Source organism: Kitasatospora sp. NPDC091276 (assembly GCF_040684355.1).
Taxonomy (GTDB): Bacteria; Actinomycetota; Actinomycetes; order Streptomycetales; family Streptomycetaceae; genus Kitasatospora.
Genome location: NZ_JBFBFU010000005.1, coordinates 168,155 through 283,497, shown reverse-complemented (window position 1 = coordinate 283,497; position 115,343 = coordinate 168,155). Strand labels below are relative to the sequence as shown.

General features: G+C 72.5%; 87 protein-coding genes and 1 pseudogene (2 of these 88 running past the window's edge). 47 read left to right on the top strand and 41 right to left on the bottom strand.

The window, feature by feature from the left end:
- Nucleotides 1–960, bottom strand: partial view of an RHS repeat-associated core domain-containing protein gene (locus AB0O19_RS08845; protein ID WP_363618783.1) — the 5' portion only. The gene continues 39 nt to the left of window position 1, outside the view; 960 of the gene's 999 nt are visible here — the first part of the coding sequence; the start codon lies at nucleotides 958–960; its stop codon lies beyond the left edge, outside the window.
- Between AB0O19_RS08845 and AB0O19_RS08840 the strand changes: the two are divergent.
- The 3 genes and pseudogenes from AB0O19_RS08840 to AB0O19_RS08830 all read left to right on the top strand — a co-directional run.
- Nucleotides 934–1,509: pseudogene (locus AB0O19_RS08840) on the top strand (replication initiator); the annotation flags it as partial. The gene AB0O19_RS08845 and the pseudogene AB0O19_RS08840 overlap by 27 nt on opposite strands.
- Complete coding sequence (locus tag AB0O19_RS08835) at nucleotides 1,506–1,700, top strand: helix-turn-helix domain-containing protein (protein ID WP_363618782.1); 195 nt, start codon at nucleotides 1,506–1,508, stop codon at nucleotides 1,698–1,700. The pseudogene AB0O19_RS08840 and the gene AB0O19_RS08835, both read left to right, overlap by 4 nt.
- Entirely contained in the window at nucleotides 1,700–3,001 is a 1,302-nt protein-coding gene (locus AB0O19_RS08830; protein WP_363618781.1) for a site-specific integrase, read from the top strand. Before AB0O19_RS08835 ends, AB0O19_RS08830 begins: the two co-directional genes overlap by 1 nt.
- Nucleotides 3,002–3,080: 79 nt before the next feature.
- Here the strand turns inward: AB0O19_RS08830 and AB0O19_RS08825 are convergent, their stop codons facing one another.
- Complete coding sequence (locus AB0O19_RS08825) at nucleotides 3,081–3,389, bottom strand: hypothetical protein (RefSeq protein ID WP_363618780.1); 309 nt, start codon at nucleotides 3,387–3,389, stop codon at nucleotides 3,081–3,083.
- Nucleotides 3,390–3,402: 13 nt separating this feature from the next.
- Complete coding sequence (locus AB0O19_RS08820) at nucleotides 3,403–10,620, bottom strand: polymorphic toxin-type HINT domain-containing protein (protein ID WP_363618779.1); 7,218 nt, start codon at nucleotides 10,618–10,620, stop codon at nucleotides 3,403–3,405.
- 582 nt (nucleotides 10,621–11,202) lie between these two features.
- Between AB0O19_RS08820 and AB0O19_RS08815 the strand changes: the two genes are divergently transcribed.
- The 3 genes from AB0O19_RS08815 (at nucleotide 11,203) to AB0O19_RS08805 (ending at nucleotide 17,583) form a co-directional block, all read left to right on the top strand.
- Nucleotides 11,203–14,763 carry a ricin-type beta-trefoil lectin domain protein gene (locus tag AB0O19_RS08815; protein ID WP_363618778.1) on the top strand — a complete coding sequence of 1,187 codons (3,561 nt, stop codon included), beginning with the start codon at nucleotides 11,203–11,205 and terminating at the stop codon, nucleotides 14,761–14,763.
- 215 nt (nucleotides 14,764–14,978) lie between these two features.
- Nucleotides 14,979–16,052 (top strand): RNA ligase family protein, encoded by a 1,074-nt coding sequence (locus AB0O19_RS08810; RefSeq protein WP_363618777.1) that lies wholly within the window; start codon nucleotides 14,979–14,981, stop codon nucleotides 16,050–16,052.
- A 478-nt stretch (nucleotides 16,053–16,530) separates the two neighbouring features.
- Nucleotides 16,531–17,583, top strand: coding sequence for an alpha/beta hydrolase (locus tag AB0O19_RS08805; protein ID WP_363618776.1), 1,053 nt, complete (start codon nucleotides 16,531–16,533; stop codon nucleotides 17,581–17,583).
- Nucleotides 17,584–17,668: 85 nt separating this feature from the next.
- Here the strand turns inward: AB0O19_RS08805 and AB0O19_RS08800 are convergent, their stop codons facing one another.
- On the bottom strand, nucleotides 17,669–18,364 hold the full coding sequence (locus AB0O19_RS08800) for a tyrosine-protein phosphatase (RefSeq protein ID WP_363618775.1): 696 nt from the start codon (nucleotides 18,362–18,364) through the stop codon (nucleotides 17,669–17,671).
- Nucleotides 18,365–18,559: 195 nt separating this feature from the next.
- Here AB0O19_RS08800 and AB0O19_RS08795 point away from each other — a divergent pair, with 195 nt between their 5' ends.
- The 3 genes from AB0O19_RS08795 to AB0O19_RS08785 all read left to right on the top strand — a co-directional run bounded on the left by AB0O19_RS08795 (nucleotide 18,560) and on the right by AB0O19_RS08785 (nucleotide 22,904).
- A complete protein-coding gene (locus AB0O19_RS08795) occupies nucleotides 18,560–19,489 on the top strand; it encodes a diiron oxygenase (RefSeq protein WP_363618774.1) in 930 nt (309 codons plus the stop codon).
- A 108-nt stretch (nucleotides 19,490–19,597) separates the two neighbouring features.
- Entirely contained in the window at nucleotides 19,598–21,427 is a 1,830-nt protein-coding gene (locus AB0O19_RS08790; protein WP_363618773.1) for an FAD-dependent oxidoreductase, read from the top strand.
- A gap of 361 nt (nucleotides 21,428–21,788) precedes the next feature.
- The gene (locus AB0O19_RS08785) at nucleotides 21,789–22,904 is read left to right on the top strand and encodes a hypothetical protein (RefSeq protein WP_363618772.1); all 1,116 of its coding nucleotides are present in this window, start codon (nucleotides 21,789–21,791) and stop codon (nucleotides 22,902–22,904) included.
- A gap of 74 nt (nucleotides 22,905–22,978) precedes the next feature.
- Here AB0O19_RS08785 and AB0O19_RS08780 read toward each other — a convergent pair whose 3' ends face one another.
- The 5 genes from AB0O19_RS08780 to AB0O19_RS08760 all read right to left on the bottom strand — a co-directional run bounded on the left by AB0O19_RS08780 (nucleotide 22,979) and on the right by AB0O19_RS08760 (nucleotide 33,014).
- Nucleotides 22,979–27,901, bottom strand: a complete 4,923-nt coding sequence (locus AB0O19_RS08780) for a DNA repair ATPase (protein WP_363618771.1) — start codon at nucleotides 27,899–27,901, stop codon at nucleotides 22,979–22,981.
- A 74-nt stretch (nucleotides 27,902–27,975) separates the two neighbouring features.
- Complete coding sequence (locus AB0O19_RS08775; protein ID WP_363580330.1) at nucleotides 27,976–29,994, bottom strand: flotillin family protein; 2,019 nt, start codon at nucleotides 29,992–29,994, stop codon at nucleotides 27,976–27,978.
- 107 nt (nucleotides 29,995–30,101) lie between these two features.
- Nucleotides 30,102–30,827, bottom strand: coding sequence for a hypothetical protein (locus AB0O19_RS08770; RefSeq protein ID WP_363618770.1), 726 nt, complete (start codon nucleotides 30,825–30,827; stop codon nucleotides 30,102–30,104).
- Nucleotides 30,828–30,983: 156 nt separating this feature from the next.
- Nucleotides 30,984–32,099: a helix-turn-helix domain-containing protein gene (locus AB0O19_RS08765; protein WP_363618769.1), complete on the bottom strand. Its 1,116-nt coding sequence runs from the start codon at nucleotides 32,097–32,099 to the stop codon at nucleotides 30,984–30,986.
- Nucleotides 32,100–32,198: 99 nt separating this feature from the next.
- Complete coding sequence (locus AB0O19_RS08760; protein ID WP_363618768.1) at nucleotides 32,199–33,014, bottom strand: GntR family transcriptional regulator; 816 nt, start codon at nucleotides 33,012–33,014, stop codon at nucleotides 32,199–32,201.
- Between the two features lie 262 nt (nucleotides 33,015–33,276).
- Between AB0O19_RS08760 and AB0O19_RS08755 the strand changes: the two genes are divergently transcribed.
- Nucleotides 33,277–34,044 (top strand): tyrosine-protein phosphatase, encoded by a 768-nt coding sequence (locus AB0O19_RS08755; protein WP_363580338.1) that lies wholly within the window; start codon nucleotides 33,277–33,279, stop codon nucleotides 34,042–34,044.
- Between the two features lie 19 nt (nucleotides 34,045–34,063).
- On the opposite strand, the gene AB0O19_RS08750 is transcribed toward AB0O19_RS08755, so the two are convergent.
- Nucleotides 34,064–34,927, bottom strand: a complete 864-nt coding sequence (locus AB0O19_RS08750) for an ABC transporter permease (RefSeq protein WP_363618767.1) — start codon at nucleotides 34,925–34,927, stop codon at nucleotides 34,064–34,066.
- Nucleotides 34,924–35,838 (bottom strand): ATP-binding cassette domain-containing protein, encoded by a 915-nt coding sequence (locus AB0O19_RS08745; protein WP_363618766.1) that lies wholly within the window; start codon nucleotides 35,836–35,838, stop codon nucleotides 34,924–34,926. Before AB0O19_RS08745 ends, AB0O19_RS08750 begins: the two co-directional genes overlap by 4 nt.
- A gap of 134 nt (nucleotides 35,839–35,972) precedes the next feature.
- On the opposite strand from AB0O19_RS08745, the gene AB0O19_RS08740 reads away from it, so the two are divergent.
- Complete coding sequence (locus tag AB0O19_RS08740) at nucleotides 35,973–37,148, top strand: histidine kinase (RefSeq protein ID WP_363618765.1); 1,176 nt, start codon at nucleotides 35,973–35,975, stop codon at nucleotides 37,146–37,148.
- Nucleotides 37,145–37,807, top strand: coding sequence for a response regulator transcription factor (locus AB0O19_RS08735; RefSeq protein ID WP_363618764.1), 663 nt, complete (start codon nucleotides 37,145–37,147; stop codon nucleotides 37,805–37,807). The genes AB0O19_RS08740 and AB0O19_RS08735 overlap by 4 nt, the downstream gene beginning before the upstream one ends.
- Before the next feature lie 132 nt (nucleotides 37,808–37,939).
- On the opposite strand, the gene AB0O19_RS08730 is transcribed toward AB0O19_RS08735, so the two are convergent.
- The 8 genes from AB0O19_RS08730 to AB0O19_RS08695 form a co-directional block, all read right to left on the bottom strand.
- On the bottom strand, nucleotides 37,940–38,521 hold the full coding sequence (locus AB0O19_RS08730) for a hypothetical protein (protein ID WP_363618763.1): 582 nt from the start codon (nucleotides 38,519–38,521) through the stop codon (nucleotides 37,940–37,942).
- 130 nt (nucleotides 38,522–38,651) lie between these two features.
- Nucleotides 38,652–39,671 carry a BadF/BadG/BcrA/BcrD ATPase family protein gene (locus tag AB0O19_RS08725; RefSeq protein WP_363618762.1) on the bottom strand — a complete coding sequence of 340 codons (1,020 nt, stop codon included), beginning with the start codon at nucleotides 39,669–39,671 and terminating at the stop codon, nucleotides 38,652–38,654.
- 153 nt (nucleotides 39,672–39,824) lie between these two features.
- A complete protein-coding gene (locus AB0O19_RS08720) occupies nucleotides 39,825–41,114 on the bottom strand; it encodes a 6-phospho-beta-glucosidase (RefSeq protein ID WP_363618761.1) in 1,290 nt (429 codons plus the stop codon).
- Nucleotides 41,114–42,022, bottom strand: coding sequence for a carbohydrate ABC transporter permease (locus AB0O19_RS08715; RefSeq protein WP_363618760.1), 909 nt, complete (start codon nucleotides 42,020–42,022; stop codon nucleotides 41,114–41,116). The genes AB0O19_RS08720 and AB0O19_RS08715 overlap by 1 nt, the downstream gene beginning before the upstream one ends.
- A 41-nt stretch (nucleotides 42,023–42,063) precedes the next feature.
- Entirely contained in the window at nucleotides 42,064–43,062 is a 999-nt protein-coding gene (locus tag AB0O19_RS08710; protein ID WP_363618759.1) for a sugar ABC transporter permease, read from the bottom strand.
- A gap of 23 nt (nucleotides 43,063–43,085) precedes the next feature.
- On the bottom strand, nucleotides 43,086–44,441 hold the full coding sequence (locus tag AB0O19_RS08705) for an ABC transporter substrate-binding protein (RefSeq protein ID WP_363618758.1): 1,356 nt from the start codon (nucleotides 44,439–44,441) through the stop codon (nucleotides 43,086–43,088).
- Between the two features lie 141 nt (nucleotides 44,442–44,582).
- A complete protein-coding gene (locus AB0O19_RS08700; protein WP_363580360.1) occupies nucleotides 44,583–45,773 on the bottom strand; it encodes an ROK family transcriptional regulator in 1,191 nt (396 codons plus the stop codon).
- Nucleotides 45,774–46,006: 233 nt separating this feature from the next.
- On the bottom strand, nucleotides 46,007–47,188 hold the full coding sequence (locus AB0O19_RS08695; protein WP_363618757.1) for a mechanosensitive ion channel family protein: 1,182 nt from the start codon (nucleotides 47,186–47,188) through the stop codon (nucleotides 46,007–46,009).
- A 436-nt stretch (nucleotides 47,189–47,624) separates the two neighbouring features.
- Here AB0O19_RS08695 and AB0O19_RS08690 point away from each other — a divergent pair, with 436 nt between their 5' ends.
- Complete coding sequence (locus AB0O19_RS08690; protein ID WP_363580364.1) at nucleotides 47,625–48,269, top strand: HNH endonuclease; 645 nt, start codon at nucleotides 47,625–47,627, stop codon at nucleotides 48,267–48,269.
- 112 nt (nucleotides 48,270–48,381) lie between these two features.
- Here AB0O19_RS08690 and AB0O19_RS08685 read toward each other — a convergent pair whose 3' ends face one another.
- Nucleotides 48,382–52,386, bottom strand: a complete 4,005-nt coding sequence (locus tag AB0O19_RS08685; RefSeq protein WP_363618756.1) for a beta-N-acetylglucosaminidase domain-containing protein — start codon at nucleotides 52,384–52,386, stop codon at nucleotides 48,382–48,384.
- A 301-nt stretch (nucleotides 52,387–52,687) separates the two neighbouring features.
- Here AB0O19_RS08685 and malQ point away from each other — a divergent pair, with 301 nt between their 5' ends.
- Entirely contained in the window at nucleotides 52,688–54,781 is a 2,094-nt protein-coding gene (gene malQ / locus AB0O19_RS08680) for a 4-alpha-glucanotransferase (protein ID WP_363618846.1), read from the top strand.
- Nucleotides 54,782–54,887: 106 nt separating this feature from the next.
- A complete protein-coding gene (locus AB0O19_RS08675) occupies nucleotides 54,888–55,121 on the top strand; it encodes a hypothetical protein (protein WP_079135908.1) in 234 nt (77 codons plus the stop codon).
- 141 nt (nucleotides 55,122–55,262) lie between these two features.
- On the opposite strand, the gene pepN is transcribed toward AB0O19_RS08675, so the two are convergent.
- The gene (pepN, locus tag AB0O19_RS08670) at nucleotides 55,263–57,845 is read right to left on the bottom strand and encodes an aminopeptidase N (protein ID WP_363618755.1); all 2,583 of its coding nucleotides are present in this window, start codon (nucleotides 57,843–57,845) and stop codon (nucleotides 55,263–55,265) included.
- 165 nt (nucleotides 57,846–58,010) lie between these two features.
- Complete coding sequence (locus AB0O19_RS08665) at nucleotides 58,011–59,723, bottom strand: PQQ-binding-like beta-propeller repeat protein (RefSeq protein WP_363618754.1); 1,713 nt, start codon at nucleotides 59,721–59,723, stop codon at nucleotides 58,011–58,013.
- Nucleotides 59,724–60,128: 405 nt separating this feature from the next.
- Between AB0O19_RS08665 and AB0O19_RS08660 the strand changes: the two genes are divergently transcribed.
- From AB0O19_RS08660 to AB0O19_RS08650, 3 genes are all read left to right on the top strand, one after another.
- Nucleotides 60,129–61,307, top strand: a complete 1,179-nt coding sequence (locus AB0O19_RS08660) for an ROK family transcriptional regulator (protein WP_363618753.1) — start codon at nucleotides 60,129–60,131, stop codon at nucleotides 61,305–61,307.
- Nucleotides 61,308–61,552: 245 nt separating this feature from the next.
- Nucleotides 61,553–63,460: a 1-deoxy-D-xylulose-5-phosphate synthase gene (gene dxs, locus AB0O19_RS08655; protein WP_363618752.1), complete on the top strand. Its 1,908-nt coding sequence runs from the start codon at nucleotides 61,553–61,555 to the stop codon at nucleotides 63,458–63,460.
- Between the two features lie 137 nt (nucleotides 63,461–63,597).
- The gene (locus AB0O19_RS08650) at nucleotides 63,598–65,127 is read left to right on the top strand and encodes a glycosyltransferase family 39 protein (protein ID WP_363618751.1); all 1,530 of its coding nucleotides are present in this window, start codon (nucleotides 63,598–63,600) and stop codon (nucleotides 65,125–65,127) included.
- Between the two features lie 75 nt (nucleotides 65,128–65,202).
- Here the strand turns inward: AB0O19_RS08650 and AB0O19_RS08645 are convergent, their stop codons facing one another.
- The 5 genes from AB0O19_RS08645 to AB0O19_RS08625 form a co-directional block, all read right to left on the bottom strand.
- Nucleotides 65,203–67,332: a 3-hydroxyacyl-CoA dehydrogenase NAD-binding domain-containing protein gene (locus AB0O19_RS08645; RefSeq protein WP_363618750.1), complete on the bottom strand. Its 2,130-nt coding sequence runs from the start codon at nucleotides 67,330–67,332 to the stop codon at nucleotides 65,203–65,205.
- A gap of 2 nt (nucleotides 67,333–67,334) precedes the next feature.
- Nucleotides 67,335–68,579, bottom strand: a complete 1,245-nt coding sequence (locus AB0O19_RS08640) for an acetyl-CoA C-acyltransferase (RefSeq protein ID WP_363618749.1) — start codon at nucleotides 68,577–68,579, stop codon at nucleotides 67,335–67,337.
- A gap of 238 nt (nucleotides 68,580–68,817) precedes the next feature.
- A complete protein-coding gene (locus AB0O19_RS08635; RefSeq protein WP_363618748.1) occupies nucleotides 68,818–70,062 on the bottom strand; it encodes a ribonuclease D in 1,245 nt (414 codons plus the stop codon).
- Nucleotides 70,063–70,225: 163 nt separating this feature from the next.
- Nucleotides 70,226–70,960 carry a response regulator transcription factor gene (locus tag AB0O19_RS08630; protein WP_063349472.1) on the bottom strand — a complete coding sequence of 245 codons (735 nt, stop codon included), beginning with the start codon at nucleotides 70,958–70,960 and terminating at the stop codon, nucleotides 70,226–70,228.
- 320 nt (nucleotides 70,961–71,280) lie between these two features.
- A complete protein-coding gene (locus AB0O19_RS08625) occupies nucleotides 71,281–71,943 on the bottom strand; it encodes a DUF3000 domain-containing protein (RefSeq protein WP_363368843.1) in 663 nt (220 codons plus the stop codon).
- A gap of 236 nt (nucleotides 71,944–72,179) precedes the next feature.
- Here AB0O19_RS08625 and hemE point away from each other — a divergent pair, with 236 nt between their 5' ends.
- Nucleotides 72,180–73,193 carry a uroporphyrinogen decarboxylase gene (hemE, locus tag AB0O19_RS08620; protein ID WP_244293679.1) on the top strand — a complete coding sequence of 338 codons (1,014 nt, stop codon included), beginning with the start codon at nucleotides 72,180–72,182 and terminating at the stop codon, nucleotides 73,191–73,193.
- Between the two features lie 68 nt (nucleotides 73,194–73,261).
- Here the strand turns inward: hemE and AB0O19_RS08615 are convergent, their stop codons facing one another.
- Both AB0O19_RS08615 and AB0O19_RS08610 read right to left on the bottom strand, forming a co-directional pair.
- Nucleotides 73,262–74,242, bottom strand: a complete 981-nt coding sequence (locus tag AB0O19_RS08615; protein WP_363618747.1) for a DUF4349 domain-containing protein — start codon at nucleotides 74,240–74,242, stop codon at nucleotides 73,262–73,264.
- 88 nt (nucleotides 74,243–74,330) lie between these two features.
- Nucleotides 74,331–74,783, bottom strand: a complete 453-nt coding sequence (locus AB0O19_RS08610; RefSeq protein ID WP_363618746.1) for a DUF523 domain-containing protein — start codon at nucleotides 74,781–74,783, stop codon at nucleotides 74,331–74,333.
- A 55-nt stretch (nucleotides 74,784–74,838) separates the two neighbouring features.
- On the opposite strand from AB0O19_RS08610, the gene AB0O19_RS08605 reads away from it, so the two are divergent.
- From AB0O19_RS08605 to hemQ, 3 genes are read left to right on the top strand one after another with little or no spacing between them, the layout of a single operon-like run.
- Nucleotides 74,839–75,411 carry a Uma2 family endonuclease gene (locus AB0O19_RS08605; RefSeq protein WP_363618745.1) on the top strand — a complete coding sequence of 191 codons (573 nt, stop codon included), beginning with the start codon at nucleotides 74,839–74,841 and terminating at the stop codon, nucleotides 75,409–75,411.
- A 34-nt stretch (nucleotides 75,412–75,445) separates the two neighbouring features.
- Nucleotides 75,446–76,879 carry a protoporphyrinogen oxidase gene (gene hemG / locus AB0O19_RS08600; RefSeq protein ID WP_363618744.1) on the top strand — a complete coding sequence of 478 codons (1,434 nt, stop codon included), beginning with the start codon at nucleotides 75,446–75,448 and terminating at the stop codon, nucleotides 76,877–76,879.
- Entirely contained in the window at nucleotides 76,876–77,601 is a 726-nt protein-coding gene (hemQ, locus tag AB0O19_RS08595) for a hydrogen peroxide-dependent heme synthase (RefSeq protein WP_363580394.1), read from the top strand. The genes hemG and hemQ overlap by 4 nt, the downstream gene beginning before the upstream one ends.
- Nucleotides 77,602–77,652: 51 nt before the next feature.
- On the opposite strand, the gene AB0O19_RS08590 is transcribed toward hemQ, so the two are convergent.
- The 3 genes from AB0O19_RS08590 to AB0O19_RS08580 form a co-directional block, all read right to left on the bottom strand.
- A complete protein-coding gene (locus AB0O19_RS08590; protein WP_363618742.1) occupies nucleotides 77,653–78,435 on the bottom strand; it encodes a TIGR04222 domain-containing membrane protein in 783 nt (260 codons plus the stop codon).
- Between the two features lie 69 nt (nucleotides 78,436–78,504).
- Nucleotides 78,505–79,602: a TIGR04222 domain-containing membrane protein gene (locus AB0O19_RS08585; protein ID WP_363618740.1), complete on the bottom strand. Its 1,098-nt coding sequence runs from the start codon at nucleotides 79,600–79,602 to the stop codon at nucleotides 78,505–78,507.
- 40 nt (nucleotides 79,603–79,642) lie between these two features.
- On the bottom strand, nucleotides 79,643–80,956 hold the full coding sequence (locus AB0O19_RS08580; RefSeq protein WP_363618738.1) for a DUF692 domain-containing protein: 1,314 nt from the start codon (nucleotides 80,954–80,956) through the stop codon (nucleotides 79,643–79,645).
- 267 nt (nucleotides 80,957–81,223) lie between these two features.
- Here AB0O19_RS08580 and AB0O19_RS08575 point away from each other — a divergent pair, with 267 nt between their 5' ends.
- From AB0O19_RS08575 to AB0O19_RS08540, 8 genes are all read left to right on the top strand, one after another.
- Nucleotides 81,224–82,144: a GNAT family N-acetyltransferase gene (locus AB0O19_RS08575; RefSeq protein ID WP_363618736.1), complete on the top strand. Its 921-nt coding sequence runs from the start codon at nucleotides 81,224–81,226 to the stop codon at nucleotides 82,142–82,144.
- 116 nt (nucleotides 82,145–82,260) lie between these two features.
- Complete coding sequence (locus AB0O19_RS08570) at nucleotides 82,261–83,064, top strand: hypothetical protein (protein WP_363618734.1); 804 nt, start codon at nucleotides 82,261–82,263, stop codon at nucleotides 83,062–83,064.
- Between the two features lie 121 nt (nucleotides 83,065–83,185).
- Nucleotides 83,186–84,199: an MBL fold metallo-hydrolase gene (locus AB0O19_RS08565; protein WP_363580406.1), complete on the top strand. Its 1,014-nt coding sequence runs from the start codon at nucleotides 83,186–83,188 to the stop codon at nucleotides 84,197–84,199.
- Between the two features lie 104 nt (nucleotides 84,200–84,303).
- Nucleotides 84,304–86,133 carry an ATP-binding protein gene (locus tag AB0O19_RS08560; protein WP_363618732.1) on the top strand — a complete coding sequence of 610 codons (1,830 nt, stop codon included), beginning with the start codon at nucleotides 84,304–84,306 and terminating at the stop codon, nucleotides 86,131–86,133.
- Nucleotides 86,130–86,561, top strand: coding sequence for a roadblock/LC7 domain-containing protein (locus AB0O19_RS08555; protein ID WP_063349487.1), 432 nt, complete (start codon nucleotides 86,130–86,132; stop codon nucleotides 86,559–86,561). The genes AB0O19_RS08560 and AB0O19_RS08555 overlap by 4 nt, the downstream gene beginning before the upstream one ends.
- The gene (locus AB0O19_RS08550) at nucleotides 86,558–86,911 is read left to right on the top strand and encodes a DUF742 domain-containing protein (RefSeq protein ID WP_350885830.1); all 354 of its coding nucleotides are present in this window, start codon (nucleotides 86,558–86,560) and stop codon (nucleotides 86,909–86,911) included. Before AB0O19_RS08555 ends, AB0O19_RS08550 begins: the two co-directional genes overlap by 4 nt.
- 55 nt (nucleotides 86,912–86,966) lie before the next feature.
- Entirely contained in the window at nucleotides 86,967–87,611 is a 645-nt protein-coding gene (locus AB0O19_RS08545) for an ATP/GTP-binding protein (protein ID WP_363618845.1), read from the top strand.
- On the top strand, nucleotides 87,608–88,798 hold the full coding sequence (locus tag AB0O19_RS08540) for a cytochrome P450 (RefSeq protein WP_063349490.1): 1,191 nt from the start codon (nucleotides 87,608–87,610) through the stop codon (nucleotides 88,796–88,798). The genes AB0O19_RS08545 and AB0O19_RS08540 overlap by 4 nt, the downstream gene beginning before the upstream one ends.
- An 81-nt stretch (nucleotides 88,799–88,879) precedes the next feature.
- On the opposite strand, the gene msrB is transcribed toward AB0O19_RS08540, so the two are convergent.
- From msrB to AB0O19_RS08520, 4 genes are all read right to left on the bottom strand, one after another.
- Nucleotides 88,880–89,284 carry a peptide-methionine (R)-S-oxide reductase MsrB gene (gene msrB, locus AB0O19_RS08535; RefSeq protein ID WP_063349491.1) on the bottom strand — a complete coding sequence of 135 codons (405 nt, stop codon included), beginning with the start codon at nucleotides 89,282–89,284 and terminating at the stop codon, nucleotides 88,880–88,882.
- A 22-nt stretch (nucleotides 89,285–89,306) separates the two neighbouring features.
- Entirely contained in the window at nucleotides 89,307–90,716 is a 1,410-nt protein-coding gene (gene murC, locus AB0O19_RS08530; protein ID WP_363618844.1) for a UDP-N-acetylmuramate--L-alanine ligase, read from the bottom strand.
- Between the two features lie 125 nt (nucleotides 90,717–90,841).
- Complete coding sequence (locus tag AB0O19_RS08525) at nucleotides 90,842–91,303, bottom strand: indole-3-glycerol phosphate synthase (RefSeq protein ID WP_350885822.1); 462 nt, start codon at nucleotides 91,301–91,303, stop codon at nucleotides 90,842–90,844.
- Between the two features lie 66 nt (nucleotides 91,304–91,369).
- Nucleotides 91,370–92,137 (bottom strand): pyrimidine reductase family protein, encoded by a 768-nt coding sequence (locus AB0O19_RS08520; protein WP_363618730.1) that lies wholly within the window; start codon nucleotides 92,135–92,137, stop codon nucleotides 91,370–91,372.
- 102 nt (nucleotides 92,138–92,239) lie between these two features.
- Here AB0O19_RS08520 and zapE point away from each other — a divergent pair, with 102 nt between their 5' ends.
- From zapE to AB0O19_RS08490, 6 genes are all read left to right on the top strand, one after another.
- The gene (gene zapE, locus AB0O19_RS08515) at nucleotides 92,240–93,286 is read left to right on the top strand and encodes a cell division protein ZapE (protein WP_363618843.1); all 1,047 of its coding nucleotides are present in this window, start codon (nucleotides 92,240–92,242) and stop codon (nucleotides 93,284–93,286) included.
- 4 nt (nucleotides 93,287–93,290) lie between these two features.
- A complete protein-coding gene (locus AB0O19_RS08510) occupies nucleotides 93,291–93,431 on the top strand; it encodes a hypothetical protein (RefSeq protein WP_363618728.1) in 141 nt (46 codons plus the stop codon).
- Nucleotides 93,432–93,457: 26 nt separating this feature from the next.
- A complete protein-coding gene (locus AB0O19_RS08505) occupies nucleotides 93,458–93,736 on the top strand; it encodes a helix-turn-helix transcriptional regulator (RefSeq protein WP_363618726.1) in 279 nt (92 codons plus the stop codon).
- Nucleotides 93,737–93,779: 43 nt separating this feature from the next.
- On the top strand, nucleotides 93,780–95,873 hold the full coding sequence (uvrB, locus tag AB0O19_RS08500; RefSeq protein ID WP_363618724.1) for an excinuclease ABC subunit UvrB: 2,094 nt from the start codon (nucleotides 93,780–93,782) through the stop codon (nucleotides 95,871–95,873).
- Nucleotides 95,874–96,164: 291 nt separating this feature from the next.
- Nucleotides 96,165–96,743, top strand: a complete 579-nt coding sequence (locus AB0O19_RS08495; RefSeq protein WP_363580422.1) for a TerD family protein — start codon at nucleotides 96,165–96,167, stop codon at nucleotides 96,741–96,743.
- Between the two features lie 217 nt (nucleotides 96,744–96,960).
- Nucleotides 96,961–97,941, top strand: coding sequence for a TerC family protein (locus AB0O19_RS08490; RefSeq protein ID WP_363580424.1), 981 nt, complete (start codon nucleotides 96,961–96,963; stop codon nucleotides 97,939–97,941).
- Between the two features lie 94 nt (nucleotides 97,942–98,035).
- Here the strand turns inward: AB0O19_RS08490 and AB0O19_RS08485 are convergent, their stop codons facing one another.
- Both AB0O19_RS08485 and AB0O19_RS08480 read right to left on the bottom strand, forming a co-directional pair.
- The gene (locus AB0O19_RS08485; RefSeq protein ID WP_363618722.1) at nucleotides 98,036–98,689 is read right to left on the bottom strand and encodes an MBL fold metallo-hydrolase; all 654 of its coding nucleotides are present in this window, start codon (nucleotides 98,687–98,689) and stop codon (nucleotides 98,036–98,038) included.
- Between the two features lie 48 nt (nucleotides 98,690–98,737).
- Nucleotides 98,738–99,472, bottom strand: a complete 735-nt coding sequence (locus tag AB0O19_RS08480) for a maleylpyruvate isomerase family mycothiol-dependent enzyme (protein WP_363618720.1) — start codon at nucleotides 99,470–99,472, stop codon at nucleotides 98,738–98,740.
- A gap of 268 nt (nucleotides 99,473–99,740) precedes the next feature.
- Here AB0O19_RS08480 and uvrA point away from each other — a divergent pair, with 268 nt between their 5' ends.
- The 11 genes from uvrA (at nucleotide 99,741) to AB0O19_RS08425 (ending at nucleotide 112,786) form a co-directional block, all read left to right on the top strand.
- Entirely contained in the window at nucleotides 99,741–102,650 is a 2,910-nt protein-coding gene (gene uvrA, locus AB0O19_RS08475; protein ID WP_363618718.1) for an excinuclease ABC subunit UvrA, read from the top strand.
- 110 nt (nucleotides 102,651–102,760) lie between these two features.
- Complete coding sequence (locus tag AB0O19_RS08470) at nucleotides 102,761–103,204, top strand: Rieske (2Fe-2S) protein (RefSeq protein WP_363580430.1); 444 nt, start codon at nucleotides 102,761–102,763, stop codon at nucleotides 103,202–103,204.
- A 96-nt stretch (nucleotides 103,205–103,300) separates the two neighbouring features.
- Entirely contained in the window at nucleotides 103,301–105,382 is a 2,082-nt protein-coding gene (uvrC, locus tag AB0O19_RS08465) for an excinuclease ABC subunit UvrC (protein ID WP_363618716.1), read from the top strand.
- Nucleotides 105,383–105,500: 118 nt separating this feature from the next.
- Complete coding sequence (gene rapZ / locus AB0O19_RS08460; RefSeq protein WP_350885802.1) at nucleotides 105,501–106,385, top strand: RNase adapter RapZ; 885 nt, start codon at nucleotides 105,501–105,503, stop codon at nucleotides 106,383–106,385.
- Nucleotides 106,386–106,448: 63 nt separating this feature from the next.
- Complete coding sequence (yvcK, locus tag AB0O19_RS08455; protein ID WP_363618842.1) at nucleotides 106,449–107,546, top strand: uridine diphosphate-N-acetylglucosamine-binding protein YvcK; 1,098 nt, start codon at nucleotides 106,449–106,451, stop codon at nucleotides 107,544–107,546.
- Nucleotides 107,537–108,517, top strand: a complete 981-nt coding sequence (gene whiA / locus AB0O19_RS08450) for a DNA-binding protein WhiA (protein ID WP_063349505.1) — start codon at nucleotides 107,537–107,539, stop codon at nucleotides 108,515–108,517. The genes yvcK and whiA overlap by 10 nt, the downstream gene beginning before the upstream one ends.
- 300 nt (nucleotides 108,518–108,817) lie before the next feature.
- Nucleotides 108,818–109,825 (top strand): type I glyceraldehyde-3-phosphate dehydrogenase, encoded by a 1,008-nt coding sequence (gene gap, locus AB0O19_RS08445; RefSeq protein ID WP_363580434.1) that lies wholly within the window; start codon nucleotides 108,818–108,820, stop codon nucleotides 109,823–109,825.
- A gap of 150 nt (nucleotides 109,826–109,975) precedes the next feature.
- Nucleotides 109,976–111,178 (top strand): phosphoglycerate kinase, encoded by a 1,203-nt coding sequence (locus tag AB0O19_RS08440; RefSeq protein WP_363618714.1) that lies wholly within the window; start codon nucleotides 109,976–109,978, stop codon nucleotides 111,176–111,178.
- Nucleotides 111,179–111,183: 5 nt separating this feature from the next.
- Nucleotides 111,184–111,969: a triose-phosphate isomerase gene (gene tpiA / locus AB0O19_RS08435; protein WP_350885798.1), complete on the top strand. Its 786-nt coding sequence runs from the start codon at nucleotides 111,184–111,186 to the stop codon at nucleotides 111,967–111,969.
- An 87-nt stretch (nucleotides 111,970–112,056) separates the two neighbouring features.
- The gene (gene secG, locus AB0O19_RS08430; protein ID WP_063349509.1) at nucleotides 112,057–112,293 is read left to right on the top strand and encodes a preprotein translocase subunit SecG; all 237 of its coding nucleotides are present in this window, start codon (nucleotides 112,057–112,059) and stop codon (nucleotides 112,291–112,293) included.
- Between the two features lie 157 nt (nucleotides 112,294–112,450).
- Nucleotides 112,451–112,786: an RNA polymerase-binding protein RbpA gene (locus AB0O19_RS08425; RefSeq protein WP_079135914.1), complete on the top strand. Its 336-nt coding sequence runs from the start codon at nucleotides 112,451–112,453 to the stop codon at nucleotides 112,784–112,786.
- A 68-nt stretch (nucleotides 112,787–112,854) separates the two neighbouring features.
- Here AB0O19_RS08425 and pgl read toward each other — a convergent pair whose 3' ends face one another.
- The 3 genes in view from pgl to zwf are tightly spaced (each overlapping or abutting the next) and all read right to left on the bottom strand, a layout consistent with a single transcriptional unit that may run on beyond the window.
- Nucleotides 112,855–113,643: a 6-phosphogluconolactonase gene (gene pgl / locus AB0O19_RS08420; protein WP_363580439.1), complete on the bottom strand. Its 789-nt coding sequence runs from the start codon at nucleotides 113,641–113,643 to the stop codon at nucleotides 112,855–112,857.
- A complete protein-coding gene (gene opcA, locus AB0O19_RS08415; protein ID WP_363618712.1) occupies nucleotides 113,640–114,758 on the bottom strand; it encodes a glucose-6-phosphate dehydrogenase assembly protein OpcA in 1,119 nt (372 codons plus the stop codon). The genes pgl and opcA overlap by 4 nt, the downstream gene beginning before the upstream one ends.
- Nucleotides 114,755–115,343, bottom strand: partial view of a glucose-6-phosphate dehydrogenase gene (gene zwf, locus AB0O19_RS08410; RefSeq protein WP_363618841.1) — the 3' portion only. It continues 968 nt past the right edge of the window; only the last 589 of its 1,557 coding nucleotides appear in the window; its start codon lies off the right edge, out of view; the stop codon is at nucleotides 114,755–114,757. Before zwf ends, opcA begins: the two co-directional genes overlap by 4 nt.

Sequence of the window (115,343 nt, the reverse complement as noted above, 5' to 3'; positions counted from 1 at the left end):
GGAAGTGGTTTGGTTCCGTTCGGAGATGGTTCCGGGCTGTTGTGTGGTGGTCAGGGTGAGGTCGGTAAATTCCTGATCATCAGGGCTGGCGATGCTGGCGGTGACCTTCTCTATCGGTTTGGTAGTGCCGTCGACCAGAAGAACCAATGTTCCCGCCGGGAAACTATTGCACTCGAGCGCGTACTCCAAGCCCTTTTCAAGCCCGCGTTCCAAGGCCTTGGACTTGCTCCATCCGACGAGGTTCGCCATGGTGTTGAGGCATCCCACGGCTTGGGGCATCCCGCTGCCCTCGATGCAGGTTTTCGCATGCGTGACGCCGGTCAAGTCGGCCGCGGTCTTGACGATCGTGGCCCAGGTGGCGTTGGGGACGAACTCAATCCACTGTGGGGTGCTGTTTGCGGGCTGTGGCTTCTTGGCGTTGAAGTTGATCTTCTGCTCGACTTTGAGGGCCCCGCCACGCCCTGGAGCGCCGTAGTAGACGGTGCGGGCCCACTCCCATCCGCCGTGGTCGTCCGGCTTCCATGTCTCGGTCGTGCCATCGGGCAAGAGGCTGCTGGTGCCGCCGACCATGCCGTCAGGGCGAAGGCCGCTGGGGTCGGAGAGGTTGACGGGGTTGTTGTTGCTGTAGGCGTAGCCGTTCCACTGTTGGGGGTCGGCTGTGTCGAGGATGGGGTCGGGGCTGATGAAGCGTCCGCGGATGGGGTCGTACTGGCGGGCGCCGAGGTTGGTGAGTTCGGTGGTGTCGTCCTTTGTGCCGCCGACGAAGCCCTTGGTGCCGGCCCACTGATTAGCGGTGGGCTGGGCGCCGCGGGGGTTCCCGAACGGGTCGGTGGGGCGGCGGGTGACGGTCTGGGTCGCGTTGGTGTTGACCTGGAGGCTGCTGGTGCCGTGCGGGTCGGCGGCCTGGATCAGGACGGCGCCTCCGCCGATGGCGGCGGTGACGCCGAACTGACCGGTCACGCGGTCGCCGCCTACGTGGCCAAGTACGCCACCAAATCAGCCGACTCATCCGGCGCTCTCGACCGCGCCCTGTTCTGCCGACCCTGCCAGGGACGCGGCATGACCCTGACCGCACACGGAACCCCGCTCCAGTGCACCACCTGCGGCGGCACCGGACAGGCCAGGCCCCTGCCCCGCCTGGCCGTGGAACGGCACGTGCGGCAGATGATCCGCACCTGCTGGGACCTCGGCCAGCGGCCGGAGTTCGCCGACCTCAAGCTGTGGAAGTGGGCGCACATGCTCGGCTTCCGGGGCCACTTCTCCACCAAGTTCCGCTGCTACTCCGTCACCCTCGGCGCCCTGCGGGACGCCCGCCGCACCTGGCGCACCGAACAAGCCCGCGCACACACCGACATGCCCGACCTCGACCCGAGCATCACCCTCGTCCTCGGCCACTGGACCTACCACGGCTCTGGCTACAGCCCCGGCGAAGAACTCCTCGCCGCCACCGTCCGGCACAACCGCGCCCACGAACGGCAGTTCAGGCACGAAGGCGAGGACCGCCCATGACCCCGCCTACATCGGCGGAACTGGTGACGGTCCCCCAGGTCATGGCCCGCCTCCAACTCGGCCGCTCCGCCGTCTACGACCTGCTCCGCACCCGGCAACTCGGCTCGATCACCCTCGGCCGCGCCCGCCGCATCCCCGCCCACGCCCTCAACGACTTCATCCGCACCCGACTCGAACAGGAAGCCGCCTGATGACCACACCCCGCGACACCCCCGACTCCCGCCGCAGCCGCGCCAACGGCGACGGCACCGTCTACCAGCGCAAGGACGGCCGCTGGGAAGCCGCCGGATACGTCCTCGCCGTCGGCGACACCCGCAAGCGCGTCCGCGTCTACGGCACCACCCGCAAGGAAGCCCTCGCCAAGCTCACCGAGAAGACCGCCGCCAGCAACCGCGGCGTCCCCGTGGTCTCCGTCCAGGGCAGCCTCGGGGCGTACCTGACGTACTGGCTGGAGAACGTCGCCGTCCACCAGCTCCGCGAGACCACCCACACCCGCTACACCGCCTGCACAAACCGCTACCTCATCCCCGGCCTCGGCAAGAAGAAGCTCGCCAAGCTCACCGCCAAGGATGTGCGCACATGGCTCAACCAGCTCCGCACCACCTGCCAGTGCTGCGCCCGCGGCCTCGACGCCGCCCGCAACCAGCCCCGCTGCTGCGCGACCGGCACGTGCTGCGGCAAGCGACTCTCCCCGCTGACCCTCGCCTACATCCACTCCGTACTCAAGTCCGCCCTGGAACACGCCGTCCGGGAGGAAGAGATCCCGCGCAACGTCGCCCGCAATGTCCGCACCGGCACACCCCGCCCCCGCCGCTTCGAACCCCTCACCGCCGACGAGGCCCGCACCTTCCTCACCGCCGCCCAGGGCCACCGCCTCCACGCACTGTTCGAACTCGCCCTCCGCACCGGACTGCGCAAGGGCGAACTCCTCGGCCTGCGCTGGGAAGACCTCGACCACAGCAGTGGCACGGCCAGCATCCGACGCACCCTCCAGCGCACCCGCACCGGCGGCTTGACCACCCTCCCCACCAAGACAGTCAGCTCCGAACGCCGCATCGCCCTCCCGGCCCCCTGTCTACTCTCGCTCCGCACCCACCGCACGCAGCAGGCCCAGGAGAAGGAGATGGCCAGCGCGGGCTGGGTGGACAGCGGCCACGTCTTCACCCGGCCCGACGGCCACCCCATCGAACCCGCCACTCTCACCCGGCACTTCAACGCACTCCTCCGCCGCGCCCGGCTCCGCCGGATCCGCTTCCACGACCTCCGCCACTCGACCGCGACCCTCCTCCTGGAACAGGGCGTCGAACTCGTCGTCATCAAGGAACTCCTCGGCCACGCCCACATCGGCGTCACCGCCACCGTCTACGCACACGTCCGCCTCCGCCTCCAGCGCGACGCCATCGACCTCCTCGGCCGCACCATCGGACAGTCCCTCGGGGCAGCCCCCGACAACGGCGACGAGCCACCGCTTCGTGCAGCACCCGTTCGCTGACGTTGCCGTCAACTACTGCCGTCAAAGCGTGAAGAGGCCCTGCCAGAAATGGATTCCGGCAGGGCCTCTTCATGCAGTGTTACGCAGTTTCGTTGGCTAGAAACTCACTCATCAGAACGAACATCCGACTGCACAGAGCCTCATCTTCTGACTCGCCTGTCCCGTCTCCGTTATCCGATACAAAAATCTGGCGGACCAGCTCCCACCAAACGAGATTGGCGCCACGCCCAAGCCTTTCCGCCAGCCATTGGCGAAATCCCTTGAGCAGCTCCCAGTCTTGCATTGCATCGCACCCATTGATGAAGGCGACGAATTCCCGATACGAGCCGTCCAGCCCATAGGCTCCGGGCCTGCGCTGCACGTTCCGAAGGAGGGTGTGGAAGTCCACGGCCAGCCTCTTTCTAATGAAGGGGAGTAAAGTCCAAATCGTCGCCGTACTCAAATTGTCCGCGATACGCGTCCATTGGTTCGCCGCCTGGCCCTGTCCAGGCATCGTACACGCGATCATCCTTCACAACCACGTCATGGTGCGCCCAGCGAGAGTCCTGGCCGCGATATTTTCCGAGCGACGGCGCCCCATAGCGGTCCGTAATCCTCATTCGAGTACCCCCGATACTCTGCTGGATAGAGCGCGCAACATCCTCGCAGCCATTACTCCCAGAAATAGTGCAGACATTGGACGCCTTGCCCTTGGGCCAATACGTCTTTGCGCACGGCAGGTCGGAATTATGCACCAGGACCGGAACATTTCCAGCGAGTACATAGTACGTGTGGAGGTCTGCGACCGTGAGGTTGTAGGTAAGGGCCTGCTGGTGATAGTTGCGTACGCCTGTGACGGTGGTTGGGGCTCCACGGGGAGTGCGCAGCTGGTCGCCTGAGTGGAGCTCGCTGGCCTCGACCCATCGACCGTTCGTGACGCTCCAGAAGGGGTGGTGCCAAGTGGTGACAAGTGGCGTAGCTGAGGCCGCCTCATCCGGGAATGACAGGTCCGTGAAGTCCTCGTCATCTGGTGTCACTACTACAGCTGTTACGATTTTAGCGCTGCTCTCCCCTGTTTGTGGGTCCGTTGCCATCACCAGGTCGCCAACCTCGACTTGGTCAATCGGCTTCTGTTGACCATCGGACATAATGACTAGGGTATCGGCGATGAAGCTCTGGCATCTGAGGGCGGCGCGGGCCTTGGCGGAAAGGCCCATGAGTTCGCCAGGCTTGCCTGTGCCACCACGCGCACCCAAGGCCATCATTGAGCCGGCGACCGCGTTGGCGCTCCGCTCCATTGGGGATGGGCCGAATGGTGTGGCGAGAGGATCGCCAATTGCGCCATGCCCGGCCATCTGGCCTTCGAGGCCGCAATCTATAAAGAGGCAGTAATTTGCGCGGAAGAAGTCGGCTTCATCTTCCGATGCGCCATACTCCCACATTTGCAGAGCTGCCCATTCGATGGTCCCGCTGCCATAGTTGTACTTCTTTATTACGCGGGATATTTCAGTGTCGGATGCCTTTCTAGTAGGGTCCTGGTGCTGAGCCAGATCGGCAGTTCTCAGAAAGGAATTCATTGTGCGCTCTTCCAGCGACAATGGTGAGGGGGGCGCGCTCTTCTGAATGACGACATCCCAGCCGCCATGGTGCTGAGGGATCCAGACTTCCTGAACAACCTGGCCGTCCGGAGTCTCGCAAGACCCCATCCCACCGCAGGTGCCGTCAGGGCGAAGCCCGCTGGGGTCGGAGAGGTTGACGGGGTTGTTGTTGCTGTAGGCGTAGCCGTTCCATTGCTGGGGGTCGGCTGTGTCGAGGATGGGGTCGGGGCTGATGAAGCGTCCGCGGACGGGGTCGTACTGGCGGGCGCCGAGGTTGGTGAGTCCGGTGGTGTCGTCCTTGCTGCCGCCGACGAAGCCCTTGGTGCCGGCCCACTGGTTGGTGCCGGGTTGGGTGCCGCGCGGGTTGCCGAATGGGTCGGTGGGGCGGCGGGTGACGGTCTGGGGCGCGTTGGTGTTGACCTGGAGGCCGTTGGTGCCGTGCGGATCCGCGGCTTGAATGAGGACGGTGCCTCCACCGATGGGGGCGGTGACGCGGGTGTAGGTCAGGCCGCCCGGGGCGGTGATGGAGCGGACGTTGCTCAGGGACCCGCCGGGGCTGGAGGTGTCGAGGGTGAGCTCGTCGGTGGGCAGGTTGAGCGTGGTTTTGCCGGGGTTGCGGCGGATGAGCTGGTTGCCGTCGGCGTCGTAGAGGTAGGTGGTGGCGCCGGCCTGGCCGGTCTTGGTGACGGAGTCGAGCTTGTCCTCGCCGTTCCAGGCCAGGGTGGTGGTACCGCCGGTGTCCGTGATGGCGGTGGTGTTGCCCTTGGCGTCGTACTGGTAGCTGACGGCCTTGGTACCCGCCGGCCCGCTGGTGGTGGAGGTGAGCAGGGCGTGGGGCCCCCCGGTTCCGCCGCCGGTGTTGGGGGCGCTGGTGGGGGAGTTGGTGCTCTTGGCGGCTCCGAAGGTCTGGGTCGTGGTGATGTCGTTGAGGCTGTTGCCGGTGATGTCGTGCTGGACGAGGCCGGTGCGGTTGCCGGTCGCGTCGTAGGTGTAGGTGTTCCAGTAGGGTGCCGGGCCACCGATGGTCCGTCCACCGGGGTTGACGGTGGCCGGGCCGTTCGCGTTGTTGCAGCCGCCGACACCGGGCACGGCGGTGGAGCTGCCGGTGCCGTGGACCTCGCCCGAGGAGTCGGTCCAGTCTGCGGTGGTGGAGGTGCCCGCGGTGTCGGTCCAGGCGCCGGTCAGCCGGCGGAGGTGGTCATAGGTGAAGCACTGGGTGTCGGTCGCCGAGGCATCCTGGACGGTGGTGGCCGAGGTGATCTGGCCGGACTGGGTGTAGGTGTAGCTGGTCTGGTCGACCGAGACGGTTCCGACCTGGCGGTCGGTGAAGTTGTTGATGACCCGTCCGGTGGCCCAGTCGTACTGCTGGGTGGAGACGACCTGCTTGCCGTACTGGCCGACCGTCGTACGCACGGGGCGCGCGAGCGCGTCGTACTCGACCTTGGCGATGACGGCCTTGCTGAGGCTGGCGGCCGCGGTGAGCAGGCCGGTGATGGTCCGGCCGTAGCTGACGGTTTCGGCCGGCAGCCCGCCCGCGGCGGGAATGCCGACCTTCGTCAGGGAGCCGATGACCGGGCTGTAGGTGTTGGTCGTGGTGTAGGTACCGGCGAGTGCGCCCTCGGCGGACGGGATGGTGACCGATGAGCCGAGAGGACGGTAGGCGGTGTCGTAGTCGGTGACGGCCTTGGTGTACGCCGTGCCACCGGCTCCGCCGACGTAGCGGGTCGAGGAGGTGGGCTGGCCCTTGACGAGGGTGTCGTACGTCCATGAGGCCAGCTGGTTCGCGGGCGCCGCGGCGCCGTTGAAGGTGCCGGTCTTACGGCCGAGCAGGTCGTAGGTGTAGGAGAGGGTGTTGTTCTTGGCGTCGATGGTGTGGTCGATGCGCGAGTTGACGTCGTAGAACGTCCTTGTCGCGCCGGTGTCCGGATCGGATGCCGAGGTCTGGCGTCCGCGCAGGTCATAGGCGTAGTTCCAGGTGTTGCCGCTGCTGTCGGTCCGGGACGTGGTGAGACCGGTCGGCGTGTATCCGTAGCTGGTGACGTCCGCGTCGGCCAGGTTGCCGGTCGCGGTTGCCGTCCGGTACTGCCCCAGGGCGGTGGTGCGGCCTCGGGCGTCGACCATGGTCGAGGTCGGTGTGGAGCCCGAGGGCGGGGTGACATCGGTGCGGTCGGCGCCGGGGTAGGCGGTGCTGGTGGCCCACTGGAGGTTTCCGTAGGAGCGGAACTCTGAGCGCACGACGCGCCCGTTACCGTCGTAGGTGTTCCACGTCTGGCCCGGGACCTGGCCGTCGGCTGCCGGGATGAAGACGGAGCCGGTGGGGAAGGACCCCTGTTCGTAGTACGGGGCCGAAGTCTTGATCGCCCAGCCGTGGGTGTCGTAGACGGTGTCGGTGATCAGACGTCCGGTCGGCTTGGCGGCGCTGGTGCTCTGGGTCTGCCGTGGCCGTGCCAGGCCGTCGTAGATGTCGATGCTCGCGGAGTAAGTGACCGCGTCGTCGTTGATCGATTCGGTCTTAACGGTGGACGGAGCCTTGGAGCCGTTCAGAAGGTAGGTGAACTTCTGACTGGGCGGTTCCTCTGTCGGCCTGTCGGGCGCCCAGACTGCGGTGATGCGGCCGAGGGCGTCGTACTGGGCGGTGGTGACGCGATTGTTGATGTCTTTACTGGCCAGCGGTGAGCCGCGGGCCGGATCCTGGGTGACTGTGGTAGTCCAAGCGGTTCCCATCGGGCCGGTAGTGCGGATCTCGGTCGGCAGCCGGCCGGAGGCTGGGGTGAGGGCGACCGACGTGGCGGCCGGGGTGACGGACGGGCCGCTCAGTTGCGCGCCGTTGAGGTCGTAGGTCGACCCGTTAGTCGTCGCGGTCGTGGCAGGCCGTCCGTAGACGTCGAAGGTTGTGCTGCCACCGTGCACGTAGATGGGGTTGCCGCTCTGGTCGAAGCGGTCGAGGACTTGGGTACTGGTCGGGTCGCCGACCGCACCGGCCTGTTTGAAGGCCATGCCGTCGTAGACGATGCGGCTGCTGGACAGGGTGTTGGAGGCGTTGGCCTTCGTGCTGCAGGCCCCCTGGAAGGTCGTTTTCTCCTTCACCAGGACCAGGAGCAGGGGGTTGTCGCTGGTCGCGTAGCCGATGGTGGTGCAGGTCTCGGGGGTGGCGGCGGTGCCGTCGCCCTTGTCGTCGACCTTGACGACGCGGTTGCCGTTGGCCGGCTCGGTGGTCGTGACCGTCGTGGCCGTGCGCCAGCTGCCGTCGGCGAGCCTGGCTTTGGCGATCGTAGTGGTCTCGGAGTCCGGAAGCCATGCTTGGATCTTCGGCGCGCCCGTGTTCTGGGCGTGGGTCGCGGAGAACTTCTGCCCGTTATAGATGTTCCCGGTCACCGCCGTGACCGTACCGCCGGCCTGGTCGTAGACCTCGGTGGCGACGACGCGGCCGGCGAGCTGGGCGCTGTCGGCGACGGTGCCGCCGAGCGGGCTGGGAACCTGGATGTCGCGCTGGGTCTTACCGTTGGCGAGGTAGTCGTCGTTCATTCCCCGCAGGTAGGTGACCTTCTGCTGGGTTTTGGGGGCCTCACTGGAGCTGCCGCTGCCGGTGGTGGTCGTCACCGACTGGTAGCCGCGGAACTGGCTCCAGGTACGGGTCTTGGAATCGGTGAACTCGGCATCGTCGCGGTGCCAGGCGGCCCCGCCTCCGTAGGCGTACTCGGTGACCTTGCCGATAGTGGGTGTGCTGACGAGGTCCTGCTCGACGACGGCCTTGACGAGAGGCTTGTCGAACCAGTCGTTGACCGGGTCCTTCGAGGACAGGAATTCCGGGTACCACTTGACGGGCATACAGGCCATCGTGTTGCTGTCTTCAGAGGCCGGCATGCGGTTGTTGGCCCGGGAGCATTCGGGGTCGGCGTAGATGACGTCGATCCGGCCGCCGGTCTCGGTCGTGATGCCCATCAGGCGTGGGCGCTTGAACATCGGCGATGCTGGGACGAGGCCATCAACGCGATTGGCGCGCATGTCGTACTGGAACTGCACCGCCGGCAGATCTTCCATTTTTGCCTGGCCGTTGCTCGGCACGCGCTGGACGGAGTCGAGCTGCAGGAGGCGTTTGGTGCCGTCCGTGGGGTCGGCGAGTTCCTGGTTCAGATTCCAGGTGTCGACTGTGCGGTAGTCAGAGTCGACCACGACCTGGGTGGTGATCTCGGTCAGCCGCTTGGTCGTGAAGAACGTAGGCGCCGAGACCACGCAGGAGTTGTCGGTGCAGATCTGGTCGATCGGAGTGTCGGGCCAGGCGGTCGCGTTGGCCGCTGTGCGCTGCTCCTCGGAGCAGGTGATCGACCCGCTGGGTATACAGCGTTCCGCGACTGCGAAGGTGACCTTCGCGGCGGGCTTGGCGCGGCCCTTAGCTGCCTTCTGTTCGTCCAGGCGCTGGCCGTAGGCGATCTCCTTGAGGTAACCGGCCCGCTGGTAGTCGGCGAGGGTGCCGTTGCCGCCGCTCTGGACACGGCCGCGGTTGTACTTGTTGCCCTCGGCGGCGTACTTGTACGTGGTCAGGTTGCCGTGCGGGTCGACCACGTAGTCGAGCTGCCAGCGCCACGCCATCTGGCACCAGGACTTGTTACCGCTGCCGGAGTTGTAGCAGGGGTCGCCGCTGTTGGGTGAGTACACCGGCAGGGTCAGGGCGGAGTTCGCCGAAGGGTCGCTACCGTCGCTGCCCGGCAGGTGGTTGAGGCCGAAGTAGTACTGGACACCGTCGGGCGTCGTGATCCGCCAGTACTCCATACCCTGGTAGTCGACATCGCCAGCCACTTTCGGCGCCCCGGTGAGCTGTTCGACCTTAGAGCCGTCGTCACTTTGAAGGTGCCAGGTTCCAAGGGCATCGTCGCGCACGATCGTGCCGGAGTGCCCGGGCAGGGAGAGCGTGGCGTTCTGCCCACCCCAGCACTTGTCGGAGGAATCAGTGATACCGGCCGCGTCGCAGCTGCGATAGGAACGCTCGATGAAGCCGGGCTCGTAGCCCCAGCCGTCACCAACCCACGAGGGCTGTGCGTTCGAGGCGGACGTCTTGCCATCCACATCTGCGGAGTTGTAGCTCAGCGCTACGACAGGAGCACCCCCGCCTAGGGAAGGCGGCACCTGGATCGGATAGTTGTACGCGAAGCTGCCAGTGTTGGACCCCGCTGACCATGCACTCGACGGCGACAGCGACGTCGCGGTGTAGTTGCCCATCGGACCCGATGGTGAGGGCGTGGGCGATAGGACCACGGGACCGCCTGCTGAACTGCCAGCGCCGTCGGTGGCCAGCGTCTGGGCGGATGTCGGCGTCGTGGTGTAGGAAGCCCTCACTGCGCCGCCGTGGGCATTGTTGGACGCCGCGGCAGGTGGGAGGGTGACGTTCGCAGTGATCGTGCCGAAGCCGTCGCTCTTCGCCGGGACCGGGGTCTGCGTACGGCACTCGGGGCGTTCCGGTGTGGTCAGTGAACAGGCTGGGAGCGCGACGAGTCCGGCGCGGTCCGACCACCCGCCCGCCTGTAGGGCCTTCAGGTCCAGGGTGACGCTCGCCTGCCGCCCGCCGCCACCGACCGACGCCTTGGCGTCGGCCAGCGCCACCAGCGGTCCGTTGACGCCTGCGGCCTTGCCCTTGTCCTGTCCGGCCACCTCGACGGTGACGGCGTGCGCGCTCTCACCCTGGCCGGTTCCCGGTGCGACCCGGACGGCCAGATCCCCGGCTTTGGTTCCGGTCATGCCACCAGAGGCGGGTGAAGTCCCACCGGTTGCCTTGCGGGCTGCCTCGGCCTCGGCGCTTTCGGAGCCGAGCACGACCGTCTCGGTGCCGGTGACGACCGGCGGAGCGGTCTCCGGCTTCCAGTCCGCCGCCTTGACCGCCGTCCTGGCGCCGGGCGGCTGGGCATCGTGTCCCTTGACGGAGGGGGTCGCGCTTCCCAGGGGCGTGTTCGGAGGAGCCCAGACCTCCCCCTCGGGCTCGGGGTAGGTCCATGCCACCGCCGGCGGCACGCTCACCCCGGTCAGCGTGAGAGCGACCAGGGCCGCCACGGCTGGCGACCGCCATCGGCCGCCTATTTGTTTTCCGGCCCGTTTCCGGGCAGGCCAAACCACCACAGTGGTCTCTCCTCAGTCATTGTCGACACGGCGTCATATGGACATGGGTGTGTCAGGATCGAGGTGACGATATGTGCACCCACTGACACGCCACCAGGTCGCGCCGGTGCTGTACATGAGATGTTTATGAAGTCTTGATCTCGCGATCCGCGGCTTATCCGGACACATCGGCACGAACTGACAAAGGGTTTGACCGATCCACAGGCCAGCACGCATCGTTCCCACCCGAACGCATCCCATCGAGGGTGCGGCCCGACCGGGAGGGACCCCGCAATCCGCATGACCAGCACTCCGCGCACAATCGCGCACACACCACCGACACCGTCCATACGCAGGCGCATACTCGCGCTGACCGCCCTCGGCACCGGCTGCGCCCTGAGCCTGGCCCTGCTCAGCGCGCCGGCGGCGCTCGCGGCCGACACCGTCCCTGCCCCGCCGACCCACGGCCCTGTAGGTGGACTGGGACCGATCGTCCCCTCGTCACCGGCACCCGCCCGAACCCCCGCGCAGCAGGCCATGCTGGATGCGATTACCAAGGCCAAGACGACCGGCAAGCCGGTCACCGTCGAGACCTTGACCAGCGAGGTCTCCAAGACCATCGCCAACCCCGACGGCACGCTGACCAGCACCGACAACGCCCTGGCTGTACGAACCAAGCGTGGAGGTACATGGGCTGACATCGACTCGACGTTGCGGGCCAACGCCGACGGCACGTTCAGCCCGGCCGTCGCGACGACCGGGCTGAAGTTCTCCGGCGGCGGGGCAGGCCCGATGGCCACCGTGACGACCGACGACGGCAAGAGCCTCGCGGTGAACGCCCCGTTCGCCCTGCCCAAGCCGTCCGTGACCGGCGCCAACGCCACCTACGCCGACGTCCTCCCCGGTGTGGACCTGCAGCTGACCGCGCTGTCCCAGGGCGGCTGGCGGGACGCCATCATCGTGCGGACCAAGGAGGCCGCCGAGAGCGCGGCGCTCAAGTCGCTCACCTTCCCCGTCTCCGCGCAGGGCCTGTCCATGGCCAAGGACCAGTCCGGCGGCATCACCGTCGTCGACGACAGCGGTGCCACGCGCTTCCGCGCGCCCATGCCGCTGCAGTGGGACTCCAGCAAGCCCGCGCCTTCGACCGCCTCCGCCGACCGGGCTTCCAGGGACTCGGTGCGCGCGGCGTTGGCGGCCGCCCCGACGCCCGCGCCCACGGGGAGCGCGAGCGGGATTCCGTCGACCGCCGAAGAACCGGGTGACGGCGCGAACGTGGCCGCCATCACCACCAAGATCACGCCCTCGGCCATCGAACTGACACCGAACCACGACGCGCTCGGATCCGGTGACGGCCCCTGGTACCTCGACCCCTCCCTGGTCACGGCCACCAGCTCCGTCCAGGGCTCCGTCGAGGTTCAGGAGAACCACAAGAAAGCGGAGAACTTCAACAAGAAGAGTAACCTGGCCACCGGCTACTGCGGCTACCACAGCAGCGACCCGAGCCTGGACTGCGGTGACCTGGGCCGCCAGCGCGCCTACTTTCAGTTCGGCATCAACCCGGTGCTCTACACCAAGCCCGGCGGCGCCGAGAGCCCGCCGACGATCTTCAGTTCCACTCTCAACTTCCAGGTCACCGGCGCCTCCAGCCCAGGCACGAACACGCCGCTCGTTGTGTACTCGGCTCCCAAGCCCATCCACGAGCACACCAGTTGGAACGATCAGCCCTGCGGCACCAACGGCAACATCGCCATGGAGAACTGCCCGACGGTCAACGGCCAGTGGATCACCGGCACCGGCCCGCTGACCGTCGACGTGACAGACATCATGAAGCAGGCGATCGCCGGCCAGTGGCCCTGGTGGACCGCCGCCATCGCCCCGATGAACAACGAGTGGGAAAAGCTGTACCGGCACAACATCGCCAACAGCCCGTACATCACCACCACCTACGACATCACCCCGACCGTCTGGTACCCGCGCACCAGCCCCGCTCCTGGCTTCGCCTGGAACAACAGTGCCACCGAGTGCACCACCGGCGGCGCAAACCCCTGGGACAACCCCGGCTGGATCGGTAGCAACCGAGACATCTACCTCACCGCCAACAGCAACTCGCCCGCCGGCCAGACCCTCTACACCGGCTATCACATGTGGGATGACAACGACCCCAACTTCATTGCGACGCCAGGAGCCTGGGGCCTCAACTACAACGACCCCGGCCCCTCCGTGAGCGTGGGATCACTGTCAGACGGCCACCAGTACGGCTGGACCGCCCGCGCCACCGACGAGATCCTCACCTCGCCCATGACCCCCTGGTGCTACTTCCGCGTCGACAGGACCAACCCCCGCGTCAGCATCAGCTCGACTGACTTCCCGCCGTCGGGCACCCCCAACCCCACCCCGGCCAAGTACATGAACGACCCGGGTGCCTTCACCATCAACGCCGAGGACCCCGCCCCCGGCGCCGGGCTCCAGGCCTCCGGCGTCGCCTGCGTGCGCGTGAGCACGGACCCTACCCCGGTCGTCGGCTGGCGCTGCGGCCAGAACGGAACCCTGCCCCCCGGCCAGCCGTACACCTACAAGCCCAGGGACTGGGGCACCAACACCCTGTACGCCTGGGCCATGGACAACGCCGGCAACTACAGCCAGCCGGCCGTCTACAACTTCTACGTCCCCTGGAAGCCCGACACCCAGCCCCTGTTCGGCGACGTCGACAACGACCAGAAGCCCGACGTCATCACCGTCGACAGGAACGGTGACCTGCGCGTCATCGGCGGCACCATCGACCCCACCACGTCCCTGGCCGCCCCCGCCGCCGCCGCCCCGGGAAACCGGGACTACGGCGCCACCTGGTCCGACTACCAGGTCAGCCACCACGGCACCTTCGCCGTCGGACAGGCCGTCGACGAGATTCTCGCCCACTACACCAAGGACACGACCTCCAAGCTGCGCGAGGCCCTCTACCTGATCCCCAACAACGGCACCGGGCGCTTCGACACCCTGACCCCGATCGCCCTCAACCGGCCCGCCTGCACGACCTACGAGACCGGCAAGCCCTGCTCCGGCTACAACCAGAAGAACTGGAGCGGCGCGTCGCAGGTCATCGCGATCGGCACGCCCGACGGCGAGGCCGTGGGTGGTGAGCCGGGCAACGAGGCCCGCAAGGTCATCATGACCCAGACCTCCATCCTCTCCCTGGAGAACAACAACCTCTACCTCTTCCAGCCCAACGGCCTCGCCGACTCCCTCGACGCGGCCACCTACATCCCGGCCGTCTCCGGCAGCTGGGCCGACCTGGAACTGCTCAACCCGGGTGCGGCCAACGGGGCGACCGCCGTCCCCGGCACCACCGACCCCACCTACCAGACCACCATCTGGGCGCGGAACCGCACGACGGGTGACCTCTTCGCCTACCCGCTCGGCTACAAGGCCGACGGAACGGTCGACTACTCCGCCCTCACCAAGCCCGGCCAGGGGATCAAGCTGGACGTCGGCCAGCCGGTCAAGGCGGGCGACTACCCCCGGATCGGCGCCGGAGACCTCAACAACGACGGCACCCCCGACCTCTGGGTCATGGACAACAGCAACGCGATCGCCATCTTCGCGGGCAAGAGCAACGCCGGCACCAAGGGCAAGGTCGACGGCTTCGTCCCGCCGGCCTTCGCCGGCTTCTCCGACTCCAGCGTCACCATCCACTCCCAGGTGGTGAACTGGCTATGCGCCGACTCTATCGGCGGCCCCAACGAAGGCACCGAGGTCGCCGCCTACGCCTGCTGGCAGACCATCAACCAGCGGTTCAACTTCGCCACCGACGGCACCATCCGTTCCGGTAGCTGGTGCGTCTCCACCAAGGGCAACGCCCTCGGTAACGGAACCGGCCTGATCCTGTCCCGCTGCGTGGGCAACACCGGCCAGAAGTGGGCCGTACGCCCGGACGGCCGGATCTACCTCCCCGCCACCGTCACTGCGGACAACCCCGGCGGCCGCTGCCTCGAACTGCCCGGATGGGCCACCGACCAGGGCACCCGGCTCGGGATCTGGAACTGCCCCGGTCTGCAGGCCAACCAGCAGTGGAGCCTCAACTACGAGCAGCACGCGCCCTGATGGCGCTCGCCGTGGGGCGAGCTGAACCGATCTGAAGAACGTGAACAGCCTGTAGGCAGGCCGGTGGGCCTCGACGCCGCGTCGAGGCCCACCGGCCTGTGGTGGCCCATCTGGCGCGGGAGCTCTGTGATGGCTGGGGCTGCGCGTAGCGGGGGTTGTGGGGGGAGGTGAAACTCCGTTGTCCGGGGGTGGGGCTCGCGGCGATGATTTCGGGTGTGGCTGACACCAGGTTCGAAGGCTCCGCGTTGCGGCCGTACCCCAAGATCTCGGCGAGGGGGCGGCTCTCCGTGTCCGGGAACCGGGAGTGGGTTGCCGTGGAGAAGGTGCACGGGGCGCACTTCGCGGTGGTCTGTGAGGGGGGTGCGGTTCGTCCGGCCAAGCGGCGGGAGCTCCTGGGGGAGGACGCGCTGGACGGCTTCTTCGGCGTTAGCCGGGTCTGGCCGGCGCTGGCGGTGGCGGCCGCCCGGTTCGCCTCGGCGGTGCGCGAGGCGGCGGGCGGGGGTGCGGGCGGGGGCGCAGGTGGGGGCGCTGTGGTGACTGTTTACGGTGAACTGGCCGGCGGGTGCTACCCGCACCCCGATGTGCCCGCCGTCGCCGGAGTCGAGCCCGTACAGACCGGCGTCTGGTACGCGCCGGGGTTGGAGTGGCTGCTCTTCGACGCCACCGTCGACACTGCCGAGGGCCGGTCCTGGATCTCCGACCGTGACCTGCGTGACGCCGCGGGCACCGCCGGCCTCGCCTGCGCCCCCTCGATCGGGCACGGTGCGCTCACCGTGCTCCAGGAACTGCCGGCCGCCTTTCCCACCCTGGTCCCCGCGCTCCTCGGGCTCCCCGGACTCGCCGACAACCTCGCCGAGGGCTACGTCCTCAAACCCGCCGGCACCTGGCGGGAGACGGGTTCCGAGGGGGCCGGCGCGCGTCCGGTGGTGAAGGTGAAGCAGCAGGCCTTCGCCGAGGACGAGCGCTACGACGGTGCCCGCCCGTACCTGCCGCCGCCGCAGGGCGCGGCCGGGGTCCCCGCCTGGCTCCTGGTCCAGGCCGCGGCACTCCTCACCCCCACTCGCGCCGCCGCCGCCGTCAGCAAGCTCGGTCCGCGTGCGCCCGAGGACGTCGTGGCGGCGGAGCTCACCCGGGACGTGGCGGAGGAACTCGCCGAGGCGGTGGGGGGATTGGACGGTGACGTCCTGTGCGCGCTGGAAGCCGCCCTCGGGCCCGGAGCGCGCTCCCTGGCGGCGTTCGACGCCGAGGACCGGCGCTCGCCGACGAGCCGGGCCGGGCTGAGGGGCTGAGGGGCTGAGGGGCTGAGGGGCCGAGAGGCCGAGGGGCTGACGGGCTGAGCGGTCGGGCTGGTCAGGCCGGTCGGGCGCGGAAGGATCCCTGAAGGAAGTCGCCCGCCCACGCGGAGGGCCCGTCGCGGCTCCGGCCGAAGGGTGACAGCGCAAGGGTGGGTGGGTCGTGGAGGTGGGAGGGGTGTTCCGGAAGAATATGTCGGTCGGTCTACTGATTCCTTGCCGCCGCCCGGGTGGTGCGCGCGCAGGAAGTCGGCCTGGTCGACTTCCTGTGCGGATGGAGGCGGTGGAAGTGGCGGCGATGGAGAAACTGTAGACCGGTCTACATATTTCTTGCCGGAGAGGGCGTCGGTGGTCGAGGGTGGGTGAAGGGGGCGTCGAGAGGGGCTTCCGCCCGGGGTGGGCCGGGCCCATCATGGGCTCCCGGCCCCAGCCCCCGGTCGAGGGCTCCGGGTGAGGCTCCAGGAGGCAAGTAGAGATGGCGATTCCCTTCCCTGTCCGGATCCAGTCCGCCGTCGTCCGGGGTGCGTACGCGCTGCCGGAGGGGCTGCGGCGGGCGATCGCGGGCGCGCCGGTGGTGCGGGACGGTCAAGTGCTCTCGCTGGACGCGCAGTTGATCCTCAAGTTGCAGCGCCTGTCGAAGGCCGCCCTGGTGCTGCCCGCCGGGGTCGGGCCGTCGCGGGAGGCGATGGAGCACGCGCGGTACCTGGTGGGCGGGGCGACGATCCAGCCGGTAGCCGTCCGGAACGTCGGAATCCCGCAGGAGTACGGCGAGTTGGCGGCCACGCTGTACACGCCGGGCGGGCTGGCGGCGGGTTCCGGGCTGCTGGTGTACCTGCACGGCGGGGGCTGGGTGGTCGGCAGTCGGGCCAGCCACGACCACGTGGTGCGGTTCCTGGCGCAGCGGGCGCAGGTGCGGGTGCTGTCGGTGGAGTACCGGCGCGCGCCCGAGCACGCGTTCCCGGCGGCTGCGGACGACGCGCTGGCCGCGTTCGACTTCGCGTACACCAAGGCGGCGGACCTGGGCGCGGATCCGGAGCGGATCGCGATCGGCGGCGACAGCGCGGGCGGGAACCTGGCGGCCGTCACCACACAGGCGGCGGTGCGGCGGGGCGGTCCGGCGCCGGTGTTCCAGTTGCTGCTGTACCCGGCGGTCGACGCCTCCGTCCGGCGGCCCTCGCGCGACCTGTTCACCGACGGGTTCTTCCTGACCAGCGCGGACATGGACTGGTTCCTGGACCGCTACGCGCCCGCGCCGGCCGACCGGACGGACCCGCGCCTGTCGCCCCTGCTCGCCGCCGACCTGTCCGGGCTTCCGCCCACGTACGTCGGCACCGCGGGCTTCGACCCGCTGCGGGACGAGGGCGAGGCCTACGCCGAGGCGCTGAAAGCGGCCGGGGTGACGGTGCGCCTGAGTCGCCAGCCGGACCTCATCCACGGTTACGCCAGCTACCTCGGCATCGGCCGCCGCTTCCGGGAGGCGACGGCGGAGGCGGCCGAGGCGTTGCGGCAGGCGCTGGGCGCCGCGTAGCGCGCAACCAGGGGCGGTACGGCTCGGCGCAGCACCGGGCAGGGGCCCGTTCGGAGGACTCAACGGCGCCTGCCCGGATGCTCGTTCAGGCTGGGATCCGCCGTGCCTCGGCGAGCTCCGAGGCCTGCGCGCCGTGCGCGAGGAGGTACTCCGCCACCGATCCGTGGTGACTCCGGATCGACAGCAGTGCACGCCGCAGATGCACTTCGCGTACGGGCAGGGCGTTGTGCGCGGCCCCGGCCGGCGGCGGTTTGGCCAGGCCCAGTTCGTCGTTCGAGCGCAGGAAGTCCTGGAGGACCTCCGCCTCGGAGGCGCCCAGCAGCGTCTGCAGGACGGCGACGACGACTCCCGTGCGGTCCTTGCCCGAGGCGCAGTGGACCAGGACCGGCGCGGCCTCGCCCCCGCCGACGAGCAGTCGGCGCAGGACGGTCACCGCCGCCGCGCCGGCGCGCTCGGCCATCAGCGGGTACAGCTCCAACTGGTCGGCTGGCCAGCGTCGTTCGGTGAAGACCGGTGCGTGCAGGTACCGGGCGTCGACGAGGTCGACGGCATCCGGGCGCTCCGCCATCTCCGGGTCGCTGCGCAGGTCGACGACCGTCCGCAGGCCGAGGCGCCGCAGCGTGTCCGCGCCCTCCGCCGCGAGGCCGTGCAGGCTGTGCAGGGCTGCGGAGCGGTACAGCACGCCGCGCGGCAGGGAGCCGACGCCGCCGGCGTCGCGGAAGTTCCGTACGCCGGTGGGGGCGACGCGCTCCGGACCCGCTTCGGGCTGGTTGGTGATCACGTCTCACTGTATCCGGGGGCGGAGGGGGCGGAGGGGGCGGCTGGGGGAGGCCATGGACGAGAAGGGACGCGGGAGTTGTGGTCGTGCGCCCGTCCGGTGCTGCGCGGGGGGTTCTCGTCGGCGGGCTCTTATTGTACTGTCCGTCTAATAAGCGGGTGAGCGGGCACCCGTAGGGGCAGGCATCTGGAGGCAGCCATGGCTCTCACCAACGCGGCGGCAGGGCGGGCGGTGGGTGCGCACGGCCACACCGCGGCCGACGACGACGTCTCGAAGCGGCTGCTGGAGTCCGCCGCGACCCTCTCCTACGACCCCTCGACCGAGATCGACTGGGACGCACCACTCCCAGCCGACCACTACGGCCTCAACCCGGAGTGGAGCACCCTCTACGGCACCCGGCTGTGGGACGAGATGACCGAGCACCAGCGGGTCACCCTCACCCGGCACGAGGTCTGCTCGATCATGAACACCGGGATATGGTTCGAGATGATCCTCCAGCAGATGGTGCTGCGCGATCAGTACCTGAAGAACCCCGCCAACGCCGAGTTCCAGTTCGCGCTCACCGAGATCGCCGACGAGTGCCGCCACTCGATCATGTTCGCCCGCGCCTGCGAGAAGATGGGCGTCCCCGCGTACCGGCCGAACAAGGTCATCGCCCAGGCCGGGCGCGCGTTCAAGGCCCTGGCGAAGGGTGAACTCGCCTACGGCGGAATCCTGGTGGCCGAAGAGGTGCTCGACGTCATGCAGCGTGACTGGATGCGCGGCGAGAACGTCCTGGACATCGTCCGCGGCACCTCCCGGATCCACGTCGTCGAGGAGTCGCGGCACATGAAGTTCGCCCGGCAGGAGATCCGCGAACGGGTGCGCCACGCCGGCCCCGCCCGCCGCCGCACCTCGGCCACCGGCATCGCCGTCGGCGCGTACGTCATCGTCTCCAGCATGGTGCACCCCGGGGTCTACCGGGCCGCCGGGCTCGACACCCAGCGGGCGATCGCCGAAGTGCGGGCCAACGAGCACCGCAAGGCGATGATGCGCACCAGCTCCCGGCACCTGATCGCGTTCCTCGCCGAGACCGGATTGCTCACCAGCCGATCGGCCGCCATCTACCGGCGTATCCACATGCTCTGACGACGCGTCAAATGCGGCACGTCTAGCGCGACCCGTCAAACGCGGCACGTCAACAAAGGCTCCGACTCCCGCACTTCACCACCTGTAGCGAGGGACCCTACCCCGGCCATGGCCTACGCGATCACCCGGACCTGCTGCAACGACGCCTCGTGCGTGTCCGTCTGCCCGGTCAACTGCATCCACCCGACCCCGGACGAACCGGAGTTCGGCACCACCGACATGCTGTACATCGACCCGGCCGCCTGCATCGACTGCGGCGCCTGCGCCGATGCCTGCCCAGTGGACGCGGTGTTCCCCGTCGACCGGCTGCGCGGGCCCGACACCGTGTTCGGCGACCTCAACCGCGACTGGTACCGCGACCACCCCAACGACCACGCCTGGCGCGCTCCCACCTTCCCGCGCAGCCTGCCCGGCGGGATCGGCACGCTGCGCGTCGCCATCGTCGGCACCGGCCCGTCCGCCGGGTACACCGCGCAGGAACTGCTGCGCAGCACCGGCGCCGAGATCACCATGATCGACCGGCTGCCCGTCACCGGCGGCCTGCTGCGGCACGGGGTCGCGCCCGACCATCAGTCCACCAAGCGCATCGCGGACAGCTTCGCCGGCGTCTTCCACGACCCCAGGCTGCGGATGCACCTCAACGTGGACATCGGTACCGACCTCACCCACGAGGAACTCGCCGCCCACCACCACGCCGTCGTGTACGCGGTCGGCGCGGCCGCCGACCGGCGGCTCGGCATCCCCGGCGAGGACCTTCCGGGCAGCCTTCCCGCGACCACCTTCGTCGGCTGGTACAACGCCCAACCGACCGTGCCCGCCGACGCGGTGGAGCTGTCCGGGCCCGGCGCCGAACGGGTGGTCGTCATCGGCAACGGCAACGTCGCCGTCGACATCGCGCGCATCCTGCTCACCGACCCCGACCGGCTCGCCACCACCGACATCGCCGACCACGCCCTCGCCGCACTGCGTCGCAGCAGGGTGCGGGAAGTCGTGCTGCTCGCCCGGCGCGGGCCCGCCGAAGCCGCCTGGACCAAGGCGGAGTTCCTGGCGCTGCGGCAACTGCCGGGCGTCGAGGTGGTGGTCGAGGACCACCCGGAGGTGCGGGCGGCGATCGAGGCGGCCACCAGGGCGATCGCCGCGTCGGCCGACGGGACGGCCGACGGGACGGCCGCTGCGCCGACCGCCGGAACGGCCGCTGCGCCGACCGCGTCGGACGCGCGGGCCGCACTGCTCGCCGGGCTGCCGCTGGTGCCGTTCGACGGGGGTGCCGGGCCGGCGCCGGGCCGGCGGATCGTGCTGCGCTTCCTGTCCGCGCCGACCGCGCTCACCGCGTTCACCCCGCCAGGCGAACTCGGCGAACCCGGCGAACCCGGCGAACCCGGTGAACCCGGCGGGCCCGGCGCGTCCACCGGGGGCGGGCGGGTGACGGGCCTGACCGTCGCCCGGACCACCCTCGCGGGCGGCCGGGCAGCCGAGCCGACCGGGGAGGCGGACACGCTGCTGGCCGGCCTGGTGGTGCGCTCCATAGGGCACCGGGGCGTACCGGTGCCCGGGCTGCCCTTCGACGAGCGGGCGGCGACGGTCGCGCACCGGGGCGGCCGGGTCGTGGACCCGGCGACGGGGCGGCCGCTGCCCGGGACGTACGTGGTGGGGTGGGCCAAGCGCGGGCCGTCCGGCGGGATCGGCGCCAACCGGGCGTGCGCCCGCGAGACCGTGGACGCGCTCCTGGACGACGCGGCGGCCCACGCGCTGGCCGCCCCGGCGGCGAGCCGCACGGACTTCGACCGCCTCGTCCGCCACCGTCGCCCGGACGCCGTCGGGCTCAAGGGACTGCGCGCCGTGGAGCGGGCGGAGCGCGCCCGGGGCGAGGCCGAGGGCCGCCCCCGCGTCAAGCTCGCCACCGTCCCCGCCCTGCTGGCGGCTGCCCGTCGGCGGTAGGCGGGCAGTCGGCGGGGCGTGAGGGCGGAGCGGAAGAATATGTCGGTCGGTCTACTTAATCTGAACGGGTTGCGCACAGGAAGTCGGACAGGCCGACTTCCTGTGCGCGGGTTCCATCGAGCACCCAAATGTAGACCGGTCTACATATTTTCCCGGGAGCAAAATGACCCCCGCCGCCGGCGTGCATCGTGGAACGGAGGTTGAGTCACCTCACTCGCCGGGACGCCGAACCGGCCCAGTTCGGCTTGATCGAAACTCTCCCGCGCGGGGGCACCCTGCGCCGCAACCTGGTCGCCGCTACGACGTTGAACCGGCCATGGACAACAATGCCGCACCGTTCGGTGCTTGGCGAGGACTCTCGTTGGCGGCAGAGACCGCCTGGGTTCCCGACCGCCACATCCTCAGGGCGCTTCATGCCACGACGTTCGGCAACCGGTGGTTCACCCAGATCAGCGCGACCGAGCTGGCGGGCCTGGCCGCCATGCCCGATGCGGCCGTGGTACTCGGAAGCCGACGCGGCTACTTGGCGGACAGTCCGGGGAACCAGGCCCTCGCGGCCCTGCTACGCGAACGGCCGGAGGAGTTCGGGCTGGTCGGTCCCGTCATCCTCGGTGCGCAGAGCCTGCACTGGGAACCGGACCGGGCGGCCGGGACGGGGCGGCTCGGGTTGGCGGGGGTGCAGTGCTTCGACGGGTTCCAGCGACTCGTCACGATCGCCCACATCTCCCGCGAAATGCCGCCCGCAGACCTGGCCAAGGCCGTCCTGTCGGTCATCGTCGTGACCGGCGACGACCGCCACCGGGTCCGCGAGCTCTGCGACCAGACCGACCGCTACGTCAACTCCGCCGTGCCGCAGGACAACCTCGCCCGTTGTCCGCACCTGCTTGCGGTGCAGGCCGAGTTCCAGGCGGAAGGGAGCTACTTCGACCCCCGGCGAGGCATCGTGGCCGGGCCGCACCCGGTGGGATTCACGCCCGCGGACGTGTTCCGTTCGCTCGCGGCGCTCTCGGCTGCGCCGCGCCCTTATCTGAGCCATCAACTCCACACCCCCGAAGGCCTGGACGCGCTCTGGTCGGACATCACCGGTGCCTCCTACCGGAGCATCGTGCACGAGCACCTGCGGGCGACCAGCGTCCAGGTCGCGGTGGAGGCCAGGCGCGAGACGCAGAAGGCCATCGCCCGGATCCGAAAGCGCCACAACACGGGCTGCTACAAGCTGCTGGAGTACGCGCCCGAACTGGTGACCTGGACGGCGTGCCGGGCCCTTCCGCTGGAGAAGCTCTACGACGGCGGCAGGAACGCGCCGCGCTGGACCGACCTGATCCACGGTGTCCTACCGGCCGAGACCGAGCGGGTCGCCCACCAACTGGTCGCCTCCTACGAGCGGCTGCGCGGCTCGAAGCACATCTTCAAGCTCGCGGCGCCTGAACTCGACCTGTGGCTGGAGCTCGTGGACGACATCCTCGGCCGGGCGTAGCCGGCCGGTCCTCGTAGCCGGCCGGTCCTCGTCGGCGGCCGACTCCGGTGGATCCGGGTCGGCCGCCGGGCCTGTCACCCCCGCCACGTGCGCTTGAGCTCGTCCCAGCGGGTGGCCTGGGCGGGGGTGAGGCAGCCTCGGAGTTCGGCCAGCTTCAGCAGCTGTGCTTCGGCGTCGGCGCCGAGGGGCTGGGCTTCGGCGCGGTAGTGGTCGGTGAGGAGGGCGTCGAGTTCGGGGCGGGTGAGGGCCGGATCGAGGCGCTGGGCGAGTTTGGCCATGTTGCGGTAGGAGCCCTGGAGGAGGAACGGGGGTTCGGTGCGGGTGCGGTCGTCCTGGGCGGCGGAGGCCAGGTAGGCGCGGTTGACGGCGAGGACGGTGCCGCGCAGGTGGAGCAGTCCGGCGAGGGCGGCGGTCATCCGTTCGACCTCGGCGGCGGGCCAGGCGCCCGCGAGGGTGCCGCCCGGGGTGCCGGTGGCACGGGCCAGCAGGGTGTCCAGGTCGGCGCGGTCGGCGGTGGCGAGCGGGGCCAGGTGCGGGTTGGCGGGCAGCGCGTTCTCGACGAAGCTGAGCGCGAAGAGGTCCTCGCGCCCGGCGATGACGTCGCCGAGGTTCCAGACGTCGGCGCGGTTGGCGAGCATGTCGGGCAGCCGGAAGAGGCGGCCGGACTCGGTGTACGGGTTGGCGGCCATGACGACGGCGAAGCGCTTGCCGCGCAGGTCCCATTCGCGGGCCTCGCCGTCCCACACCCCGTCGATCCGGCGCTGGGCGTCGCAGAGCGGGATGAAGCGCTGGAGGAGCTCGGGCGAGGTGTGCTGGACGTCGTCGAGGTAGAGCAGCACGTTGTCGCCCGCGTGCAGGGCGAAGTTGAGCTTCTCGATCTCGCGGCGGGAGGTGGCGTCGGGGGCCTCGGCGGGGTCGAGGGAGGTGACCCGGTGGCCGAGCGCGGGGCCGCTGACGGTGACCAGCAGCAGGCCGAGCCGTTCGGCGAGGTACTCGACGAGGGTGGTCTTGCCGTAGCCGGGCGGGGAGACCAGGAGCAGCAGGCCGCTGCGGTCGACCGGTCCGCCGGCGTCGGCGGTGCCGAGCTGTTTGGCGAGGTTGTCGCCGACCAGCGGCAGGTAGACCTGGTCGATGAGCTGGTTGCGGACGAAGCCGTTGAGCGGGGCCGGCCGGTACTGGTCGAGTCGTAGCCGGGTGTGCTCGGCGGCCAGCAGGTCGGCGCGCAGCCGCTGGTAGGCGCGGTGTCCGGGGGCCTCGGTGACGGCGAACTCGGCGACGCGGGTCAGGAGTTCGTCGAGGCGAAGGTCGAGTGCGCCGCCCGGGAGCCGGGGGTGGTCGCCGAGCAGTCCGGTGAGGCGGGTGGTGGCGGCGCCTTCGGCGGGTCGGCGTGGCAGGGACGGGCAGAGGAGTGCGGCGGCGGCCTCGGCGAGGTCGCCGGGGTCGGCGTCGGCGGCGCTCGACTCCAGCCAGGCCTGGGCGAGTTGGCGCCGGGCGGGCAGCAGGGCGGGTTCGGCGGGCAGTGCGGCCAGCGCTTCGGTGAGGCCGGCGGACTCGGGTGCGGCGTGGAACTTGTCGAGCAGTGCGGCGGCCCCCGGCGCGTACGCGAACGTGGGTGTGGCGGCGGCGAGTTCGGCCACCAGGTACGGGCCGGCGGGCTGCGGGTACGAGGTGAACTCCGTGACGGCGGAGCTCAGTTCGTCGGACAGGTCGGACAGCGCGGCCAGGGCCGCGGCTGCGGCCGGGGCCGGCGCGGTCGGGTTCGGAGCGGTCGGGCCCGGTGCGGTCGGGTTCGGAGCGGTCGGGTCCGGTGCGGTCGGCTTCGGCACGGCGACGAAGGCCTGCCGGGCGAGGGTGAGGGCGAGGGCGAGCGAGCGGGCCCGGGTGTGCCAGACCAGTCGCTGCCGCTCGTCGGCGCCGTGCGCCCAGTACAGCTGCGCGGCCGCCCGGGCGGCCGCCGGGTGGCGCAACAGGCCTGCCTCGGCGTGGAGTTCGAGCAGGGCGCGGAGCAGTAGCGCCGCGTCGTGGTCGTGGACGCCGCGCTGGTAGCCCTCGTCCGGGCGCTGTTCGGCGGCGCGGCGGACGAACTCCAGCAGGTCGTCCTCGGTGCGCAGGGTGTCGCGCAGGGCGTCCAGCCCGTCCGGTTCGGCGGCCAGCAGCAGGCTGGCGGCGAGGTATTCGGACCGGTAGAGCGCGGGGGTCTCGGAGGGCAGCGGCCGGCCCCAGTAGCGCTCGGTGGCGGCGAACGCCGGGTCGGTGACGGGGGAGCGGTAGTCGGTGCCGGTGAGGGTGAAGGCGGGGCGGCCGCGCCAGGGGACGAGGGTGAGTTCGGGCCGCTGGGTGGTGACGGCGAACAGGTGGCGGCCCAGCCGCAGGGTGCCGGGGCCGTCGCCGGCGAGTTCGGCGCGGTCGCGCCGGGCCCGGTGGGCGCGGCTGCGGGCGGCGCGCAGCCGTCCGGTCAGCTCCTCGGCCCGGACCCGGTCACCGAGTGAGGTCAACTGGGCGGCGAGGTCGCGGAGTTTGACGGCGGTCGGGTCGGCGGCGAGGGCGGCGTCGATCTCGGCCGCGGTGTCGAGGGCGGTGAGCCGCCGGTGCAGGGTGTCGAGGATGCGTTCGGCGGAGGCGGCGATCCGGTCGGCGCGGCGGGCCCGTTCCTCCAGCAGGTGCTGGCGGCGGGCGGTGAGGGCGTCATGGATTCCGGTGCGCCGGTCGGCGAGTCGTTCGCCGAGCGCCGGGTCGGCGTCGGCGAAGCGGGTCTCCAACTGCTCGATCCGCAGCAGGAGTCGGCCGAGCTGGTCGTCGCAGGCCTCGGGGGTGTCGGCGGCGGCGAGCGCGGCGGTGGCGGCCTGGGCGAGCAGGGCGGTTTCGGCGGCGAACTCGGCGGCGGCCTCGCGGGTGCGCAGGTCGCGGCGGCGGACGGTGAGGGCGGCGCGGGCGCGGTTGAGCAGCCCGAGGACGTCGGCGAGCCGGTCGAGGATGGCGGTGCGGGTGGTGGCGTCGGCCAGGTCGAGGGTGCCGACGAGCTCCGAGACGGTCTGCAACGCCTCGCTCTGCTCGGAGATCTGGAGGCCCAGCGGCTCGGCTTCGGCGGCGGTGGCGAGGGCGGCGCAGCGGTCGGCGAGTTCGCCTGCGCGCCGGCGGTGCGGGGCGAAGGCCTCGGGTTCGGCGAGGTGTCCGACGGCGCGGGCGGCGGCCTCGGTCAGGCCCTCGGCGAGGTGGGCGGCGAGCGCGTCGATCCGGGCGGGGTCGGCGCGCGGCAGGTCGCGCAGCGCCTCGATCCGGCCCTGGGCGCGGCGCAGCCCGGCGAGCCGGTCGACCCATTCGGCGGCGTCGGCGAGGGTCTCGCCGCGGGCGGTGCGCAGCAGGCCTTCGACGTGTTCGGTGGCCTGTTCGGTCTGCCGGGCGGCGTGCGCGGTGAGTTCGGCGACGGCCTCGTACTCGGCGATGACCTGCCGGGCGGTGTCGCGGATCTCGGCGAGCGGGGCGGCGAGGTCGCCGAGGCCGGGCTGGCCCAGCCAGTGGTGCCGGTCGGCGGTGCGGGTGCAGGCGGCGAGGACGGCCTGGTGGCCGGCCGGGGTGTCGGCGCCGGCGGCGGCGAGCCGGGCCAGGGAGAGGCAGTCGGCGAGGCCGCGGACGAGGTCGGCGTTGCCGATCCGGGCGAGCGGGCCGGTGCCGGGCGGCTGCGCGGCCGCGTGGCGCTCGCTGGTGAACGGGGTCTGCCACAGCTGGACGGGGTGCAGCCGGGTGGGCCCGTCCTCGGCCGGGCGGAGGGCGATCAGGGTGCCGTCGGCGAGCAGCGCGTAGCCCTGGCAGGGCAGCGGGGCGGCGGCCTCCTGGCGGACGCTGTTGTACGGCTGGAGCAGGGCGCGGCCGTCGGCGGGGGAGCGGAACTCGTACAGCACGTCCTCGCCGTTGGGCGAGACGAGGGTGCGCTCGTAGGCCAGGCCGTCCACCGGCTGGTCGTAGCTGCGCACGGTGCCGTCGGCGAGGTGGCAGCCGCCGGGGAAGGCCACGCCCTGGTCGGCGGGCAGCCGCAGGCAGGCCTGGCCGAGCGCGTCGATCCGGGTGACCCGGCCGGTGGGCAGGTGGCAGACCAGGTGCCGGACGGTCTCCTCCTGGTACGGGCGCACGCGCACCAGCAGCAGGGTGCCGAGCCGGGCGTGGGCGATCTGGGCGTCGGCGAGGGTCTGCAGGGCCTCGGCGAGGGGTTCGCGGTGCAGCTCGCGGCCGTCGGGGGCGGTGACGGTCAACCGGCCGCCGTCGATGCCGAGCCGGAGTTCGCCGCCGAGGTCGGCGCGCGGTGGGCTGCCGGGGGCGGCGGGCAGCTGGTCGTCCCGGGTGAGGGTGGTCCAGGCGAGCTGCTGGCCGTCGGCGGCGGTGTGGTCGCGTTCGCCGCGCCCGTCCTGGTAGGCGGGGTGCCCGTCGTCGGCGAGGTCGTCGACGGGGCGCCAGCGCAGCACCCGGACGTCGGCGGCGGCGGGGCCGGTGCGGAAGACGGCGAGCAGGCGGCCGCCGACGGGGCGCAGCCGTTCCAGTCGGGCGTCGCGGAAGTAGCGGTGCAGGTCGGCGAGGTCCTGGCGCAGGCGCGGGTCGTCCAGCAGCGTGCCCTCGGTGGGGGCGGGGGTGAGGTCGGGGTGGTGGACGCTCAGGACCTCGCCGAGCGGCCCGGCACCCGGGGAGCCCTCGGACGGGGCGCCGGCGGAAACGGAGCCGGAGGCGGAGATGGTGGAAGCGGAGACGGCGGTGTCGGGCGCGCTGCCCGGGCGGGTGCCGAGCAGCAGCAGCCCACCGGCGGCGGTGAGGTCCTGCGGGAGGCAGGCCCGGCCGGTGGTGAGCCGGCCGGTGCCGACCAGCCGCAGCTCCCCGCCGCCGAACTCCTCGACCCGGCGGGCGTTCAACGCCTGCGCGCGGTCGGCGAGTTCGGCGGCGGACCGGGCGAGTCGGCCGCGCAGGACCTCGTAGGTGCCGGCGTCGAGCCGGGCGTCGAGGGCGTCCACCACGTCAGTTCCTCAACTACTCGGTTTCTCGACTGCTCAGGAGATCGGGTACTCAGGCGACTCAGGCGACTCGGCGCTCACTTGGAGCCGTTGACCGACGCCAGTGCCCCGATCGACGTCTCGGCGATCCCCAACTTCTGGGCTGAGGTGAGCAGTTGCCGCAACTGCCCGGCCTGCTCGCCGCCTCCGGCGCCGATCATCCGCATCAGCAGCGCGGACACCGTCAGGTTCTGCACGTCCGCCGTGGACACCGAGGACAGCACCCGGGTCAGGTCCTCGGTGAAGCTGGCACTGCCGTCGAGCCAGGGCCCGGCCAGGGCCTGGGCGGTCTGCGAGTGCCCGACGAAGGCGTCGACGCTCTTGGCGGCCGTCACCGACTGCACCAGGCGGTCGAAGAACACCCCGTCCCCGCCGACGATGTCGATCTTCGCCTTCTCCAACCCGGCCGCGACCAGCGCGGCCTGCGCCTCGGCGATCTGTCGCTGGGTGTCCAGCCCGGCCAGCCGGACGTCCTTCTCGGCGGCCAGCCGCAGCCGGTACTCCTCGTGCCCGCGCGAGGCCTCGTCCAGCTTCGCCATCGCCGCGGCCTTCTCGGTGAGGCCCTCGGCCTCGGCCTTCAGCTTGGCGCCGATCTCCAGCGCGGCGGCCTTCGCCTTCTCGGCCTGGACGGCGGCCTCGGCGCGGCCGACCTTCTCCACCGCCGCGGCCTCCTGCTCGCGCACCTGCACCTGGGCCAGCCCCTCGGCGGCGGCCTCCGCCCGGATGCCCTCGGCCATCCGGATCTTGGCGGTGGCGTCCAGTTCGGCGGCCTGCTGGCGTGCCTCGGCCAGCACCAGCGACTCGCGGGCCTTGTGCGAGGCGGCCTGCTCGGCGGCCTCGGCGGCCTTGATGTCCTTGACGAGCTTCTCCTGCGCCTGCGCCTCGGCCTGGATGATCACCGCGCGGCGGGTGCGCTCGGCGTCCTCGGTGGCGCGCAGCGTCTTGACGGCCTCCTCCTGCTCGGCGACGGTCCGCTCCACCGCCACCCGCTCGCGGACCACGTCGGCGACCTCCCGCCGGCGGGACTCGACCTCCTTCTGCTTGGCCATGGTGGCGAGTTCGGTCTCCCGGTCGCGGCCGATGACCTCCAGCAGGCGGTCCTTCTCGATCCGCTCGTTCTCCACCGCGATCACCCGCTCGCGGTTCTTCTGCGCCACCGCGACCTCGCGGGCCTGGTTCTCGCGCTGCACGCCGAGCAGTTCCTCGGTCCGGAGGAAGGCGGTCTGGGCGTTCAGCCGCTCCTCCTCCTGGACCCGGGCGATCACCGCGTCCTCCGTGGCCCGCAGGGTCTCGATCTCGCGGCGCTGGCGGATCTCGGCGTCGGCCTGGCGGCGCTGGAGTTCGAGGACGGCCTCCCGGGCGTCCACGTTCTGCCGGGTGATCTCCTTCTCCTCGGTGCGCTGGTACTCGTTGGTGCGCACGTGCTCGATCGCCGTCAGCTCGGTGATCTTGCGGATGCCCTGGGCGTCGAGGATGTTGTCGGAGTCCAGCTGGTTCATCGGGGTCTGTTCGAGGTGGTCGATGGCCGCGTCCTCAAGGGTGTAGCCGTTGAGGTCGGTGCCGATGACCGCGATGATCTGGTCCCGGAACTCGTGCCGGTGCGTGTAGAGGTCGGTGAAGTCGAGCTGCTTGCCGACGGTCTTCAGCGCCTCGGCGAACTTGGCCGCGAAGAACTCCTGGATCGCGGACGGGTCGCTGGCGCGGGCGGTGCCGATGGCCTGCGCGACCTTGATGACGTCCTCGACGGTCTTGTTCACCCGCACGAAGAAGGAGATCCGGATGTCCGCCCGGATGTTGTCCCGGCAGATCAGCCCGTCCCGGCCGGCGCGGTGGATCTCCACCGTCTTCACCGAGATGTCCATCAACTCGGCCTTGTGCAGCACCGGGAGGACGATCGCGCCGGTGAAGGTGACGTCCACCTTCTTGGTGCGGGAGACGATCAGCGCCTTGCCCTGCTCGACCTTCTGGAACAAGCGGCCCACGAACAGCAGCATGGCGAGCACGATGAGCAGTACGACGGCGACGAGAATGCCGAAACCCACGGCGATGGTGTCCATCACGGAGTCCTTTGACGAGATGACGAGATGGTGCGAAGTCGAGCGGACGAAAGCGGAACGAGCGGGACAAAGAGGGTGAAAAGGGGGTAAGGGGACGCCCGGGGGAGTCAGCCGCCCGGTAGCGCCGGGTCGAACGGCGCCACCAGGAAATGCTCGCCGTCGGCGTCGTAGTCGAAGATCAGGGCGGTGCGGCCGGCCGCCAGCCCGGGCTCCTCGGTGAGCGTGCGGACCTGGACGGTCGCGGTGGAGCCGTCCTCGGCGGTGACCTCCGCCTGCCCGAAGTCGGCCGTCACCCGGCCGGTGCGGATCACGCAGACGCGGCCGACGAAGTCCCCCCGGGTCGCCGGACGGTCCTCGGGGAACAGCCGGGACAGCGGCCGGACCAGCAGTCGGGTGCCCGCCCAGGAGGCGACCAGCGCGACGGCGAACACGCCGCCGCGCGCCGGTGCCCCCGAGGTGAGGACGGTGCCGGCCAGGCTGACGAACCAGGCGAGCGCGACCAGCAGCGACACCGCCACCGTCACGGGCACCCCGCCCAGCCCCAGCGCGCCCAGCACGCCTCCGTGGTGGTGGGCGCCCCCGCCGTCGGCGCCGTGCCCGTCCTGGGCCCCGTGCCCCCCGTGCCCCCCGTGCCCCCCGGCACCGTGGCCCAGGTCGCCCGCGTGACCGGCATGGCCGACGTGACCGGCATGCCCGACGCCGTGTCCCCCGTGCAGGGCGTCGAACCCCAGGCCGCCGACCAGCATCAGCAGCCAGTACCCGACCACCACCACCAGCGCGAAGCTGAACAGCGCCGTCGGAAAAGCCAGCGCGGCCGCGACGAATCCCCCCATCCCGGCCACGCTCCCCCGCTGTTCCCACGGCACCGCACCTCGGCGCCATGGAGATCGTGACAGCGGAGGGGCCGTTCGCACATTGCCAGGATCCGGCAATCTTTACGGCCCTTTGACACCCTGGAACGCACCGCCCGGGGGGCGTTTGGCCGCCGCCTACAGCGGCTGCTCCGGCCAGTTCAGCAACCGGGCCCCCATCGCCGCCGTCTCCAGGGTGAACCGTTGCAGGGCGTCCGACGGGTCGTAGCCGGTCAGCGCCTTGATCCGCTCCAGCCGGTAGCCGAGCGTGCGCACGCTCAGCCCCAGCCGCCGGGCCGCCTCCGCGTTCACGTACGCGGCCTCCGCCTGCACCGCGATGGTGTCCAGCAGGGGGCGGGCGCCGCCGCGCGCCTCGGTCAGCGGGCCCAGCACGCTGCGCACCAGGTCGGCCATCGCCGCCCGGTCGCGCATCAGCACGGGGAAGACCAGCAGTTCCTCGGCCTTCAGCTGCCGCGCCGGCAGGTCCAGCCGGTCCGCGTAGTCCAGCGCGCCCAGCGCCTCCTCGTAGCTGCGCAGCACCCCGCTGGCCCCCGAGTGCCGGCGCCCGGTGGCCACCCGCAGCACCGGGCGGTAGCCGGGGCCGGGGCGCAGCGCCAGGTCGGCGAAGGCCTCCAGGAGGGCGCGTTCGGTGTCCGGGGCGATGCACACCAGCCGGCCGTCCTTGCCGGCGAGCAGGACGTCCCGCTCGCCGAACCGCCCGACCAGCTCCCGTTCCACCCGGTGCACCAGCGGGTGGACGTCCGCGTACGGCGTGTCGCCGACGGCCACCGCCACCGCGTACGCGCCCGCCAGCCGCAGCCCGAACCGCTCGGCGCGCTCCGCCAGCAGGCCCAGGTCGCTGCGGCCGTACAGCAGGTCGTCGATGAACTCGCGCCGCGCGGACTCCTGTTGGCGCACGGCCATGCGCTGCGCGCGCTCGTGTCCCTCGCCGAGCGCGGCCAGTGCGGCCTCGGTCGCCGCGAGCACGGCGTCGCCGATCCGGCGCAGTTCCCCGGTGCCGCCCGCCGCCGTGATGCCCGGCAGCGTCTGCCAGGCCCGCCGGGTGGCCGCCAGGCAGTGCGCGACGACGTCGCGCAGCCCGTACCCGGCCTCGGCGCAGTGCTCGCCCAGCGTGCGCAGGCACTCCAGTTCGTCCCGGCGCAGCAGCCTCCCGGTGCGGGAGGCGTCGGCGAGCAGCCCGAGGTAGGCCTCGGCGAGTTCGGTGGGTATGTCGTGCTCGGTCCCCTCGGACACCGCGGTACTCCGCCCCCCGTGACGCGTGATGATCCGGCGCGGAACTTTAGCAGGATCGATACGACGCCGAACGGTGCGGGGTGGGCGGCTGACCTGGTGCTATCGCGGGCCGGACGGAGGTCCGGGCGGCAGGTCGGCCGCAGGGTCGGCAGGGGGCTCCGGCCGGGGCTCGCGGAAGTTCAGGACGAAGCGCGCGCTGCTGCCGTCGATCCGCCGCCGGACGTACAGCGCCGGGGCACCGTCCGGGGTGCAGCTGACCCCCTCGCGGACCAGCAGCGGGGTGCCCGGCGGGACGCCCAGCAGCTCGGCGTCGGCCAGATCCGCGCCGATCGCGCCGAACGCCCGCCAGTCGTACTCCAGCTCCACCCCGGCCGCGCGGGCCAGGTCCAGCACCAGGTTCCCGGGCCGGCCGGGCCGCACCAGGGCGTCCGGCAGCGGGCCGAACGGCACCCAGTAGCTGCACGCGGCCCGGGCCCGCCCGCCGAGCCGGATCACCGTGTCCACCCGGGACAGCTCGGCCGGCGCCCGGCCCAGCTGCCGGGCCGCCTCCTCGTCCTCCGCCGACCCGGCCACCGGCGGGGTGCCCAGCACGAACTCGCCGTCGCCGGTGTCGGGGAGCGCGGCGTGCACGCTGCCCAGGTCGAAGCGCTGGCTGCGCGGGTCCACCGCGATCGAGACGCGGACGGCCGGCGGGCGGACGAACGTGCCCACGCCCCGCCGGATCTCCACCACGGCGGCCCGCTCCAGCTCCGCCACCGCCTGCCGGACGGTCAGCCGGTTCACCCCGAACTCGGCGCTCAGCTCGGGCTCGCTCGGCAGCCGGGCGCCCGCCGGGTACGCGCCGGCGTCGATCCGTTCCTGGAGCCGCCGGGCCAGCCGTCGGTAGAGCGGGGTGCTGGGAGGGTTCGTCGCCACACGCCCGATCCTACGAACCCCGAGCCCGCAGCCGCCCGCAGCCTGCCCAAGGCAGGGGGCGCAGCCCGCCCACGGCCGGGCCCACAGCCTGCCCACCCGTCCCCTCCCTCCGGTCGACGGGACCGGTCGGCGGGGGTGGGATGGAGGGGTGCGGGTGGCCGTGGTTTGCCCCGCACCCCGGGGAGGGACTAGACATCTAGATGTCTTGATGCACGTCTGGATGCCCGGCCCCTCCCCACGGCCCCACCGAAAGGCCCCGCGCATGTCCCTGGTCAACTTCCGCGACTCCGCCGTCCTCGGCGACCCCGAGGGCCGGCGGATCCGCCCCGGCGTGCTGTACCGCTCCGCCCAGCCGTTCCCGGCCGCCGACGAGGCCACCGTCGCCCAGCTGCGCGCCTGCGACATCCGCACCATCGTCGACCTGCGCGACACCCGTGAGACCGACCCCGCCGACTGGGCCGCGGCCGAGGCCGCCGGGATAGCCGTCGTCGCCGCCCCGGTGAACCCCACCGGCGACGGCCTCGCCGCCCGGATGCGCACCATGGCCACCGCCGCCGACCTCGGCGACTACTACGTGCTGCTGGCCGAGTCCGCGCCCGAGGCCGTCACCGCCGCCGTCGAGGCCGCCGCCCGCCCGGGCGCCGTCCTCCTGCACTGCGCCGCCGGCAAGGACCGCACCGGCCTGCTGACCGCCCTGCTGCTGGACCTCCTCGGCGTGCCCGCCGAGCGGATCGTCGCCGACTACGCCCGCACCGCCGACGCCCTGCCGCAGATCTTCGCCGGCCTCTCCGAGCGCCACCGCACCGCGCTCAACGCCCGCGGCGCCCGGGTCACCGACTCCGAGGGCCGCGAACTCACCATCCCCGCCCCGCTCCTCGACGCCCCGGCGGAGGCCATGGCCGTCTTCCTCGACCGCGTCCGCACCCGCCACGGCGGCGCCGAGGCCTTCCTCCCGGCCTGCGGCGTCCCCGCCGCCACCCTCGGCGCCTTCCGCGCCAAGGCGGCCGCCGCGGCGGCCTCGGCCGTCTGACACCCGGCTTCCGTCGGGCTCAGACGTCCCGCCGCCGCATCAGGACCACCGTCGCCGCCAGCGCGACGGCCGCCCAGGCGCCCAGGGTGATCCAGGAGTCGAGCACGCTCGGCGCGTACTTGCCCATCGTCGTCGAGGAGTTGGGGTTGATCGTCAGCCTCCCCTCGGCGGCGAGCGGCAGGTGGTTGCCGATCTCCTTCAGCCAGCGGTAGCGGTCGCCGCCGAACAGCATCGGCACGATGAACAGCAGCATGACCAGCGAGACGATCGAAGCGGTGGCGTGCCGCAGCAGGGCGCCGAGGGCCATCCCGATCAGCGCGCAGACGGGCACGATCGCCGCGTAGCCGAGGACGGCCCGCAGGCAGCCCTCGTCGGTGATGGAGAGCCCGGCGTGCCGGGAGGCCAGCATGGCGTTGCTGCCGAAGAAGGACACCGCGGACACCACCGCCCCGGCGAGCGAGGTGAGGCCGGCGATCAGCACCACCTTGGCCACGGCCACGCCCCGCCGGTCGGGCACCGCGGCGAAGGTGGTGCGGATCATGCCGGTGGTGTACTCGCCGAACACGGTGATCGCGCCGAGGCTGCCGGCCGCGACGGCCATCAGGGCGCCGGAGATGCTGCTGAGGCCGTGGAAGAGCGGGTCGTACCGGTACGGCGGGAAGCCGGGCACCGGCGGGCGGGGGTGGTCGATGTAGGTGAGGTCGGTGTGGACGGCGTTCAGGTTGACCACGATCGCGGCCAGCGAGGCGAGCGCCAGCACCCAGTACGTGGACCGCAGCGAGCGCAGTTTGATCCACTCGGCGGCGAGCAGGTCGCCGAACCGGGGCCGCGGTTCGGCCGGGCGGGTGAGGGGGCGGGCGGGGGCGAGGGCGGCGGTACTCATCGGGCATCTCCTGCCGGGTATTCGACGCTGTCGGCGGTCAGGGACATGAACGCCGACTCCAGGGACGAGGTACGGGTGGCGAGCTCGTGCAGCACCAGGCCGTGCCGCAGGGCGAGTTCGCCGATCCGGGCCGCGGGCAGCCCGGTCACCACCGCGCCGTCCGGCTCCTGCGCCTGCCGTACGGCCGCCCCTTCGGCCCGCAACACCTCGGCGAGCGAAGGCAGTTCGGGCGTCCGGACGGCCACGCTGGTGACGGCGTTGCGGGCGGAGAACTCCGCCAGGCTCTCGTCGGCGATCAGCCGGCCCCGGCCGATCACCACCAGCCGGTCGGCGGTGTGCTCCATCTCGGCCATCATGTGGCTGGAGACGAAGACCGTCCGTCCCTCCTCGGCGAGGCGGCGGAACAGGCCGCGCACCCACAGCACGCCCTCCGGGTCGAGGCCGTTGAGCGGCTCGTCGAACAGCAGCACCGGCGGGTCGCCGAGAAGCGCGCCGGCGATGCCGAGCCGCTGCTTCATGCCCAGCGAGTAGCCGCCGATCCGGCGACCGGCGGCCTTGCCGAGGCCGACCTCGGCGAGCACCTCGTCCACCCGCCGGAGCGGGATGCGGTTGCTGCGGGCGAGCGCCGACAGGTGGGCTCGGGCGCTGCGCCCGCCGTGCACGTCCTGGGCGTCCAGCAGGGCGCCGACGTGGCGCAGTCCGCGCGGCCGGTCCGCGAAGGGCGCGCCGTCCACCGTGACGGACCCCCCGGTCGGGGTGTGCAGTCCCAGGATCATCCGCAGCGTGGTGGACTTGCCGGCGCCGTTGGGGCCGAGGAAGCCGGTGACGGTGCCCGGCCGGACGGTGAAGGTCAACTGGTCGACGGCCGTGGTGGCGCCGTACCGCTTGGTCAGTCGCTCGATCTCGATCACGGGGACAACGGTGCCGTCCGGGGCCCCGGCCGGGCATCGGGCCGCGGGCCACAACCGCCGGCCGCCGCACTGGCCCGGGGGATTACGCCCTCGGGCCGATGTGCCGCCGCGCGGGCCGCCGTTACCATCGGGCGATGATCACCGACCCTCGTCCGCCCCTGCTCAGGCGCCTGCCGCCGGGCGTCTGGGTGGCGGCGTTCTGGGTGGCCGTCATCACGTTCCGCGGCTTCCAGCGGAGCGACGAGCTGGCCCACCTGTTCCGCTACAACGGCAACTTCGAGGACATGCCGTTGCTGGTCACCGCGGTGGTCACGATCCTGATGGCGTCGCTGCTGGTCCGGCTGCCGCTGCTGGCGGTGGCGATCCCGCTGGCGGCGTGCGTCTTCACGATCGGCATGCGGATCCAGGAGACGGCCGTGGTGCAACTGCTGCTCGCCGAGGTGGCGATCGGCTACTGCACGGCCACCCGCTCCCGGGCCGTGTCGCTGTGCGCCGCCGCGATGCCGGTCGCCATGGTGGCCGTCCTGGCGGTCTGGCGGGTGGCGAACGACTACCACACCGACTTCGTCGCCCAGGCCGCGTTCGCCTCGACCGCCGCGATCGCCTGGCTGGTCGGCAACACCGTCCGGCAGAACCGCGTGCACGCCGAGGCCCTGCGCAGCCGCGCCACCGAGCAGGCGATCACCGCCGAACGGCTGCGGATCGCCCGCGAGTTGCACGACATGGTCGCCCACAGCATCGGCATCATCGCGATCCAGGCCGGGATGGGCAGCCGGGTCATGGACACCCAGCCCGCCGAGACCCGCAACGCGCTGAACGCCATCGAGGCGACCAGCCGGGAGACCCTGGCCGGGCTGCGCCGGATGCTCGGCGCGCTGCGCCAGGGCGAACCGGAGTCCGCGCCGATGGAGGTCGCCCCGGGGCTGGGCGAGCTGGACCGGCTGGTCGAGCAGACGGCCGGCGCGGGCGTGCGGGTCGCGCTCACCCGCCTCGGAGAGCCCCGCCCGCTGCCGCCCGAGGTGGACCTCGCCGCCTACCGCATCGTGCAGGAGGCGGTCACCAACGTGGTCAGGCACTCCGGCACCCGGGACTGCCGGGTCACCGTCGACTACGGCCCCGGGGAGGTCGCCGTCACCGTCGTCGACCTCGGCGCCGGAGCCGCCGGGCCGTCCGCCGGTTCCGGTTACGGCATCGCCGGCATGCGCGAGCGGGTCGGCCTGCTGCACGGCGAGTTCAGCGCCGGCCCGCGCCCCGCGGGCGGCTTCCAGGTCGCCGCCCGACTGCCGCTCCCCGTGGAGGTCTCCCCGTGATCCGTGTCGTCCTGGTCGACGACCAGCCGCTCATCCGCACCGGTCTGCGCGTGCTCATCGCCGACACCCCGGACCTGGAGGTCGTCGGCGAGGCCGGCAACGGCGCCGAGGCGGTGGAACTGGTCGGCCGGCTGCGCCCCGACGTCGCCGTGATGGACATCCGGATGCCCGGCATGGACGGCATCGAGGCCACCCGCCGGATCACCGCCGACCCCGGCCTGCCCACCCACGTCCTCGTCCTCACCACCTTCGACGACGACGACTACGTGTACGGCGCGCTGCGGGCCGGGGCGGCCGGCTTCCTGGTCAAGGACCTCGCCCTGGAGACCATCCTCGACGGCGTCCGGGTGGTCGCCGCCGGGGACGCCCTGATCGCGCCGAGCATCACCCGCCGGCTGATCGGCGAGTTCGCCGCCCGCCCGCAGCCCACCGCCGCCCGGTCCGGCCGGGCGACGGTCGACGGGATCACCGACCGTGAGCGCGAGGTGCTGACGCTGGTCGGCCGCGGGCTGTCCAACGGCGAGATCGCCGAGGAGCTGACCATCAGCGTGGCCACCGCCAAGGCGCACGTGGCCCGGCTGTTCACCAAGCTGGACGCCCGGGACCGGGTCCACCTGGTCATCCAGGCTTACGAGTTCGGCCTCGTCGCCCCGTCCTGAGCCGGTCCCGGGCCGGGCCCGAGCCGATTCTGACCCGGTCCCGAGCCGGTCCTGAGCCGATCTTGAGTCAGTTCCGACCCGGTCCCGGGCCGATCCTGGCCCGGTCCCGAGCCCAGCCGGTCCACGGCGGGATCACGGTTCGACCAGCTCCCCGATCCGCATGATCCGCCCGTGCGAGTCCAGCACCACGTCGTACACGTTGCCGTAGCACCCGTACGGCGCGTCGTCGGGTTCGTGCTCGGCCAGGCAGTCCTCCAGGTGCCCGAGCACGTCCTCCAGCCGGACGGTTCTGGTCGGGTCGCCGTGCGGGCGGTCGACGAGCGTGGCCTCGACCCCGGCGGTCGCGAAGCCGTAGCGGGCCGGCGTCCCCATCCCTTCGTAGCGGGCCTCGTCGCAGGAGTAGCGGGCGGGCTGGGCGGTGACGTCGCCGTCCTCGGTGGCGAGGACCACGAGGACGGTGTGTCCGGGGCGTTCGGTCGGGGTCGGGGTGGCGCAGTCGGCGGTGGGGACGGGGGAGGTGTCCATGCTGGGCTCGGGGTCGGCGAGGTCGTCGCCCAGCAGGTCGTCCTCGTCGTCGTCGTACGCCCCGTCGGCGGCGGCCGCGGCGGAGGCGGCGGCGACGGTGGGCGCGGAGTCGGCGGGAGTGCAGGCGGCGAGGGCGGCTGCGGCGGTACAGCAGAGCAGCGCGGCGAGGAGGGTTCGGGGCACGGCCATGGCACTAGTCTCCCCGGACAGCGGCGGAACTCGTCACGCAGGTACACGACTGGTGCACGGGCTGTGGTTCCCGCCGCCGCCGGATGTGCGGATCCGGCGGCGGCGGGAGTCTTGAGGGGCGGCGTAACGGTCAGGCGGCGACGGGCCGCTGCGCCTCGTACGCCTCGCGCAGCCGGGACTGGGCCTCGGGGCCCGCCCCGAGGTGGTCGAGTCCGAGCAGCGCCGCGCCCAGGACGGGCGGCGCGACGACGACCCGCGGTTCGGCGAGCGGCGCGGCCTCGGCCAGACGGGCGGTCAGGTTGTCGAGCAGCAGCGGCTGCCGGGAGGCGATCACGCCGCCGCCGAGCACCAGCGGGGTCCGTGCGTCGAGCAGTTCCAGCCGCCGCAGGGCGACGACGGCGAGCCGGACGATCTCGTCGGCCTGGCGGTCGATCATCCCCAGGGCGACCTCGTCGCCCTGCTCCGCGACGGCGAACAGCACCCGGACGATCTCGTGCAGCCGGCTGGTCGGCAGGTGCCCGAGGTGGACGGCCTCGGCGACGGCGCCGGCGCTGGGCAGGCCGAAGTGCTCGGCGATGGCGCGGGAGAGCCCGGTGGGGCCGCCGCGGCCGTCCTCGTGGCGGACGGCGTGCCACATGCTGGTGACGGCCAGGCCCCCGCCGCCGCCCCAGTCGCCGGTGAGCTCGCCGAGGGCGGGGAAGCGGGCGGTGCGGCCGTCGGGCAGCAGGCCCACGCAGTTGATGCCGGCGCCGCAGACGACGGCGACGCCGCGCGGGCCGTCGGTGCCGGCCCGCAGCAGGCCGAAGGTGTCGTTGACGACGGTGTTGCTGGCGCCCCAGGGGTGGGATTCCAGTGCGGCGCGCAGGGCCTCCTCCTCGACGGGCAGGTCGGCGTTGGCCAGGCAGGCGCTGACGTGGCTGGTGAGGACGCCGCTCCAGGCGGGGTGGCCGGCCGCGGCGGCGGCCTGCTCGACGAGCGGGGCGAGGCCGGCGACGGCGGCGGCGCCGCCGATCTTCTGGGGTGCGAAGCCGCCGCCGCGGGCGGTGCCGTGGACGGTGCCGTCGGCGCCGATCAGGGCGACGTCGGTCTTGGAGTTGCCGGCGTCGATGGCGAGGACGCCGGGCAGGATCGGTTCGGGCTGGTGGGTCATCAGGTCCCCGCGGCTCGTACGTGGCCCGGCCGTGGCGTTGTCCCCGGCCGGGGGTGATCGGTCTCCTCGCAGTGCCCGGCCCGCGACACCCTCATATCGCGGGCCGGGCTGCTTTCCGGACGGGGCCCGGGTGCGAAGCCGGGCCCCGGGCCGTCAGGCCCAGGCGAGGTGCTCGCGGTTGTGGGCGAGCAGCCGATCGGTGAGCTGGTCGGCGAGTTCGAGCTGGCCGACCAGCGGGTGGGCGAGCAGGGCGTCGAAGACCCGGTCGCGGCCGCCGTGCAGGGCGGCGTCGAGGGCGAGGTGCTCGTACGCGGTGACGGCGGCGATGAGGCCGGCGTACAGCGGCTCGACGGCCCGCTGGGGGAGCGGCCGGACGCCGTTCGCGTCGACCTCGGCCGGGACCTCGATGACGGCGTCGTCGGGCAGGAACGGCAGCACGCCGTTGTTCGGCGCGTTGACGACCTGCACGGACGTCCCGCCGCCGGTGCCGAGCAGCGCGGCGATCAGCTGGACCGCCGCCTCGGAGTAGAACGCGCCGCCGCGCTGGCCGAGGAGTTCCGGCTTGGTGTCGAGGGCCGGGTCGGCGTACATCTCCAGCAGCTGCCGCTCGATCTCGGCGACCTGGGCGGCCCGCGAGCCCTGCACCCTGAGTTCCTCGACGACGGCGTCGTGCTGGTAGAAGTAGCGCAGGTAGTAGGACGGCACGACGCCGAGCCGCTCGATGACGGGCTGCGGCAGGTGCAGGTCCTCGGCGATGGCCTTGCCGTGCGCGGCGAGCAGCTCCGGCAGCACCTCCCGGCCCGTCGCCGATCCCGGGGCGTCGAGCAGGGTGACGCCGCGCTCCCAGGTGAGGTGGTTGAGGCCGACGTGGTCGAGCCGGACCAGTTCCGGGTCGACGCCGAGGTGGGTCGCGAACTTGCGCTGGAAGCCGATGGCGACGTTGCACAGGCCGACGGCCTTGTGGCCGGCGTTGCGCAGCGCGCGGGTGACGATGCCGACGGGGTTGGTGAAGTCGACGATCCAGGCGTCCGGGTTGGCGCGCCGGACCTTCTCGGCGATGTCGAGGACGACCGGGACGGTGCGCAGCGCCTTGGCGAGGCCGCCTGCGCCGGTGGTCTCCTGGCCGACGCAGCCGCACTCCAGCGGCCAGGTCTCGTCCCGGTTGCGGGCGGCCTGCCCGCCGACGCGCAGTTGCAGCAGCACGGCGTCGGCGTCGGCGACACCGGCCTCGACGTCGACGGTGGTGGTGACGATGGCACCGTGCCCCTGCTTGGCGAAGATCCGCCGGGCGAGCCCGCCGATCAGCTCCAGCCGGTCGGCGGCCGGGTCGACGAGCACCAGCTCACCGATCGGCAGGGTGTCGCGGAGCCGGGCGAAGCCGTCGATCAGCTCCGGGGTGTACGTCGAACCGCCGCCGACGATTGCCAACTTGAGTGCGGACATCAGCCCTTGACCCCTGTCAGTGTCACGCCTTCGATGAAGGCCTTCTGTGCGAAGAAGAAGAGGATGATCACCGGTGCCATCACGAGGAGGGTGGCGGCCATGGTGAGGTTCCAGTTGGTGTGGTGGGCGCCCTTGAACGACTCCAGGCCGTACGAGAGCGTCCAGGCCTCGTGGTTGTTGCTGGCGTAGATCTGCGGGCCGAAGTAGTCGTTCCAGCAGTAGAAGAACTGGAACAGGGCGACGGCGGCGATGGCCGGCTTGGCCATCGGCAGCACGACCTTCAGCAGGGTGCGCAGGTCGCCGCAGCCGTCGATGCGGGCGGCCTCGATGTACTCCTTGGGGATGGTCAGCAGGAACTGGCGCAGCAGGAAGATCGAGAACGCGTCGCCGAAGGCCATCGGGATGATGAGCGGCCAGAGCGAGCCGCCGAGGCCGAGCTGCTTGGCCCAGAACAGGTACATCGGGATGACGGTGACCTGCGGCGGGAGCATCATCATGGCGATGACGGCCATCAGCGCCAGGTTGCGGCCCCGGAAGCGGAACTTGGCGAGCGCGTAGGCGACCGGCAGGCTGGAGACGATGGTCAGCGCGGTGCCGAGGCCCGCGTAGAGCAGGGTGTTGCGCCACCAGGTGAGGAAGCCGGGGGTGTCCCAGACCTTGCCGTAGTTGCCCCACTGCCAGGAGGTGGGCCAGTAGTCGGTGGTGAGCGCCTGCTGGTCGGTCATCACCGAGGTGAGGAAGGCGAAGACGAACGGCAGCAGGAAGAACAGGGCGGCGGCGATGGCCAGCGAGTGCACGGCCACCCAGTTGAGCACCGCGCGGCGGCGGGCCGCCCGGGCGGCCGGGCCGGAGGCGCGGGAGGTGCCGGCCGGGGCGGGCGCCTTGGTGAGTGTGGAGCTGAGAGTCATGATCGGGTCCTCATCGGTCCGCTGGGTCCGCAGCACACGGACTAGTCGTCGCTCGCCATGAAGCCGGACTTGCGGCGGAGCAGGAGCGAGGTGACGGCCATCGAGATGGCGAACAGCACCAGTGCGACGACGCACGCCGCGCCGTAGTTGAAGCGCTGGAAGCCGAGGTTGTAGACCATCTGCGGCAGGGTCCAGGTGGAGCCCTGCGGGAAGCCGGGCTCGAACTGCTGGCCGGAGTTGCCCGCGATGCCGCCGGCGACCTTCCCGGCGACGATCGCCTGGGTGTAGTACTGCATGGTCTGGATGACGCCGGTGACCACGGCGAACATGATGATCGGCGAGATGTTCGGCAGCGTGACGTACCGGAACCGCTGGAAGGGTCCGGCGCCGTCCAGTTCGGCGGCCTCGTACTGCTCCTTGGGGACGTCGAGCAGCGAGGCCATGAAGATGACCATCAGGTCGCCGATGCCCCACATGGCGAGCATGGTGAGCGCGGGCTTGGACCAGTCGGCGCTGGCGAACCAGCCGGGCTGCGGGAGGCCGAGCTCGCCGAGGAAGTGGTTGACCGGGCCGGTGCCGGGGTTGAGCAGGAACGCGAAGGCGACGGTGGCGGCCACCGGCGGTGCCAGGTACGGCAGGTAGAACGCGGTGCGGAAGAAGCCGACGCCGGTCTTGACCTTGGTGATGAGCAGGCCGATGCCGAGGCCGAAGGCGACCCGCAGGCTCACCATGATGAAGACCAGCCACACGGTGTTGCGCAGGCCCTGCCAGAACGCCGGGAGGTCGTTGAAGACGTAGTCCCAGTTCTTCAGGCCGCTGAAGGCGGGGGCACCGAAGCCGTTGTACTTGGTGAAGGAGAAGTAGACGGTGGAGATCAGCGGGTACAGGAAGAAGACGCCGAAGCCGATCAGCCAGGGGGAGAGGAAGGCGAGGTTGCGGGCCGCCTCCCGGCGGCGCTTCCGGCGCAGCAGGTGCTGCGTGGAGGGCGCCGCCGGGTCGGTCGATCCGGTGCCCTTGCGGGTGCCGAACGCGAGTGACATGGGAGCTCCGTGGACCGTTTCCGCTACTTCGCCTGGGCGATGGCGGCGTCGATCTCCTTGGCGGTGGCCGCGAGGCCGGCCGCGAGATCGGGCTGCTTGCCGGACTCGTAGTCGTAGCCGAGGTTCTGCAGGGAGGCGATGTAGCCGCTGCCGTTGACGGCCGCCGGGGTGGTGCCCGAGTGCTGGTTCTTGGCGACGTCGATGAAGGTCTTGAAGTTCGGGTCGTTCGTCAGCTTCGGCGAGTTGAGCGCGTCGAAGGTGCTGGGCACGTTGTGGATCGCGTTGGCGAAGCTGACCACCGCGTCGGTGTCGGTGGTCAGGTACTTGACCAGCTCCCAGGCCGCGGCCTGCTTCTTGCTGCTGCTGGCGATGCCGACGATGGTGCCGGTCTGGTAGCCGCGGCCGTAGGTGTCGGCCTGGTCGTCCGGGACGGGGAACGCGGCGGTGGCCCAGTCGAAGTCGGGCTTGTTCTCGGCGAGGGCGGCGGTGCGCCACTCGCCGTCGATGGCCATCGCGACCTGGCCGGTGAGGAAGGGGTTCTTGGCGCTGAACTCCTCGCCGAAGGTGGCGCGGTACTTCTCCAGCTTGGTGTAGCCGCCGAGCTGGTCGACCATGCCCTTCTGCCACTTGAGCATCGCGGCGACCTTCGGGTCGGTGGCGATGTTCGACTTGCCGTCGGCACCGAAGTAGGTCGGGCCGTACTGGCCCAGGAAGTGCTCGGTGGTCGACTCGTAGCCGTGGTACAGCGGCATGAAGCCGAGCTGCTTGTAGCCGTCGCCGTCCGCGAGGGTCAGCCTCTTGGCGTCCTCGGCGAACTCGCTGAAGGTCTTCGGCGGGTTGGCGATGCCCGCGTCGGCGAAGGCCTTCTTGTTGTAGTAGAGGCCGTAGGCGTCGCCGAGCAGCGGCAGCGAGCACTGGTTGCCCTGGAACTGCGTGTAGTTGAGCATCGCGGCCGGGAAGGTCTTGACCGGGTCGATGCCGCTCTTCTGCAGCAGTGGCTTGAGGTCGGTGAACGCCTTGGTCGAACAGAACATGCCGACGTTGTTGGTGGTGAAGGAGGAGACCACGTCCGGCGCGTCGTCGCCGCCGGCCCGCAGTGCCTGGTTGACCTTGTCGTCCGCGATGTTGTCCACGGCCTTGACGTGGATGTTGGGGTGGGCCTTCTCGAAGGCGGCGATGTTGTCGTTGATCGCCTTCACCTCGTTGTCCTGGCTCCAGCCGTGCCAGAAGGTGATGGTGACGTCCTTGCCGCTGGCCGAGTCGTCGCTGCCGCTGCTCTCGCTGCTGCCGGTGCAGGCGGTGGCGAGCAGGGCCAGGACGGCGGTGCCGGTGACGGCGGCGATCGTGCGACGGCCTCTGCGGGAGGTGGTGGAGTGCACTTCGAGGTCCTCCTGGGGGTGCGCGGGCAGGCGTCATTGCCTCGGGGCCCGCGTTCGGGGGTTGGGAGAGGTGGGTGCAGGGTGCGTGCGGGGTGACGGGCGACCGGGGAGCGTCGGTGGGTGGGCGTCTGTGGGTGGCTGTCAGTGGGTGGAGAAGACCGCCTCGCGGGCGTCCGCCAGCGCGCGTTGCAGGGCGCCGAGCAGGACGGGCGAGCCGGGCAGGGCACTGCTGCGGACCTCGGGCCGGGCGATGGAGAGCCTGGCCAGTTCGTCCTCGACGAGGGCGCGCAGGCGTTCGCCGCCCGCGGTGGGCACCGCGCCGGAGAGGACCACCAGCTGGGGGTCGACGACGGCGACGATCGCGGCCAGTCCGACGGCGAGCCGGCCGGCCAGTTCGACGAGGAAGGCGTCGCCGGCGCCCGGGGTCTCCAGGGCCTTGGCGATCGACTCCTCGGCGGTGGGCGCGCCGAGCCCGTGTTCGCGGGCCAGGGTCCGGACGGCGGGTGTGCCGACCAGCTCCTGGAACCCGCCGAACTTGCGGCGGCGCACGTCCCGCGCGACCGGTGAGCCGGGCACCGGCATGTAGCCGACCTCCCCGGCGCCGCCGGTGAAACCGCGGTGCAGCCGGCCGGCGATGACGATCGCGGCGCCGGTGCCCGCACCGGCCCAGAGCAGGACGAAGTCCTCGGAGCCCCGCGCCGCGCCGGAGGCCTGTTCGGCGACGGCGGCGAGGTTCACGTCGTTCTCGATCGACACGGGCGCGCCGATCGCCTCGGACAGCTCCTCGACCAGCCGCGGCGAGTGCCAGCCGGGCAGGTGGGAGGCGTAGCGCAGCTTGCCGGTGACCGGGTCGGGGGCGCCGCCGACGCCGATCGCGGCGGTGCGCAGGCTGCCCGCGGCCAGTCCGGCGGCGCGGACGGTCTCGGCGACGGCGGCGGCGACCTTGGCGACGGTCTCGGCGGCCGGCACGCCCTTGGTCGGCACGGCGTGCTCGGCCAGCGTGGAGCCGGTGATGTCGGCGACGGCGACTCTGATCTCGCTGTTGGTGACGTCCAGCCCGGCGACGTGGCCGGCGGCCGGATTCACCTCGTACAGCTGCGCGTTGGGGCCGGGGCCGCCGGCGGTGGTGCCGACCGGCAGGACCAGTCCGGCCGCCTCCAGGCGGGCCAGCAGCTGGGAGGCGGTGGGCTTGGAGAGGCCGGTCAGGGTGCCGATCTGGGTGCGGGAGAGCGGGCCGTTCTCCAGCAGCAGTTCGAGGGCGGCGCGGTCGTTGATGGCGCGCAGCAGGCTGGGGGTGCCGGCGAGGGGGGCCTTGGCGGTGGTCTTGGTCACGCGCGAAATCCTCCTCTTCCGGCTGGTGGGGGGAGCGACGAGGGTGAACCCGCCGGTTCGGGGAGCCGAACTGTTAGGAAAGTTTCCAGTCGCTTGGGAAGGACCGTACGGGCCCCGTCAGCGGGGTGTCAATGGTCCGTGGCCCGGAGGATGCCGAAGCGTTACCGGGCAGCACGAAGCCCCGTTCCCAGGGGTCTTGGGAACGGGGCTTCGTGCTGCCCGGGCCTGGGGCCCTACGGCTTGGCGAGGTCGTCGGCCGGCCTCGGCGCCGGTATCGGCTCGGTCGCCCGGTACCGGGGCGAGGTCGGGTCGGACAGCGCGGACGGCGGTGCCGGCTCGGTCGTGGGGGAGATCACCACCCCGGTCGCGGGGGCCGCCGTCGCCGCGGCGGCCACCGGCGCGGCCTCCTCCTTGACCTTGATCCCGGCCTGGTCGAAGGCCGTCTTCAGGCGCTGGCGCAGCGCCCGGGACACCGCCGGCGCCTTGCCCGGCGCGGTCCGCGCCTCGATCCGCACCATCACCGAGTCCGCCGCGACCGACTCCACGCCCAGGACGGACACCGGCGCCCAGACCAGCTCGTCGTACGGCGACTCCTTGGACAGCGCCTCGGCCGTCTCCTGGATCAGGTCCTCGACCCGCAGCAGGTCCTCCTTGTACCCGACCTGCACGTCCACCGAGGCGGTCGACCAGCCCTGGCTCATGTTGGCGATCCGCTTCACCTCGCCGTTGCGGATGTACCAGATCTCGCCGTTGGCCCCGCGCAGCTTGGTCACCCGCAGGCCGACCTCCAGCACCGTGCCGGCGGCCACTCCGGTGTCGATCTCGTCGCCGACGCCGTACTGGTCCTCCATGATCATGAAGACCCCGGAGAGGAAGTCCGTCACCAGGTTGCGGGCGCCGAAACCGATCGCCACACCGGCCACACCGGCGCTGGCCAGCAGCGGCGCCAGGTTCACGCCCAGCGCGGACAGCACCATCAGCGCGGCCGTGCCCAGGATGGAGAACGACGCCACGCTGCGCAGCACCGAGCCGATCGCCTCCGACCGCTGCTGGCGCCGCTCCGGGTTCACCACCCCGGTGTTGGCCAGCAGCCCGCCGAGCCGGCTCTCCTCGTGGTGGTCGTGCGAGCGCGCCATCCGCGTGATCAGCTGGGTGATCAGCTTGCGCACCACGGCGCGCAGCACCAGGGCCAGCAGCACGATGAAGACGATCCGCACCCCGCCGGCCAGCCAGCCCTGCCAGTGCGTGTCGAACCAGCTGGCGGCCTGCTTGGTGGTGTCGCTGACCTCCTGCGCGCTGGTTGGGATTCTCAGGTCCAGCTGCGGCAGCTGCGGCGCGGTCGGGCTGGGCGCCGGTGTCGGAGTGGAGAGCGTCGAGGACGCGTCGGCGATACCGGTGGCGCCGGAGCGGAACACGTGCGGGCCTTCCTGCAAGGGGTGGTGGCGGGCCCGCGCCGCGGCACGCGGCCCGCGGACCGTCCGCCTCAGCCTAACCGGCGCCGAACACCCGACCGGACACGCCGAAGGGCGTACGGAGCAACACGAACGCCCCGTCAGCGCACCGGTGCGCTCCCCCGGACGACGGGGTCGACCGCTGCTCCGACCGGCCGAGCGCTCCCCCGGGAGGGCCACGGGCGGCACCCCGGGGGCACCCGGGTGCAACCCGACCTTCCCCAGGGCATACCGGCTATGACAGAGGCCACACCCGAAGTTCACACCAGGTCCGTTACACAGGAGTGGTGGCGCCGTACAAAGGCGTAAGGCGACACTGGGGGAGATCGCGCACCAGTTGTGCGATCCAACCGCTCGTCCCGGCGCGAGCCACGCGCCGCAGGCGTCCAAGGAGGCATCCGTGCCGCATGTCCTGGTCCTCAACGCGTCCTACGAGCCACTCGGCGTCGTATCGATGCGCCGCGCACTCATCCTGGTCCTCAACCACAAGGCGGTCAGCCTGGAGGACTCGGAAGTCACTCTGCACAGCGCCACCAGCGCCCTCCCGGCGCCGTCCGTCGTCCGCCTGACCCGCTTCGTCCGGGTCCCGTTCTGCGGGCCCGTCCCGCTCACCCGCCGGGCGCTGTTCGCCCGTGACCACGGCCGCTGCGTCTACTGCGGGGCCGCCGCCACCAGCGTCGACCACGTCATCCCGCGCAGCCGGGGCGGCCAGCACCGGTGGGACAACGTGGTGGCGGCCTGCCGCCGCTGCAACCACACCAAGGCCGACCGCCACCTCACCGAACTCGGCTGGCGGATGAAGCGCCCACCGGCCCCGCCCAGCGGCCTCGCCTGGCGGATCATCGGCACCGGCATCAAGGACCCGCGCTGGCGCCCCTACCTGGAGCCGTACGGCGGCTCCGACCAGCTGCGCGCCCCGCAGTGGGGCGAGTACGAGCACCACGACCATACCGAGCAGGGCCTCCCCGTCCCGCTCGGCCGGGCGCACTCGGCCCACTCCGCCCCCGTCCGCCGCGGTGAGCAGCCCGAACCGCTCTCCGCCTGACCCCGCTCCACAAGGGCCAGCCCGTCATACCGTCGGTACGCCTCATGGGCCGCCGCGCCCCCCACCGGGGAGCACGGCGGCCCGCCGCGTTGTCCGGCGGGGGAGGCGGCGGCTACTGCTTCGGCGGCGTCGTCCCGCCCGTCGTCCCGCCCGCCGGGGGTGTGGCCGGGGACGTGGCCGGGGTGCTCGGAGCGGTCGGGGCCGTGGTCGGGGCCGTGGGCGCGGTGGTGGTGCCGCCGCCCGGCTGGGCCGGGGGGACGGCCGGCGGCTGCGACGGGGCGGGCGGGGTGACGGCGTACAGCTCGACGCCCCACAGCGAGTAGCCGTACTTGTTGGCCCGGGCCACGCCCTGCACCCGGAGGAACCGGGCGTCCGGCGCGTCGAAGCGCACGGTCTCGTCGCCGCCCTTGCCGTTGTCCACCGTCGCCGCGTCGGTCCAGGTGGTGCCGTCCGCCGAGACCTGGAGCCTGTAGGCGGCGGCGTACGCGGCCTGCCAGTGCAGCACCGCCGCGCCCAGGTGGGTCGCCTGCGGCAGTTCCAGCTGCACCCAGGCGTCGTCCTTGGCGGGGGAGGACCAGCGGGTCTTCGGGTCACCGTCGGTGACCGCCGAGGCGGGGAAGTTCGGCGTCTCGTCGCCCGAGGAGGAGGCCTTCGCGCCGAGCGCCAGGTCCGGACCGCTGGTCGGCGGCACCACGTGCACCTGGAGCACCTGCTTCACGGTGGTGGCGCCGGCCACGAACTCCACCGGCACCTGGTACGTCCCGAACGGCGTCCCGGGAGCGGCGCTGACCAGCAGCGGCACGCCGATGCGGCCGCCGCGCGGCACGGTCACCCCGGCCGCCGGGGTCACGGTCAGGCCCTTGGCCGCGGCCGGCACCTCGGTGCGCAGCTCGCCGCTGGTCCCCTCGGGGCGGCCGGCCTCGACGGTGGCCCGGGCCTGGGCGGGCGCGGCGGCGCCGGCCACCACGTCCAGGGTCGGGTCGGACAGGCTGAGCCGGGCCGCCGGGACGTCCGCGTACCAGGGGATCACCTGGTTGACCACCGGCGGGTCGCCGCCCGGCTTCCAGGTCAGCCGGAACGCGTCGGCGGCCTGCCCGCCGGCCGGCAGTTCGTTGTAGCCGGGCTGCACGGTGCCGATGTCCGCCCAGCCGCCGTCCGAGCGGCGCACCGAGACGGTGGCGGTGGCGTGCACGCCCGGGTCGGTGAGCACGGTGAGCCGGTCGAGCGGGCGGGCGGCGCCCAGTTCGACGGTGAGCGGCTCGTCCTGCGCGGTGGGCGCCTTGGCGGCCCGGTACGCGGTGTCCGGATTGCCGTCCAGCACCGCGGACGCCGAGGAGCCGGGCAGCGCGGCGGGGCCGCCGGTGACGCTGGCGGGGGCGTCGTCGGGCGCGGTGACGGTGAACTCGCGCACCGCGACGGCGGTCTTCTGGGCGGCGGTGGCCCGCAGCCGCACGGCCCGCACCACCGAGCCGGCCGGCAGCTTGGCGCTGACCGACTTCTGGTTCTTGACCACGGCGAGCTGCTTCCAGCCGCCCTCGCCGGTGCTGTACTCCAGCACGCCGTCGTGGAGGTAGTCGTCGACCGCGCTCCGGCCGTCCGGCCCGTTGCCCCAGGAGCCCATCAGCACGGTGACGGCGCCGACCGGGCGCCCGCCGCCGAGGTCGACGCCGACCGCGTCGCCGGGTTGCGGGGGAGCGGAGCTCCAGTAGAACGTGTCGGCCACGCCGTCGGTCATCAGCGCGGGCAGGTGGTCGTGCGCGGTGCCCATGGTGGTGGTCGGGGTGATCCCGCCTCCGGCCACCCCGGCCCAGTTGTCGGCGGCCCCGACGGCCCGCTCCAGGAACGGGTCGAGCACGCCCGCGCCGATCGTGGCCGGGTTCTGCGCGAGCTGCTCGCGCAGCCGGTTGAGCTCCACCCGGGCCTTCCAGGCGGCCGCGCCGTCGCCGCCGTGCTGGGCCAGCAGCATGTCCAGCGCGGACTGCCCGGCCAGCCCGTAGTCGTGCAGCGGGGCGAGCCAGGGCGCGGCCTCGGCGGCGAGCTGGGCGGTGGCCTGGGTGCCGGCGAGGGTCTGCTGGGCGGTGGCCATCGCGGCGAAGGCGTCCCGCAGGGGCGCGGCGGCCTCTATCAGCTTGGCGAGGTCCGACGCGGTGCCCGAGGTGGGCTCGGCGGCGGCCCAGAACCGGTCGAGCAGCGGCGTCAGGTAGCCGGACTCCTGCTTGGACAGCGGCGAGGAGGAGCTGTTGCCGGCCAGCGCGGTGACCGCGGACAGGGCGGTGCCGGCGGGCGTGCTGCCGGCACCGGTCGGGCCGGCGAGCGAGCGCACCGCGGCCTGCCAGGAGTCCTCCGGCCGGTAGCCGGCCGGGTTCCAGGCGAAGTCGCCGGCCGTGGCGAGGGCGATCCGGGAGGCCACCGGCTGCTGCATGGCACCGGTGAGCATCACCGCCGAGCGGGTGGCCACCTCCGGTTCGCGCCCGGTGTAGGCGCCGAGGAAGAGCCGGTCCGGGCTGGCGTCGTTGACCGGGTAGTTGTCCATGGTGACCAGCGGGTGGCCGTACAGGTCGCCGGTCTCGGCGGCCTGGTCGCCGGTGATCTTCTCCGGGATCACCCCGCCCCCGCTCCAGGCCACCTGCACGCCGTCCGGCAGCGCCGCGGCCAGCGCCTTGCGGTACGGCGTGACGCCCTGCTTGTGGTACTCGGTGGGCACCACGGACAGCGGCGCCAGGCCCGGGTTGCGCGCAATCAGCCGGTCCCGCACCTTGGTCACCAGCGCGGCCTGCGCCTTGGCGGCCGCGGCCGGGCCGGTGCCGTAGGTGTCGCGGTCGTCGCCGCAGTGCCACTCGTCGTAGCTGACGTCCAGGAACTGGAGCTGGAAGGCGGTGAAGCCGAGCTTGCGCAGCCCGTCCAGCTTGGCCACCAGCGCGTTCACGTCCTTGCCGGAGCTGAAGCAGAGGGACTGCCCCGGGTCGATCGCGTAGCCGAGCGTGACGTGGTTGCGCCGGGCCGCGGCGCCCAGTTCGCGCAGCTCGTCGGCCTGGGCGGCGGGGTAGGCGTCGCGCCAGCGGGAGAGCCGGAACGGGTCGTCACCGGGGGCGTAGAGGTAGAAGTTCTGCTTGGAGCGGCCGAGGAAGTCCACCTGGTCGAGCCGCTGCTGCGCGGTCCACGGGCTGCCGTAGAACGCCTCCGCGGTGCCGCGCACCGGCGCGCCGCTCGGCCAGTCCCGCAGCGTGATCCCGGGCAGGCCCAGCCCGGCGGCGCCCGGCGCCTGCCCCTGCCCGGCCGGGACGGCGGCGAGCAGCTGGCGCAGGCTCTGCACGGCGTAGAAGGTGCCCGCCGCGTCCGCGCCCGCCAGCACCACCGCGCCGTACGTCCCGCCGCCCCGGGCCGGCAGCTGACCGACCGACAGCACGTACCCCCCGGCCGGCATGCCCGCGGTCGAGGGGGCGGCGCCGTCCTTGCCGCCGGCCGCGGCGGACAGCGCGCGCAGCGTCCGGTCCGTCCCGCCGCCGGCGGCCTCGGCCGGTCCGCCGACGTACACCACCAGCGACCCGGCGGCCGGCGCGTCGGCGTCCGGCTCCGGGGTCACGGTCGTCGCCCCGGCGATCTCCAGCACCTCCCGGACGGCGTCCAACGCCCCCAGGTCCGCGTCCGGCGCCGGCACCAGCGTCACCGCGGCCGGCACCGCGACCGGCTTGCCGGCCACCGTCTGCTCCTGCGGGCGCGGGAACACCTGCGGGTTCGTCATGCTCCCCAGCGGCGTCTGCGGCGCGCTGCTCACCACGTCCGGCCCCGCCGACGCCGCGTACGCCGCCGACGGCACCGGCCCGGCCAGCAGCCCGCCGACCACCGCCGCCGCCGCGACCCCCGCCGCGATCTGCAGCGTCCGCCGCCCCGGCCGCCCCGACGCCCGCCGGGCCCGCTCCGCCCGCCCCGACGCCAGCAGCGGTTCCGTCCCCTTGAGACCGGCGATCAGCCGGTCCGCCGTCCTGGGCGCCAGTTGACGGCACGTCCGCGCCGTGGCCCGCCGCGCCGCCAGCGCCGCCGGGTGGTGCAGCACCTCCCGCAACGCCGCACTCCGCTCCAACCGCTGCCGCAGCCGCCGCCCGGCCACAACGGACACTCGGGCTTCCACAGGAGCCTCCTCGCCAGGCCTGGACCACATCGCCGCAACCCCACCAGCTACCCAACCCGGTGTCAACGCGGCCGCCCGCTATGCCTGGTCTGCCCCGGTTCGAGAATTCGGTCCGGGGTCGCGGCAGCCCCCGGCCGGCAGGCCGATCCACCCGCGCGGTCGTGTCGCGCAGCGTCGTCGGGCCGTCACCCGGGTAGGACTGTGGTCGTCCTGACCAGGCGTTGCCGAGACATCGCAGGAGCCGCGAGTGGCCGCTTATCTCGACCGTGACGGAGCCGACGGGCTGAGGGTGCCGACGCAGGACGCGCCGCCGCCACCGCCCGAACTGGTGGCGCTGGCGCAGGCGTACGGGGTGGACACCCGGTACCCCGGGCCGGGGGGTGTGACCGTGGGGGCGCGCACGTTGGTCGCGGTGCTGGCGGCCCTGGGGGTGGCGGCGGGGACGCCGGAGCAGGCGCGCGAGGCGCTGGATCGTCACCGGGCCGCGCAGCAAGCCCGGTTGCTGCCGCCCTGCGTGGTGGTCTGTCAAGGGCGTCGGACGGCGCTGGACGTGCCGGCCGACGCGCGGCTGCACGTGGAGCTGGAGGACGGCGGGGTGTGGGAGCTGCCGCGCGGCCACTCGCACTGGCTGCCGCCGGACCTGCCGCTCGGGCGGCACGTGCTCAGGGCGGAGAGCGGGGAGGGCAAGGCCCAGGCGGCGCTGATCGTCGCACCGGAGAAGCTGCCCCCGCTGCCCGGCTACAGCTGGGGCTTCCTCGCCCAGCTGTACTCCGTCCTGTCCGACCGCTCCTGGGGCATGGGCGACCTCGGCGACCTCGCCGAGCTGGCCCAGTGGGCGGGCGCCGGCCTCGGCGCGGGCTTCGTCCAGATCAACCCGCTGCACCAGGCGCTGCCCGCCGCGCCCGCCGCCCCCACCGACCCGTCCCCCTACCGCCCCTCCTCCCGCCGCTTCGCCGATCCGGTGCACCTGCGGGTCGAGGCCGTCCCCGAGTACGCCTATCTGACGGGCGACCAGCGCGCCGAGGCGGAGGAGCTGGGCCGCCGGGCCGCCCGGCTGCGCGACGAGGTGCTGGGGCACGACGGCCTGATCGACCGGGACGCCGTCTGGGCGCTCAAGCGCGAGGCGCTGGAACTGCTGTACGAGGTGCCGCGCGGCCCCGGCCGCCAGGCCGCGTACGAGGCCTACCAGCGCCGCGAGGGCGACTGGCTGCGCCGGCACGCGCTGTGGAACGCGCTCGCCGAGGTGCACGGCGCCGACTGGCACGGTTGGCCGAAGGGGCTGCGTCACCCGGACGGCCCACAGGTGGGGCACGCCTCCCGGGAGCTCGCCGACCGGGTCGAGTTCCACCGCTGGCTCGCCTGGCAGGTCGACCAGCAGCTCGCGGAGGCCCAGCGCGCGGCCCGGCAGGCCGGCATGCCGGTCGGCCTGATCCACGACCTGGCCGTCGGCGTCCACCCGGACGGCGCGGACGCCTGGGCGCTCCAGGACGTGCTGGCCGGCGGCATCTCCGTCGGCGCCCCGCCGGACGCCTTCAACGCCCACGGCCAGGACTGGGGCCTGCCGCCCTGGCGCCCGGACGCGCTGGCGGCGGCCGGCTACACCCCGTACGCGGAGCTGCTGCGCGCGGCGGCCCGGCACGCGGGCGCGGTCCGGATCGACCACGTGATGGGCCTGTTCCGGCTCTGGTGGGTGCCGGACGGCCACCCGCCGACCGAGGGCGCGTACGTCCGCTACGACGCCGAGGCGATGCTCGGCGTGCTGGCCCTGGAGGCGTACCGGGCCGGGACGGCGGTGATCGGCGAGGACCTGGGCACGGTGGAGCCGGGCGTCCGGGAGGAGCTGGCGGCGCGCGGGATCCTCGGCACCTCCGTGCTCTGGTTCGAGCGGGACTGGCAGGGGGCGGGGGAGATCCTCGCCCCGGACCGCTGGCGCCCGGGTTGCCTGGCCACCCTCACCACCCACGACCTGCCGAGCACCGCCGCCCGGCTCTCCGGCGAGCACGTCGAGCTGCGGCACCGGCTCGGGCTGCTGGCCCGTCCGCTGGGCGAGGAGCAGGAGGAGGCGGTGGCCGAGCTGGCGGACTGGCGGGCCGAGCTGACCGCGCGGGGGCTGCTCGCGCCGGGCGAGCCGCTGTCGATGCCGGTGCTGTACCGCTTCCTGCGCGCGACCCCGGCGGAGCTGGTCGGCGTCTGGCTGCCGGATCTGGTCGGCGATCCGCGCCCGCAGAACCTGCCCGGCACCTGGGACCAGTACCCGAACTGGCGCCTGCCGGTCGCCGACGGCGCCGGCGACCCGGTCACCCTCGACCGGCTGGCCGCCACCCCGGCCGCCCGCCTGCTCGCCCACCTGCTGGCCCCGCCCGGCGCCCACCCCGCCGTCTGACCCCGCCGTGCGGCCCCGGCGCCTGATCCCGGCACCGCGGACGGCCCCCTTCCGGAAGGCCGACCCCGACGCGCGGGGGGTCATAAGCGGCGGGTAAGTTGGAAACGTGGACAAGAGGAACGCTTTGCGAGCCGGCGCGGTCTCCGCAACGGTCACGCTGATGATGCTGCTGTCGTCGCCCGCCATGGCCCTCACCAGGGACGACGGCGACGACCCGGGTCCTGGCCTGAGCGTCGGCCAGACCATCGGCCTGTACGTGCTGATCCCGATCGCCGCCTTCGTGATCATCGCCGCCCTCGCGGGCCTGCCGTACGGCAAGGGCAAGGGCAAGAAGAAGTAACCACCGCGTCCACCAGGACCTGCACGACCCCGAAGGGGCACCGGAGATCTCCGGTGCCCCTTCAGGCGTTCCAGCACCTTGACGGCGCCCAACGGAGCCTGTCAGGACCCCGGTCGGGGTCCTGACAGGCGCCTCAGCAGGTCAGCGCCCGGCGCCCGCCGCCCGGTCGACCGCCTGGGCCTTGAGCGCGCGCTCGATCCCGGCCCGGGCCTCGACGACCTGGCGCCGCAGCGCCGGGGCCGGCTCGGCCTCGGCCAGCCACGCGTCGGTCGCGTCCACGGTGGCCTGCGTGACCTGCAGGGCCGGGTACAGCCCGCCGATGATCTGCTGCGAGATCTCGTGGCTGCGGGTCTCCCAGACCTCCTTGACGGCGGCGAAGTACTTCGCCGCGTACGGCGCGAGCAGCTCCTGCTGGTCGGACTGCTGGAAGCCCGCGATGGTCGCTTCCTGGACGTAGTTGGTGAGGGTGTCCGACTCGACGACGGCGGTCCAGGCCTCGGCCTTGGCCTCGGCGGTGGGCCGGGCGGCGCGGCAGGTGGCGGCGTGCTCCTGGCCGGCCGCGGTGTTGTCGCGGGCCAGCTCGGCCGTCACGGCGGCCTCGTCGGCGCGCCCGGTGGCGCAGAGCCGGGTGAGCAGGGTCCAGCGCAGCTCGGTGTCGACGGCGAGGCCCTTGATCTCGGCGGTGCCGTCGAGCAGGCCGGCGAGCAGGCCGAGCTGCCCGTCGGTGCGGGCGACGGAGGCGAGGGTGCGGGCCCAGGAGAGCTGGTGGTCGCTGCCGGGCTCGGCGGCGCGCAGGTGCTCCTCGGCGGCGGCGGCCCACTGGGCGAGGCCCTGCTCGCGCCAGTCGGGGTCGGTGTAGGCGTCGAGGGCGAGCCGGACCTGGCGCTGCACGGACTGCACGACGCCGATGTCGCTCTCCCGCCCGATGCCGGAGAGGGCGAGCGCCAGGTAGTCGCGGGCGGCGAGTTCGCCGTCGCGGGTCATGTCCCAGGCGGAGGCCCAGCACAGGGCGCGCGGCAGCGACTCGGTGAAGCCGCCGAGGTGCTCGGTGACGACGGCCATCGAGTCCTCGTCGAGCCGGATCTTGGCGTACGAGAGGTCGTCGTCGTTGAGCAGCACGACGGCCGGGCGGTGCCGGCCGGCGAGCTCGGGCACCTCGGTGCGCGGGCCGTCGACGTCGAGCTCGATCCGGTCGGTGCGCACCAGCGCGCCGTCGGCGAGCTCGTACAGGCCGATGGCGATGCGGTGCGGGCGCAGCACGGCCTCGCCCTTGGCGCCGGCGGGCAGCGCGGGGGCCTCCTGGAGGACGGCGAAGGACTCGATCTCGCCGTCGGTGTTCAGCGTGATGGCGGGCCGCAGCACGTTGATGCCGGCGGTCTCCAGCCAGGCCTGGGACCAGGTCCGCAGGTCGCGGCCGCTGGCCTCCTCCAGGGCCCCGAGCAGGTCGGTGAGCCGGGTGTTGCCCCAGGCGTGGCGCTTGAAGTAGGCCTGCACGCCCTGGAAGAAGGCGTCCTGGCCGACGTACGCCACCAGTTGCTTGAGCACCGAGGCGCCCTTGGCGTAGGTGATGCCGTCGAAGTTGACCTGGACGTCCTCCAGGTCGTTGATGTCCGCCATGATCGGGTGGGTGGAGGGCAGTTGGTCCTGCCGGTAGGCCCAGGTCTTCATCTGGTTGGCGAACGTGGTCCAGGAGTGCGGCCACTTGGAGCCGGGGGCCTCGGCCTGGCAGACGGCCTCGGCGAAGGTGGCGAAGGACTCGTTGAGCCAGAGGTCGTTCCACCACTCCATGGTGACGAGGTCGCCGAACCACATGTGGGCGAGCTCGTGCAGGATCGTCGCCGCGCGGGCCTCGTAGGCGGCGTCGGTGACCTTGGAGCGGAACACGTACTGGTCGCGCAGGGTGACGGCGCCCGCGTTCTCCATCGCGCCGGCGTTGAACTCCGGGACGAACAGCTGGTCGTACTTGGCGAACGGGTAGGGGAAGTCGAACTTCTCCTGGAAGTAGTCGAAGCCCTGCTTGGTGACGGCGAAGATGTCCTCGGCGTCCAGGAACTCGCGCAGCGAGGGGCGGCAGTAGACGCCCAGCGGCACCTTCTGCGCGCCGTTCTCGTAGGTGTCGAAGACGCCGACGTACGGGCCGGCGACGAGCGCGGTGATGTAGGTGGAGATCCGGCCGGTGGGCTCGAACGTCCAGACCTGCGAGGCGCCCTCGCCGACCGGGGTCGGGGTGGGCGAGTTGGAGACCACGACCCAGCCGGTGGGGGCGGTCACGGTGAACGCGAACGCGGCCTTCAGGTCGGGCTGTTCGAAGGAGGCGAAGACGCGGCGGGCGTCCGGCACCTCGAACTGGGTGTACAGGTAGGTCTCGCCGTCGACCGGGTCGACGAACCGGTGCAGGCCCTCACCGGTGTTGGTGTAGGCGCAGTTGGCGACGACGCGCAGCTCGTTCTCGGCGGCCAGGTTCGGCAGCGGGATCCGGCTGTCGGCGAAGCTCTCCGGGTCGAGCGGCGCGCCGTTGAGGGTGATCTCCTCGACGCTCGGCGCGACGAGGTCGATGAACGTGTCCGCGCCGGGGGTCGTGGCCGTGAACCGGACCACGGTGGTGGACCGGAAGGTGCCTCCTTCGCGGGCCGAACTCAGGTCGAGCTCGATGTCGTACGCGTCCACGTGGAGGAGGTCGGCCCGGGTGCGGGCCTCCTCGCGGGTCAGGTTGGTGCCGGGCACTCGCTGCACTCCTTCGTCAGGCTGATGGGGCGAATCCTCCCATGACCCAACGGACGGGCTCCCGGAAAAATCGCAGGCGGGGCGGGTCCGTACGGATCGCCCGTTCCCGCCCCGCCAGGACGAGCCGCGAGGGCTCGTGTCCGAGGGGTGCTCAGCCCCCCGCCGTCACTTCTTCCACTTGGTCAGCGGCGCGTCGGAGCTGCCGCGGCGGAAGGCGTACACGGCGCTGCCGTCGCTGGAGAGGACGTACTCGGACATGCTCATCCCGATGTCCAGGCCGTTGGGCATGGCCATGGTGCCGAGGTCGGTCATCGAGCCGTCGGCCGGCGAGAGCGTCACCAGCCGGGCGGGCTTGTTGTAGCCCTGGCTGACGATGGCGCGGACCTTGCCGTCCTTGTCGGTGCCGGACACCAGCCGGATGTCCTGGTTGGACGTGGCGCTGGCGGCGGACCAGATCCGCTTGCCGGTGGTCAGGTCGTACGCGTTGACGGCCGACTTGGCGCCGGTGATCTGGGCGTACAGGGTGGTGCCGCTGACCACGTTCTGGCTGTAGGCGTCGGACTGGCCGGACAGCCGAAGGCTGTCCGCGCCGGGCTCCTTGACCGACATCTGGTTGCCGGGCTTGTTGCTCTTGTCGAACGGCAGGATGTAGTCGCCGTTGGGGCCGCTGCTCATCAGCAGCACCAGCGGCTGGTCCTGGACGACCTTGTCGATCCGCTCGATGCTGCCGGTGAGGGTGATCGGCGTGCTGGCGGCCTTGCCGCTGTCGGCGTCCACGATGACCAGCTGCGACTTCGGGCCGGAGCCGCCGTAGCAGCGGTCGCTGACCGCGATCTGGCTGCCGGCCGCGCGGCCGTAGAGGCTGCAGTCCTTGTCGCGCGGCTGGAACTGCCAGGCGGCCGAGCCGTTGTCGATGTTCAGGCCGCCGACCACGTTGCCGCCGATGGCGACCACCTTGTCGGTGACGCTGAGCGTCGGCGAGGACATCCGGTCGGTGGAGACCTTGACGCTCCAGAGCAGCTTGCCCTGGCTGACGTCGACGGCGCCGATGGTGGAGCAGTCGCTGTCACCGGTGTTGAAGGAGACGGCGGCGATGTTCTTTGAGTTGGCCGAGTAGGAGGCGGTGCACACCTCCTTGCTGCCGGCCGGGACCGGGATGTTCCAGGCCTCCTTGCCGTCGGAGGTGTTGAACGCCCGGATGCCGGTGCTGTCGGCGCGCACCGCGACCTTGTCGCTGCCCCAGATGCCGAGCAGTTGCGAGCCGCTGTCCGCGTTGGCGGCCTTGGGGGCGTTCCAGGCGATGTTGTAGCCGACCCCGCCGGTGGTGCCACCGGTGGTGCTGCCGCTGGTGCTGTCGGCGGTCGGGGCGCTGGTGACGGTGCCTCCGGAAGTGGTGCCACCGGACGTGGTGGTGCCGCCGGAGCTGGCGTTCGGCGTGGGGTCGGGGTCGTTGCCCTTGAGGAGCACGACCAGCCCGGCGACGATGGCGATCGCCAGGACGCCGCCGATGATCCCGCCCCACAGCATCACGGGGTTGCGCTGCTTGGGCGCGGGGGGCAGCGGCGCGCCCGGGTAGTACCCGGGCTGCTGCTGCGGGTATCCGTAGCCGGCGCCGTAGGCCTGCCCGCCGTCCGGCGCGCCGTAGGCGCCACCGGGCATCGGGTCGTACGGGCCGACCGGCGCCCCGGCCGGCGGCGGCGGAGCCTGGCCGGGGAAGGCGGCCGCGGTCGGCGCGTACGGCTGGTAGCCGGCACCGGCGGCGGGCGGCTGCGCGGGCGGCTGCGCGGGCGGAGCCGGCGGCTGGGCCGGCGGCGGCCCGGCGGGCGAGGCCGGGCCCGGGATCGCCGCGCCGTCGAGCTGTGTCACCTGGTCTGCCACGGCGGCCGGATCCACGCCGCCGGGCGGGCGCCCGAACGAGACGCCCCGATTGTCCTGCGGGCCGCTGCCCGGCACTGCGCCTGCCCCCGGCGTAGGGTGATCCCCTGCCATCTGATTCCCCGTCATTCCTGGAAGCGTCCCCCTGCCGATACCGCCCCGCGGTCCGGGGGGACGCGTGAGATAGGGCACCATGCTAGTGGTGGGTGTTTTTCGGCCGAACCCAGGACTCCGTCGGCCCGTTTCCGTCCGTTCCCCCGCCACTTTCCCCCGCCGCTCCCGGGCCCGCCGCCGGTCCTCGTCGCCCCGTCCCGGCCCGATCAGCGCCGATCCGCGGCACAGGCCCTACCCTTCAGGAGTTGAAGGGGACGTCCCGGCGGAGGGGTCCCCGCCCTGGGAGGGTGGATCATGTCGACGGACACACCGGGCTCGCAGTCGTCCTTGCACCGGGCGAACCTGGAGCGGGTGCTGCGCGCGGTGCGGACGGCCGGTTCGCTGACCCAGGCCGAGATCGCCCGCGGCACCGGCCTGTCCGCGGCCACCGTCTCCAACATCGTGCGGGAGTTGAAGGAGAGCGGCACCGTCGTGGTCGCCGACACCTCCTCCGGCGGCCGGCGGGCGCGCAGCGTCTCGCTCAGCGGGGACGCGGGCATCGTGGTGGGCATCGACTTCGGCCACACCCACCTGCGGGTCGCGGTCGGCAACCTCGCGCACCGGGTGCTCGCCGAGGAGAGCGCCCCGATCGACGTGGACGTCTCCGCGGCGCAGGGCTTCGACCGGGCCGAGGCGATGGTGGAACGGCTGCTCCGGCAGGCCGGGTTCCGCCCGGAGAAGGTGATCGGCGTCGGCCTCGGCGTGCCCGGCCCGATCGACGTGGAGACCGGCGCGCTGGGTTCCACCGCGATCCTGCCCGGCTGGACGGGCATCGCCCCGGGCCGGGAGCTGGCCGAACGGCTCGGCATGCCGGTGCACGTGGACAACGACGCCAACCTGGGCGCGCTCGGCGAACTGGTCTGGGGGGCCGGGCGGGGGCTGAGCGACCTCGCGTACATCAAGGTCGCCAGCGGGGTCGGCGCCGGGCTGGTGGTCAACGGCCAGATCTACCGTGGGCCGGGCGGCACCGCCGGTGAGATCGGGCACATCACCCTGGACGAGGCCGGGCCGGTCTGCCGCTGCGGCAACCGCGGCTGCCTGGAGACCTTCGTGGGCTCCCGCTACCTGCTCTCCCTGCTGACCCCGACCCTCGGCCCGGACCTCACCCTGCCCCGGGTGGTCGAGCTGGCCCATCGGGGTGACCTCGGCTGCCGCCGGGTGATCGCCGACGCCGGCCGGCAGATCGGCACCGGCGTCGCCACCCTGTGCAACCTGCTCAACCCGCGCCGGGTGATCCTCGGCGGCGACCTCGCCGAGGCCGGTGAGCTGGTGCTCTCCCCGATCCGCGACTCGGTGGCCCGCTACGCCATCCCGAGCGCCGCCCGCCAGCTCTCGGTGGTCCCCGGCACGCTGGGCGGCCGGGCCGAGGTGCTCGGCGCGCTGGCCCTGGTGATGAGCGAGATGGGGGAGTCCGGGGCGCTGGGGCGGGGCTGAGCCGCTGCGGCCCGGGTCGGTCCCGAACATCCGTTCGTCAATCCAGGGTGACGCGCGACCCCCGGGCCGACCTCCGGGAATGGCGGTAACGGGTCGGTGGCACCGGGCGCGCCGCTCGGTGTCCGGCAAGCGGACATTAGACTCGACCGGTCGGCACCGGCCGCGACCGCCGGCCCGCCGCCAGACCGGGCAGCGACGCCCGTCGGACCGCCCGCGGTCCGCGAACACTGAACGAGGAGGAACGGGTGGCCCTGCTGACCCGCATTCGGGGACCGCGTGATCTCGACCGGCTCACGCCGGGACAGCTGGCCGCACTGGCCCAGGAGATCCGGACCTTCCTGGTGACCGAGGTCGCCAAGACGGGCGGCCACCTCGGCCCCAACCTCGGCGTGGTGGAGCTCACCATCGCGCTGCACCGGGTCTTCGACTCGCCGCGCGACCGCATCCTCTTCGACACCGGCCACCAGAGCTACGTCCACAAGCTGCTCACCGGCCGCCAGGACTTCTCGATGCTGCGGATGAAGGGCGGCCTGTCCGGCTACCCGTCCCGCGCCGAGTCCGAGCACGACGTGATCGAGAACTCGCACGCCTCCACCGTGCTCTCCTACGCCGACGGCCTGGCCAAGGCCAACAAGATCCTCGGCAAGCCGGACCCCGTCGTCGCGGTCATCGGCGACGGCGCGCTCACCGGCGGCATGGCCTGGGAGGCGCTCAACAACATCGCCGACGCCAAGGACCGCCCGCTGGTCATCGTCGTCAACGACAACGAGCGCTCCTACTCGCCGACCATCGGCGGCCTGGCCAACCACCTCGCCACCCTGCGCACCACCCAGGGCTACGAGCGCTTCCTCTCCTGGGGCAAGGACGCGCTGCAGCGCACCCCGGTGGTCGGCCAGCAGCTGTTCGAGACGCTGCACGGCGCCAAGAAGGGCCTCAAGGACTTCATCGCCCCGCAGGGCATGTTCGAGGACCTCGGCCTCAAGTACATCGGCCCGATCGACGGCCACGACCTGACCGCCCTGGAGTCCGCGCTGACCAAGGCGCGCGGCTTCGGCGGCCCGGTGATCGTGCACTGCCTCACCGAGAAGGGCCGCGGCTACCACGCCGCGGAGAACAACGACGAGGACCGCTTCCACGCGGTCGGCAAGATCCACCCGGAGACCGGCCTGCCGATCAAGAACGCCGGCGGCCGGAGCTGGACCTCGGTCTTCGCCGAGGAGATGGTCGCGCTCGGCCACGAGCGGGACGACATCGTCGGCATCACCGCCGCCATGCTCCACCCGGTCGGCCTCGCGCCCTTCGCCGAGGCCTTCCCGGACCGCATCTTCGACGTCGGCATCGCCGAGCAGCACGCCGTCACCAGCGCCGCCGGCCTGGCCACCAACGGCCTGCACCCGGTCTTCGCGGTCTACGCGACCTTCCTGAACCGGGCCTTCGACCAGGTCCTGATGGACGTCGCCCTGCACAAGCTGGGTGTCACCTTCGTGCTCGACCGGGCCGGCGTCACCGGCGACGACGGCGCCTCGCACAACGGCATGTGGGACATGTCGATGCTGCAGATCGTCCCGACCCTGCGGCTGGCCGCCCCGCGCGACGCCGACCAGGTCCGCGCCCAGCTGCGCGAGGCCGTCGAGGTCAAGGACGCCCCGACCGTGGTCCGCTACTCCAAGGGCACCGTCGGCCCGGCCGTCCCGGCGGTCGGCCGGATCGGCGGCATGGACGTGCTGCGCGCCGCCGAGGAGCCGGGCGGCACGCACCGCGCGGACGTGCTGGTCGTCTCGGTCGGCGCGATGGCCGCCACCAGCCTGGAGGTCGCGGACCTGCTGGCCGCCCAGGGCATCACCGCCACCGTGGTGGACCCGCGCTGGGTCAAGCCGGTGGACGCCGCCCTGCCGGGCCTGGCGGCCGAGCACCGGGTGGTCGTCACGATCGAGGACAACGGCCGGGTGGGCGGTGTCGGCGCCGCGGTGGCGCAGGCGCTGCGCGACGCGGACGTGGATCTGCCGGTGCGCGACTTCGGGATTCCGCAGGAGTTCCTGGACCACGCGAGCCGGAACGAGATCCTGGCCGAGATCGGCCTGAACGCCCCGGACATCGCCCGAAAGGTGACGGCCCTGGTCGCCGGCCTGGACGCGGCTCGGGTCGAGGCCTGAGAACGGGCCCGGAACGCGTTCCACCGACGACCGTTCGTCGTAACTCCGTAACAGTTCGTCACGAAACAAGCTGACAATCGCACCGAAAGGCGGGACCGGCGCCGCCCGCGCCGATCCCGCCCGGTAGGTTGTCATCCGTGCCCACCCCCACCCGCTTCCGCTTCGCCGGAATGGCCGAGCGCCTGCCCGAGCGCGTCCGTACCCATGTGCAGACCGGGTACTGGACGAGGCTGGTGCCGGTGCTCGCGCTGGTCGCACTGCTCACCCACATCCCGTCCTTCGCCCGGCCCGTCTGGAGCCCCGACGAGGGGTTCCTGGCCACCCAGGCCCGGATGCTGGCCGACGGCGGAGTGCTGTACGACACCGTGGTGGACCGCAAGCCGCCGTTGCTCCCCTGGCTCTACCAGGCCTGCTTCACGATCTTCGGCTCCGCCTCGCTGTGGCCGCTGCGCACCCTGGCGGTGGGCGCCCACCTGGTCACCGCGATCCTGCTGGCGTCCATCGCCTGCGGCCGCTGGGGCAACCGGGCCGGGGCCGGTGCGGGGCTGCTCTACCTGCTGGTCTCCATCGGGCTCTCCCCGGAGGACACCCAGGCGGCGACCTTCGAGGTCTTCATGCTGCCCGCCATGGTGGCCGCGTTCCGGTACGCCGAGCGCCGCCGCTGGCTGGCCGCGGGCATCGCGGTGGCGCTCTGCTCGCTGACCAAGCAGACCGGCGGCGCGGTGCTGCTGCCCGTGCTCTGGATGCTGTTCCAGGACGCCCGCCGGCGCGGGGTGCGCTGGCCGCCCGCCCTGTTCAAGATCGGCTTCGGCTTCATCCTGCCGATAGCGCTGGTCGCGGTCATCCTGACCAAGCCCAAGGGCTTCCTGTTCTGGGTGGTCACCGGCAGCGGGGACTACGCCTCCTTCGGCGGCGCCTGGCTCCAGATGATCGGCCGCGCGCTCGGCAACTCGGCCATCCTGGTCGCGGCCGGGCTGGGCTTCCTGCTCCCGGTCGGGCGCCGGCTCTGGCTCAAGCACCGCCACCGGCCGCTGCCCGTCGCCGGGGAGGAGCACGGCTCCACCGGCGACCTGTGGGTCTGGCTGGCCTCCTCGGTCGTCGCGGTCAGCGTGGGCTTCCACTTCTTCGGCCACTACTACCTACAGCTGATCCCCCCGCTGGTGCTGCTGGGCACCGGGGCGGTGGCCACCTCGGCGGTCCGCTGGAAGCCCGTCCTGGTGTACACCACGGTCGCCTCGACGGTCTTCTGGGCGCTGGCCCTGGCCTGGCCGGGGGAGCGGCTCGACCGCACCACCGAGGTCGCCACCGCGGTCGCCGCCCAGACCACCCCCAAGGACACCGTCCTGGTCTGGGGCATGCACCCCGAGCTGTACTGGCTGGCCGACCGCAAGCCCGCCACCCGCTACCTGACCGCCGGCTTCCTGACCAACTACAGCGGCGGCAAGGACGGCAACGCCAACGTGGGCGAGCAGTTCAGCGTCAGCAACGCCTGGCAGACCTTCGACAAGGAGCTCGCCGACAACCTGCCCGAGGTCGTGGTGGACGACTCCGGCATTGCCCCGTACCAGCCGGTGCTGGTCCCGCGGATCGAGAACCTGCTGGACACCCACTACGAGATGGTCGGCGTCTTCGCCGACACCGTGGTCTACCGCCTCAAGAAGAGCTGACCGCCCCCGCACATGCCGGAGCCCCGGTGACCTGGACGGTCACCGGGGCTCCGGCATGTGCGGGGGCGCTACGCGTTACGCGGGCACCGAAGCCACGCCGGGGGCGAGGAAGCGCTTGCCGTTCACCCGCTCCGAGACGCCCTCACGGTCCAGGTACGGGGTGATCCCGCCCAGGTGGAAGGGCCAGCCGGCGCCGGTGATCATGCAGAGGTCGATGTCCTGCGCCTCGGCGACGACACCCTCCTCCAGCATCAGGCCGATCTCCTGGGCCACGGCCTCCAGGGCGCGGTCCAGGACCTGCTCCTCGGTCAGCACGGTGTCGCCGAAGGTCAGCAGCTCCAGCACCTCGGGGTCGAGGACCTGCTTGCCGTCCACCCAGGTGTAGAAGCCGCGCTTGCCGGCCTTGACCACCTTGCCGAGGTTCTCGGAGACGGCGAACCGCTCCGGGAACGCGCCGTGCAGGGTCTCCGAGACGTGCAGCGCGATGGCCGGGCCGACCAGCTCCAGCAGCACGATCGGGGACATCGGCAGGCCGAGCGGCTCGACGCCCTTCTCGACGGTGGCGATCGGGGTGCCCTCGTCGATGATGGTCTGGATCTCGCCCATGAAGCGGGTCAGGATCCGGTTCACCACGAACGCCGGGGCGTCCTTGACCAGCACCGAGGTCTTCTTCAGCTTCTTCGAGACGCCGAAGGCGGTGGCCAGCGAGGCGTCGTCGGTCTGCTCGCCGCGGACGATCTCCAGCAGCGGCAGGATCGCGACCGGGTTGAAGAAGTGGAAGCCGACGACCCGCTCGGGGTGCTTCAGCTTCGAGGCCATCTCGGTGACCGACAGCGAGGAGGTGTTGGTCGCCAGCACGCAGGTCGGCGAGACCACGTTCTCCAGGTCCGCGAAGACGGTCTGCTTGACGCCCATCTCCTCGAACACGGCCTCGATCACGAAGTCCGCGTCGCCGAAGGCGGCGGCCTTGTCGAGCGAGCCGCTGACCAGGCCCTTGAGACGGTTGGCCTTGTCCTGGCCGATCCGGCCCTTGCCGAGCAGCTTGTCGATCTCGGCGTGGACGTAGCCGACGCCCTTGTCGACGCGCTCCTGGTCGATGTCGGTGAGGACCACCGGCACCTCCAGACGGCGGGCGAACAGCAGCGCCAGCTGCGAGGCCATCAGACCGGCGCCGACGACGCCGACCTTGCTGACCGGGCGGGCCAGCGACTTGTCCGGCGCGCCGACCGGGCGCTTCGCCCGGCGCTGCACCAGGTTGAAGGCGTAGATGCCGCTGCGCAGCTCGCCGCTCATGATGAGGTCGGCCAGGGCCGCGTCCTCGGCGTCGAAGCCGGCCTGGAGGTCGGAGTCCTTGACCTGCTGGATGATGTCCAGCGCCTTGTAGGCGGCCGGCGCGGCGCCGTGCACCTTGGCGTCGGCGACCAGGCGGCCCCAGGCGACGGCGTCGTCCCAGGCCTTGCCGCGGTCGATCTCCTCGCGCTCGACGACGACGTCGCCCTTGAGGACCTTGGCGGCCCACAGCAGCGACTGCTCCAGGAAGTCGGCCGGCTCGAAGATCGCGTCGGCGATCCCCAGCTCGAACACGTCCTTGCCCTTGAGCTGCTTGTTCTGGTTCATCGAGTTCTCGATGATGACCTTGATCGCCTTCGAGGGGCCGATCAGGTTCGGCAGCAGGGTGCAGCCGCCCCAGCCGGGGACGAGGCCCAGGAAGACCTCCGGCAGCGAGAACGCCGGGACGCCCGCGCTGACCGTGCGGTAGGTGGCGTGCAGGCCGACCTCGACGCCGCCGCCCATCGCCGCGCCGTTGTAGAAGGCGAAGGAGGGGACGGGCAGCGCGGCGATCCGCTTGAAGACCTCGTGGCCGCCCTTGCCGATGGCCAGCGCGTCCGCGTGCTCCTTGAGCAGCTCGACGCCCTTGAGGTCGGCGCCGACCGCGAAGATGAACGGCTTGCCGGTGACGGCGACGGCGACGACCTTGCCCTCGGCGGCCTCGGCCTCGACCTGGTCCAGCGCGGTGGACAGCTTCAGCAGCGAGCCCGGGCCGAAGGTGGTCGGCTTGGTGTGGTCGAAGCCGTTGTCCAGGGTGATCAGGGCCAGCTTGCCGGCCTGCAGCGGCAGGTCCAGGTGGCGCACGTGCGCGGTCGTGACGACCTCGCCGGGGAACAGCTCGGCGCCGTGCTGCAGCAGCTCAGTGGTGCTCGTCATGTTCACTTACCACCCTCGAGCTCGGACGACTTTTCCGCTCCGCTCCAGTGCGGGTTCTCCCAGATGACGGTCCCGCCCATGCCGAAGCCGATGCACATCGTGGTGAGGCCGTAGCGGACGTCCGGGCGCTGCTCGAAGCGGCGGGCCAGCTGGTTCATCAGGCGCACGCCGGAGGAGGCCAGCGGGTGGCCGAAGGCGATCGCGCCGCCGTACGGGTTGACCCGCTCGTCGTCGTCCGCGATGCCGTAGTGGTCGAGGAAGGACAGCACCTGGACGGCGAAGGCCTCGTTGACCTCGAAGGCCTGGATGTCGTCGATGGTCAGACCGGCCTTGGCCAGCGCCTTCTCGGTGGCCGGCACTGGGCCGATGCCCATGACCTCGGGCTCCACGCCCGCGAAGGCGTAGGAGACCAGGCGCATCTTGATCGGGAGGCCGAGCTCCTCGGCGACGTCCTCGGCGGCCAGCAGCGAGGCGGTGGCGCCGTCGTTGAGGCCGGCCGAGTTGCCCGCGGTGATGTTGCCGTGCGGGCGGAAGGGGGTCTTCAGACCGGCCAGGCTCTCCATCGTGGTGCCCGGGCGCATCGGCTCGTCCACGGTGGCCAGGCCCCAGCCGGTCTCGCCGACCTCGGGGTTGGTGTTGCGGATCGAGATCGGTACCAGGTCGGGCTGGATGTCGCCGTTGGCGTACGCCTTGGCGGCCTTCTCCTGCGAGCGCACGGCGTAGGCGTCGCAGCGCTCCTTGGTCAGGTGCGGGAACCGGTCGTGCAGGTTCTCCGCCGTCATGCCCATGAACAGGGCGGACTCGTCGACCAGCTTCTCGGAGACGAAGCGCGGGTTCGGGTCGACGCCCTCGCCCATCGGGTGGCGGCCCATGTGCTCGACGCCGCCGGCCACGACCACGTCGTACGCGCCGAAGGCGATGCCGCCGGCGGTGGCGGTCACGGCCGTGAGCGCACCGGCGCACATGCGGTCGATCGAGTAGCCGGGGACGGACTTGGGCAGGCCGGACAGCAGGGCGGCGGTGCGCCCGATGGTCAGACCCTGGTCGCCGATCTGCGTGGTGGCCGCGATGGCGACCTCGTCGATGCGCTCGACGGGCAGGTTCGGGTTACGGCGCACGAGCTCCCGGATGCACTTGACGACCAGGTCGTCGGCGCGCGTCTCGTGGTAGATGCCCTTCGGGCCGGCCTTGCCGAACGGGGTGCGGACGCCATCGACGAAGACGACGTCCCTCACGGTACGAGGCACGGGGGCTCTCCTCCCAGGGACCAACATTTGAGGTGGGCAGGCTGCCGCCGGTGAAGACCCGAGCGGCGCCGCTTCACCGTCATGCTACCGGTCGGTAACCAACCTGCCCAGGCCTCACGGAGGGTTCACCCCGTGTGTCCCGCGACACGTCCGACCGGCGGAGTTCGAAAGACGGACCCCGAATACGCCGAAGGGGGCGCCGTCACGAGGACGGCACCCCCTCCGGACGCGCTCCAGGTCAGTCCTGGGCGGCCGCGGCCTCGGCGAACGCGGCGGCCACCACCGGCGCCACCAGGTCGACCTGCCACTGCCGGGCGCCGAGCCGGCGCAGCGCGGCGGCCACGCCCTCGGCGGCCGGATCGGCCGGCGGCTCCCAGGAGACCCGGCGCACCAGGTCCGGGGTGATCAGGTTCTCGGCCGGCAGGTTGTGCCGCTCGGCGAGGTCCGCGACCGCGGCGCGCGCCCCGGACAGCCGGGCGGCGGCCACCGGGTCCTTCTCGGCCCAGGCCCGCGGCGGCGGCGGCCCGTCGTGCGGCGCGGAGGCCGGCGGCAGCTGGTTCTCCGGGACCTCCCGGCCCCGCTGGACGGCCGCCAGCCACTGCTCCAGCTGGCGCCGGTGCACCCGCGGCCCGAAGCCCTGGACGCCCTGCAGCGCGGCGATGTTCAGCGGCATGGCCAGTGCGGCGTTGACGATCGCGGCGTCCGAGAGCACCCGGCCCGGCGAGACGTCGCGCTCCTGCGCCAGCCGGTCCCGGGCCAGCCACAGCTCGCGCACCACGGCCAGCTGGCGGCGCCGGCGGACCTTGTGTAGCTGCGAGGTGCGGCGCCACGGGTCGGTGCGCGGAGCCGGGCGCGGTGCGGCGGCGATCGCCGCGAACTCCTCCAGGGCCCAGCCGAGCTTGCCCTGGGCGTCCAGCTCCTGTTCGAGTGCGTCGCGCAGCTCGACCAGCACCTCGACGTCCAGAGCGGCGTAGCGCAGCCACGGCTCGGGCAGCGGGCGGGTGGACCAGTCGACCGCGGAGTGCTCCTTGGCCAGGCTCAGCCCGAGCACGCTCTCGGTCATCGGCCCGAGGCCGACCCGGGCGAAGCCGGCGATCCGCCCGGCCAGCTCGGTGTCGAACAGCTGCCGGGGTCTCATGCCGACCTCGGCCAGGCAGGGCAGGTCCTGGGTGGCCGCGTGCACCACCCATTCGGTGTCGGCGAGGGCGTCGCCCAGGCCGCTGAGGTCGGGGCAGGCGATCGGGTCGATCAGCGCACTGCCGGCGCCCGCACGGCGCAGCTGAATGAGGTACGCGCGCTGCCCGTAGCGGTAGCCGGAGGCCCGCTCGGCGTCGACGGCGACCGGTCCGGTGCCCCCGGCGAAGGCGGCGACGGTGGCGGCCAGCGCCTGCTCGTCCGCCACGACGGGCGGGATCCCCTCCTTCGGTTCGAGGAGCGGGACCGGGGCTGCTTCTTCTGGGATGGCTGCTACGGCGTCGGTCACCCACCAAGGGTACGACGGTCCTCGCGGCCGGGAGTGTTGTCGGACTGGTCAGACCGGGTCCGTGACTATGCCACGGGGCCCGGGCGGTGGCCGAGGGGCACGGCTACGGCGGCCGAGGAGGAAACGTTCCTCCTCGACCGCCGTGGCGGGTCCGTCCGAGGACTCAGTGGATGATGCCGGTGCGCAGCGCGACCGCGACCATCCCGGCGCGGTCGCCGGTGCCCAGCTTGCGGGCGATCCGGGCGAGGTGGCTCTTGACGGTGAGCGCGGACAGGCCCATCGCCACCCCGATCGCCTTGTTCGACTGTCCTTCGGCGACCAGCCGCAGCACCTCGACCTCACGGCCCGACAGCTCGCGGTAGGCGGACTGCTGCGTGCCCGGCGCACCGGGCGCACCGGGGGCTCCGTGGGTTCCGTGGGCGCCCGGCGCACCCACGGCGCCCGGCATGCCCGGCATGCCGGGGCGGCGCATCCGCCCGGCCAGCCCGGCGGCGCCGAGCGGCAGACCCGGGCGGCCGGGCATCGCCACGTTGGTGCGGGTGCCCGTGACGACGTATCCCTTGACGCCGCCGGCCAGCGCGCTGCGGACGGCGCCGATGTCGTCGGCGGCGGACAGGGCCAGGCCGTTGGGCCAGCCCGCGGCGCGGGTCTCGGCCAGGATGGTCAGGCCGGAGCCGTCCGGCAGGTGTACGTCGGCGACGCAGATGTCGCGCGGAGTGGAGACCCGGGGGCGGGCCTCGGCGATCGAGGACACCTCGATCACGTCCCGGACGCCGAGCGCCCACAGGTGGCGGGTGACGGTGTTTCGGACACGGGGATCGGCGATGACCACCATGGCGGTGGGCTTGGTCGGCCGGTAGGCGACCACGTTTGCGGGGTGCTCAAGAAGGACCGACACCAGGCCTCCTGCGGGGAGTGGCGGACGGAACCCCGAGGGGGCGGTCGGAGTGTTCCGCGTTCGGAAAGGGTCACAGTCTGCTTCGGCAGCTACCGTGCCCGGCTTTAGCGAAAGATCACGATCTAGTGAGTAACAATACGGACAAATCGCGCATATGAGTGATACGACCCGTCCTGAATTCGCACAAAATCGATCAGATCTGGTGCTGATCGGTCGGTTTCAACCGGTTAATTGACCCAGAGCGGGTTCGAAGTCACACTCCGTCAGCCCTGGGGGTGGCATCGGGGCGGTCGGGGCCGCCCGGCCCGGTGCGCCACTCCTCAGTGCGAACGAGGACGCCGCCGCGCGGGCATCGGGACCACCCCACCGAGTGACGGCACATCGGCCGGCGCCTGCGGGGCCGGCGCGGCCGGCGGCAGGCCGGCGCTGATGCACAGCAGGTCCCCCCAGGCCGCCAGGTGCCGCTCGAACCGGCCGTCGGCCGGCGTCCAGGAGGCCCGGATCTCGATCTCGGTCGAGGACGGGCGGTCCGCCAGCCCGCCGAAGTACTGCGAGGCGCAGTGGCTCACCGTGCCGGACGGCTCCGCGTACCCGGCCCCGTGCGCCTGCAGCGAGTCCAGCAGCCAGGCCCAGCCGACCTCCGAGAGCATCGGGTCGCCGGCCATCTCCGGCTCCAGCTCCGCCCGGGTCATCGTCACCACCCGGAACTCCCCGTTCCAGGCCTCCTGCCCGGCCGGGTCGTACAGCAGCACCAGCCGGCCGTCCGCCAGTTCCTCGCCGTCCACCTCCACCGAGGCGGTCACCGCGAACGCGTACGGGGCCAGCCGGCGCGGGGCCGGCGCGGGGGAGAGCTGGATCTCGGGCCGCAGACGTGCTCCGTCGAGGGCCTCCACGGCGGCCCGGAACTCGCTCGGAGCCCCCTCCCGACCTGTTCCGCCACCTGCTCCGCCACCCTGCGCGGGGTGCCCGCCGACCGCTGCCATGACCCGAAGACTAGGTCGAAAACCGCGGTTAAGGCCGCAACTTCCGTCCGAGCGGCGTGCCGGAACGGCAAACCCGGCCAGATCTTGGAGGAACCGACGAGACCGGCCGGGAGGAGCGCCCCGAGGCGCATGCGAAGATTTGGACCGTGAGCGAGACTACGGCAGACACCACGGCGGCCACCCCCGACGGCAGGCCCACCCCCGCGCGCCGCGGCGCCGCGCACGACTCCGCGTTCCTGCGCGCCTGCCGGCACGAGCCCGTGCCGCACACCCCGGTGTGGTTCATGCGCCAGGCCGGCCGCTCGCTGCCCGAGTACCTGAAGGTCCGCGAGGGCATCCCCATGCTGGAGTCCTGCATGCGGCCCGAGCTGGTCAAGGAGATCACCCTCCAGCCGGTCCGCCGGCACAAGGTGGACGCGGCGATCTTCTTCAGCGACATCGTGGTGCCGCTCAAGGCCGTCGGCATCGACGTCGAGATCAAGCCCAACGTCGGCCCGGTCATCGCCGACCCGATCCGCACCGCCGAGGACCTCAAGCGGCTGCGCCCGCTGGAGCCCGACGACGTCCCCTACATCACCGAGGCCGTCGGCCTGCTGGTGGACGAACTCGGCGAGACCCCGCTGATCGGCTTCGCCGGCGCCCCCTACACGCTGGCCAGCTACCTGGTCGAGGGCGGCCCGTCCAAGAACCACGAGCACACCAAGGCCATGATGTACGGCCAGCCCGAGCTGTGGGCCGCCCTGGTCGACCGGCTCGCCGACATCACCTCCACCTTCCTGAAGGTGCAGATCGAGGCCGGCGCCTCGGCCGTCCAGCTCTTCGACTCCTGGGTCGGCTCGCTGGCCCCCGACGACTACCGCCGCTCGGTCATGCCGTCCAGCACCAAGGTCTTCGACGCCGTCGCCTCCTACGGCGTGCCGCGGATCCACTTCGGCGTCGGCACCGGCGAACTCCTCGGCCTGATGGGCCAGGCCGGCGCGGACATCGTCGGCGTCGACTGGCGGGTGCCGCTGAACGTCGCGGCCGAGCGCGTCGGCCCCGGCAAGGGCCTCCAGGGCAACCTCGACCCGGCCGTGCTGTTCGCCCCCACCAAGGTCGTCGAGACCAAGGCCCGCGAGGTGCTGCACGCCGCCCAGGCCCTCGGCACCAGCGGCCACATCTTCAACCTCGGCCACGGCGTCCTGCCGTCCATGGACCCGGACGCCCTCTCCCGCCTCGTCGCCTTCGTCCACGAGGCCAGCGCCCGCTGACCCCGGCGGCGTGCCCCCTCCCGACCGGGCGGGGGCACGCCGTGTTTCAGTCCTCGCTCAGTCGTCGCTCAGTCCTCCGCGGGCCCTTCCCGCGGGCCGGACTCCGGGGGCAGCGCGGTCGCCGGGCGGCGCCGGCGCCGCAGCCGGTACACCAGCGCCGCCGGGACGCCCAGCACCAGCAGGAACGGCGCCACCGCCGCGAGCCCCACCGCCAGGGCGCGCACGATCGCCACCAGCACGTGCCAGCCGCCGCCCAGCGCGGAGCCGACCGACGCCCCGAAGCCCTCGCCGCCGCCCTTCGGCGGTGCCGGGGTGGGCGTCGGCGAGGCGGCCGCACGGCGCACGTCCAGCGTGACGGTCGAGAACGAGGTCTTGCCGGCCAGCTCCTTCTGCTGCTTCTGGAGCGACTCCAGGTCGGCCTCCCGGCGGCTCAACTCGGCCTCCAGCGTGGTCACCTCGCTCAGCGACTTCGCCTGCCCCATCAGCGCCCGCACCCGCTCCACGCTCGCCTGCTGGGTCTGCACCCGGCTCGCCACATCCGCGACCTGCTGGGTCAGATCGTCCGCCTGGCTCCTGCGGGACACCACCTGGCCCAGCGCGGCCAGCTGGTCCAGCGTCTGCTGGTAGGCGGCGGAGGGGATCCTCAGCGTCAGCTGGCCGCCCGCCTCGCCCCCCGCCGTGCTCCCCGGCCCGCCCTCCACCGCGCCGGAGACCGACTCGGCGCCGACGTAGCCACCCGCGGCCGCCGTCAACTCCCGGGCCTTCGCCAGCACCTGGGCGACGTCCCCGGTCCGCAGCGTCAACTGCGCGGTGTACGCGATCAGCCGGTTGTCCGCGACCGGCTGGGCACTCGCCCCCGCCGCCGGAGCCGTCCCGGCGACGCTCGGCGCGGCCGCCGGTGCCGCCGGTGCCGCCGGTGCCGCCGGGGCGACGGCGTCCGCCTTCGCCGCCTCCCCCGCCCGGCCCGCACCGCCGGCGCTGCACGCCCCGACCAGCAGCACGCCCGCGGTCGCTACCGCCAGCGCCCCCGCCCCTGCCCGTCTCCCCATTCCGAAGCCCTCCCCAAGTCCGCTGTGAGATCTCCCCATTGGACGAAGGAACGCCCCGAGCGGACCCCGCCGGAAGGTCGCGACTCGATCACAGCTCGGCAGCGGACCGGACAACCTCGACGCCCGCCCGCCGCAGCAGCGCCGCCGTCACCCCGTCCCCGGGGCGCAGCTCCCCGGTGAACGTCCCGTCGTACACCCGCCCGCAGCCGCAGGACGGGCTGCGCGCCATCAGCACCGCCCGCCGCGCCCCCGCGGCCTCGGCCGCCGCCAGCGCCGCCCGGGCCCCGGCCACGAACTCCGCCGTACAGTCCGCGCCCGTCGCGTCCACCACCCGGGCCCGCCCGTCCAGCACGTCCGCCCCGTCCCCGCCGACGATCTCCGCCGCAGGGCGCGGGGTCGGCAGCCCGCCCGCCCCCTCCGGGCACACCACCACCGCCCGCCCCGCCTCGACCAGCCCCACCACGTCCGGCGAGGTCTTCGCCCGCCCGTCGTACCGGCACGGCACCCCGGCCAGACACGCACTCACCACGATCGGTTCCATAGCACACAGCCTAGGCAGCGGCTCGCAGGGCCTCGGAACTCGCTATCTTGGGAGCATGAGCGAGCTGCCGGACTGGATGTACGCGCCCAGAGACGAGGGCTGGTTTGCCGATGACCTCGACCACCTGCCGCAGGCGCCGCGCCACACCGAACTGATCGATGGGGCACTGGTCTTCGTGATGTCTCCGCAGCGCTGGTGGCACGGTGAAGTTGTCGACAACCTGAAGATGGCGCTGATTCCCCAGGTCCCGGAAGGGGCCAGGGTCGGGCGGGAGATGTCGATCAAGCTCGACAGGCGGAACCGTCCCGAGCCGGACGTTCTCGTCGTCAAGGCCAATTTCGAGAGAAAGCGCACGCAGTTCACTCCTGATGAAGTCCTGCTCGTCATCGAGGTCGTCTCGCCTGAGTCCGTAGACCGTGACCGTTTCGTCAAGGTCCGCAAGTATGCCGAGGCAGGGATCCCGCACTACTGGATCGTCGAGGAGGAAGAGGGCGGTCGGCCAGCCGTACACGTCTACGAGCTGGACCAGGCGACCTCGGCGTACGTGCCCGCCGGGATCTTCCGGGAGTCGTTGGAGCGCCCGGTGCCGTTCCCGATCATGATCGACCTGAACGCGCTGGCGGATTGAGGGCCCGGTGTAAAGACCTGCGAGACTGCGAGGCATGTCGGATGCACAGGTCGTCGTCGTCGGTGGTGGGATCGCGGGGCTGGCTGCGGCCGCCTTTCTGAGCGGGGCCGCCGGGGGGCCGGTGCGGGCGCGGGTGACGCTGCTGGAGGCGTCGGAGCGGGTCGGCGGGAAGCTGCGGGGCGGCGAGGTCGGCGGGGTCCGGGTGGACCTGGGGGCCGAGTCGATGCTCGCGCGGCGGCCGGAGGCGGTGGAGCTGGCACGGGCGGTCGGGCTGGGCGAGGAGTTGGAGCCGCCGACCACCGCGAAGGCCTCGATCTGGACGCGGGGCGCGCTGCGCCCGCTGCCGGGCGGGCAGGTGATGGGCGTCCCGGGCGATCTGGACGCGCTGGCGGCCTCCGGGGTGCTCACCGCCGAGGGGCTGGAGCGGGCCCGGCACGAGGGCGCCACCGAGGTCGGGGACGACGTGGCGATCGGCCGCTACGTCGCCGACCGGCTGGGCCAGGAGGTGGTGGACCGGCTGGTCGAGCCGCTGCTGGGCGGCGTCTACGCCGGGCGGGCCGAGGAGATCTCGCTGCGCGCCGCCGTGCCGCAGCTGCTGGCGATCGCGCGGGGCGGCGGCTCGCTGGTCGACGGGGTGCACGAGCTGGCCTCGCGGCCGAAGGTGGTCGGCACCCCGGTGTTCCAGGGCCTGCGCGGCGGGCTCGGCACCCTGCCGGAGGCCGTCGCTGCCGCCTGCCGGAAGGCGGGCGTGGACCTGCGCACCGGTACGCCGGTGGACGGGCTGCACCGCACCCCCGGGGGCTGGCGGGTGGTGACCGGCGACGGCGAGGTGCTGCACGCGGACGCCGTGGTGCTGGCCGTCCCGGCGCCGGCCGCGGCCCGGCTGCTGCGCGCGGACGCGCCGGCGGCGGCCGCCGAGCTGGACGCCGTCGAGTACGCGGGCATGGCGCTGGTGACCCTGGCGTTCCGCCGGGCCGACCTGGCGGAGCTGCCGGCCGGCAGCGGGTTCCTGGTGCCGCCGGTGGACGGGCGGCGGATCAAGGCGTCGACCTTCTCCTCCAACAAGTGGGGCTGGCTGGAACGTTCCGCCCCGGACGCGTTCCTGCTGCGCACCTCGCTGGGCCGCTACCGCGAGGAGGAGGCACTGGAGCTGCCGGACGAGGAGCTGGTGGCCCGGTCGCTGGCGGACCTCCGGGAGGCGATCGGCCTGACCGCCCGGCCGTACGACACCGCCGTCTCGCGCTTCCGGGCGGGCCTGCCGCAGTACCCGGTGGGCCACCTGGACCGGGTGGCCCGGGTCCGGGCGTCGGCGGCCGGGGTGGGGGGACTGGCGCTGTGCGGCGCCGCGTACGACGGGGTCGGCATTCCGGCCTGCATCGGCTCGGCGGCCGCCGCGGTGGCCGCCCTCGACAAACTGTTGACCCCGGCAACCGGGGAAGGTTCCACGGAGAGGACAATGGGCGCATGACTGAGACCGTTGAGCGGCAGCCGGAGCAGCAGCCCGAGAAGAAGAAGGCGCGCGACCTGAACCAGGTCATCCGCTACACCATGTGGTCGGTGTTCAAGCTCAAGGGCACGCTGCCCGAGGACCGGACGGCGCTGGCCGCCGAGGTGGACGAGCTGTTCGCCCAGCTGGCCGCGAAGGACGTGACGGTGCGCGGCACGTACGACGTGTCCGGTCTGCGCGCGGACGCCGACCTCATGGTCTGGTGGCACGCCGAGGACTCGGACGACCTGCAGGAGGCGTACAACCGCTTCCGCCGCACCGGTCTGGGCCGCCAGCTGGAGCCGGTCTGGTCCAACATGGCGCTGCACCGCCCCGCCGAGTTCAACAAGTCGCACATCCCGGCGTTCCTCGCCGACGAGCGCGCGCGCGACTACGTCTGCGTGTACCCGTTCGTCCGCTCCTACGAGTGGTACCTGCTGCCGGACGCCGAGCGGCGCGCGATGCTCGCCGAGCACGGCCAGATGGCCCGCGGCTACCCGGACGTGCGGGCCAACACGGTGGCCTCGTTCGCGCTCGGCGACTACGAGTGGCTGCTCGCCTTCGAGGCGGACGAGCTGCACCGCATCGTCGACCTGATGCGCGACCTGCGCCCCTCCCGGGCCCGGCTGCACGTCCGCGAGGAGGTGCCGTTCTTCACCGGCCGCCGCAAGCCGGTCAGCGAACTGCTCAACGGCCTGGCCTGAGTTCCGCGGGATCGGTGAACGGGGTCCGCTTCGGCGGGCCCCGTTTGCGTGTCACGTCCGGTGGGGGCGGAGGGCGGCGCGCAGGCGGGGGTCGGGGAGGACGGCGGGGCCGTTCATGGCGACGGCGGTGAGCAGTTCGCGCTCCTCGTCGTCCGCGAGGCCGTGCTGGCGGGCCGGTCGGACCTCGCGCAGCACCTCCTGGCCGACCGGGGACGCCCAGCGGGTGTAGGGGTAGACGTCGACCCGGGCCATCAGCAGGGTGCCCGAGGTGAGCACCAGCGGCAGCGAGAACCAGGCGAGCGGGGTGACGGTGTCACCGCCGGTGAAGCCGCTGAGGGTCAGCGCGGCGGCCAGCAGGAGGAGCGTCAGCAGCAGTGCGTGCCGCACCTGCCGGACCACCAGGACGGTGCTGCGCTGGACCAGGGCCGGGGTGGCCAGGCCGGCCAGCGAGAGCCGGGCGCCGATCTCCAGGACGGTCGGGTGCTCGGCCATCGCCCGGCGCAGCCCGTCGGTGCGGCACTGGCCGTCGGGGCCGACGGTGACGATGACCGCGCGCTCCAGGCGGCTGCGGCCCCGGGGGTCGACCACCGTGGTCCAGCCGGTGTGCGCCAGGTGCAGCCGGCCCCGGCCGGCCATCAGGACGAGGGCGAGTTCGACCACCCGGTCCGGGCCGCCGGCCAGGTAGGCCGTCTCGTACAGCCCGATCCCGACGGCCTCGGGCGGGTGCAGGCCGTCCGCCTCGGCCAGGGCGTCGGCGGTGGCGGTCGTCCGGACGAGTCGGAGACACGAGAGGACCGCCGCGACGCACGCCGGTATCAGGAACAGCAACCACATGGGCTTGTTGTATGCCTGGGCCGATGGCGCGGGGAACGGCTTCCCGGACCGCGATACCGAACTGTGACGTCAGGAGCCGCAGCCGCCGCCGCCACCGCAGCTCGACGAGGACGACCCGCAACTGGAGGAGGACGACCCGCAGCTCGACGAGGAGGAGCCGCAACTGCTGGAGCCGGAGCCGCAGCTGGAGGACGAGGATCCGCAGCTGCCGCTGCTTCCCCCGCAGCCGGAGGAGCCGGAGTGGGAGGAGCCGCACCAGGCCGTGGAGCCCCCGCAGGAGGACCCGGACGAGCTGCACGAGCTGGGGGGAGAGCTGGTGGAGGAGCCCGTCGAGGAGGAGGCGGCGTAGGAGCTCGCGGCGGCCGACTTCACCGCCTCGTCCTGGGCGGCCGCGGCCAGCATCGCGGACCGCAGTTCGTCGTCCTCCAGCCCGGCGGCGGCCAGCCCGCCGAGCGCGAGGGCGCCCAGCAGCACGCCGCCGGTCGTCTTCGGCGACAGGCCGGCGCTCGGCGTCCACGGCGTGCCGACCTTCATCAGGGAGAGCTGGCGCCGCCCGGCCGGGGTGATCCGGCCCTTGGCCGGCCAGGTGACGAGCAGGCTGATCCCGCCGAAGACCAGGAGCACCACCGGGATCCACAGCGCGGGGCGGCCGGAGCCGGCGCCGCCGTCGTCCAGCACGTGGGAGAGGACGGTCGAGACGGCGACGCCGAGCAGGGCGAGCCAGAGCAGCCGCCGGGCGGTGCGGGCCCGCCGCAGCCGCTCGGGGTGGCGCATCAGGCCGCGGTCGGCGAGCCGGTCGCCGATCTCCTGCACGGCGGCGGAGCGCATCACGGCCCGGCGCAGCGGGGCGAGTTCACGGCTGCCGCCCGGGCCGACGGCGTCCAGGACGGCCTGGTCGACGGCGTCGTACGGCTTGTGCCCGGTGAGGGTGACCAGGCCGGCGCGGCTGATCACGGCCCGCTCGGAGAGGTGCATCCGGATCAGGGCGGTGTCGAAGACCCGGCCGGGGCCGCCGGACAGGAAGGCGGCGTCCATCAGCGGCAGGCCGCGGCCCGGCAGGCCCTGGACGTGCGGGACGTGGCCGACCCGCTGCTTGGTCCGGGACGCGTACAGCGAGGCCGCCACCAGCAGGACGGCGGGGATGACGAAGTAGGTGTTGTGCCACATGGGCGGGTTCCCCCCGAAGGTGTGCGGTGAAGGCGGGTGCTCAGCGCCGCAGGGCTCGGCGCAGACGGGCGAACGCGCCGGGCGGCCGCTCGGCGGCCGGGTGGAGCCACTGCTCCAGGGACCGGCGGTGGTCGGCGGCGAGCGGGCCGCCGTCGGCGAGCGCCCAGGCGGCGAAGGCCCGGGCGTCGGCGCGGTAGCCGCCGGTCTGCGGGTGCCGGCGGGCGTAGTCGAGGAACAGCGGCCCGTACGGCCGGCCGAGCAGGCGGGGCAGTTCGGGGGCCACCTTGGCGACGGTGTCCCGCCGTTTGGTGGCCAGGCCGGTGGACTGGGCGCGGACCTGGTCCGGGTCGAAGCCGGGCGGGACGGGCCCGCCGGCCACCAGGGCGGCGAGCAGGTCCTCCTGGCGCCGCGCCAGCCGGGCGCGGGTGCCGCTCGGGCACGCGCCCGCCGCGGTCCCCCGGGGCTCGGCGCGGGGGGCCGGTGGGGCCGTCCGCGGGGTGCTCCCCTCTAGCACCCGGCGGATGGCGTCCAGTTCGCCGGCCAGCTCGCTGGGCGGCGGGAAGTCGGCGTCCCGTTCCAGCAGGACGCCGGGTGGTGCGACCCGTGCGCAGAGTTCGGCCAGGACCTCCAGCACCGGTTCGGTGACGGGGTGGGCGTGGGTGTCGTGCCAGACGCCGTCGACCAGGGTGCCGCCGGCGACGTGGACGTAGGCGAGCGCCTCCAGCGGCAGGCGGTCCAGTTCGGCGGCCGGGTCGATGCCGAGGTTGACCCGGTTGGTGTGCAGGTTGGCGACGTCGATCAGCAGCCGGACGCCGGTCCGCTCGACCAGTTCGGCGAGGAACTGCCCCTCGGTCAGCTCGTCGTCGGGCCAGGCCAGCTGGGCGGCGATGTTCTCCAGGGCGAGCGGCACCGGGAGCTGGTCCTGGGCGATCCGGACGTTCTCGGCGATCACCCGCAGCGAGTCCCGGGTGCGGGGGACGGGCAGCAGGTGGCCGGCCTCCAGACCGCCGGCCCGGACGAACGCCAGGTGTTCGGTGACCAGCGGGGAGTCGAGGGCGAGTGCCGCCTCGGCGAGCTTGGCGAGCCGGGCGGGGTCGGGCAGGTCGGCGCCGCCGAGGCCGAGCGCCACGCCGTGCGGGACGACGGTGACGCCGCGGGCGCGCAGGACGGTCAGGGACTCGGGCAGGTGGTCGGCGCAGATGTTCTCGGCGACCACCTCGACCCAGTCCAGGCCGGGTTGGCGTTCGACGACGGTGTCGATCTCGCTGCGCCAGCCGAGGCCGACGCCGAGGCGGGGGGCGCCGTCCCGCGCCGGGGTGGCGGAGCCGGGCAGGTCCAGGGCAGGGGAGGTCATCGGTTCGCCCCCTTTCGGAGGGCCGGGTGGGGAGGCCGCCGGGTGGTGCGGGCTTCGTCGCCAGGACCGCGCGGCCGTGTTGCTGAGGATGTCCCCGGGTGGGACGGCTGCCAAGCCCCGCCCGGTCTTCTCAGAGCATTATTTGAGCTTGCCGCTGCGGGGGTGAGGGACTTTGGTCCCGAGCCGGGGCCGTTGCCGCAGGTGAGGCGCACCGGCGCGGGGAAATCCGAAGGCGCCGGACGGGCGTCAGGGCTAGCGTGGGAACCCATGACTTCTTTGACGATCCGTGACTTCCGCCCCGACGACGCCGAGGCCGTGGCCGCCGCCCACCGGGCCGGGCGCGAGCACCTGGTGATGACCTCCGAGGCCCTGCTCTGGCTGAACGGCCGGCAGAGCCCGGGCGAGCACTTCCGCACCTTCGTCGCCGAGCTGGACGGCCGGGTGGTCGGAGCGGTGCGCTGTGCGGTGGTGCTCGGGACGACGACCACCGGCGTCGGGTACGCCAACGGCAGCGTGCTGCCGCAGTTCCGGCGGCGCGGCGCGGCCACCGCGCTGCTGGCCGCGGCCGAACGGCACCTGTCCGGGCACGGAGTGAGCGAGCTGCACACCTGGCTGGACGACGAGCCCGCCTCGCTGGCCTTCGCCGCCGCCCGTGGCTACGAGCTCGGGCGCGCGGCGCAGTTCGGCGGGAGGGACTTGGCGCTGCCGCTGCCGCAGGCGCCCGTGCGGCCGGCCGGCGTCGAGCTGCGCCCGGCCGGAGACTGGGCGGCCGACCCGCGCCCGCTGTTCCTGGTCGAGGCGGACGCCATCCAGGACGAGCCCGGCGAGGTGCCGATGGACGCCCTGGACTACGAGGACTGGCTGCGGGGCGACTGGGCCCGGCCGGACCTGGACCGGGCGCTGACCGTCGTCGCCGTGGTGGACGGCGAACCGGCCGCGTTCAGCATGGCGCAGACCGACGGGGTGGACCGCTACTGGTCCGCGTTCACCGCCTGCCGCCGGGAGTTCCGCGGGCGCGGGCTGAGCAAGCTGGCCAAGCTGGAGTCGCTGCGCCTGGCGGCCGCGGCGGGCTACCGGCGCGCGTACACCTCCAACGACGAGACCAACGCGCCGATGCTCGCGATCAACGCGTGGCTGGGGTACGAGCGGTGCGCGGGGGAACGCAAGGGGATCAGGCGCTTGAAGTGACGCCGGGTGCGGCGATCCTGACGGTGGGAATTGCCGCGAGGGGGGTATTTCCGGCCACGGAGGGGACTTAACCAGAGCACACAGTTCGTGGTCGAGTCTTCCTCCGTGGGGATGATATGGAGATCCTGCTCCAGGTGTTCATCGCATCGGTTCCGGCCGTGATCGGATTCCTCGCGGCCCGCTCCCTCGCCCGGACCAGACTGTTCCTGCGCTACGGCTTCCTGCGGGCGCTGCTGGCGCCGTACAGCCGGGTGCAGATCATCACGCCGAGCATCGAGGTCGCCGAGTTCGCCTTCACCACGGACGGCTGCCAGCTGACCAGCCGCGGGCCGAAGAACGTGCTGTTCATGCCGATGGCCGAGGCCAGGGCGATAGCGGGGCTCACCGACCTGCTGCGGAAGGTCAACCGGAAGGCGACGATCGAACTGGTGGTGGCCGGCGCGCAGGATCCGCGGATGCCGACGTTCTCGATCGGGGGCCCGAGCGTCAACTCCTATTCCGGCGGCGTGCTGGACGCGGTGTTCCCGGATTTCGCCATCGAGTACCCGGACGAGGCCCGCGCCCGGTGGGGCGGAATGACCTTCGAGGCGCTGTACAACCCGGCCGGGGAGCTGATCCGCGACCACGGCTTCATCTTCGTGACCCGCACGCCCCGGCAGGCGCCCTGCGTCGTGCTCTGCGGGGTGTTCGCCTTCGGCTCCGCGATGGCGGTGGAGGCGTTGACCGGGGCGAGCCGCAACTCCCCGCTGGCGGCGCTCTTCCGCTCGGGGGAGAAAGGATTCGTCGCGGTGGAGGGGCGGGTGATAGGCCTGGACACCGTCGACGTCACGGTCGAGGTCTGCCGCACCCTGCCCGCGCCCCGGTCCGACGTCCCGTCGGGATTCCGGGGCGAGGTGTCCACGGGTCGTCCCGACGGTTGAGACGATTGGTCTCGACCACGAGGGGCGAAACCGGACAGCTCGGGAGAGTCTGGGGCAGCAACTCCTGGTGGCCGTACAGGTTTTGCCCCGCCCCTGACACACTTTGGGCATAATCGCGCACATGACGATCAACCGTGCGAACGTGAGCGCGATTGCCGAGGACCTGTACGTGTGGCTCCCCCCGAAGCGGGGCTGGGGCCTGGCCAACTGCGGGCTGCTGGCCTCGGCGAAGACCGCGCTCTGGATCGACACCCCCTACGACCCCACCCTGGCCGGGGAGTTCCTCGCCGCCAGCCGCCGCCTGCTGCCGGCCGGGGTCGAGGTCGACCGGGTGATCGTCACCCACGCCAACGGCGACCACCTGTGGGGCGCCGGAGTCGTCCCGGACGCCGAGGTGATCTCCACCCGCGAGGCGCTGGAGCACATCCACTACGAGCCCACCCCGCAGCAGCAGCACGCCCTCGTCGTCGGCGGCGACCCGGACTCCCCGCTCGGCGGCTACCTCAGGGAGCACTTCGGACGGTTCGACTGGTCCGCCACCGACCCCGTGCACCCCGACACCGTCTTCACCGGCGAGCTGGAACTGCGGGTGGGGGAGTACCCGGTGCAGGTGACCGGCCTGCCCGCCGCCCACACCGGCGGCGACCTGATCGTCCACCTCCCGTACCAGCGCGCCGTCTTCACCGGTGACGTGATCTTCGGCTCGACCCCCGAGTACCCCGGCGACCACCCGGTGCACTGGGCCGGCCCGCTGGAGAACGTGATCACCGCCTGTGAGCGGATCCTGGCCACCGGCGCCGAGATCTTCGTCCCCGGCCACGGCCCCGTGCTCGACCGCGACGGCGTTCGCCACCACATCGCCTACCTGACGTACGTCCGGGAGCGCGCGCACGCCCTGCACACCGCCGGGATCCCCGCGCTGGACGCCGCCCGGCGGGTGATAGCCGAGCAGCGCCACCCCGAACTCGGCCTGCCCGAGCGCCTGGTGCTCACCGTCGCCGCCGAGTACCGGCACCTGGACGGCACCGAGGTGCCGAACGTCCTGGTGGCCATGGGCCAGGTCGCCCAGGTGGCCCGCGAACTGGCCGAGGACGCCGCCCGCAGCCCGCGCCCGCGCGCCGCCGCCCGGGACTGACCGCCCGGGACCGACCGCCCGCCGCGCCCGGGCCGGACCACCGCCGGCCCCGGCCCCGGCAGCAGCCGACCAGCCGGACCCCCAGAGGACTTCCGAGGACTTCGATGACGCAGATCGCGCAGATTGCGCTGATCGCCCTGGCACTGGTCGCCGCCGCGACGGCGGGCGTGCTCGCCCGCGGCCGGGCCCGGGCCCTCACCCGGGCGGTCGCCGCCGAGACCGCCCGCGGACACGGCGAGGAACGCGCCCGCGCCGCCGAAGGCCGGCTGGCCCGCGCCGAGCAGCAACTGCGCGAGGCGCAGGAGGCCGCCCGGCGCGCCACCGAGGAGACCCACCACGCCGAGAGCCGCTACCGGGCCGCCGAGGAGCGCACCCGGGAGGCCGAGAGCCGGGCCCGCACCGCCGAGGACGCCACCCGGGAGACCGAGCAGCGGGCCGCCGCCGCGAACACCCGGGCCGGGGAGGCGGAACGGCGGCTCACCGCCGCCGAGGAGCACACCGCCGCCGTGCTCGCCGAGATCGGCCACCTCGCCCAGGAACGGGTGGCCGCCACCGCCGTCCGGCTCAGCCACGCCAACGCCCCGCTGGTCGGCCCGCTGGACGGGCAGGCCGTCGGCCCCGAGGCCGTCCGGGCGCTGCAGTCCGTCCTGGACGCCGCCTCCGCGGCCCTCACGGACGAGCGCGAACGCGTCGACGCCGCCGCCCGCGCCGCCATGCGCGGCGCCACCTCCCGGATCCAGACCCTGCTCTACCAGATCCAGAGCCTGGTCCAGCAGCTCCAGCACGACAACGACGACCCCCGGCTGCTGGAGGTCGACTTCCGCAACGAGGTCGCGCTGCGCCGGATCCAGACCGTCGCCGTACTCTGCGAAGCCTGGCCCGGCCTGGCCCGCACCGACTCGCCGCTCGCCGAAGTGGTGGTCGGCGCGCTCTCCCGGGTGCCCGGCTACGCCCGGATCAAGGTCGCCAACCACCTGCGCGAGCAGCGGCTCGCCGTGGTCGCCCGGGCCGCCGAGCCGCTGGCCATCACCGTCGCCGAACTCCTCGCCAACGCCTCCGCCTACTCGCACCCGGAGACCGACATCCCGGTCACCGTCCAGCAGGGCGGCCGCGGCGCGCTGGTGATCATCGACGACAGCGGCATCGGCATGGACGACGACCAGCTGCGCCGGGCCCGCCGACTGCTGGCCGGCCCGCCCGACGTCCTGCTCACCGAACTCGGCAACCCGCCCAAGACCGGCTTCGCGGTGATCGGCAAACTGGCCCGCCAGTACGGCTTCTCCTGCCACATCGAGCCCTCGCCGTACGGCGGGATGCGCACCATCCTGCGCATCCCGGCCGCGCTGGTGACCGTCGTCGACGACGAGCAGCCGCTGTCGGTGCTCACCCCGCTGCCGCTGCGGGCCGGCGCAGGCCCGGCCCCCGCGCCCACCGTCCAGGCCGTCCCGCCGATGCGCGACACCGACGAGGGCGACGGGCCGCCCCCGCTCGCCGACCGGCACAACCAGCCGGGCCCGCACCCCGCGCCCGCCATCCACGCGGTGCCCGACGCACCGGCCGGCCCCGCCGACCCGGTCGACGACGGCACCGGCCTGCCCAGCCGGCGACGCCGCCGACCGGTCACCGCCGACGGCCCCGGAGCCCCCGAGCCCGCCGCCGGGCCGTCCGCCGCACCGGCCGAGCCGCCCGCCCGGGCCCCCGAGCGGACGCCCGAGCGCGCCGCCGCCCACTGGCAGGCGCTCCAGGAGGGCACCGACTCCGGCCGCGCCGCCGTGGCACAGGCCGCCCGCGGGGCCAGCACGACCGGCGAGTCCAACGCGACCGCCGGGACCAGCGCGACCGGCGGGAGCGGCCCGACCGCGGCCGCCCGCGACACCGGTGCCCGCACCACCGCCCGCCCGACCGCCCCGACCCCCGAAGGAGCCGAGCAGTGACCAGCACGCCCAGCCCGACCACCACCGACGAGATCTCGTGGGTGCTGACCCCGCTGCTGGAGCTGCCGGGGGTGCTGCACGCGGTCATCGCCACCGGTGACGGCCTCGTCGAGGGAGCCTCGGACGGGCTCGACCGCGCCTCCGCCGAGCGGGTCGCCGCGATGACCGCCACCGTGCACGCCGCCGCCCGCGCGTTCACCAGCGCCTTCACCGACACCGAACGGCCCCGGCTGGCCCAGACCGTGGTCGAGTCCGACCTCGGCTACGCCGTCGTCGTCCCGGCCGGGGAGAACACCTCGCTCGCCGTGTTCACCTCCCCGGAGGCCCAACTCGGCAACGTGGCCTACCAGATGCAGGTACAGGTCGCCGCCCTGGGCCGTGCCCTCGCGAGTCCGACCCGGCAGCAGGACACCACCGTCCGATCATGACCGCCGTACCCCGCAGGCGGATGGTGCCCGCCTACCTGGCCACCGGCGGCCGCAGCCGCCCCGGCACCGCCGGCTTCGACCGGCTCACCGTGCTGTTCGCGGACCGCGTCGAACCGCCCCGCGAGCTGGAACCCGAACACCAGCGGCTCTGGGAACTGCTGCGCCCCGGCGCGCTGACCGTGGTGGAGGCCGCCGCGCACCTGCGTCTACCGGTCAGCGCCACCGTCTTCCTCGCGGCCGACCTGGTCGAGGCGGGCTGCCTGCGCGCCCGCGCGCCGATCCCGCGCGCCCAGCAGACCGACCGCTCCATCGTCGAGAGGCTCCTCGTTGGACTCCGTGCGCTCCGGTAGCCCGGCCGACCGGCCGAGCCGGGTGGGCTACCTGCCCGACCGGGACCAGACGCTGATGAAGCTGGTGGTGGCCGGCCCGTTCGGGGTCGGCAAGACGACGCTCATCCGCACCCTCTCCGAGATCGCCACCCTGCACACCGAGGAGGCGATGACCGAGACCGGACGGCCGGTGGACGACCTGGCGGGCCTGCCCGAGAAGGCCACCACCACGGTCGCCGTCGACTTCGGCCGGCTCACCCTGCCCGGCAACCTCGTGCTCTACATGTTCGGCACCCCCGGCCAGCGCCGCTTCTTCCCGCTCTGGCAGGACATCGCCCGCGGCGCCCTCGGCGCGCTGGTGCTCGCCGACACCCGCCGGCTCGCCGACTCCTTCGAGATCATGGACATGGTCGAGGAGCAGGGCCTGCCCTACGCCGTCGCCGTCAACTGCTTCCCGGACGCGCCGGTCCACTCGATCGAGGTGCTGCGCGCCCACCTGGACCTGCACCCCACCACCCCGCTGCTGCTCTGCGACGCCCGCGAGCGCGGTGCCAGCCTGGACGCGCTGATCGCGCTGGCCGAGCACGTCCTCGACGGCCTGCCCGCCGCCCCCGTCGCCCTCGCGGACGCCGCCGACCTCGCCGCCCCGGCGGACGTCACCGAGCCCGCCGTCCCGGCAGCGACCGCCCCTGCCGCCTCCGCCGCCGAGGAGCGCCCGTGACCACCGACACCCGCCCGACCCCCATCTACGGCCCGGTCTTCGCCGCCGACCCGCAGCTGGTCTACGACCGGCTGCGCCGCTACGGAGCGGTCGCCCCGGTGGAGATCGCGCCCGGCGTCGAGGCCCTGCTGGTCACCGACTACCAGGCCGCCCTGGACCTGCTGCGCGACACCGACACCTTCTCCAAGGACTCCCGCGCCTGGCAGCGCACCGTCGCCCCCGACAACCCGCTGCTGCCGGTGCTCGGCTACCGCCCGACCGCCCTGTTCAGCGACGGCGAGGTGCACGCGCGCTACCGCGCGGTGATCACCGACGGCCTCGCCCTGCTCGAACCGCACCGGCTCCAGCGCCGGGTCGCCGAGGTCGCCCACCAGCTGGTCGACCGCTTCGAGGCGGCCGGCACCGCCGACCTGATCGCCGAGTACGCCCGCCAGCTGCCGGCCTTCGTCCTCACCACCTGGTTCGGCGTGCCCGAGGAGCACAGCGCCCGGCTGGTCGCCGGGATCGCCGGGATGATCGAGTCCACCGAGAAGGCCGTCGTCGCGTACGGGGACCTCGTCGCGGTGGTCACCGCCATGGTCGCCGAGCGGCGCGAGCGGCCCCGGCACGACCTCACCTCCTGGTTCGTCACCCACCCGGCCGGGCTGGAGGACGACGAGGTGATCCGGCAGATCACCCTCACCATGATCGCCGGGCACGAGCCGACCACCAACCTGATCGGCAACGCCCTGCTGCGCCTGCTCACCGACGCCCGCTACGCCGGCTCCCTCATCGGCGGCGCGATGACCGCCTACCAGGCGATCGACGAGGTGCTCTGGCACGAGCCGCCGCTGGCCAACCTCTCCGCCCACTACCCGCGCTACGACATCACGTTCCACGGTCGGGAGATCCCGGCCGGCACGCTGGTGCTGGTCTCCTACGCGGCCGCCAACTCGCAGGCCGCGCCGCCCACCGACGGCACCGAGCTGCGCAGCGGCGAGAGCGCCCACCTGGCCTGGGCGGCCGGCCCGCACGGCTGCCCGGCCCGCGACCCGGCGCTGCTGATCGCGATCACCGCGATCGAGCAGCTGACCAGCCGGCTCAGCGACCTGGAACTGGCCACCCCGGCCGAGGACCTGCTCTGGCGCCCCGGCCCGTTCCACCGGGCCCTGGTCCACCTCCCGGTCCGCTTCGCCCCGACGGCCTGAGCCCCGACGGCCCGGGACGCACGAGGGCCCGGGCGTCCGTCCGTACGGAAACCCGGGCCCTCGCGGCGCGACCGGCCGGCGCTACTCGGCCGGCTTCAGCGTCAGCGAGACGCTGTTGATGCAGTACCGCTGGTCGGTCGGCGTGCCGTAGCCCTCACCCTCGAAGACGTGGCCCAGGTGCCCGCCGCAGCGGGCGCAGCGCACCTCGACCCGGCGCATGCCGAGCGTGGTGTCCTCGATGTACTGGACCCGGTCCCCGGCCAGCGGCGCGTAGTACGACGGCCAGCCGCAGTGGCTGTCGAACTTGGTCTCGGAGCTGAACAGCTCCGCGCCGCAGGCCCGGCAGCCGTAGACGCCGACGGTCTTGGTGTCGGTGTACTCACCGGTGAACGGGCGCTCGGTGCCGGCCTCGCGGAGCACGTGGTACTCCTCGGGGCTCAGCTCGTCCCGCCACTCGGCCTCGGTCTTCTCGATCTCGTAGCTCATCACGGCTCCCGGTCGGGGTACGTCAGACGTTGGAGGCAACGTTCGAGAGGTGCTGCACGCTTCCCCGGATCTCGTCCAGGATGGCGGGGCCCAGGTTGGTGACGTCGCCGGCGCCCATGGTGAGCAGCAGGTCGCCGGGGCGGGCCAGGCCGGCCAGCACGGCGGGGGCGGCGGCGAAGGAGTGCTCGGCGGTGACGTCGGCGCCGGCCCGGTGGGCGGCGTCGATGATCAGCTCGCTGGTCACGCCGGGGATCGGGTCCTCGCGGGCCGGGTAGATGTCCAGCACCACCGAGGCGTCGGCCAGCGCCAGGGCCCGGCCCATCTCCTCGGAGAGCTGCTGGGTGCGGCTGAACAGGTGCGGCTGGAAGACCACCAGCACCCGGCCCTCGCCCTCCAGGCCCTCCCGGATCGCCTCCAGGTCGGCGGTCATCTCGGTGGGGTGGTGGGCGTAGGAGTCGATCACCTGGACGCCGCCGGCCTCGCCCTTGAGCTGGAGGCGGCGCCGCACGCCGGTGTAGGCGCCCAGGGCCTTGGCCAGGTCGGCGGCCGGGACGCCCAGCGCGACGCCGGCGGCCAGCGCGGCGACCGCGTTGTGCGCGTAGTGCCGGCCGGGCACCGAGACGGTGAAGGACAGCTCGGCGCCGTCCAGCTCGACGGTGACCTCGCTGGTCATGCCGCGGGCGACCACCGAGCGGACCCGGACGTCGGCGTCCTCGGCGGCGCCGACGGTCACCACGGTGAGGCCCTCGCGGCCGGCCACCCGGGCGGTCAGTTCGCGGGCGCCGTCGTGGTCGGCGGAGACCACCAGGGTGCCGCCGGGGGTGATCCGGCCGACGAAGGTCTCGAAGGACTCGTAGATCTCCTCGATCGAGGCGTAGTTGGCGTGGTGGTCCAGCTCCACGTTGAGCACGATCGCCACCTCGGGCGCGTACTTGTGGAAGCTGCGGTCGCTCTCGTCGGCCTCGGCGACGAAGATCTCGCCGGCGCCGTGGTGGGCGTTGGAGCCGGGCGTGTCGAGGTCGCCGCCGATCGCGTAGGACGGGTCCAGGCCCAGTTCGCCGAGGGCGACGGCGAGCATGCTGGTGGTGGTGGTCTTGCCGTGGGTGCCGGCCACTGCCAGCGCCCGGCGGCCGCCCATCAGGGCGGCCAGCGCGTCGGAGCGGTGCACCACCGGGATGCCGCGCTCGTGGGCGGCGGCCAGCTCCGGGTTGTCGGCGCGGATCGCGCTGGAGACCACCACGCTGCTGGTGCCGTCCGGCACGTGCTCGGCGGCGTGGCCGACGTGCACGGTCGCGCCGAGGGCGCGCAGCGCGAGGACGGTCTCGGACTCCTTGGAGTCGCTGCCGGAGACGCTGGCGCCGCGCACCGCGAGGATCTTCGCCAGGCCGGACATCCCGGCGCCGCCGATGCCGATGAAGTGCGGGGCGTGCAGGTCGTGCGCGGCGTCGTTCAAGGCGGGGCTCCGTAGGGCGGGGGCGGAATGGTCGGGCGGACGGGATGGGGAATCGTCCTCGCGGGCGGACCGCAAGGACGATTCTGCACCACCGGCCGGGATCCCTAGGAGTCGCTGGCGAACAGCCGCAGCACCGGGACCCCCACCTTGTGCCGGGCCTGGGAGGCCCAGTCGCGGTGGAAGAACTCCTCCACGAAGTGCGGTGAGGTGAGCACCACCACCTCGTCCGCGCGGTGCTCCTCGACCGCCGCCCGCAGCCGGTCCAGCGGCTTCTCCTCGACCAGCTCGCCGACCGCCTCGGCCCCGGCCGCGCGCAGGTGGCGCAGGCTGTGTTCGAGCGACTCGGAGGCCACGGTCGGCCCGGACTCGGACTCGTCGTGCTCGTGCACCACCTTGTCGAGGTGGCCGAGCGCCACGTCGTCCAGCGCCCGCAGCAGCTCGTCCTGCTTGCCGCGCGGCTGCATCAGGACGACGAAGGAGACCTTCTCGTCGCTGTGGAGCGTGGTGACGAGTTCCACGTCCGCGTCGGAGAGAGCCTTTTCGATCATCAGTACCGTCTTGAACACGTGAGTCCCTTCCAGTGGCCGGCCCCCGGGCCCCGGCATCGCATTAACGGGATCACGACCCGTCGGTCACGGGGTCGGCGGACGCATGTAGCGGGTGAAGAGGAATCCTTTCTGCTCGATCAATGAGACCAGCCGCATCCGCTGCACGTCAGGCATTTCCGCATCGCGGATGATGCGCGGCGCGTCGCCGCCCGTGATCAACGGAGCCAGCGACAGGCACAACTCGTCCAGCAGACCCGCCGCCGCCAGCTGCCCCAGCAGCCGCGGGCCGCCCTCGCTCAGCAACCGCGTCCAGCCCCGCTCCGCCAGCGCCGACACGCCCGCCCGCAGGTCCACCGACCCCTCCCCGGCGAGCACCAGGTCGGCCACCTCGGCGACCGCCCGGCGGCGCTCCTCGGGCGCGTCCGCGGTGGTGATCACCACCGTTCTGACCAGCGGGGCGGTGAACAGCGGCGCGGTCAGGTCCAGGGTCAGCGAGCGGCTCACGATCGCGATCGCCGGAGCCGGGGCCTGCCCGGCCGCCGCCCGCGCCGCCGCGAACTCGGCCCGGGCCCGGGCCGGCCGGTAGCCCTCCGCGCGGACCGTCTCCGCGCCCACCAGCACCACGTCCGACAGCGCGCGCAGCACACCGAAGATCCGCTTGTCGGCGTCCCCGGACAGGCCCTCCGAGAGGCCCTCCAGCCTCGCCCCGCCGTCCAGACCGGCCACCATGTTGGCGCGCAGCCAGGGCCGCCCCCGATTCACCTGGTCGGGGTACGCGTAGACGGCGGCGAGCGACTCCAGCGAGGCCGGGTCCACGACCGGCTCGCCCAGCGGGCTGATCAACTGTTGCATGCCCTCAGTCTTCCACCGGCCGCCGTCCCGGGGGGCCTGGGACCAGGCGTACCCTCTACTAACGTGCCAGCAGCCCCCCGCCCCGACACCGCGACCGAGTCCATAGCCGCCGCGAGCGCGGCCGGCTCCCCGATCGCGCTCGCCGACCGCCGCCCCGTCGTGCCCGCCGAGCGGCTGGTCGCCGAGATGGTCCCGCCGCCCCGGTTCTCCGACGTGAGCTTCGGGACGTACATCCCGGACCCGAACCAGCCCAGCCAGTACGAGGCCGTCCAGGTCCTGGAGCAGTTCGCCACCACCCTCGGCGGGGGAAACGGTTCCGCACCCAAGCGCAGCTGGTTCCGCCGCTCCGCCCCGGCGCCCACCGGCCCGGCCGGCGTGTACCTCGACGGCGGCTACGGCGTCGGCAAGACCCACCTGCTCGCCTCGCTCTGGCACGCCGCCCCCGGCCCCAAGGCCTTCGGCACCTTCGTCGAGCTGACCAACCTGGTCGGTGCGCTCGGCTTCCAGCAGGCCGTCCGGACCCTCTCCGGTCACACGCTGCTGTGCATCGACGAGTTCGAGCTCGACGACCCGGGCGACACCGTCCTCGTCTCCACGCTGCTCGGCCGCCTCGTCGACAACGGCGTCAAGCTCTGCGCCACCTCGAACACCCTGCCGGAGAAGCTCGGCGAGGGCCGCTTCGCCGCCGCCGACTTCCTGCGCGAGATCCAGGGCCTGTCCGCGCACTTCCGCCCGATGCGGATCGACGGCCAGGACTACCGCCACCGCGGCCTCCCGGACGCCCCGCCGCCCTACCCCGACGCGGCCGTCGACGCCGTCGCCGCCCGGACCCCCGGCGCCTCCCTGGACGACTTCGACACCCTCCTCGCCCACCTCTCCGCCGTCCACCCCAGCCGCTACGGCGCGCTGCTCGACGACGTCACCGCCGTCTGCCTGCGCGGCGTCCGCCAGGTCGACGACCAGTCCACCGCCCTGCGCCTGGTCGTCCTCGCCGACCGCATGTACGACCGCGAGCTCCCCATCACCGCCTCCGGCCTCGCCTTCGACCAGGTCTTCCCCGACGACATGCTCCGCGGCGGCTACCGCAAGAAGTACCTCCGCGCCATCTCCCGGCTGGTAGCCCTCGCCCGCGACAGCGCGAAGACCTGAACCCGTGACCCCCGCCCCGGCCGGGCGTTGCTCCCTGGCCCTGTCCGGCAAGACCAGCCGGACAGGGCCCAGCGGAGCAGAGTGTGAGGCCGAGCATCTGCCCGCCGCCGACCACGACGTCTACGACCGGGAGGAGCAGCGGTGAGCAGCGGTTGTCACACGCGGTGGGTCGTGCCGCCGGAGCATCGGGAGAGCGAGCAGTACCGGGCGGCCGGGCGGCGGATGGCGCCGGCCGAGGCCGTGTACGCCCGCCGCTCCGCTCTCGGCTGGACGCTCGCCGAACTCGCGGAGCGGTCCGGGCTGGACGAGGCGACGGTCGAGAGCATCGAGGAGAGCGGCGTCGATCCGACCCTGCCGCTGGTCGAACGCCTCTCCGCCGCCTCCGACTCGGTCGTCCGCGTCGACCCGGCCCGCGAGCCGGCCATGAGGTTCGAGGGGCACGCGGCCTGAGGGAGCCGCACCGCTTGTCGGCGGTGGGCCGTACGGTGGACTCGTGCGACCCATCACGAGTATTGAGCGGTCAGTGGCGCCCTTCGAGGTCGTCAGTCCCTTCCAGCCGAACGGGGACCAGCCTGCGGCGATCGCCGAGCTGGAGCGGCGGATCAAGGGCGGGGAGAAGGACGTCGTCCTGCTCGGTGCCACCGGTACCGGGAAGTCGGCCACCACGGCCTGGATGATCGAGCGGCTGCAGCGGCCCACCCTGGTGATGGCGCCGAACAAGACGCTGGCCGCCCAGCTGGCGAACGAGTTCCGCGAGCTGCTGCCGAACAACGCGGTCGAGTACTTCGTCTCGTACTACGACTACTACCAGCCCGAGGCGTACGTCCCGCAGACGGACACCTACATCGAGAAGGACTCCTCGATCAACGAGGAGGTCGAGCGGCTGCGGCACTCGGCGACCAACTCGCTGCTGACCAGGCGGGACGTGATCGTGGTCGCGTCGGTGTCCTGCATCTACGGCCTCGGCACCCCGCAGGAGTACGTGGACCGGATGGTCCCGCTCAAGGTCGGCGAGGAGATCGACCGGGACGTCCTGCTGCGCCGCTTCGTGGACATCCAGTACGCCCGCAACGACGTGGCGTTCACCCGGGGCACCTTCCGGGTCCGCGGCGACACCATCGAGATCTTCCCGGTCTACGAGGAGCTGGCCGTCCGGATCGAGATGTTCGGCGACGAGATCGAGGCGCTGTACACCCTGCACCCGCTCACCGGCGAGATCATCAGCCAGGACGAGTCGGTGTACGTCTTCCCCGCCTCGCACTACGTGGCCGGCCCGGAGCGCATGGAGCGGGCGATCACCGGCATCGAGAAGGAGCTGGAGGAGACGCTCGCCCGGCAGGAGAAGCAGGGCAAGCTGCTGGAGGCCCAGCGGCTGCGCATGCGCACCACCTACGACATCGAGATGCTGCGCCAGATCGGCACCTGCTCGGGCGTCGAGAACTACTCGATGCACTTCGACGGCCGCGAGCCCGGCTCCCCGCCGAACACCCTGCTCGACTACTTCCCGGAGGACTTCCTCCTGGTCATCGACGAGTCGCACGTCACGGTCCCGCAGATCGGCGCGATGTACGAGGGCGACGCCTCGCGCAAGCGCACCCTGGTGGAGCACGGCTTCCGGCTGCCCTCCGCGATGGACAACCGCCCGCTGAAGTGGGAGGAGTTCCTGGGGCGGATCGACCAGACGGTGTACCTGTCGGCGACGCCCGGCCCGTACGAGCTGTCCCGCGGCGACGGCCAGGTCGAGCAGATCATCCGCCCGACCGGTCTGATCGACCCGGAGGTGATCGTCAAGCCGACCGAGGGCCAGATCGACGACCTGGTGCACGAGGTCCGCAAGCGGGTGGAGCGGGACGAGCGCGTCCTGGTGACCACGCTGACCAAGAAGATGGCCGAGGACCTCACCGACTACATGCTCGGCCTGGACATCCGGGTCCGGTACCTGCACAGCGACGTGGACACCCTGCGCCGGGTGGAGCTGCTGCGCGAGCTGCGCGCGGGCAGGTACGACGTGCTGGTCGGCATCAACCTGCTGCGCGAGGGCCTGGACCTGCCGGAGGTGTCGCTGGTGGCGATCCTGGACGCGGACAAGGAGGGCTTCCTGCGCTCCGGCACCTCGCTGATCCAGACGATCGGGCGGGCCGCCCGAAACGTCTCGGGCCAGGTGCACATGTACGCGGACCGGATCACCCCGTCGATGGAGAAGGCGATCGACGAGACCAACCGCCGCCGGGTCGTGCAGCAGGCGTACAACAAGGAGCACGGGATCGACCCGCAGCCGCTGCGGAAGAAGATCGGCGACATCCTGGACACCCTCGCCCGCGAGGACGTGGACACCGACGAGCTGCTGTCCACCGGCTACCGCGGGGCCGCCGGGAAGGGCAAGGCCCCGGTGCCGGCCCTGGGCATGGAGCGCAAGCAGGGCGAGAGCCTGCCGGCCGCCGAGCTGGCGGAGCTGATCCAGTCGATGACGGACCGGATGCACGCGGCCGCCGCCGACCTCCAGTTCGAGGTCGCGGCCCGGCTGCGCGACGAGGTGAAGGAGCTGAAGCGGGAGCTGCGCCAGATGAGGGAGGCCGGCGTGGCCTGAGCGGGGGCCGAGGGGGCCGAGGGGGCCGACGGGGGTCTGAGGCGGGTCGAGGCGACCGCCGGGCCGGGCCGGTGTGACACCGGTCAAGCCCGGCGGTGTCTCAGCCTTGCCACAATGCGGCGACCGCCGGGAGGTGCGGGGTGCCGCAGGCCCTAGGCTGGCCTGCGGCATCGACCTCGGGACGGGGTGGTGCGACAGCAACAGGGGGCCTCAGCCGGGGGACGGCACGGGGTGTTCCACCGTGGCGCCGCGCGGGGAGCGACCGCGTGGCCGGGTAGAGAGGACAACGCCGTGTCGGTGAACCTTGCCAAGGGACAGCGGGTCAGTCTCCAGAAGGGGCCGGGCGGCGCGTTGACCGTGGTCCGGATGGGGCTCGGCTGGCAGGCCGCGCCGAAGCGGGGCCTGTTCGGTAGCCGCACCAGGACGATCGACCTGGACGCGTCGGCGCTCCTGTACGCCGAGAAGACCCCGTCCGACGTGGTGTTCTTCCAGCACCTGGAGAGTACGGACGGTTCGGTCCGGCACACCGGGGACAACCTGGAGGGCGGCTCGGGCACGGAGGACGACGAGGCGATCCTGGTGGACCTGCTGCACGTGCCGGCGCACATCACCCAGGTGGTGTTCACGGTGAGCTCGTACACCGGGCAGACCTTCGCGGAGGTGCGGGGCGCCCACTGCCGGCTGGTGGACGAGACCACGGGCGAGGAACTGGCCCGGTACGAGCTGGCCGGGGGAGGGTCGCACACCGGGCAGATCATGGCGAAGGTGTTCCGTGACGGGGCCGGCGGCTGGGAGATGCAGGCGATCGGCGCGCCGGCCAAGGGGCGGACCTTCCAGGACCTGCTGCCGGCGATCGAGCCGTACCTCTGACGGTTCTTTACCTTCTTTACCTTTCTTTGGGCTTCCTGTTACTCTCGATGGCAGCGGAGGGGAGTATTCCCCCGCAGTTGTCCCCGTCATCACGGGCGCCCACGAGCGGCGCCCCGGGGCGCTGGTCCGTGCGGACGCCCCGAGAGCGGGCCCGACGGGCGGAAGAGACCTCCGGCAGTGACGATGACTGTCTCGCCTACCTGCCGGAGGAGCAGTAGTGGACGTTTCCATAGCCATGTGGGTCACCACGATCGGTGTGCTGATCGCACTGATCGTGGCGGACTTCTTCATCGGAGGGCGCAAGCCGCACGAGGTCTCGGTCAAGGAGGCCGGGATCTGGACCGCGGTCTGGATCGTGCTGGCGCTGATCTTCGGCGGGTTCCTCTGGTGGCACTCCGGTGCGCAGCCGGCCGGTGAGTTCTTCGCCGGTTACATCACCGAGAAGTCGCTCAGTGTCGACAACCTGTTCGTCTTCATCCTGATCATGGGCAAGTTCGCGGTGCCGAGGATCTACCAGCAGCGCGTGCTGATGTTCGGTGTGATCATCGCGCTGGTGCTGCGGGCGGTCTTCATCGCCGGCGGCGCGGCGCTGGTCACCCAGTTCTCCTGGGTGTTCTTCATCTTCGGCGCCTTCCTGATCTGGACCGCCTGGAAGCTGATCAAGGAGGCCCGGGCGGGCGAGGAGGAGGACGAGTTCGAGGAGAACCGCCTGCTCAAGTCGATCGAGCGGCGCTTCCCGTCCACCGACACGTACCACGGCACCAAGCTCTTCATCCGGGAGAACGGCCGCCGGCTGATGACCCCGATGCTGATCGTGATGCTGGCGATCGGCACCACGGACGTGCTGTTCGCGCTGGACTCCATCCCGGCGATCTTCGGCCTCACCCAGGACCCGTACATCGTCTTCACCGCCAACGCCTTCGCCCTGATGGGCCTGCGCCAGCTGTACTTCCTGATCGGCGGCCTGCTGAAGAAGCTGGTCCACCTGTCGTACGGCCTGTCGGTGATCCTCGGCTTCATCGGCGTGAAGCTGGTGCTGCACGCGGCGCACGAGGCGGGCGCGAACGTGCCGGAGATCGGCATCCCGCTCTCGCTGGGCGTCATCGTGGTCGTGCTGGCCGTCACCACGGTGACCAGCCTGATCGCCTCGAAGAAGCAGGAGCGGGCCGAGCGCGAGGCCCAGAAGCTGGACGCCTGACCCCCGCGAGACGGCCGAGGCCCCCGCGACCCGAAAGGGGTCGCGGGGGCCTCGTCGTGCCCGGTGCCCGGTGCCCGGTGCCCGGAGGGCGAGGTCACCAGCCGCGCTCGCGCCACTCCGTGAGGTGCGGGCGCTCGGCGCCGAGGGTGGTGTCGTTGCCGTGGCCGGGGTAGACCCAGGCCTCGTCCGGGAGGACGTCGAAGATCTTCTCGTTGACGTCCCGGAAGAGGCTCGTGAAGGCCTCCGGGTCGCCCCAGGTGTTGCCGACGCCACCGGGGAAGAGGCAGTCGCCGGTGAAGACGTGCGGGTGGCCCTGCGGGTCGTCGTAGACCAGCACGATCGCGCCCGGGGTGTGTCCGACCAGGTGCCGGACGGTGAGTTCCACGTCGCCGACCCGCAGCTTGTCGCCGTCCGCGAGCAGCAGTTCGGTGGGCACGTCGACGCCCTCGGCGTCGTGCGCGCCGGCGGCGGTGCGAGCCCCCGTCACCGCGACGACCTCGGCGAGCGCGGCCCAGTGGTCGTGGTGCCGGTGGGTGGTGACCACGGTGGCCAGCTCGTCGCCGATGGTCTCCAGCAGCACCGGGGCGTCGGCGGCCGCGTCGATCAGCAGCTGCTCGTCGGTGGCCCGGCAGCGCAGCAGGTAGGCGTTGTTGTCGTACGGGCCGACGGCCACCTTGGTGATGATCAGGTGCGCCAGCTCCCGCACGTCCGGCGGCCCGCCGACCTTGACCGCTCCGTGGTACGTCATCCGTCCGCTCCTCGTCCGGTGAAGGGGTTCAGGATCATCTTCGCGCCGTCAGCCCAGCGGGGGAAGCTGGGGGAGGGCGGTGTCGGGGGTGGCCCGGAGGCCGGCGCCGTCGGAGCGGCCGGAGAGCCAGGCGAGCAGGGAGCGGAGGGGGCCCCGGACGGTGAGGACGGGCTCGCCGGTGCCGATCAGGCCGATGTCCCCGGTGTCCTCGGCGACGAGCTCGACGCCGGGCAGGGCGGCGCCGTGCAGCTTGTTGGCGATCTTGTGGAACTCGGTGACGGCGAAGACCTCCGGCCAGTGCGCGGGGGTGTGGCCGGCGTCCAGGTCGACGTGGTGGTACTCGACCTCGGCGAGGCGCTTCCACGGGAGGTCGTGGGCGGGGAAGACGTAGCCGGTGCGGTGGCGGACCTCGACCGTCCAGGCTTCGGCGGGCAGCAGCGCGGCGGCCGCGGCGAAGCGCTTGCGGGAGTCGCGCAGGTCGGCGAGCTGGACGTCCACCGGGCGGGGCGCGCCCTCCTCGATCTGCCGGTCGCGGGCCTCGGTGCTGGCGTACTGCGGGATGTCGGTGCCGGTGCGGGCGCCGTCCAGCAGGTTGACCAGGGAGTCGGCGTTGCGGGCGAGGTGGGCCAGCACGTGACCGCGAGTCCAGCCGGGCAGGGCGGAGGGCTCGGCGACGGCCTCGGGCTTCAGCTCGGCGACGGTGTGCAGCAGGTGCCGGGTGCTCTCCTCGACCAGGGCCAGGTACTGCGCGGCGGCCTCGGCGGCGGTCTGCGGGTCGGTCATCGGATCGGCCTTCTGTGGGAGACGGCGCGTTGCCCGCGGGGGGCTCCGCTCGTTGACCAGCTGACGCTATCGCCGAATCCGACCGCTGAGCAGGGCCTTTTTCGGTCCGGGTACGGAGGGTCCGAGGGGCGCTCTCACTCGTTCGGGTGGACTCCACTGGACACGGTCGATATTCGAACGTCTGAGCTAGTAGGCTGGCTGCCGCATCCTGGAAGAAGCACACATCTCCCCGCAAGTCCTCTCGCCCCGGAGAAAGGCGCCAGAAGCAGTGGCCGACCGCCTCATCGTCCGCGGTGCTCGCGAGCACAACCTCAAGAACGTCTCGCTCGACCTGCCCCGCGACTCCCTCATCGTCTTCACGGGCCTCTCCGGCTCCGGCAAGTCCTCGCTCGCCTTCGACACGATCTTCGCCGAGGGCCAGCGCCGCTACGTCGAGTCGCTGTCCTCCTACGCCCGCCAGTTCCTCGGGCAGATGGACAAGCCCGATGTGGACTTCATCGAAGGCCTCTCCCCGGCCGTCTCGATCGATCAGAAGTCCACCAACCGCAACCCCCGTTCGACCGTCGGCACGATCACCGAGGTCTACGACTACCTGCGCCTGCTGTTCGCCCGGATCGGCAAGCCGCACTGCCCGCACTGCGGCCGCCCGATCGCCAAGCAGTCGCCGCAGGCGATCGTCGACAAGGTGCTGGAGCTCGCCGAGGGCACCCGGTTCCAGGTGCTCAGCCCGGTGGTGCGCGAGCGCAAGGGCGAGTTCGTCGACCTCTTCGCCGACCTCCAGTCCAAGGGCTACTCGCGCGCCCGGGTGGACGGCGAGACGATCCAGCTCGCCGAGCCGCCGAAGCTCAAGAAGCAGGAGAAGCACACCGTCGAGGTGGTCATCGACCGCCTGACCGTCAAGGAGAGCGCCAAGCGGCGGCTCACCGACTCGGTGGAGACGGCCCTGCGGCTGTCCGGCGGCATGGTCGTGCTCGACTTCGTCGACCTCGCGGAGGACGACCCGGAGCGCGAGCGGATGTACTCCGAGCACCTCTACTGCCCGTACGACGACGTGTCGTTCGAGGAGCTGGAGCCGCGCTCGTTCTCCTTCAACTCGCCGTTCGGCGCCTGCCCGGACTGCTCGGGACTGGGCAACCGGATGGAGGTCGACCCGGAGCTGGTCGTCCCGGACCCCGAGCGCTCGCTGGAGGAGGGCGCGATCCACCCGTGGTCGGCGGGCCACGCCAAGGAGTACTTCCAGCGGCTGATCGACGCGCTCGCCGGGGAGCTCGGCTTCCGCACCGACATCCCGTGGGCCGGGCTGCCGGCCCGCGCCAAGAAGGCGCTGCTGTACGGGCACAAGCACCAGGTGCAGGTCAGCTACCGCAACCGCTTCGGGCGCGAGCGCTCGTACAGCACCGGCTTCGAGGGCGCCGTCCCGTTCATCCAGCGCCGGCACACCGAGGCGGAGAGCGACAGCAGCCGCGAGCGCTTCGAGGGCTACATGCGCGAGGTGCCCTGCCCGACGTGCGAGGGCACCCGGCTCAAGCCGGTGGTGCTCGCGGTCACCGTCGAGGAGAAGTCGATCGCCGACGTCTCGGCGATGTCGATCAGCGACTGCGCCGAGTTCCTGGGCGCGATGAAGCTGAACGACCGGGACAAGCAGATCGCCGAGCGCGTCCTGAAGGAGGTCAACGAGCGGCTGCGCTTCCTGGTCGACGTCGGCCTGGACTACCTCTCGCTGAACCGCGCGGCCGGCACCCTGTCCGGCGGCGAGGCCCAGCGCATCCGGCTGGCCACCCAGATCGGCTCCGGCCTGGTCGGCGTGCTGTACGTGCTGGACGAGCCGTCCATCGGCCTGCACCAGCGGGACAACCACCGGCTGATCGAGACGCTGGTGCGGCTGCGCGACATCGGCAACACGCTGATCGTGGTCGAGCACGACGAGGACACCATCAAGACGGCGGACTGGGTGGTCGACATCGGCCCGGGCGCCGGCGAGCACGGCGGCAAGGTGGTGCACTCCGGCTCGCTGAAGGGGCTGCTGTCCAACAAGGATTCGCTGACCGGCCAGTACCTCTCCGGCAAGCGGTCCATCCCGATCCCGGCGGACCGCCGCGACCGGGACAAGAAGCGCCAGCTGACCGTTCACGGCGCCCGCGAGCACAACCTCAAGGACGTCACGGTCGGTTTCCCGCTCGGCACCTTCACCGCGATCACCGGTGTCTCCGGATCCGGCAAGTCGACGCTGGTCAACGACATCCTCTACACCCACCTCGCCCGGGAGCTGAACGGCGCCCGCAGCGTGCCCGGCCGGCACACCCGGATCACCGGCACCGACCTGGTGGACAAGGTGGTGCACGTCGACCAGTCGCCGATCGGGCGCACCCCGCGCTCCAACCCGGCCACCTACACCGGGGTGTTCGACCACGTGCGCCGGCTCTTCGCGGAGACGCAGGAGGCGAAGGTCCGCGGCTACCTGCCCGGCCGGTTCTCCTTCAACGTCAAGGGCGGCCGCTGCGAGAACTGCTCGGGCGACGGCACCATCAAGATCGAGATGAACTTCCTGCCGGACGTCTACGTGCCGTGCGAGGTCTGCCACGGCGCCCGGTACAACCGGGAGACGCTGGAGGTCCACTACAAGGGCAAGTCCATCTCCGAGGTGCTGGACATGCCGATCGAGGAGGCGCTGGCCTTCTTCGAAGCCGTCCCGGCGATCGCCCGGCACCTCAGGACGCTCAACGACGTCGGCCTCGGCTACGTCCGGCTCGGCCAGTCCGCGCCGACGCTCTCCGGCGGCGAGGCGCAGCGCGTCAAGCTCGCCTCCGAGCTGCAGAAGCGCTCCACCGGGCGGACGGTCTACGTGCTGGACGAGCCCACCACCGGCCTGCACTTCGAGGACATCAGCAAGCTGATCAAGGTGCTCAGCGGGCTGGTGGAGAAGGGCAACACGGTGATCGTCATCGAGCACAACCTCGATGTGATCAAGACCGCCGACTGGGTCGTCGACATGGGCCCCGAGGGCGGTTCCGGCGGCGGCATGGTGGTCGCCGAGGGCACCCCGGAGCAGATCGCCGCCGTCCCGGAGAGCCACACCGGAAAGTTCCTCCGGGACATCCTTCCGGGCGAGTTCGCGGACGCCCCGGTCGCCCCGGTGAAGAAGGCGCCGCGCAAGCGCGCCGCCGCGGCGAAGAAGTAGCGAAGAGGGAGAAGCGACCCGCTCCGCCGCCCCGCCCCCGGGGCGGCGGAGCGGGTGCCGCATAGACTTCCGTGGTCCCTCGTAGGAAGCCGAACCGCAGGAGCGCACCGATGTCAGAGGCCCCCGAGACCAGCCCCGCCACCTCCCGCCGCACCGTGCTCTGCGGCGCCGCCGCCGTACTGGCGGCCGGCGGCACCGTGGCGGTCGCCGGCTGCGGTTCCTCCTCGGGCTCCTCCGGCGCCGGCAGCGCGGCCAAGAGCCCGGTGGACCTCGGCCCGGCCTCGGCGGTGCCGGAGGGCGGCGGCAAGGTCTTCCGCAACCAGAAGATCGTCGTGACCCAGCCGACCGCGGGGGAGTACAAGGCCTTCAGCGCCGTCTGCACCCACGCCGGCTGCGTCGTCGACCAGGTGAAGAGCCAGCAGATCCAGTGCCCCTGCCACGGCAGCCGGTTCGCCATCACCGACGGCGCCGTCCAGGACGGCCCGGCCCCCAGGCCGCTGCCCGCCTACGCCGTCACGGTCGACGGCGGGAACCTCAAGGTGACCCCGAGCTGAAGCAGTTGATCTCCACCCAGTCGATCCCCGCCCCGTTGATCTCCGCCCCGTTGATCTCCCCTTCGCGGCCCCGGCCCCACTCGGTACGGTGGACCCATGGCTGACCCGAGCACCTACCGCCCGGCGCCGGGCGCGATCCCGACCTCACCGGGCGTCTACAAGTTCCGTGACGCCCACGGACGGGTCATCTACGTCGGCAAGGCCAAGAGCCTGCGGCCGCGGCTGTCGTCCTACTTCCAGGACCTGGCCGGCCTGCACCCGCGCACCGCGACCATGGTCACCACCGCCGCCTCGGTGGAGTGGACGGTGGTGGCCACCGAGGTCGAGGCGCTCCAGCTGGAGTACTCCTGGATCAAGGAGTTCGACCCGCGGTTCAACGTCAAGTACCGCGACGACAAGAGCTATCCGGAACTCGCCGTCACCCTCGACGAGGAGTACCCGCGGGTCCAGGTGATGCGCGGGGCGCACAAGAAGGGCGTGCGCTACTTCGGCCCGTACGGGCACGCCTGGGCGATCCGCGAGACGGTCGACCTGCTGCTGCGCGTCTTCCCCGTCCGCACCTGCTCCAACGGCGTGTTCAAGCGCGCCCGGCAGGTCGGCCGGCCCTGCCTGCTCGGCTACATCGGCAAGTGCGCCGCGCCCTGCGTCGGCAAGGTCTCGCCGGACGAACACCGGGCGCTGGCGGAGGACTTCTGCGACTTCATGGCCGGGCGCACCGGCAACTACCTGCGCCGGCTGGAAGAGCAGATGCGGGAGGCCGCCGAGGAGATGGAGTACGAGAAGGCGGCCCGGCTGCGGGACGACATCGGCGCCCTCAAGCGCGCGATGGAGAAGAACGCCATCGTGCTCGCCGACGCCACCGACGCCGACCTGCTGGCCGTCGCCGAGGACGAACTGGAGGCCGCCGTCCAGATCTTCCACGTCCGCGGCGGCCGGGTGCGCGGCCAGCGCGGCTGGGTCACCGACAAGGTCGAGGACGTCGACACCGCCGGCCTGGTCGAGCACGCCCTCCAGCAGCTCTACGGCGCCGCCGGCGGCCCGGACGAGCGCAACGAGTCCGTCCCGCGCGAGGTGCTCGTCCCCGCGCTGCCCGAGCCGGCCGGCCCGGTCCGGGACTGGCTGAGCGGCCTGCGCGGCAGCCAGGTCGACCTGCGGGTCCCGCAACGCGGCGACAAGAAGGACCTGATGGCCACCGTGCAGCGCAACGCCCAGCAGGCGCTGGCACTGCACAAGACCAAGCGCGCCTCCGACCTCACCACCCGCAGCCGCGCCCTGCAGGAGATCGCCGACGCGCTGGAGCTGGACTCGGTGCCGCTGCGCATCGAGTGCTTCGACATCTCCCACCTCCAGGGCGAGGACGTGGTCGCCTCGATGGTCGTCTTCGAGGACGGCCTGGCCCGCAAGAGCGAGTACCGGCGCTTCCAGATCAAGGGCTTCGAGGGCCAGGACGACGTCCGCTCGATGCACGAGGTGATCGGCCGGCGCTTCCGCCGCTACCTCCAGGAGCGCGAGCAGACCGGCGAGTGGGTCGTCCCCGAGGCCGACGACCCGGGCGCCGCCGCCGACGGCACCGGGGCCCCGGCCGGCCCGATCGACCCGGAGACGGGCCGTCCGCGCCGCTTCGCCTACCCGCCCCAACTGCTGGTCGTCGACGGCGGCCAGCCGCAGGTCGCCGCCGCCAAGCGCGCCCTGGACGAACTCGGCATCGACGACGTCGCGCTGTGCGGCCTGGCCAAGCGGCTGGAGGAGGTCTGGCTGCCCGGTGAGGACGACCCGGTCGTGCTGCCGCGCTCCAGCGAGGGCCTCTACCTGCTCCAGCGGGTCCGCGACGAGGCCCACCGCTTCGCGATCACCTACCAGCGCAGCAAGCGTTCCAAGCGACTCACCGCCGGGGAACTGGACTCCGTCCCGGGCCTCGGCGAGACTCGCCGCCAGGCGCTGCTCAAGCACTTCGGCTCGCTGAAGAGGCTCCGGGCCGCCACCGTCGACGAACTCTGCGCCGTACCCGGCATCGGACGCCGCACGGCGGAGACTGTTGCGGCGGCGTTGTCCTCCCGTACACCCGTCGCACCAGCGGTGAACACCGCTACCGGCGAGATCATCGAGGACGGGGCCGAACCGGCCGCCGAGCCGGTGGCCGCAGCATCCCAGACCGCACCATCCCAGGAGACGCCATGACGGCCGACGCCGACCGTCAGACGGCGCGCCCAGCCCCCGCCCGCCTGTCCGGGCAGGGGAAGGGCGGCCGCGCCGTGCGCGTTCTCCCCAGCAGAAAGACCGAGAGCGGGGAACCGAAGTGACCGTGTCAGACGTGGCCGAGAACGCGCCGGAGCTGGTGATCATCTCCGGCATGTCCGGAGCCGGCCGCTCCACCGCCGCGAAGTGCCTGGAGGACCTGGGCTGGTTCGTGGTGGACAACCTGCCACCGGCCCTGATCCCGACCATGGTCGACCTGGGCGCCCGCTCCCAGGGCAACGTCGCCCGGATCGGCGTGGTCGTGGACGTCCGGGGCCGCCAGTTCTTCGACGACCTGCTCACCTCGCTCGACGAGTTGGAGAAGCGCGGCGTCCGGCTCAGCGTGGTCTTCCTGGACTCCTCCGACGACGCGCTGGTCCGCCGCTTCGAGAGCGTGCGCCGCCCGCACCCGCTGCAGGCCGACGGCCGGATCGTCGACGGCATCGCCCAGGAGCGCGACCTGCTGCGCGACCTGCGCGGCGAGGCCGACCTGGTGATCGACACCTCCAACCTCAACGTGCACCAGCTGCGCGCCAAGCTGGACGCCCAGTTCGCCGACCACGACGAGCCCGAGCTGCGCGCCACCGTGATGTCCTTCGGCTTCAAGTACGGCCTGCCGGTCGACGCCGACCTGGTGGTGGACTGCCGCTTCCTGCCCAACCCGCACTGGGTGCCCGAGCTGCGCGCCCGCACCGGCACCGACGCGGACGTCGCCGACTACGTGTTCCAGCAGCCCGGTGCCAACGAGTTCCTGGACGGCTACGCCGAGCTCCTGCGCATCATCACCGAGGGGTACCGCCGCGAGGGGAAGCGCTACATGACGCTTGCCGTAGGCTGCACCGGTGGCAAGCACCGCAGCGTCGCGATGTCCGAACGCCTGACCAAGCGTCTCATCGCCGACGGAGTGGAGACGGTGCTCGTCCACCGTGACATGGGACGGGAGTGACCGCCGCCTCCTAGCCGGGCCGCCGGCGGGGCCGGCGGCCGCGGCGAGGAACGCGAGGTGAGTGTGGCGGGATATGTGCCCGGGCGGCAGTCGCAGAACAGGAGTGCCGACCGGGCGGGTGGCCCGGCCCGGCCGCCGGTCCCGAGCCGGCCGCGCAGCAGCCCCGCCCGGGCCAACCCGGCCCCCCGGATCACCGCGCTCGGCGGCGGCCAGGGCCTGTCCGCCTCGCTCTCCGCGCTGCGCCGGCTCACCAGCGACCTGACCGCCGTGGTCACCGTCGCCGACGACGGCGGCTCCAGCGGCCGGCTCCGCACCGAGCTGGGCGTGCTGCCCCCCGGCGACCTGCGCAAGGCGCTGGCCGCGCTGTGCGGGGACGACGACTGGGGGCGCACCTGGTCCGAGGTGATCCAGCAGCGCTTCACCGGCACCGGCGAGCTGGGCGGCCACGCGGTCGGCAACCTGCTGATCGTCGCGCTCTGGGAGAAGCTCGGTGACCCGGTGGCCGCCCTGGACTGGGTCGGCCGGCTGCTGAACGTCCAGGGCCGGGTGCTGCCGATGTCGGCGGTGCCGCTGGACATCGAGGCGACCGTGCGCGGCCACGACCCGGAGCGCCCCGGCGAGCTGTCGGCCGTCCGCGGCCAGGCCAGCGTCGCGGTCACGCCCGGCACCGTGCAGTCGATCCGGCTGCTGCCGGACGGGCCGCCGGCCGTCCCGGAGGCGGTCACCGCCGTCCGGGAGGCGGACTGGGTGGTGCTCGGTCCCGGCTCCTGGTTCACCAGCGTGCTGCCGCACCTGCTGGTCCCGGAGCTGGCCAAGGCGCTCACCGAGACCCGCGCCCGCCGCCTGCTCACCCTGAACCTGGCCCCCCAGCCCGGCGAGACCGAGGGCTTCACCCCACAGCGCCACCTGGAGGTCATCGCCGACCACGCCCCGGGCCTCGCGGTGGATGCGATCCTGGTGGACGAGCGCGCCGTCACCGGCGGCGCCTTCGGCCAGGCGGATCTGGCCGGTCTGGAGAAGGCCGCCGAGCGGATGGGCGCCGCCCTGGTCCTGGGCCGGGTGGCCCGCACCGACGGCACCCCGCGACACGACCCGGAGCTGTTGGCGGCAGCGTACGACCGGATTTTCCGGACACATGGAAGGATCGGGCCATGGCGATGACTCCAGCGGTGAAGGACGAGATCAGCCGGCTCCCGGTCACCAGGGCCTGCTGCCGCAAGGCGGAGGTGTCGGCGATCCTGCGGTTCGCGGGCGGGCTGCACATCGTGAGCGGCCGGATCGTGATCGAGGCGGAGCTGGACACCGGCGCGGCGGCGCGGCGGCTGCGCAAGGACCTGCTGGAGATCTTCGGACACTCCTCCGACCTCGTGGTGATGGCCCCCGGCGGACTGCGGCGCGGCAGCCGCTTCGTCGTCCGGGTGGTCAAGGACGGCGAACTGCTCGCGCGCCAGACCGGCCTCGTGGACGGCCGGGGCCGGCCGATCCGGGGGCTGCCCCCGGCAGTCGTCTCCGGGGCCACCTGCGATGCCGAGGCGGCCTGGCGCGGGGCCTTCCTGGCGCACGGCTCGCTCACCGAGCCGGGCCGCTCCTCCTCGCTGGAGATCACCTGCCCCGGCTCCGAGGCCGCCCTCGCCCTGGTCGGCGCGGCCCGCCGGCTCGGCATCCCGGCGAAGGCCCGCGAGGTGCGCGGCGTGGACCGGGTGGTGATCCGCGACGGCGACGCGATCGGCGCGCTGCTGACCCGGCTCGGCGCGCACGAGTCGGTGCTCGCCTGGGAGGAGCGCCGGATGCGGCGCGAGGTCCGGGCCACCGCCAACCGCCTGGCCAACTTCGACGACGCCAACCTGCGCCGCTCGGCCCGCGCCGCGGTGGCGGCCGGCGCCCGGGTGGCGCGGGCGCTGGAGATCCTCGGCGAGGAGGTGCCCGAGCACCTGGCCGCGGCCGGCCAGCTGCGGATGCAGCACAAGCAGGCCTCGCTGGAGGAGCTGGGCGCGCTCGCCGATCCGCCGCTGACCAAGGACGCGGTGGCCGGCCGGATCCGCCGCCTGCTGGCGATGGCGGACAAGCGCGCCTCCGAGCTCGGCCTGCCGAGCACCGAGGCCAACCTCACCGACGAGATGGCGATGAACTGACCGCCGCACCGAGCGGCTGTTCCGCGGCCGGTGTCCGGATTCCGGGCACCGGCCGCCGCCGTGTCCGGAGGGGATACCCGGACGCGCCCGGTGTGCGCAAATTGGTAGAGACCACTGGCCGGGACCAACTGCCCTGACGGCCAAGGACGGTCGGCCTGATTTCGCGCCACGCCAGGTCGTCGCACGTGGCGCGATGTGCCCTCCCAGGCCTGGGAGGGGTAGGGTCATAGGCGGTCGGGGACTTCCCAAATCTCACCCCCGTCGGCTTAGCTCCGGCGTACCTAACGAGGAGATCGGTTCGTGACGATCCGGGTAGGCATCAACGGATTCGGCCGCATCGGCCGCAACTTCTTCCGCGCGGTCAAGGCGCAGGGCGCGGACATCGAGATCGTCGGTGTCAACGACCTCACTGACACGAAGACCCTGGCTCACCTGCTCAAGTACGACACCACCCTGGGCACCTTCCCGGGCGAGGTCTCGCACACCGAGGACAGCATCACCGTCGACGGCAAGACCTTCCAGGTCAGCGCCGAGCGTGACCCCGCCAACCTGCCGTGGGCCGCCCTGGGCGCCGACATCGTCGTCGAGTCCACCGGCATCTTCACCAAGGCCGAGGCCGCGAAGAAGCACCTCACCGCCGGCGCCAAGAAGGTCATCATCTCGGCGCCCGCGAGCGACGAGGACGTCACCATCGTCCTGGGCGTCAACGAGGACAAGTACGACGCCGCCAACCACTCGATCATCTCCAACGCCTCGTGCACCACCAACTGCGTGGCGCCGATGGCCAAGGTGCTGCACGAGAACTTCGGCATCGTCAAGGGCCTGATGACGACCGTCCACGCGTTCACCAACGACCAGGTGACCCTGGACTTCCCGCACAAGGACCTGCGCCGCGCCCGTGCCGCGTCGCAGAACATCATCCCGACCTCGACCGGTGCCGCCAAGGCGACCGCCCTGGTCCTGCCGGAGCTGAAGGGCAAGCTGGACGGCACCTCGCTGCGCGTCCCGGTCCCGACCGGCTCCATCACCGACCTGGTCGTCACCCTGGAGCGCGAGGTGACCAAGGACGAGGTCAACGCCGCCTTCCAGAAGGCCTCGCAGGAGGGCCCGCTCAAGGGCATCCTGACCTACACCGAGGACCCGATCGTCTCCTCGGACATCGTCAACGACCCGGCCTCCTGCATCTTCGACTCCCAGCTCACCATGGTCCAGGGCAACCAGGTCAAGGTGCTCGGCTGGTACGACAACGAGTGGGGCTACTCGAACCGCCTCGTCAACCTGACCTCCCTCGTCGGCGGCCAGCTCTGACGCAGCGGGAGCTGACGTGATGTAGGGGCGAGGGCCCGGCTGGCGCACTGTGCCGACCGGGCCCTCGCTCTGCGCACCAGGACTTCCCAGGCGGCCCCTGCGCCGTGCCGCCTCTGCGCATCAACCATCTCCCCAGGAGAGCCAATCCCCGTGAAGACCATCGAAGACCTCGACGTCGCCGGCAAGCGCGTGTTCGTCCGTGCCGACCTGAACGTCCCGCTGGACGGCACCACGATCACCGACGACGGCCGGATCCGCGCCGTCGCCCCGACCATCGCCAAGCTCGTCGAGCGCGGCGCCCGGGTCGTCGTCGCCTCCCACCTCGGCCGCCCCAAGGGCGCGCCGGACCCGCAGTTCTCCCTCGCGCCGGCGGCCGTGCGCCTCGGCGAGATCCTCGGCAAGCCCGTCGCCTTCGCCACCGACACCGTGGGTGAGAGCGCCGAGTCCACCGTGGCCGCGCTGGGCGACGGCGAGGTCGCGCTGCTGGAGAACCTGCGCTTCAACGCCGGCGAGACCAGCAAGGACGACGCCGAGCGCAAGGCCTTCGCCGAGCAGCTGGCCGCCCTCGCGGACCTGTACGTCGGTGACGGCTTCGGCGCCGTGCACCGCAAGCACGCCTCGGTCTACGACCTGCCCGGCCTGCTGCCGCACGCGGCCGGCGACCTGATCGCCACCGAGGTCGGTGTGCTCAAGAAGCTCACCGAGGAGGTCGCGCGCCCGTACGTGGTCGTGCTCGGCGGCGCCAAGGTCTCCGACAAGCTCGGCGTGATCGACAACCTGCTGAAGAAGGCCGACCGGATCCTGATCGGCGGCGGCATGGCGTACACCTTCCTCAAGGCCAAGGGCCACGAGGTCGGCATCTCGCTGCTGCAGGAGGACCAGATCCCGGTCGTCCTGGACTACCTGAAGCGCGCCGAGGAGACGGGCGTCGAGTTCGTCCTGCCGGTGGACGTCCTGGTGTCGGCGGACTTCCCCGACCTCAAGACCAAGGCCCCGGCCAACCCCTCGCTCGTCGCCGCGGACGCGATCCCGGCCGACCAGGAGGGCCTGGACATCGGCCCGAAGACCCGCGAGCTGTACGCGGCGAAGCTGGCCGACGCGGGCACCGTGTTCTGGAACGGCCCGATGGGCGTCTTCGAGCACCCGGACTACGCGAACGGCACCAAGGCCGTGGCCCAGGCGCTGCTGGACAGCGACGCGTTCACCGTGGTCGGTGGCGGCGACTCCGCCGCGGCCGTCCGCATCCTGGGCTTCGACGAGAACGCATTCGGACACATCTCGACCGGCGGTGGCGCCAGCCTCGAGTACCTGGAGGGCAAGACCCTCCCCGGTCTCGCCGCCCTGGAAGGCTGAAAGCAATGACTGAGCGTCTCCCGCTGATGGCGGGCAACTGGAAGATGAACCTCAACCACCTTGAGGCCATCCAGCACACCCAGAAGCTGGCCTTCGCGCTGGCCGACAAGGACTACGAGGCCGTCGAGGTCGCCGTCCTGGTGCCGTTCACCGACCTGCGTTCGGTGCAGACCCTGGTCGACGGCGACAAGCTGAAGATCAAGTACGGCTCGCAGGACATCTCGCAGCACGACTCCGGTGCCTACACCGGCGAGGTCTCCGGCCCGATGCTGGCCAAGCTGAAGTGCACCTTCGCGGTGATCGGCCACTCGGAGCGCCGCCAGTACCACGGTGAGGACGAGGCGATCGTCAACGCCAAGGTCAAGGCCGCCTACCGGGCCGGGATCACCCCGATCCTGTGCATCGGCGAGCCGCTGGACGTCCGCAAGGCCGGCACCCACGTCGAGCACACCCTCGCCCAGCTGGACGGCGCCCTGGCGGACATCCCGGCCCACCAGGCCGAGTCCATCGTGGTCGCCTACGAGCCGGTCTGGGCGATCGGCACCGGCGAGGTGGCCACCCCGGAGGACGCGCAGGAGGTCTGCGCCGCCATCCGCAAGCGGATCGCCGAGCTGTACGACGCCGAGCTGGCCGACAAGGTCCGCGTGCTGTACGGCGGTTCGGTGAAGTCGTCGAGCGCGGCCGGCCTGATGGCCAAGCCCGACATCGACGGCGGCCTGATCGGCGGTGCCTCGCTGGACGCCGACGAGTTCGTCAAGATCGTGCGCTACCGTGAGCAGGCAGTAGGCTAACGCCGCTGCAGCAACGTAGGCTTTGGGGCCGGACCGCCGTCAGCGGTCCGGCCCCGTCGCCGAAGATACGAGAGAGTTGGTCCCGTCGTGGTTCTCGGGTTCTCGATTGCCCTGATCATCTTCAGTCTGCTGATGATCCTGCTGGTGCTGCTGCACAAGGGGAAGGGCGGCGGCCTGTCGGACATGTTCGGTGGCGGCGCGATGTCCACCGGCGGCGGCTCGGCGGTGGCCGAGCGCAACCTGGACCGCATCACGATCGTGGTCGGTCTCGCCTGGTTCGCCTGCATCATCGTGCTGGGCCTGGTGCTGAAGTACAAGAGCTGACGTAACCCTGACGCCCCGTCGCCCGAGCGCCTATCCTGGGACGGTCGGGGGCGGAGGCGATGGCGGTGGACGCTTAACTCCTGCTTACACTAGGACGACTTTCGCCACCGACGCGCACCGCGGAGGGTCGGCGCACCAGCACGCAGGGAGTCAGACCGTGGCAAGTGGCAACGCCATCCGTGGCAGCAGGGTCGGAGCGGGCCCGATGGGCGAGGCGGAGCGCGGCGAGTCCGCCCCGCGCAACCGGATCACCTTCTGGTGTGCCAACAAGCACGAGACCCGGCCGAGCTTCGCCGCCGAGGCCGTCATCCCGGACACCTGGGACTGCCCGCGGTGCGGTTTCCCGGCCGGACAGGACGAGCACAACCCGCCCGCGCCCTCGCGCAACGAGCCGTACAAGACCCACCTCGCCTACGTCCGCGAGCGGCGCACCGACGCCGACGGCGAGGCGATCCTCGCCGAGGCGCTGGCCAAGCTGCGCGGCGAGATCTGACCCGGACGACAGACAGCGAAGGGCGCCACCGTCGAGGACGGTGGCGCCCTTGTGCGTTGCCGGGCCCGTTACGCCGAGGCCGGCGGGTACAGCTGGGGCGGGATCTGCTCCGCCGCGGCCCGGTCCAGCAGCCACAGGGTGCGGCTGCGGCCGTACGCGCCGGAAGCGGGCGCCTGGAGCTCGCCCGGGCCGGACAGGGCCATCGCGACCGCGTCCGCCTTGTCCGCGCCGGCCGCCAGCAGCCAGACCTCGCGGGCCGCCCGGATCGCCGGGAGGGTGAGCGAGATCCGGGTCGGCGGGGGCTTGGGGGCCCCGCGCACGCCGATCACGGTCAGCTCGGTCTCCCGCACGCCCGGGTGCTCGGGGAAGAGCGAGGCGACGTGGGTGTCCGGGCCGACGCCGAGCAGCAGCACGTCGAAGGCCGGGACGCCGAGCCGGTCACCCGGGCCGGAGGCCTTCGCCAGCTCCTCCGCGTAGCGGGCGGCGGCGGCCTCCACGTCCGAGCCGTCCGCACCGTCCGAGGCGGGCATCTCGTGCACCCGCGCAGGGTCGAGCGGGACGGAGTCCAGCAGTTCGGCGCGGGCCTGGACGGCGTTGCGGTCCGGGTCCCCGGCGGGGACGAAGCGCTCGTCGCCCCACCAGAGGTCCAGCCGCGCCCAGTCGACCGCGTCGCGCGCCGGGGAGGCGGCGATCGCGGCCAGCAGGGCGTTGCCGTTGCGCCCGCCGGTGAGCACCACCGAGGCGGTGCCGCGGGCGGCCTGGGCGTCCACGATCCGGGTGATCAGCCGGGCCGCGGCCGCCTGGGCCATCAGCTCCTTGTCCCGGTGGACGACCAGCTGCGGGGTCGCGTTGGTCATGCGCTCCCCTTGGCGGCGCGCTTGGCGGGCTTCTTGGCGGGAGCCTTCTCGGCGGCCTCGGCCTCGGCCATGTCCTCGGACGCGGCCTCGGACGCGACCTTGGCGGTCACCCGGGCGGGGTTGGCCACCGCGGCCTCGGTGACCGCCGCGCGGGCGACCCGCTCGGCCGCCGCCGTCTCGGCGGTGTCCGGCTCGCGCAGCCGGTCGACGGGCGTGCGCACGGCCGTCGCGTAGATGTCGTCCGGGTCGAGCCGGCGCAGTTCCTCGGCGATCAGCTCCGAGGTCTCGCGCCGCTTGAGCGCCACCTGGCGGTCCGGGGAACCGACCATGGAGAGCGTGCCCATCAGGCCGTCCGGGCGGTCCAGGGTGATGTCGCCGTCCTTGGTGCGCAGGTGCACCGCGGTGATGCCGGGGCCGCCGGTGACGATCCGCTCGACCGGCACGTGCAGCCGGTTGTGCAGCCAGAGGCCGAGCAGTTCGACGCTGGGGTTGTAGGACTCGCCCTCGACCACCGCGGAGGTGATCGTGACCGGCCGCTGGTCCAGCGCGGCGGCCAGCATCGAGCGCCAGCCGGTGATCCGGGTCCAGGCCAGGTCGGTGTCGCCCGGGGTGTAGCTCTGGGCCCGCTGGGCGAGCTGGCCGACCGGGGACTCGGCGGTGACGGCGTCGGTGATCCTGCGCTGGGCGAGCGCGCCCAGCGGGTCCTGCGCCGGGTGCAGCGGCGCGTTGTCGGGCCACCAGACGACGACCGGGGCGTCCGGGAGCAGCAGTGGCAGGACCACCGACTGGGCGTGCGCGGCGAGTTCGCCGTGCATGCGCAGGATGACCGTCTCTCCCGAGCCGGCGTCGGTGCCGACCAGGATCTCGGCGTCCAGCCGGGTCTCGGCGCGGGCCCGGGGCGAGCGCCCGGCGCGCTTGATCACCGCGAGGGTGCGCGAGGGGTGCTCGCGGGAGGCGTCGTTGGCGGCCTTGAGGGCGTCGTACGCGCTGCCCTCGTCGGTCACGATCACCAGGGTGAGCACCATGCCGGCGGCGGTGGAGCCACTGGCCCGGCGCGCCTCCATCAGCGCGGCGTTGATCTTGCTGGACGTCGTGTTGGTGAGGTCGATCTTCATGGCCGGCGCCAGCTCCTGCCGTCTCGTGCGAGCATCTCGTCCGCCTCGGCCGGGCCCCAGGTCCCCGCGGAGTACTGGGCGGGCTTGCCGTGGGTGTCCCAGTACTTCTCGATCGGGTCGAGGATCTGCCAGGAGAGCTCGACCTCCTGGTGACGCGGGAACAGGTTGGCGTCGCCGAGCAGCACATCGAGGATGAGCCGCTCGTACGCCTCCGGGCTGGACTCGGTGAAGGACTCGCCGTAGGCGAAGTCCATCGTGACGTCCCGGACCTCGAAGGACGTGCCCGGCACCTTGGAGCCGAACCGCACCGTCACGCCCTCGTCCGGCTGGACCCGGATGACCAGGGCGTTCTGCCCCAGCTCCTCGGTCGCGTAGGAGTCGAACGGCAGGTACGGGGCGCGCTGGAAGACCACCGCGATCTCGGTGACCCGGCGGCCCAGCCGCTTGCCGGTGCGCAGGTAGAACGGGACGCCCGCCCAGCGGCGGTTGTTGATCTCCAGCTTGATCGCCGCGTAGGTGTCGGTCTTGGAGTCCGGGTCGATGCCGTCCTCGTCCAGGTAGCCGACCACCTCCTCGCCGCCCTGC

What these genes read in the sequence shown, in the direction of transcription:
- AB0O19_RS08485 (WP_363618722.1), bottom strand. Translation starts at nt 98,689, where the DNA reads ATGACGTACCACGGAGCGGTCAAGGTCGGCGGGCCGCCGGACGTGCGG.
- msrB (WP_063349491.1), bottom strand. Translation starts at nt 89,284, where the DNA reads ATGAGCTACGAGATCGAGAAGACCGAGGCCGAGTGGCGGGACGAGCTG.
- AB0O19_RS08470 (WP_363580430.1), top strand. Translation starts at nt 102,761, where the DNA reads ATGTCAGAGGCCCCCGAGACCAGCCCCGCCACCTCCCGCCGCACCGTG.
- AB0O19_RS08550 (WP_350885830.1), top strand. Translation starts at nt 86,558, where the DNA reads ATGACCGCCGTACCCCGCAGGCGGATGGTGCCCGCCTACCTGGCCACC.
- AB0O19_RS08580 (WP_363618738.1), bottom strand. Translation starts at nt 80,956, where the DNA reads ATGACCTCCCCTGCCCTGGACCTGCCCGGCTCCGCCACCCCGGCGCGG.
- AB0O19_RS08560 (WP_363618732.1), top strand. Translation starts at nt 84,304, where the DNA reads ATGACGCAGATCGCGCAGATTGCGCTGATCGCCCTGGCACTGGTCGCC.
- hemG (WP_363618744.1), top strand. Translation starts at nt 75,446, where the DNA reads ATGTCGGATGCACAGGTCGTCGTCGTCGGTGGTGGGATCGCGGGGCTG.
- AB0O19_RS08645 (WP_363618750.1), bottom strand. Translation starts at nt 67,332, where the DNA reads ATGACGAGCACCACTGAGCTGCTGCAGCACGGCGCCGAGCTGTTCCCC.
- AB0O19_RS08730 (WP_363618763.1), bottom strand. Translation starts at nt 38,521, where the DNA reads ATGGCCGTGCCCCGAACCCTCCTCGCCGCGCTGCTCTGCTGTACCGCC.
- AB0O19_RS08755 (WP_363580338.1), top strand. Translation starts at nt 33,277, where the DNA reads ATGTCCCTGGTCAACTTCCGCGACTCCGCCGTCCTCGGCGACCCCGAG.
- uvrC (WP_363618716.1), top strand. Translation starts at nt 103,301, where the DNA reads ATGGCTGACCCGAGCACCTACCGCCCGGCGCCGGGCGCGATCCCGACC.
- pgl (WP_363580439.1), bottom strand. Translation starts at nt 113,643, where the DNA reads ATGACCAACGCGACCCCGCAGCTGGTCGTCCACCGGGACAAGGAGCTG.
- opcA (WP_363618712.1), bottom strand. Translation starts at nt 114,758, where the DNA reads ATGAAGATCGACCTCACCAACACGACGTCCAGCAAGATCAACGCCGCG.
- AB0O19_RS08805 (WP_363618776.1), top strand. Translation starts at nt 16,531, where the DNA reads ATGGCGATTCCCTTCCCTGTCCGGATCCAGTCCGCCGTCGTCCGGGGT.
- AB0O19_RS08570 (WP_363618734.1), top strand. Translation starts at nt 82,261, where the DNA reads ATGGAGATCCTGCTCCAGGTGTTCATCGCATCGGTTCCGGCCGTGATC.
- AB0O19_RS08615 (WP_363618747.1), bottom strand. Translation starts at nt 74,242, where the DNA reads ATGGGGAGACGGGCAGGGGCGGGGGCGCTGGCGGTAGCGACCGCGGGC.
- AB0O19_RS08565 (WP_363580406.1), top strand. Translation starts at nt 83,186, where the DNA reads ATGACGATCAACCGTGCGAACGTGAGCGCGATTGCCGAGGACCTGTAC.
- AB0O19_RS08605 (WP_363618745.1), top strand. Translation starts at nt 74,839, where the DNA reads ATGAGCGAGCTGCCGGACTGGATGTACGCGCCCAGAGACGAGGGCTGG.
- AB0O19_RS08795 (WP_363618774.1), top strand. Translation starts at nt 18,560, where the DNA reads ATGGCTCTCACCAACGCGGCGGCAGGGCGGGCGGTGGGTGCGCACGGC.
- AB0O19_RS08720 (WP_363618761.1), bottom strand. Translation starts at nt 41,114, where the DNA reads ATGTCCGCACTCAAGTTGGCAATCGTCGGCGGCGGTTCGACGTACACC.
- AB0O19_RS08715 (WP_363618760.1), bottom strand. Translation starts at nt 42,022, where the DNA reads ATGACTCTCAGCTCCACACTCACCAAGGCGCCCGCCCCGGCCGGCACC.
- AB0O19_RS08575 (WP_363618736.1), top strand. Translation starts at nt 81,224, where the DNA reads ATGACTTCTTTGACGATCCGTGACTTCCGCCCCGACGACGCCGAGGCC.
- hemQ (WP_363580394.1), top strand. Translation starts at nt 76,876, where the DNA reads ATGACTGAGACCGTTGAGCGGCAGCCGGAGCAGCAGCCCGAGAAGAAG.
- AB0O19_RS08625 (WP_363368843.1), bottom strand. Translation starts at nt 71,943, where the DNA reads ATGGCAGCGGTCGGCGGGCACCCCGCGCAGGGTGGCGGAGCAGGTGGC.
- AB0O19_RS08815 (WP_363618778.1), top strand. Translation starts at nt 11,203, where the DNA reads ATGCTGGATGCGATTACCAAGGCCAAGACGACCGGCAAGCCGGTCACC.
- AB0O19_RS08775 (WP_363580330.1), bottom strand. Translation starts at nt 29,994, where the DNA reads ATGGACACCATCGCCGTGGGTTTCGGCATTCTCGTCGCCGTCGTACTG.
- AB0O19_RS08750 (WP_363618767.1), bottom strand. Translation starts at nt 34,927, where the DNA reads ATGAGTACCGCCGCCCTCGCCCCCGCCCGCCCCCTCACCCGCCCGGCC.
- AB0O19_RS08835 (WP_363618782.1), top strand. Translation starts at nt 1,506, where the DNA reads ATGACCCCGCCTACATCGGCGGAACTGGTGACGGTCCCCCAGGTCATG.
- AB0O19_RS08590 (WP_363618742.1), bottom strand. Translation starts at nt 78,435, where the DNA reads ATGTGGTTGCTGTTCCTGATACCGGCGTGCGTCGCGGCGGTCCTCTCG.
- AB0O19_RS08770 (WP_363618770.1), bottom strand. Translation starts at nt 30,827, where the DNA reads ATGGGGGGATTCGTCGCGGCCGCGCTGGCTTTTCCGACGGCGCTGTTC.
- AB0O19_RS08710 (WP_363618759.1), bottom strand. Translation starts at nt 43,062, where the DNA reads ATGTCACTCGCGTTCGGCACCCGCAAGGGCACCGGATCGACCGACCCG.
- AB0O19_RS08520 (WP_363618730.1), bottom strand. Translation starts at nt 92,137, where the DNA reads ATGCAACAGTTGATCAGCCCGCTGGGCGAGCCGGTCGTGGACCCGGCC.
- AB0O19_RS08790 (WP_363618773.1), top strand. Translation starts at nt 19,598, where the DNA reads ATGGCCTACGCGATCACCCGGACCTGCTGCAACGACGCCTCGTGCGTG.
- AB0O19_RS08830 (WP_363618781.1), top strand. Translation starts at nt 1,700, where the DNA reads ATGACCACACCCCGCGACACCCCCGACTCCCGCCGCAGCCGCGCCAAC.
- AB0O19_RS08725 (WP_363618762.1), bottom strand. Translation starts at nt 39,671, where the DNA reads ATGACCCACCAGCCCGAACCGATCCTGCCCGGCGTCCTCGCCATCGAC.
- tpiA (WP_350885798.1), top strand. Translation starts at nt 111,184, where the DNA reads ATGACTGAGCGTCTCCCGCTGATGGCGGGCAACTGGAAGATGAACCTC.
- AB0O19_RS08545 (WP_363618845.1), top strand. Translation starts at nt 86,967, where the DNA reads ATGAAGCTGGTGGTGGCCGGCCCGTTCGGGGTCGGCAAGACGACGCTC.
- AB0O19_RS08740 (WP_363618765.1), top strand. Translation starts at nt 35,973, where the DNA reads ATGATCACCGACCCTCGTCCGCCCCTGCTCAGGCGCCTGCCGCCGGGC.
- AB0O19_RS08610 (WP_363618746.1), bottom strand. Translation starts at nt 74,783, where the DNA reads ATGGAACCGATCGTGGTGAGTGCGTGTCTGGCCGGGGTGCCGTGCCGG.
- AB0O19_RS08585 (WP_363618740.1), bottom strand. Translation starts at nt 79,602, where the DNA reads ATGTGGCACAACACCTACTTCGTCATCCCCGCCGTCCTGCTGGTGGCG.
- AB0O19_RS08480 (WP_363618720.1), bottom strand. Translation starts at nt 99,472, where the DNA reads ATGACCGACCCGCAGACCGCCGCCGAGGCCGCCGCGCAGTACCTGGCC.
- AB0O19_RS08660 (WP_363618753.1), top strand. Translation starts at nt 60,129, where the DNA reads ATGTCGACGGACACACCGGGCTCGCAGTCGTCCTTGCACCGGGCGAAC.
- whiA (WP_063349505.1), top strand. Translation starts at nt 107,537, where the DNA reads ATGGCGATGACTCCAGCGGTGAAGGACGAGATCAGCCGGCTCCCGGTC.